The 111,061-nt window shown below is 67.2% G+C and carries 108 protein-coding genes and 3 pseudogenes (1 of these 111 cut by a window edge); 43 read left to right on the top strand and 68 right to left on the bottom strand.

Annotated features, from left to right (window positions below; all coding sequences use genetic code 11):
• Nucleotides 1-755: FecR domain-containing protein (locus tag HV681_RS18315; protein WP_175124409.1), on the top strand; the 755-nt coding region annotated here is incomplete at its 5' end.
• Between the two features lie 95 nt (nucleotides 756-850).
• Nucleotides 851-3,310: a TonB-dependent receptor gene (locus HV681_RS18320; RefSeq protein ID WP_175124410.1), complete on the top strand. Its 2,460-nt coding sequence runs from the start codon at nucleotides 851-853 to the stop codon at nucleotides 3,308-3,310.
• On the opposite strand, the gene HV681_RS18325 is transcribed toward HV681_RS18320, so the two are convergent.
• The 3 genes from HV681_RS18325 to acnA are packed head-to-tail and all read right to left on the bottom strand — an operon-like array spanning nucleotide 3,307 to nucleotide 7,929.
• The gene (locus HV681_RS18325) at nucleotides 3,307-4,356 is read right to left on the bottom strand and encodes a lactonase family protein (RefSeq protein WP_175124411.1); all 1,050 of its coding nucleotides are present in this window, start codon (nucleotides 4,354-4,356) and stop codon (nucleotides 3,307-3,309) included. The two genes, HV681_RS18320 and HV681_RS18325, sit on opposite strands and share 4 nt — an antisense overlap.
• Before the next feature lie 49 nt (nucleotides 4,357-4,405).
• Nucleotides 4,406-5,302 carry a GntR family transcriptional regulator gene (locus HV681_RS18330; RefSeq protein ID WP_175124412.1) on the bottom strand — a complete coding sequence of 299 codons (897 nt, stop codon included), beginning with the start codon at nucleotides 5,300-5,302 and terminating at the stop codon, nucleotides 4,406-4,408.
• A complete protein-coding gene (gene acnA / locus HV681_RS18335; RefSeq protein ID WP_175124413.1) occupies nucleotides 5,299-7,929 on the bottom strand; it encodes an aconitate hydratase AcnA in 2,631 nt (876 codons plus the stop codon). Before acnA ends, HV681_RS18330 begins: the two co-directional genes overlap by 4 nt.
• 88 nt (nucleotides 7,930-8,017) lie before the next feature.
• On the opposite strand from acnA, the pseudogene HV681_RS18340 reads away from it, so the two are divergent.
• Nucleotides 8,018-9,002: pseudogene (locus HV681_RS18340) on the top strand (Bug family tripartite tricarboxylate transporter substrate binding protein).
• A 109-nt stretch (nucleotides 9,003-9,111) separates the two neighbouring features.
• On the opposite strand, the gene HV681_RS18345 reads toward HV681_RS18340, so the two are convergent.
• Nucleotides 9,112-9,756 carry a 2OG-Fe(II) oxygenase gene (locus HV681_RS18345; RefSeq protein WP_175124414.1) on the bottom strand — a complete coding sequence of 215 codons (645 nt, stop codon included), beginning with the start codon at nucleotides 9,754-9,756 and terminating at the stop codon, nucleotides 9,112-9,114.
• A gap of 244 nt (nucleotides 9,757-10,000) precedes the next feature.
• Here HV681_RS18345 and HV681_RS18350 point away from each other — a divergent pair, with 244 nt between their 5' ends.
• Nucleotides 10,001-10,693, top strand: coding sequence for an HAD family hydrolase (locus HV681_RS18350; protein ID WP_175124415.1), 693 nt, complete (start codon nucleotides 10,001-10,003; stop codon nucleotides 10,691-10,693).
• Between the two features lie 74 nt (nucleotides 10,694-10,767).
• Here the strand turns inward: HV681_RS18350 and HV681_RS18355 are convergent, their stop codons facing one another.
• Nucleotides 10,768-11,550: an SDR family oxidoreductase gene (locus HV681_RS18355; protein ID WP_175124416.1), complete on the bottom strand. Its 783-nt coding sequence runs from the start codon at nucleotides 11,548-11,550 to the stop codon at nucleotides 10,768-10,770.
• Between the two features lie 166 nt (nucleotides 11,551-11,716).
• Here HV681_RS18355 and HV681_RS18360 point away from each other — a divergent pair, with 166 nt between their 5' ends.
• On the top strand, nucleotides 11,717-12,244 hold the full coding sequence (locus HV681_RS18360; protein WP_175124417.1) for an MgtC/SapB family protein: 528 nt from the start codon (nucleotides 11,717-11,719) through the stop codon (nucleotides 12,242-12,244).
• 59 nt (nucleotides 12,245-12,303) lie between these two features.
• Here the strand turns inward: HV681_RS18360 and HV681_RS18365 are convergent, their stop codons facing one another.
• The 6 genes and pseudogenes from HV681_RS18365 to HV681_RS18390 all read right to left on the bottom strand — a co-directional run.
• Nucleotides 12,304-13,050, bottom strand: a complete 747-nt coding sequence (locus HV681_RS18365; RefSeq protein WP_175124418.1) for an SDR family oxidoreductase — start codon at nucleotides 13,048-13,050, stop codon at nucleotides 12,304-12,306.
• A 55-nt stretch (nucleotides 13,051-13,105) separates the two neighbouring features.
• On the bottom strand, nucleotides 13,106-13,474 hold the full coding sequence (locus HV681_RS18370) for a cupin domain-containing protein (protein ID WP_175124419.1): 369 nt from the start codon (nucleotides 13,472-13,474) through the stop codon (nucleotides 13,106-13,108).
• 100 nt (nucleotides 13,475-13,574) lie between these two features.
• Nucleotides 13,575-14,384 (bottom strand): AraC family transcriptional regulator, encoded by an 810-nt coding sequence (locus HV681_RS18375; RefSeq protein WP_175124420.1) that lies wholly within the window; start codon nucleotides 14,382-14,384, stop codon nucleotides 13,575-13,577.
• 15 nt (nucleotides 14,385-14,399) lie between these two features.
• A complete protein-coding gene (locus HV681_RS18380; RefSeq protein WP_175124421.1) occupies nucleotides 14,400-14,792 on the bottom strand; it encodes a VOC family protein in 393 nt (130 codons plus the stop codon).
• A gap of 60 nt (nucleotides 14,793-14,852) precedes the next feature.
• Nucleotides 14,853-15,854 carry a formylglycine-generating enzyme family protein gene (locus tag HV681_RS18385; protein ID WP_175124422.1) on the bottom strand — a complete coding sequence of 334 codons (1,002 nt, stop codon included), beginning with the start codon at nucleotides 15,852-15,854 and terminating at the stop codon, nucleotides 14,853-14,855.
• A 205-nt stretch (nucleotides 15,855-16,059) separates the two neighbouring features.
• Nucleotides 16,060-16,401, bottom strand: a pseudogene (locus HV681_RS18390) (helix-turn-helix transcriptional regulator); the annotation flags it as partial.
• An 8-nt stretch (nucleotides 16,402-16,409) separates the two neighbouring features.
• Here HV681_RS18390 and HV681_RS18395 point away from each other — a divergent pair.
• Nucleotides 16,410-16,748: pseudogene (locus HV681_RS18395) on the top strand (carboxymuconolactone decarboxylase family protein); the annotation flags it as partial.
• 114 nt (nucleotides 16,749-16,862) lie between these two features.
• Here HV681_RS18395 and alkB read toward each other — a convergent pair.
• The 3 genes from alkB to HV681_RS18410 all read right to left on the bottom strand — a co-directional run bounded on the left by alkB (nucleotide 16,863) and on the right by HV681_RS18410 (nucleotide 19,934).
• Entirely contained in the window at nucleotides 16,863-17,516 is a 654-nt protein-coding gene (gene alkB / locus HV681_RS18400; RefSeq protein WP_175124423.1) for a DNA oxidative demethylase AlkB, read from the bottom strand.
• Between the two features lies 1 nt (nucleotide 17,517).
• Complete coding sequence (locus HV681_RS18405) at nucleotides 17,518-18,231, bottom strand: 2OG-Fe(II) oxygenase (RefSeq protein ID WP_175124424.1); 714 nt, start codon at nucleotides 18,229-18,231, stop codon at nucleotides 17,518-17,520.
• Between the two features lie 161 nt (nucleotides 18,232-18,392).
• A complete protein-coding gene (locus tag HV681_RS18410) occupies nucleotides 18,393-19,934 on the bottom strand; it encodes a phospholipase D family protein (RefSeq protein WP_175124425.1) in 1,542 nt (513 codons plus the stop codon).
• 118 nt (nucleotides 19,935-20,052) lie between these two features.
• Here HV681_RS18410 and HV681_RS18415 point away from each other — a divergent pair, with 118 nt between their 5' ends.
• Nucleotides 20,053-20,634, top strand: a complete 582-nt coding sequence (locus HV681_RS18415) for a helix-turn-helix domain-containing protein (RefSeq protein WP_175124426.1) — start codon at nucleotides 20,053-20,055, stop codon at nucleotides 20,632-20,634.
• Nucleotides 20,635-20,641: 7 nt separating this feature from the next.
• The gene (locus HV681_RS18420) at nucleotides 20,642-21,178 is read left to right on the top strand and encodes a GNAT family N-acetyltransferase (RefSeq protein ID WP_175124427.1); all 537 of its coding nucleotides are present in this window, start codon (nucleotides 20,642-20,644) and stop codon (nucleotides 21,176-21,178) included.
• Between the two features lie 21 nt (nucleotides 21,179-21,199).
• Here HV681_RS18420 and HV681_RS18425 read toward each other — a convergent pair whose 3' ends face one another.
• Nucleotides 21,200-21,532, bottom strand: coding sequence for a hypothetical protein (locus HV681_RS18425; RefSeq protein ID WP_056558301.1), 333 nt, complete (start codon nucleotides 21,530-21,532; stop codon nucleotides 21,200-21,202).
• 260 nt (nucleotides 21,533-21,792) lie between these two features.
• Between HV681_RS18425 and HV681_RS18430 the strand changes: the two genes are divergently transcribed.
• Complete coding sequence (locus HV681_RS18430) at nucleotides 21,793-22,608, top strand: SDR family NAD(P)-dependent oxidoreductase (RefSeq protein ID WP_175124428.1); 816 nt, start codon at nucleotides 21,793-21,795, stop codon at nucleotides 22,606-22,608.
• Between the two features lie 62 nt (nucleotides 22,609-22,670).
• Here the strand turns inward: HV681_RS18430 and HV681_RS18435 are convergent, their stop codons facing one another.
• Nucleotides 22,671-23,426 (bottom strand): sulfite exporter TauE/SafE family protein, encoded by a 756-nt coding sequence (locus HV681_RS18435; protein WP_175124429.1) that lies wholly within the window; start codon nucleotides 23,424-23,426, stop codon nucleotides 22,671-22,673.
• On the bottom strand, nucleotides 23,423-23,839 hold the full coding sequence (locus tag HV681_RS18440; RefSeq protein WP_175124430.1) for an SEL1-like repeat protein: 417 nt from the start codon (nucleotides 23,837-23,839) through the stop codon (nucleotides 23,423-23,425). The genes HV681_RS18435 and HV681_RS18440 overlap by 4 nt, the downstream gene beginning before the upstream one ends.
• Nucleotides 23,840-23,960: 121 nt before the next feature.
• On the opposite strand from HV681_RS18440, the gene HV681_RS18445 reads away from it, so the two are divergent.
• On the top strand, nucleotides 23,961-24,974 hold the full coding sequence (locus tag HV681_RS18445) for a LysR family transcriptional regulator (RefSeq protein WP_175124431.1): 1,014 nt from the start codon (nucleotides 23,961-23,963) through the stop codon (nucleotides 24,972-24,974).
• On the opposite strand, the gene HV681_RS18450 is transcribed toward HV681_RS18445, so the two are convergent.
• The gene (locus HV681_RS18450; RefSeq protein WP_175124432.1) at nucleotides 24,898-26,298 is read right to left on the bottom strand and encodes an MATE family efflux transporter; all 1,401 of its coding nucleotides are present in this window, start codon (nucleotides 26,296-26,298) and stop codon (nucleotides 24,898-24,900) included. The two genes, HV681_RS18445 and HV681_RS18450, sit on opposite strands and share 77 nt — an antisense overlap.
• Before the next feature lie 132 nt (nucleotides 26,299-26,430).
• Here HV681_RS18450 and HV681_RS18455 point away from each other — a divergent pair, with 132 nt between their 5' ends.
• A complete protein-coding gene (locus HV681_RS18455; RefSeq protein ID WP_175124567.1) occupies nucleotides 26,431-26,907 on the top strand; it encodes a MarR family winged helix-turn-helix transcriptional regulator in 477 nt (158 codons plus the stop codon).
• Here HV681_RS18455 and HV681_RS18460 read toward each other — a convergent pair.
• From HV681_RS18460 to HV681_RS18485, 6 genes are all read right to left on the bottom strand, one after another.
• A complete protein-coding gene (locus HV681_RS18460; RefSeq protein WP_175124433.1) occupies nucleotides 26,904-27,815 on the bottom strand; it encodes a DMT family transporter in 912 nt (303 codons plus the stop codon). The two genes, HV681_RS18455 and HV681_RS18460, sit on opposite strands and share 4 nt — an antisense overlap.
• An 81-nt stretch (nucleotides 27,816-27,896) precedes the next feature.
• Nucleotides 27,897-28,748: an AraC family ligand binding domain-containing protein gene (locus HV681_RS18465; RefSeq protein WP_175124434.1), complete on the bottom strand. Its 852-nt coding sequence runs from the start codon at nucleotides 28,746-28,748 to the stop codon at nucleotides 27,897-27,899.
• 66 nt (nucleotides 28,749-28,814) lie between these two features.
• Complete coding sequence (locus tag HV681_RS18470; protein WP_175124435.1) at nucleotides 28,815-29,306, bottom strand: hypothetical protein; 492 nt, start codon at nucleotides 29,304-29,306, stop codon at nucleotides 28,815-28,817.
• Nucleotides 29,303-29,851 carry a hypothetical protein gene (locus HV681_RS18475; RefSeq protein ID WP_175124436.1) on the bottom strand — a complete coding sequence of 183 codons (549 nt, stop codon included), beginning with the start codon at nucleotides 29,849-29,851 and terminating at the stop codon, nucleotides 29,303-29,305. Before HV681_RS18475 ends, HV681_RS18470 begins: the two co-directional genes overlap by 4 nt.
• A 144-nt stretch (nucleotides 29,852-29,995) precedes the next feature.
• A complete protein-coding gene (locus HV681_RS18480) occupies nucleotides 29,996-32,734 on the bottom strand; it encodes a cation-transporting P-type ATPase (protein WP_175124437.1) in 2,739 nt (912 codons plus the stop codon).
• A 105-nt stretch (nucleotides 32,735-32,839) separates the two neighbouring features.
• Nucleotides 32,840-33,805 (bottom strand): LysR substrate-binding domain-containing protein, encoded by a 966-nt coding sequence (locus HV681_RS18485; RefSeq protein ID WP_175124438.1) that lies wholly within the window; start codon nucleotides 33,803-33,805, stop codon nucleotides 32,840-32,842.
• A 106-nt stretch (nucleotides 33,806-33,911) separates the two neighbouring features.
• Between HV681_RS18485 and HV681_RS18490 the strand changes: the two genes are divergently transcribed.
• The gene (locus HV681_RS18490) at nucleotides 33,912-36,209 is read left to right on the top strand and encodes an NADP-dependent malic enzyme (protein ID WP_175124439.1); all 2,298 of its coding nucleotides are present in this window, start codon (nucleotides 33,912-33,914) and stop codon (nucleotides 36,207-36,209) included.
• A gap of 98 nt (nucleotides 36,210-36,307) precedes the next feature.
• On the opposite strand, the gene HV681_RS18495 is transcribed toward HV681_RS18490, so the two are convergent.
• Nucleotides 36,308-36,688, bottom strand: a complete 381-nt coding sequence (locus HV681_RS18495) for a hypothetical protein (RefSeq protein ID WP_175124440.1) — start codon at nucleotides 36,686-36,688, stop codon at nucleotides 36,308-36,310.
• Between the two features lie 176 nt (nucleotides 36,689-36,864).
• Nucleotides 36,865-37,230 (bottom strand): DUF4148 domain-containing protein, encoded by a 366-nt coding sequence (locus tag HV681_RS18500; protein ID WP_105240312.1) that lies wholly within the window; start codon nucleotides 37,228-37,230, stop codon nucleotides 36,865-36,867.
• Between the two features lie 219 nt (nucleotides 37,231-37,449).
• Between HV681_RS18500 and HV681_RS18505 the strand changes: the two genes are divergently transcribed.
• A complete protein-coding gene (locus HV681_RS18505) occupies nucleotides 37,450-38,268 on the top strand; it encodes a class I SAM-dependent methyltransferase (RefSeq protein WP_175124441.1) in 819 nt (272 codons plus the stop codon).
• A gap of 3 nt (nucleotides 38,269-38,271) precedes the next feature.
• Here HV681_RS18505 and HV681_RS18510 read toward each other — a convergent pair whose 3' ends face one another.
• Nucleotides 38,272-38,487: a SlyX family protein gene (locus HV681_RS18510; protein ID WP_056558252.1), complete on the bottom strand. Its 216-nt coding sequence runs from the start codon at nucleotides 38,485-38,487 to the stop codon at nucleotides 38,272-38,274.
• Between the two features lie 98 nt (nucleotides 38,488-38,585).
• On the opposite strand from HV681_RS18510, the gene HV681_RS18515 reads away from it, so the two are divergent.
• Nucleotides 38,586-40,652 carry a TonB-dependent receptor gene (locus HV681_RS18515; protein ID WP_175124568.1) on the top strand — a complete coding sequence of 689 codons (2,067 nt, stop codon included), beginning with the start codon at nucleotides 38,586-38,588 and terminating at the stop codon, nucleotides 40,650-40,652.
• Nucleotides 40,653-40,692: 40 nt separating this feature from the next.
• Here the strand turns inward: HV681_RS18515 and HV681_RS18520 are convergent, their stop codons facing one another.
• On the bottom strand, nucleotides 40,693-41,325 hold the full coding sequence (locus HV681_RS18520) for a nitrogen fixation protein NifQ (RefSeq protein WP_437340390.1): 633 nt from the start codon (nucleotides 41,323-41,325) through the stop codon (nucleotides 40,693-40,695).
• Nucleotides 41,326-41,504: 179 nt separating this feature from the next.
• On the opposite strand from HV681_RS18520, the gene HV681_RS18525 reads away from it, so the two are divergent.
• Nucleotides 41,505-44,021 (top strand): ankyrin repeat domain-containing protein, encoded by a 2,517-nt coding sequence (locus tag HV681_RS18525; protein WP_175124442.1) that lies wholly within the window; start codon nucleotides 41,505-41,507, stop codon nucleotides 44,019-44,021.
• Nucleotides 44,022-44,155: 134 nt separating this feature from the next.
• Here HV681_RS18525 and cyoD read toward each other — a convergent pair whose 3' ends face one another.
• The 9 genes from cyoD to HV681_RS18570 form a co-directional block, all read right to left on the bottom strand.
• On the bottom strand, nucleotides 44,156-44,506 hold the full coding sequence (gene cyoD, locus HV681_RS18530; RefSeq protein ID WP_175124443.1) for a cytochrome o ubiquinol oxidase subunit IV: 351 nt from the start codon (nucleotides 44,504-44,506) through the stop codon (nucleotides 44,156-44,158).
• A complete protein-coding gene (gene cyoC / locus HV681_RS18535) occupies nucleotides 44,506-45,120 on the bottom strand; it encodes a cytochrome o ubiquinol oxidase subunit III (RefSeq protein ID WP_056326361.1) in 615 nt (204 codons plus the stop codon). The genes cyoD and cyoC overlap by 1 nt, the downstream gene beginning before the upstream one ends.
• 3 nt (nucleotides 45,121-45,123) lie before the next feature.
• Complete coding sequence (gene cyoB / locus HV681_RS18540) at nucleotides 45,124-47,100, bottom strand: cytochrome o ubiquinol oxidase subunit I (RefSeq protein WP_175124444.1); 1,977 nt, start codon at nucleotides 47,098-47,100, stop codon at nucleotides 45,124-45,126.
• Between the two features lie 2 nt (nucleotides 47,101-47,102).
• Nucleotides 47,103-48,011 carry a ubiquinol oxidase subunit II gene (cyoA, locus tag HV681_RS18545; protein WP_175124445.1) on the bottom strand — a complete coding sequence of 303 codons (909 nt, stop codon included), beginning with the start codon at nucleotides 48,009-48,011 and terminating at the stop codon, nucleotides 47,103-47,105.
• A gap of 257 nt (nucleotides 48,012-48,268) precedes the next feature.
• Entirely contained in the window at nucleotides 48,269-48,820 is a 552-nt protein-coding gene (locus HV681_RS18550; protein WP_056558235.1) for a response regulator transcription factor, read from the bottom strand.
• Between the two features lie 5 nt (nucleotides 48,821-48,825).
• Entirely contained in the window at nucleotides 48,826-50,031 is a 1,206-nt protein-coding gene (locus tag HV681_RS18555) for an ATP-binding protein (RefSeq protein WP_175124446.1), read from the bottom strand.
• A gap of 312 nt (nucleotides 50,032-50,343) precedes the next feature.
• Nucleotides 50,344-50,832, bottom strand: a complete 489-nt coding sequence (locus HV681_RS18560) for a copper chaperone PCu(A)C (RefSeq protein ID WP_175124447.1) — start codon at nucleotides 50,830-50,832, stop codon at nucleotides 50,344-50,346.
• 19 nt (nucleotides 50,833-50,851) lie between these two features.
• Nucleotides 50,852-51,487 carry an SCO family protein gene (locus tag HV681_RS18565; protein ID WP_175124448.1) on the bottom strand — a complete coding sequence of 212 codons (636 nt, stop codon included), beginning with the start codon at nucleotides 51,485-51,487 and terminating at the stop codon, nucleotides 50,852-50,854.
• Nucleotides 51,488-51,592: 105 nt separating this feature from the next.
• Nucleotides 51,593-52,018, bottom strand: a complete 426-nt coding sequence (locus HV681_RS18570; protein ID WP_175124449.1) for a DUF2946 family protein — start codon at nucleotides 52,016-52,018, stop codon at nucleotides 51,593-51,595.
• Between the two features lie 198 nt (nucleotides 52,019-52,216).
• On the opposite strand from HV681_RS18570, the gene HV681_RS18575 reads away from it, so the two are divergent.
• Nucleotides 52,217-52,885 carry a peptidoglycan DD-metalloendopeptidase family protein gene (locus HV681_RS18575; protein WP_175124570.1) on the top strand — a complete coding sequence of 223 codons (669 nt, stop codon included), beginning with the start codon at nucleotides 52,217-52,219 and terminating at the stop codon, nucleotides 52,883-52,885.
• A 143-nt stretch (nucleotides 52,886-53,028) separates the two neighbouring features.
• Here the strand turns inward: HV681_RS18575 and HV681_RS18580 are convergent, their stop codons facing one another.
• The 3 genes from HV681_RS18580 to HV681_RS18590 all read right to left on the bottom strand — a co-directional run bounded on the left by HV681_RS18580 (nucleotide 53,029) and on the right by HV681_RS18590 (nucleotide 55,325).
• Nucleotides 53,029-53,781, bottom strand: coding sequence for an amino acid ABC transporter ATP-binding protein (locus HV681_RS18580; RefSeq protein ID WP_175124450.1), 753 nt, complete (start codon nucleotides 53,779-53,781; stop codon nucleotides 53,029-53,031).
• On the bottom strand, nucleotides 53,778-54,458 hold the full coding sequence (locus HV681_RS18585) for an ABC transporter permease subunit (RefSeq protein WP_056327000.1): 681 nt from the start codon (nucleotides 54,456-54,458) through the stop codon (nucleotides 53,778-53,780). Before HV681_RS18585 ends, HV681_RS18580 begins: the two co-directional genes overlap by 4 nt.
• Before the next feature lie 84 nt (nucleotides 54,459-54,542).
• Nucleotides 54,543-55,325, bottom strand: coding sequence for an amino acid ABC transporter substrate-binding protein (locus HV681_RS18590; RefSeq protein WP_105240302.1), 783 nt, complete (start codon nucleotides 55,323-55,325; stop codon nucleotides 54,543-54,545).
• 274 nt (nucleotides 55,326-55,599) lie between these two features.
• On the opposite strand from HV681_RS18590, the gene HV681_RS18595 reads away from it, so the two are divergent.
• Together HV681_RS18595 and trhA are read left to right on the top strand one after the other, a co-directional pair.
• The gene (locus HV681_RS18595) at nucleotides 55,600-56,643 is read left to right on the top strand and encodes a P1 family peptidase (RefSeq protein WP_175124571.1); all 1,044 of its coding nucleotides are present in this window, start codon (nucleotides 55,600-55,602) and stop codon (nucleotides 56,641-56,643) included.
• Between the two features lie 75 nt (nucleotides 56,644-56,718).
• Entirely contained in the window at nucleotides 56,719-57,348 is a 630-nt protein-coding gene (gene trhA / locus HV681_RS18600) for a PAQR family membrane homeostasis protein TrhA (RefSeq protein WP_175124451.1), read from the top strand.
• Between the two features lie 33 nt (nucleotides 57,349-57,381).
• On the opposite strand, the gene HV681_RS18605 is transcribed toward trhA, so the two are convergent.
• On the bottom strand, nucleotides 57,382-57,855 hold the full coding sequence (locus HV681_RS18605) for an Lrp/AsnC family transcriptional regulator (protein ID WP_175124452.1): 474 nt from the start codon (nucleotides 57,853-57,855) through the stop codon (nucleotides 57,382-57,384).
• A 137-nt stretch (nucleotides 57,856-57,992) separates the two neighbouring features.
• On the opposite strand from HV681_RS18605, the gene kynU reads away from it, so the two are divergent.
• Both kynU and HV681_RS18615 read left to right on the top strand, forming a co-directional pair.
• The gene (kynU, locus tag HV681_RS18610; protein WP_175124453.1) at nucleotides 57,993-59,243 is read left to right on the top strand and encodes a kynureninase; all 1,251 of its coding nucleotides are present in this window, start codon (nucleotides 57,993-57,995) and stop codon (nucleotides 59,241-59,243) included.
• A gap of 79 nt (nucleotides 59,244-59,322) precedes the next feature.
• Nucleotides 59,323-60,726, top strand: a complete 1,404-nt coding sequence (locus tag HV681_RS18615; protein ID WP_175124454.1) for an amino acid permease — start codon at nucleotides 59,323-59,325, stop codon at nucleotides 60,724-60,726.
• 42 nt (nucleotides 60,727-60,768) lie between these two features.
• On the opposite strand, the gene HV681_RS18620 is transcribed toward HV681_RS18615, so the two are convergent.
• From HV681_RS18620 to HV681_RS18635, 4 genes are all read right to left on the bottom strand, one after another.
• The gene (locus HV681_RS18620; protein ID WP_175124455.1) at nucleotides 60,769-61,185 is read right to left on the bottom strand and encodes a VOC family protein; all 417 of its coding nucleotides are present in this window, start codon (nucleotides 61,183-61,185) and stop codon (nucleotides 60,769-60,771) included.
• A 69-nt stretch (nucleotides 61,186-61,254) separates the two neighbouring features.
• Nucleotides 61,255-61,944, bottom strand: a complete 690-nt coding sequence (locus HV681_RS18625; RefSeq protein ID WP_175124456.1) for a helix-turn-helix transcriptional regulator — start codon at nucleotides 61,942-61,944, stop codon at nucleotides 61,255-61,257.
• Nucleotides 61,945-62,120: 176 nt separating this feature from the next.
• Entirely contained in the window at nucleotides 62,121-63,068 is a 948-nt protein-coding gene (locus HV681_RS18630) for an alpha/beta hydrolase (protein WP_254595018.1), read from the bottom strand.
• Between the two features lie 26 nt (nucleotides 63,069-63,094).
• Nucleotides 63,095-64,114: a tripartite tricarboxylate transporter substrate binding protein gene (locus HV681_RS18635; RefSeq protein WP_175124458.1), complete on the bottom strand. Its 1,020-nt coding sequence runs from the start codon at nucleotides 64,112-64,114 to the stop codon at nucleotides 63,095-63,097.
• Between the two features lie 162 nt (nucleotides 64,115-64,276).
• On the opposite strand from HV681_RS18635, the gene HV681_RS18640 reads away from it, so the two are divergent.
• On the top strand, nucleotides 64,277-65,293 hold the full coding sequence (locus tag HV681_RS18640) for a LysR family transcriptional regulator (protein ID WP_175124459.1): 1,017 nt from the start codon (nucleotides 64,277-64,279) through the stop codon (nucleotides 65,291-65,293).
• Here HV681_RS18640 and HV681_RS18645 read toward each other — a convergent pair.
• Entirely contained in the window at nucleotides 65,227-65,439 is a 213-nt protein-coding gene (locus HV681_RS18645) for a hypothetical protein (RefSeq protein WP_254595019.1), read from the bottom strand. The two genes, HV681_RS18640 and HV681_RS18645, sit on opposite strands and share 67 nt — an antisense overlap.
• A gap of 48 nt (nucleotides 65,440-65,487) precedes the next feature.
• Complete coding sequence (locus HV681_RS18650; RefSeq protein ID WP_175124460.1) at nucleotides 65,488-65,955, bottom strand: CopD family protein; 468 nt, start codon at nucleotides 65,953-65,955, stop codon at nucleotides 65,488-65,490.
• Between the two features lie 170 nt (nucleotides 65,956-66,125).
• On the opposite strand from HV681_RS18650, the gene HV681_RS18655 reads away from it, so the two are divergent.
• The 9 genes from HV681_RS18655 to HV681_RS18695 all read left to right on the top strand — a co-directional run bounded on the left by HV681_RS18655 (nucleotide 66,126) and on the right by HV681_RS18695 (nucleotide 75,656).
• Nucleotides 66,126-66,635, top strand: coding sequence for a sigma-70 family RNA polymerase sigma factor (locus tag HV681_RS18655; RefSeq protein ID WP_175124461.1), 510 nt, complete (start codon nucleotides 66,126-66,128; stop codon nucleotides 66,633-66,635).
• Nucleotides 66,632-67,624, top strand: coding sequence for a FecR domain-containing protein (locus tag HV681_RS18660; RefSeq protein WP_437340391.1), 993 nt, complete (start codon nucleotides 66,632-66,634; stop codon nucleotides 67,622-67,624). The genes HV681_RS18655 and HV681_RS18660 overlap by 4 nt, the downstream gene beginning before the upstream one ends.
• A 160-nt stretch (nucleotides 67,625-67,784) precedes the next feature.
• The gene (locus HV681_RS18665; protein ID WP_175124463.1) at nucleotides 67,785-70,409 is read left to right on the top strand and encodes a TonB-dependent receptor; all 2,625 of its coding nucleotides are present in this window, start codon (nucleotides 67,785-67,787) and stop codon (nucleotides 70,407-70,409) included.
• A gap of 82 nt (nucleotides 70,410-70,491) precedes the next feature.
• Nucleotides 70,492-71,538 carry a hemin-degrading factor gene (locus HV681_RS18670; protein WP_175124464.1) on the top strand — a complete coding sequence of 349 codons (1,047 nt, stop codon included), beginning with the start codon at nucleotides 70,492-70,494 and terminating at the stop codon, nucleotides 71,536-71,538.
• 21 nt (nucleotides 71,539-71,559) lie between these two features.
• The gene (locus tag HV681_RS18675; protein WP_175124465.1) at nucleotides 71,560-72,390 is read left to right on the top strand and encodes a heme/hemin ABC transporter substrate-binding protein; all 831 of its coding nucleotides are present in this window, start codon (nucleotides 71,560-71,562) and stop codon (nucleotides 72,388-72,390) included.
• A gap of 34 nt (nucleotides 72,391-72,424) precedes the next feature.
• Nucleotides 72,425-73,387, top strand: a complete 963-nt coding sequence (locus HV681_RS18680) for a FecCD family ABC transporter permease (RefSeq protein ID WP_437340392.1) — start codon at nucleotides 72,425-72,427, stop codon at nucleotides 73,385-73,387.
• The gene (locus HV681_RS18685) at nucleotides 73,387-74,172 is read left to right on the top strand and encodes a heme ABC transporter ATP-binding protein (RefSeq protein ID WP_414631955.1); all 786 of its coding nucleotides are present in this window, start codon (nucleotides 73,387-73,389) and stop codon (nucleotides 74,170-74,172) included. The genes HV681_RS18680 and HV681_RS18685 overlap by 1 nt, the downstream gene beginning before the upstream one ends.
• 77 nt (nucleotides 74,173-74,249) lie before the next feature.
• On the top strand, nucleotides 74,250-74,732 hold the full coding sequence (locus HV681_RS18690; protein WP_056571865.1) for a YajQ family cyclic di-GMP-binding protein: 483 nt from the start codon (nucleotides 74,250-74,252) through the stop codon (nucleotides 74,730-74,732).
• An 18-nt stretch (nucleotides 74,733-74,750) separates the two neighbouring features.
• Complete coding sequence (locus tag HV681_RS18695; protein WP_175124467.1) at nucleotides 74,751-75,656, top strand: LysR family transcriptional regulator; 906 nt, start codon at nucleotides 74,751-74,753, stop codon at nucleotides 75,654-75,656.
• 52 nt (nucleotides 75,657-75,708) lie between these two features.
• Here HV681_RS18695 and HV681_RS18700 read toward each other — a convergent pair whose 3' ends face one another.
• Nucleotides 75,709-77,154: an AlkA N-terminal domain-containing protein gene (locus HV681_RS18700; RefSeq protein WP_175124468.1), complete on the bottom strand. Its 1,446-nt coding sequence runs from the start codon at nucleotides 77,152-77,154 to the stop codon at nucleotides 75,709-75,711.
• Between the two features lie 146 nt (nucleotides 77,155-77,300).
• On the opposite strand from HV681_RS18700, the gene HV681_RS18705 reads away from it, so the two are divergent.
• From HV681_RS18705 to HV681_RS18715, 3 genes are all read left to right on the top strand, one after another.
• Nucleotides 77,301-77,867: a methylated-DNA--[protein]-cysteine S-methyltransferase gene (locus tag HV681_RS18705; RefSeq protein WP_175124469.1), complete on the top strand. Its 567-nt coding sequence runs from the start codon at nucleotides 77,301-77,303 to the stop codon at nucleotides 77,865-77,867.
• 83 nt (nucleotides 77,868-77,950) lie between these two features.
• Nucleotides 77,951-79,036: a tartrate dehydrogenase gene (locus tag HV681_RS18710; protein ID WP_175124470.1), complete on the top strand. Its 1,086-nt coding sequence runs from the start codon at nucleotides 77,951-77,953 to the stop codon at nucleotides 79,034-79,036.
• A 205-nt stretch (nucleotides 79,037-79,241) separates the two neighbouring features.
• A complete protein-coding gene (locus tag HV681_RS18715; protein WP_437340393.1) occupies nucleotides 79,242-80,207 on the top strand; it encodes a Bug family tripartite tricarboxylate transporter substrate binding protein in 966 nt (321 codons plus the stop codon).
• 57 nt (nucleotides 80,208-80,264) lie between these two features.
• Here the strand turns inward: HV681_RS18715 and HV681_RS18720 are convergent, their stop codons facing one another.
• From HV681_RS18720 to urtA, 7 genes are all read right to left on the bottom strand, one after another.
• Nucleotides 80,265-80,870 (bottom strand): phosphatase PAP2 family protein, encoded by a 606-nt coding sequence (locus HV681_RS18720; protein ID WP_175124472.1) that lies wholly within the window; start codon nucleotides 80,868-80,870, stop codon nucleotides 80,265-80,267.
• Nucleotides 80,871-80,961: 91 nt separating this feature from the next.
• Nucleotides 80,962-81,390 carry an arsenate reductase (glutaredoxin) gene (gene arsC / locus HV681_RS18725; protein WP_175124473.1) on the bottom strand — a complete coding sequence of 143 codons (429 nt, stop codon included), beginning with the start codon at nucleotides 81,388-81,390 and terminating at the stop codon, nucleotides 80,962-80,964.
• A gap of 123 nt (nucleotides 81,391-81,513) precedes the next feature.
• The gene (gene urtE, locus HV681_RS18730; RefSeq protein ID WP_056571844.1) at nucleotides 81,514-82,212 is read right to left on the bottom strand and encodes an urea ABC transporter ATP-binding subunit UrtE; all 699 of its coding nucleotides are present in this window, start codon (nucleotides 82,210-82,212) and stop codon (nucleotides 81,514-81,516) included.
• A 2-nt stretch (nucleotides 82,213-82,214) separates the two neighbouring features.
• On the bottom strand, nucleotides 82,215-83,054 hold the full coding sequence (gene urtD, locus HV681_RS18735; protein ID WP_175124474.1) for an urea ABC transporter ATP-binding protein UrtD: 840 nt from the start codon (nucleotides 83,052-83,054) through the stop codon (nucleotides 82,215-82,217).
• Nucleotides 83,051-84,178: an urea ABC transporter permease subunit UrtC gene (urtC, locus tag HV681_RS18740; protein WP_175124475.1), complete on the bottom strand. Its 1,128-nt coding sequence runs from the start codon at nucleotides 84,176-84,178 to the stop codon at nucleotides 83,051-83,053. The genes urtD and urtC overlap by 4 nt, the downstream gene beginning before the upstream one ends.
• Nucleotides 84,175-85,806, bottom strand: coding sequence for an urea ABC transporter permease subunit UrtB (urtB, locus tag HV681_RS18745; RefSeq protein WP_175124476.1), 1,632 nt, complete (start codon nucleotides 85,804-85,806; stop codon nucleotides 84,175-84,177). Before urtB ends, urtC begins: the two co-directional genes overlap by 4 nt.
• 25 nt (nucleotides 85,807-85,831) lie before the next feature.
• The gene (gene urtA, locus HV681_RS18750) at nucleotides 85,832-87,085 is read right to left on the bottom strand and encodes an urea ABC transporter substrate-binding protein (protein ID WP_128827272.1); all 1,254 of its coding nucleotides are present in this window, start codon (nucleotides 87,083-87,085) and stop codon (nucleotides 85,832-85,834) included.
• Nucleotides 87,086-87,456: 371 nt separating this feature from the next.
• Between urtA and atzF the strand changes: the two genes are divergently transcribed.
• Genes atzF through HV681_RS18765 form a run of 3 tightly spaced genes read left to right on the top strand, consistent with a single transcriptional unit; the run spans nucleotide 87,457 to nucleotide 93,703 of the window.
• Nucleotides 87,457-89,289 carry an allophanate hydrolase gene (gene atzF / locus HV681_RS18755; RefSeq protein WP_175124477.1) on the top strand — a complete coding sequence of 611 codons (1,833 nt, stop codon included), beginning with the start codon at nucleotides 87,457-87,459 and terminating at the stop codon, nucleotides 89,287-89,289.
• Between the two features lie 50 nt (nucleotides 89,290-89,339).
• On the top strand, nucleotides 89,340-92,978 hold the full coding sequence (gene uca / locus HV681_RS18760) for an urea carboxylase (protein WP_175124478.1): 3,639 nt from the start codon (nucleotides 89,340-89,342) through the stop codon (nucleotides 92,976-92,978).
• The gene (locus tag HV681_RS18765; RefSeq protein ID WP_175124573.1) at nucleotides 92,975-93,703 is read left to right on the top strand and encodes a GntR family transcriptional regulator; all 729 of its coding nucleotides are present in this window, start codon (nucleotides 92,975-92,977) and stop codon (nucleotides 93,701-93,703) included. The genes uca and HV681_RS18765 overlap by 4 nt, the downstream gene beginning before the upstream one ends.
• Nucleotides 93,704-93,760: 57 nt before the next feature.
• Here the strand turns inward: HV681_RS18765 and HV681_RS18770 are convergent, their stop codons facing one another.
• The 4 genes from HV681_RS18770 to HV681_RS18785 all read right to left on the bottom strand — a co-directional run bounded on the left by HV681_RS18770 (nucleotide 93,761) and on the right by HV681_RS18785 (nucleotide 96,062).
• Nucleotides 93,761-94,576 carry an anti-sigma factor family protein gene (locus tag HV681_RS18770; RefSeq protein ID WP_175124479.1) on the bottom strand — a complete coding sequence of 272 codons (816 nt, stop codon included), beginning with the start codon at nucleotides 94,574-94,576 and terminating at the stop codon, nucleotides 93,761-93,763.
• Entirely contained in the window at nucleotides 94,573-95,103 is a 531-nt protein-coding gene (locus HV681_RS18775) for an RNA polymerase sigma factor (protein ID WP_175124480.1), read from the bottom strand. The genes HV681_RS18770 and HV681_RS18775 overlap by 4 nt, the downstream gene beginning before the upstream one ends.
• 24 nt (nucleotides 95,104-95,127) lie before the next feature.
• A complete protein-coding gene (locus HV681_RS18780; RefSeq protein WP_175124481.1) occupies nucleotides 95,128-95,496 on the bottom strand; it encodes a COG4315 family predicted lipoprotein in 369 nt (122 codons plus the stop codon).
• Between the two features lie 101 nt (nucleotides 95,497-95,597).
• Nucleotides 95,598-96,062, bottom strand: a complete 465-nt coding sequence (locus HV681_RS18785; RefSeq protein ID WP_175124482.1) for a GNAT family N-acetyltransferase — start codon at nucleotides 96,060-96,062, stop codon at nucleotides 95,598-95,600.
• 239 nt (nucleotides 96,063-96,301) lie between these two features.
• On the opposite strand from HV681_RS18785, the gene HV681_RS18790 reads away from it, so the two are divergent.
• Nucleotides 96,302-96,589, top strand: coding sequence for a helix-turn-helix domain-containing protein (locus tag HV681_RS18790; protein WP_175124483.1), 288 nt, complete (start codon nucleotides 96,302-96,304; stop codon nucleotides 96,587-96,589).
• Nucleotides 96,586-97,860, top strand: a complete 1,275-nt coding sequence (locus tag HV681_RS18795) for a type II toxin-antitoxin system HipA family toxin (RefSeq protein WP_175124484.1) — start codon at nucleotides 96,586-96,588, stop codon at nucleotides 97,858-97,860. Before HV681_RS18790 ends, HV681_RS18795 begins: the two co-directional genes overlap by 4 nt.
• Here HV681_RS18795 and HV681_RS18800 read toward each other — a convergent pair.
• From HV681_RS18800 to HV681_RS18835, 8 genes are all read right to left on the bottom strand, one after another.
• Nucleotides 97,844-99,241, bottom strand: coding sequence for a DUF1501 domain-containing protein (locus HV681_RS18800; protein WP_175124485.1), 1,398 nt, complete (start codon nucleotides 99,239-99,241; stop codon nucleotides 97,844-97,846). The two genes, HV681_RS18795 and HV681_RS18800, sit on opposite strands and share 17 nt — an antisense overlap.
• Nucleotides 99,238-100,788 (bottom strand): DUF1800 domain-containing protein, encoded by a 1,551-nt coding sequence (locus HV681_RS18805; protein ID WP_175124486.1) that lies wholly within the window; start codon nucleotides 100,786-100,788, stop codon nucleotides 99,238-99,240. The genes HV681_RS18800 and HV681_RS18805 overlap by 4 nt, the downstream gene beginning before the upstream one ends.
• A gap of 144 nt (nucleotides 100,789-100,932) precedes the next feature.
• Nucleotides 100,933-101,637 carry an SDR family oxidoreductase gene (locus HV681_RS18810; protein WP_175124487.1) on the bottom strand — a complete coding sequence of 235 codons (705 nt, stop codon included), beginning with the start codon at nucleotides 101,635-101,637 and terminating at the stop codon, nucleotides 100,933-100,935.
• Between the two features lie 79 nt (nucleotides 101,638-101,716).
• The gene (locus HV681_RS18815) at nucleotides 101,717-103,033 is read right to left on the bottom strand and encodes a PQQ-dependent sugar dehydrogenase (RefSeq protein WP_175124488.1); all 1,317 of its coding nucleotides are present in this window, start codon (nucleotides 103,031-103,033) and stop codon (nucleotides 101,717-101,719) included.
• A 9-nt stretch (nucleotides 103,034-103,042) separates the two neighbouring features.
• The gene (locus tag HV681_RS18820) at nucleotides 103,043-103,471 is read right to left on the bottom strand and encodes a universal stress protein (protein ID WP_175124489.1); all 429 of its coding nucleotides are present in this window, start codon (nucleotides 103,469-103,471) and stop codon (nucleotides 103,043-103,045) included.
• A gap of 9 nt (nucleotides 103,472-103,480) precedes the next feature.
• On the bottom strand, nucleotides 103,481-103,906 hold the full coding sequence (locus HV681_RS18825; RefSeq protein ID WP_175124490.1) for a universal stress protein: 426 nt from the start codon (nucleotides 103,904-103,906) through the stop codon (nucleotides 103,481-103,483).
• An 87-nt stretch (nucleotides 103,907-103,993) separates the two neighbouring features.
• Nucleotides 103,994-104,812, bottom strand: a complete 819-nt coding sequence (gene murI, locus HV681_RS18830) for a glutamate racemase (protein ID WP_175124491.1) — start codon at nucleotides 104,810-104,812, stop codon at nucleotides 103,994-103,996.
• 125 nt (nucleotides 104,813-104,937) lie between these two features.
• Complete coding sequence (locus HV681_RS18835) at nucleotides 104,938-105,867, bottom strand: LysR family transcriptional regulator (protein ID WP_175124492.1); 930 nt, start codon at nucleotides 105,865-105,867, stop codon at nucleotides 104,938-104,940.
• Between the two features lie 139 nt (nucleotides 105,868-106,006).
• Between HV681_RS18835 and HV681_RS18840 the strand changes: the two genes are divergently transcribed.
• The 3 genes from HV681_RS18840 (at nucleotide 106,007) to HV681_RS18850 (ending at nucleotide 107,946) form a co-directional block, all read left to right on the top strand.
• Nucleotides 106,007-106,582 carry a chromate transporter gene (locus HV681_RS18840; RefSeq protein ID WP_175124493.1) on the top strand — a complete coding sequence of 192 codons (576 nt, stop codon included), beginning with the start codon at nucleotides 106,007-106,009 and terminating at the stop codon, nucleotides 106,580-106,582.
• Nucleotides 106,579-107,103, top strand: coding sequence for a chromate transporter (locus HV681_RS18845; protein WP_175124494.1), 525 nt, complete (start codon nucleotides 106,579-106,581; stop codon nucleotides 107,101-107,103). The genes HV681_RS18840 and HV681_RS18845 overlap by 4 nt, the downstream gene beginning before the upstream one ends.
• A gap of 69 nt (nucleotides 107,104-107,172) precedes the next feature.
• Complete coding sequence (locus HV681_RS18850; protein WP_175124495.1) at nucleotides 107,173-107,946, top strand: DUF1345 domain-containing protein; 774 nt, start codon at nucleotides 107,173-107,175, stop codon at nucleotides 107,944-107,946.
• A gap of 30 nt (nucleotides 107,947-107,976) precedes the next feature.
• On the opposite strand, the gene HV681_RS18855 is transcribed toward HV681_RS18850, so the two are convergent.
• A complete protein-coding gene (locus HV681_RS18855) occupies nucleotides 107,977-108,735 on the bottom strand; it encodes an SDR family oxidoreductase (RefSeq protein ID WP_175124496.1) in 759 nt (252 codons plus the stop codon).
• 263 nt (nucleotides 108,736-108,998) lie between these two features.
• Between HV681_RS18855 and HV681_RS18860 the strand changes: the two genes are divergently transcribed.
• Nucleotides 108,999-109,937, top strand: coding sequence for a GlxA family transcriptional regulator (locus HV681_RS18860; RefSeq protein ID WP_175124497.1), 939 nt, complete (start codon nucleotides 108,999-109,001; stop codon nucleotides 109,935-109,937).
• A 213-nt stretch (nucleotides 109,938-110,150) separates the two neighbouring features.
• Nucleotides 110,151-111,061: the 5' portion of an MFS transporter gene (locus HV681_RS18865; RefSeq protein WP_175124498.1), read on the top strand. Its footprint extends 328 nt past the window's final position; 911 of the gene's 1,239 nt are visible here — the first part of the coding sequence; its start codon is at nucleotides 110,151-110,153; the stop codon falls past the right edge of the window.

Below are 111,061 nucleotides of genomic sequence, written 5' to 3' on the forward strand. Positions count from 1 at the left end.
ACCGCGCCGGACGCCGCCAGGCCGTGCGCGCGCTGGCGGGGCTGCTGGTGCTGGGTCCGGCGGCGTGGCTGGGCGTGCGCGAGCTGCCCTGGCGCGAATGGCGCGCGGACCTGCGCACGGCGACCGGCGAGCAGCGCCGCGTCGAACTGGCCGATGGCACGCAACTTGTGCTCAACACGGCCAGCGCCGTGGACGTCGACTACACCCCGACGCAACGCGTGCTGTGGCTGCGCGGGGGCGAAATCCTGTTGACGACGGGGCGCGACACCGCGCCGGCGCCGCGCCCGTTCCTGGTGCAGACGACGCAGGGTGTCCTGCGTGCGCTGGGCACGCGCTTCATGGTCCGCGACGAGGGCGCCAGCGTCCGCGTGGCGGTGTACGAGGGCGCGGTCGAGGTCCGGCCCGCCCGGGCGGACGCCGGCGCCGTGGTGCTGGCGGCGGGCGAGCAGACCGTCTTCACCGAGAACGGCGTCCAGGCGCCGGTCCCGGCCGACGCTTTGGCGGCGTCGTGGGCGGACGGCATGCTGGCCGCGCGCAACTGGCGGCTGGCCGATCTGGTCGACGAGCTGGGACGCTACCGCCACGGCGTGCTGCGTTGCGATCCCGCGGTGGCTGACCTGCGCGTGTCGGGGGCGTTTCCGTTGAACGACATCGAAGCCAGCCTGCGTCTGCTGCAAAAGACCCTGCCGGTTCGCGTCAGCCGCGTGACCCCGTGGTGGACGACGGTTGCGCCGCGCGCCGCCGTTACAAATTAATCGCCGATCGGCTGACACTTTTTTCCGCTTCGTCCGGTGTACCGGGTGAACCGCCGCGACATGCGCGTCACTCCAACCCCACGAAGGATCGTTTCATGGTTTCCCGACTCTCCCGATCGCCCCGCCTGCCGCGCGGCCTTGCCGTCCTGTCGCCCGCGGCGTCGCTGGTCCGGGCCGCCGGCCTGGGGCTGGCGCTGCTTGCGGCCACGGGAATGCCGGCGGCCACGTTCGCGGCCGAGACCGCCAGCGCCGCGCGCAAGTCCTATGCCATCGCGCCGGGACCGCTGGGCGACGTGCTGGCGCAGTTTGCCGCCAGTGCGGGCGTGCCGCTGTCGTTCGATCCCGCGTTGGTCGCGGGCCAGCACAGCGACGGTCTGCAGGGTGTCTACACGGTGCGGGAGGGGTTCGCCCGCCTGCTGTCCGGATCGGGCTATGCGCTGGCCGAACAGGGTGGCGGCGCGTATTCGCTGCGCAGGCTGCCGGCGGCCGCCGGCGAGACCACGGTGCTGCCCGCGGTCACCGTGGATGGGGCGGGCATCAGTCCCTCCGCATTGCCGGCCGAATTTGCCGGCGGCCAGGTGGCACGCGGCGCGCGGATGGGCCTGCTGGGCAACCGCGACGTGATGGACACGCCGTTCAATGTCACCAGCTACACGTCGGAATTGCTGGCGAACCGTCAGGCCGTGACACTGGCCGACGCGCTGACGGTGGAGCCGTCCGTGCGCTTTACCGGCCAGATCGGCGGCGTGACCGATTCGTTCTATATCCGCGGCTTTCCCATCGGCGAAGGCAACCTCGGCGAAATCGCCTTTGACGGCGTCTATGGCGTCGCGCCCAACTACCACGTCTTCACCGACTACATCGAGCGCGTGGAAGTGCTGAAGGGGCCGGCTGCGCTGCTGTACGGCATGTCGCCCAACAGCGGCGTGGGCGGCGTCATCAACATGGTGCCCAAGCGCTCGCTGCCCGAAGACCTCACCCGCGTGTCGGCCGACTACGTCGGCGACTCGCAATTCGGCGCGCGGGCCGACCTGAGCCGCCGATTTGGCGACGCGGGGGAATGGGGCGTGCGGGTCAACGGCATGCAGCGGCAGGGCGACACGCCGCTGGACAACATGAGTTCGCGCACGACCATCGGCGCGCTGTCGCTGGATTACCAGGGCGAACGGCTGCGCGCCTCGCTGGATCTGCTGACGCAGCACGAGAAGATCGACGCGCCGACGCGACCGTTTCTGGTGGCGACGGGCATTGCCGTGCCGCGTGCCCCGGACGGCCGCCGCAACGCCACGCAACCGTGGGGCTGGTGGAAGTCCGACGGCCAGTCGGCGCTGCTGCGCGTGGAATACGACATCAGCGACCGCCTGACGGTGTTCGCGGACGCGGGCGGCTCGGACACCAGCGTGTCGCGCCTGTCGGACCAGACGCCCACCATCGTGAACGAAGCCGGCGACACCGTGGTGACGCCCAACAACTTCCGTTTCCAGGTCAACCGCAGCACCTACAACGCCGGGCTGCGCGCCAAGCTGGACACGGGGCCCGTGCGCCACGCAATCAGCTTCATGGGCAGCCTGTACAGCGACCGCAATCTGCAGGCCAGCGTGAACGGCACCCCGCTCACGTCCAATATCTACCACCCGATCACGCGTCCGGAGCAGCACATTCCCGCGCCGGCCAACGTGCCCAAGGTGTCGTCGTCGGATCTGTCCGGCCTGGCGCTGGCCGATACGCTCAGCATCCTGGACGAGCGCGCGCAATTGACGCTGGGCCTGCGCCACCAGCGCATCGAATCGCGCAACTTCAACGGCGCCACGGGTGTGCGGACGGTCAGCTACGACGAAAGCGCGACCACGCCGCTGGCCGGGCTGGTCATCAAGCCCTGGCACAACGTTTCGTTCTACGCCAACTACATCGAGGGGCTGAGCAAAGGCGACGTGGCGCCCGCCACCGCCACCAACGCGGGAGAGGTCTTCAAGCCGTACAAGGCCAAGCAGAAGGAAGTGGGCGTCAAGGTGGAGCTGGACAACGCGATGGTGACGCTGAGCGCCTTCGAGATCACCAAGCCCAGCGGGCAGCTCACGAACGGCGTGTATGCGGCCGATAGCGAGCAACGCAACCGCGGGCTGGAATTGAATGTGTCCGGCGAACCGATGCGCGGCTTGCGCCTGTTGGGCGGCGTGACCTTCCTGGATGGGGAGCTGACGCGCACCAACAGCGCGGCCACGCAGGGCAACCGGCCCGTGGGCGTGCCCACCGTCGCGGTCAACCTGGGCGCCGAGTGGGACACGCCGTGGGTGACGGGGCTGACCTTGACGGGCGGCATGGTCTACACCGGACGCGAATACATCAACCAGGCCAACACGCAGTCGGTGCCGTCGTGGACAACGTTCGACCTGGGCGCGCGCTATGCGCTCAAGGTCCAAGGCCGGGACGTCACGCTGCGCGCCAACGTCGTCAACGTGTTCAACCGCGCCTATTGGTCCGGCGTGGCCTCGTACGGCACGATCTCACAAGGCGTGCCGCGCACCCTCATGCTGTCGGCGTCGATGGACTTCTAAGCGCCGGCAAACACCATGCACACCGGGCTGCCGACGGACAGCGCGTAGCCGTCGTGCGCCAGCATGCCGCTGGCCGGATCGACACGAAACCGCTGCAGCGTGTCGCTGTCTTCGTTCAGCGCGAAGACAAACCGGCCGTCGGGCGACAGCGTGAAAAAGCGCGGTGTCTTGCCGTGCGTGCGGGCATGCTGCACGGTGGTCAGTCGACCGGTGGATGCGTCCACGCGAAACACCGCAATGCTGTCGTCACCCCGATTCGACGCATACAGGTGCCGGCCATCGGCGTCCAGCGCAATGCCGGCGGCGCGGCTGTTGCCGGTATAGGTGTCGGGCAGGGTGGACAGCACCTGGAAGGGACGCAGCGCGCCTGCTTCCACGGCATAGGCCGTGACCGTGTTGTCCAACTCGTTGACGACGTACAGCCATTTCCCTGATGGATGAAAGACCGCATGGCGTGGGCCCGCGCCCTCGCGCGACGTCGCAACGCTGGCAGGCTGCGCGCCGATCCCATGCGCGTCGGCGGGATACAGGAACACCCGGTCCAGCCCCTTGTCCGGCACCGCTACATACTTGCCCGACGGGTCGAGCACGTTGAAATGCGGCTTGGAAAATGGCTGCTCCTTGCGGTGCGGCCCCGGTTCGCCGGCCAGCGGCACCGTCTGCGACACGGCTTGCAGCGCGCCGTCCGCCGCTACGGGCAGCACCGCCAGCGTGCCGGTCAGATGGTTGGACACCATCAGATAGCGGGCCGACGGCCCCAGCGCCAGATGGACGGGATTGCGGCCCTGGCAGTCCTGCGTATGCCAGGGCGTCAGCGTGCCGTCATGCGCATCGCGGCGCAGCGCGCTGACCTCGCTGCTGTCGCCGTGCACGGTGTACAGGATCGGCAGCGACGGATGCGGCAGCAGATACGACGGATTGTGCAGACCCCCCACGACCTGCTTGAGCGTCAGCGTTCCCGTCTCGGGCGCGTAGTCGAACACGCTGATGCCCTCGCCGCGGGCATTGCGTTCCCGGGTGGTCCGGGAACCGATATAGACATGCATGGCGCGAGCCTCATTTTGCCAGTTGAAAACGGCCGCGCCACGCGCGGCCCTACGAAGTCAGGATGCCGCTGATGCGGGCCAGGTTGTCGAGCGTGCTGCGCAGGTGGGCCGAAAGCGCCTCGGCCGCCTCGTCGTTGCGTTCGCGTTCCAGCAGGTCCAGGATGGCCAGGTGCTGGTCGCAATGCTGCTGGTAGCGGCTGCGGTCCTGCATCGAGCGGTAGGACAGCAGGCGGCGCACGCGATTGACGCGTTTGATCGTGTCGATGAAGAACGGATTGCCGGAGGCTTCCACCAGCGATTCATGAAAGCGCACGCCGCGATCGTGGAGCTGGTCGGCGGTGTCGGTGGCGATGCCGCCGTTCAGCAGGTGCATTTCCGCGGCGCGGCAGCGCGCCAGCACGGATTTTTCGATGCGAAAGCCGGGCTCGCGCAGCGCCGCCGGCTCCAGCGCCAGCCGCAGCCGGTAGGACTGCAGCAGGCTGTCGGGCGTCGTCATCATGGACGAGAATTCCCAGCCGTATCCGGGCCGGCGCTGTGCCCAGCCCTCTTGCGAAATGCGGCCCAGCAGCGCCTGCGTTTGCGCATTGGTCAGCGCGTAGCGCGTGCGCAGCTGCGCTTCGCTGCACTGCATCGGCAGTTCGCCGCGCAGCAGTTCGTCGGCAAGCGCAAAGTACGTCTGCGTGACGATGTCGTCCGCCGATGGTGGCGTGATGTCGGCGGGGGCTTCGCCCGCGACGTCGAAGTCGCGCAGCAGGAAGTACCCGCGGTTGGGCTTGCGCGCCACCACACCGTGCTGCTCCAAAATACCCAGCGCATCGTTGACCGGCGAGCGCGACAGCCGCAGGCGGTCGGCGATCTTCTGCGCGCGCAGGTGCGCGCCCTCCTGCAGACGGTCTTCCTTGATGAGGTCCAGGATCTTCGTGACGGTATTGGTTTGCGCGCTCATGGGTGGCGGACGGCCGATGAAATGGTGTCCGACAGGATAGCGGGAATGACGCCGCCCATCTGCAACAGCCGGATCTCCAACCGGGTCTCGACGGCCGCGGTGGCGGTCAGCGGCTCGGTCCGGCCATCGGCGCGCAGGACGCGCACGGGAATGGCGGCGCGGGGCGTCAGCGCGGCGGCCTCGGCGTCGATCTCGATCCGGTCGCCCGGCTGCAGCTGCAGCGTCGCGGGCGTCACCCCGTCGGGCAGGCGCAGGGGCAGGATGCCCATGCCGATCAGGTTGGATCGGTGGATGCGTTCGAAGCTGACCGCCAGCACCGCGCGGATGCCCAAGAGCCGCTGGCCCTTGGCCGCCCAGTCGCGCGACGAGCCCGTGCCGAAGCGCGCGCCCGCCACCAGCACGACGGGCTGCGACGCCTTCGCGTAATGCGCGGCGGCGTCCCAGATGGGTTCCAGCCGGCCGCTGGGCGCGTGCAGGGTGTGGCCGACGGGGGCGGAGGGACAGAGCAGGTTGGTCAGGCTCTTGCTGTAGAACGCGGCGCGCATCATGACTTCCCAGTTGCCGCGGCGCGATGCGAATACGTTCAGGTCGTTGCGGTCGTCGCCGCGTTCGACCAGGAAGTCCGCGATCAGGCTGTCGGGCGGGATGGCGCTGGCGGGCGACAGGTGGTCGGTCGTGACGTCGTCGCCCACGACGAGCAGTGGATGCGCGGTGTAGCGGCCCAGTTGACTGCCGGCCTCGTTGCTGGCAAAGGGCGGGCGGCGCAGCGCGGTGGACGCAGCGTCCCACGGAAACCGCGCCGACGCGGGCGATTGCAGGGCCTGCCAGGCGGGGTTCGCGCTGGCGATCTTGAACGCGGCGCGATAGTCGTCGGGACGCTGCCCTGCGGCCAGCGCGGCGTCGATCTCGGCTTCCGTCGGCCATAGCTCGGACAGGTGAACCGCGCGCCCGTCGGGCGTCACCTGGACCGGCTCGCGGCTCAGGTCTCTTTCCGCGTCGCCGGCCAGCGCAAAGGCGATGACCAGCGGCGGCGACATCAGAAAGCCCAGGTCCAGATCCGGATGGATCCGGCCCGTGAAATTGCGGTTGCCGGACAGCACCGCCACCGGGTGGATGGCGCCGTCGGCCAGCGCCTCCCGCACGACGGGCGGCAGCGGACCGGAGTTGCCGATGCAGGTGGTGCACCCGTAGCCGACGATGTCAAAGCCCACGGCGGCCAGGTCTTCCAGCAGACCGGCGCGCGCCAGGTACTCTGCGGCGGCGGGGGAGCCGGGGCCGAGTGACGTCTTGACCCAGTGCGGCGGCCGTAGCCCGGCCCCGCGGGCCTTGCGGGCCAGCAGCCCGGCGGCCGTCAACAGGCGCGGATCGGACGTGTTGGTGCAACTGGTGATCGCGGCAATGGCGATGGCGTGGCGGGGCAGGGCGGACGGCGCGCGCGGCGTGAAATCCAGCGCCGCAAGAATTTCGCGCGTCTGCCCGTAGGGATGCAGATCCTGCGGACGCTTGGGACCGGCCACGTGCATCTGCACGGCATCCAGCGCGATGTCGACCACACGGGTGTAGCGGGGCTCGGCATCGGGGTCCAGCGCGATGCCGGTGCAACGCGCGTAGGCCTCCACACGCGCGATCTGATCGTCGGCGCGGCCGGTCTGGCGCAGGTAGGCCAGCGTTTCGCCGTCGATGGGGAAGTAGCCGGTGGTCGCGCCGTATTCGGGCGCCATGTTGGCCACGACGCACCGGCTGCCGGCCGGCAGCGTGGCCACGCCCGGTCCGAAGAATTCGACGAACTCGCCGGAGACGTGGATGGCGCGCAGGCGCTGGGTGACGGTCAAGGCCAGGTCCGTGGCCGTGACGCCGGGTTGGAGCGCGCCGGTCAGCCGCACGCCGATCACGTCGGGAATGCGCAGCATCGTCGGCATGCCGAACATGACCGTCTGCGCTTCCAGGCCTCCCACGCCCCAACCTAGCACGCCGATGCCGTTGATCATCGGCGTGTGGCTGTCGGTGCCGATCATCATGTCGGGATAGAGGGCGGTGCCGTCGGGGCCTGGCTGCTGGCAGACCACCGTGGCCAGTTGCTCCAGGTTGATGGTGTGCATGATGCCGGTGCCCGGCGGGTGGATGCGCACGTTCGACAGGGCCTTGGAGGCCCAGCGCAGAAAGCGGTAGCGCTCGGCATTGCGCCGCAGTTCGAGGTCCAGGTTGGCTTGCGCGGCATCGCTGCGCGCATAGGCTTCGACGGCCAGCGAGTGGTCCACCGACACGTCCACCGGCAGCACGGGATTCAGCACCGACGGATCGACCCCGGCCTCGGCCAGCGCGTCGCGCATGGCGGCAATGTCGACCAGGGCGGGCGTGCTGGTGGTGTCGTGCATCAGCACGCGGCCCGGCTGGAAGGCGATTTCGGATTCGCTGGTGCCGTGCGCCAGCCAGCCGAACAGCGCGGCGACGGCGGCGTCGCGCTCGGCGCCCTGCATGTTGCGCAGCGCGTTCTCCAGCAACAGGCGCAGCACGACCGGCAGCCGGAAGTAATCCGCGCCGTATGCGGCGGGCAGGTCCAGGCAGGTGTACGAGGCGCCATCCAGCGTGAAGTGTGCGCGGCGGAGCGGGGCATTGGTGTTTTCCATAGCTGCCAGTTTTGCATATTGCCTGCCTAAAATGCAATTAAGGACAAACCCGGCCGCGCACTGACGCTTGGCCCCCTAGGAGACAGACATGCCCCCCATCCGTACCCTGGCCGCCGCCGCGGCCTTGGCGCTTGCCGCCTCGACCCCTTTGCACGCCGCCGACCTGCCGGCCAACCGCCCGATCACCCTGATCGTGCCCTTTGCCGCGGGCGGGGGCGTGGACGGCATGGGCCGGCTGCTGGCCGAGCGCCTGCGCAGCGAAACTGCCGCAGGGCGTGGTCGTGGAGAACAAGCCGGGCGCCAGCGGCATGCTGGGCGCGACGGCAGTGGTGCGTTCCGCGCCGGACGGCGCCACGCTGCTACTGGGATCGGCCGGCGAGACCGCCATCAACCCGCTCGTCTTCAAGAGCAAGATGCAGTACCAGCCGGAGAAGGACCTGGCGCCCGTCGCGCTGATCGCCCGCGTGCCGAACGTGCTGGTCGCCAATCCCAAGCTGCCAGTGGCCAACGTCGAGCAACTGGTGGCCTATGGCCGCGCCCATCCCGACAAGCTGACGTACGCGACCAGCGGCGTGGGCAACCCGCAGCACCTGAACGGCGAGCTGTTGCAGTCGCTGGCGGGCATCAAGATGGTCCACGTGCCGTACAAGGGCGCGGCGGCGCAACTGGTGGACGTGGCGGCCGGCAGCGTGGATCTGACCTTCGTCAGCCTGGCCGGCGCGTTGCCGTTCATCAAGAGCGGCAAGGTCAAACCGCTGGCGGTCACGTCCGCCAAGCGCGCGTCGTTCGCGCCCGACATTCCCGCGCTGGCCGAGTACGCGCCGCTCAAGGACTACGCGTTGGAAAACTGGTTTGGCGTCTTCGTGCCGGCGAATACGCCACCGGAGGTGCAGCAGAAGCTGGCGGCCGCCATCGACCGCAGCCTGAAGGACGAGAAATTCGTGGCCAGCATCCGTGAACTGGGCGGAGAAGTGCAGCCGATGAGCCAAGACGAGTTCCGCGCGTTCATCAAGGCGCAGACGGCCGTGTTTGCCAAGGTCGTGACCGACGGCAACATCACGGCGGAAAACTGAAAGCGGGTTGTGCGGGCTGGTGGGGCGCCACGTGGGTCAGCTCCTGGGTCAGCTCTTGGGTCAGCTCTTGGGAGGCCGTTCGCGAAGACGTGCACAGCGCTACTGCCCGTTACGGCGCGTCGTGCAGCATCAGGTCAAGGCCCACGCGTTCGCCGCTGCGCACCCGGCTGACGGCCTGGCGCTCCGTGACGCGGTAGACGCCCTGCGAGCCCGATACGGGCCGGTGCGACGTCGCGATCACCACCCCATCGCCCAGGCCCAACGGCAGCACCATCGGGCGCGACTGCATGCGCGGACGCTGCTCGGTCATGACAAGTTCGCCGCCCGTGAAATCCACGCCGGGCTCGGACAGCAGCACGATCAGCCGCAGCGGAAACACGCAGGCGCCGTCGGCATGCTGCAGCAGCGGCTGGTAGCCGGGTGCGTCCAGGCGCTGGATCGCGGAAAGGCTGCGCGATTGTCCTGAAAGGCGGTTCTGCTGGAGGTAGGCGGGCAGATCGTCCGGGTAGGAGACATCCACGTCCAGTGCGCTTGCCCAGGCGCGCGCCACCGGCAGCAGGCGCGCGTAGAGATCGGTGCGCAGGCTGGCCAGCGGCGCCGGCAGGGGATCGGGCAGGCCTTGCAGCGCTGCCAGCGCGCGTGCGTCAGCCGGCGCATAGAGCGCGGGCAGCAGCGCCCAGCCCTGCGCGTCCAGGTCCTGCGCGATGCGTATCCAGTCGTATTCGCCGAGCGGGCGGGAGGCGGGCGTGGTCATGGTCCGGGGCGCGTCATGGAAGGGATCGGGGTCTTGGGCGTGGTCATGTTCATGTGCATCGTCTTGCGCGGGGCAATCGTCCTGGCGGCCAGGCGTTACCCGCCGCCGGCACGAATCCACAGCTTAGCCAGTCCGGCGCGCCCGGGCACTCCGCCGCTTGCTGTCCGCTGGGCCGCACCAGCCGGCGGTCAGTTGCCGTGCAGTATGCTTACCGGCTTCATCGACACTCCCCCCGCTGCCCGCAATGACTGATTTTCCCTTTGACGCCGTGCTGTTCGACTGCGACGGTGTCCTGGTCGATTCCGAACCCATCACCAGCCGCGTGCTGACCGAGATGCTCAATGAATTGGGCTGGGGCATCACGCACGCCGAGACAATGCAGATCTTTACCGGGAAGGCGGTCAAGGACGAACTGCCGCTGATCGAGGCGCGCACCGGCGCCACGATCGATCAGGCATGGTTCGACCAGTTCCGCCAGCGCCGCAACGACGCGCTGGACCGCGATCTCATCGAGATCCCCGGGGCGCCCGACGCCGTGCGCGCCTTGCACGAAGCGCTGGATGGGCGCATCGCCGTGGCATCGGGCGCGGACCGACGCAAGGTCGAGCTGCAACTGGCCAAGGTGGGCATCGCCGACTGCTTCGACGGGCGCGTCTTCAGCGGCCACGAGATGCCGCGCAGCAAGCCGTTTCCGGACGTGTATCTGGCGGCCGCGCAGGCACTGGGCGTGGACCCGAAGCGTTGCGCAATCGTCGAGGACACGGTCACCGGCGCAACAGCAGGCGTGGCCGCCGGCGCCACCGTATTCGGCTACAGCCCCGGCGAACTCGGCCACAGCGGCGCGCAGGCGCTGCGCAACGTGGGCGTGTCGCACGTGTTCACCGATATGCGCGAGTTGCCGGCGCTGCTGGCGGGCTGGCGGGCGCAAGCTGCCTGACGCGCTGGCGCGCGATTGCCGATCGATGTGCCGGCAGGCGGCGGGCGCCTGACGCGCATCCGCCGCGCCGGGCATCAACGCCCGTGCGTGGCGTACTGTTCGCCGCCATCCAGGTCGATCACCGTCCCGCTCAGATAACCCGCGCGCGGCGAGGCGCCGAAGACGATCATGTCGGCCACCTCGCCCGGCTCCATCAGCCGCCCGAACGGTAGATCCGACAGTGTTTCCTGCCAGCGCGATTCATCGCCCCAGCGCGCCTGCGCGCGTTGCCGAGCCAGCGTCAGCACGCGATCGGTGCGCGTGCGCGACGGATTGACGCCGAACACCCGCACCCCGTGGCGCGGCGATTCGCCGCCCAGCGCCCGCGTGAATGCAATGAGGGAGGCGTTGGCCGCCGCGCCGCAGATGTAATCGGCGCGCGGCGCCGAGCCCGCCATGCCGATGATGTTGGCAATGACACCCGACCCCGCGTCGCGCATCGCCGGATAGTAGTGGCGCGCCAGGCTGATGTAGCCGTGCACCTTCAACTCCCAGCCCGCGCGCCAGCGTTCGTCCTGAACCTGATCCAGCGCGCCGCCCGGCACGGCGCCGGCGTTGTTCACCAGGATGTCGACGGGCCCCGTTTCCTTGCACAGGCGCTCGGCCGCGCCGGGTTGCGCCAGATCCAGCGTCACCGCGCCGGCCTGCCGCCCCGTCTGCTCGCGGATCGCCGCCGTGGCGTCATGCAACGCGGCATCGTCACGCGCAACCAGTACCGGCTCGGCGCCTTCCCGCGCAAACGCGATGGCGCACGCCAGACCGATGCCCTTGGAGGCGCCCGTGATGAGGACGCGTTTACCCGCCAGCTGCAAATCCATGTAGCGCTCCTGTCGATGCGCGCCGGTCGGCGCGGCCTTGCAGACGTTGTAAACCGGATGCGCGGCGCTGTGGGATCCAGGGCAGAATTTTTGAAGACGCGAAGGTGCGCCGCGTCCGCGCGCCGCCTGCTATGCTCGGTTTCTCCTCGGATCCAAGGACTCGTCGATGTCGCAAATCTGGCTGGAAATCTGGACTGCAGTGCGTACTGAATTTGCCGATATTCCCGATGTGGCGGAGGCAACACGCATTGTGCTGCGCTTAAGCATGGCCGTCCTGCTGGGCGGCCTGTTGGGTTACGAACGGGAACGCAGAGGCAAGGACGCCGGGCTGCGCACGCACATGCTGGTGGCGCTGGGCGCGGCCATTTTCGTGCTGGTGCCGTTGCAGGGCGGCATGGAAGTCGGAGACCTGAGCCGCGTGCTGCAAGGCGTGATCGCGGGCATCGGCTTTCTGGGGGCGGGCGCCATCATCAAGCTGGGCGCCGAGCGCGAAATCCACGGCCTCACCACATCGGCCAGCATCTGGATGACCGCCGCCATTGGCGTGGCCGCCGGCATGGGCCGCGAGGCCACCGCCGTGGTCAGCACCCTGATGGCGCTGTTTGTGCTGGCCGTGCTGCGCCGCGTCGAGGCGCGCATTTCCGCAAGCCAGGAAAAGCGCGTGATCTCGACGGATGACAAGGGATCACCGTAGACACCGGAAGCGGATCCGCCCGGCGCAGTCTTGCCGGGCCGCCCGCTAATTGCCGCCCGCTAATTGCCGCCCGATACCTCGATGAACGAGCCGCTGGTATAGCCGGCCTCGTCCGAAAACAGCCACATCACCGCCCCGGCCACTTCTTCCACGGTGCCGCCGCGGCGCAGCGGGATGACGCTTTTCAGCCGGTCGACGCGGCCCGGCTCGCCGCCGCTGGCGTGCATCTCGGTGTAGATCGTGCCGGGGCGCACGCCGTTCACGCGGATGCCTTCGGGAGCGACTTCCTTGGACAGCCCGATGGTCAGCGTGTCCATCGCGCCCTTGGACGCGGCGTAGTCCACGTATTCGTTGGGCGATCCCAGCCGCGCCGCGGCCGACGACACATTGACGATGGCGCCGCCCTGGCCGCCGTGGCGCGGCGACATCCGCCGCACGGCTTCGCGTGCGCACAGGAATGCGCCGACCACGTTGGTGGACAACACCCGGTGCAGCCGGGCGGCATCCATGTCCTCGACGCGCATCTGCTTTTCCAGGATGCCGGCGTTGTTGACCAGCGCGTCGATGCGACCCAGGCGCTCGTCCAGCGTGCGGAACATGCGCAGCACCTGGTCCTCCTGGGCGACATCCGCCTGAATCGCGACGGCCTTGCCGCCGTCTCGGGTGATCTCGTCCACGACCGCCTCTGCGGCATCGGCATTGGCGTGGTAATTGACGCCGACCGCGTACCCGCGGCGGGCGGCCAGCTTTGCGATGGCAGCCCCGATGCCGCGGCTGCCGCCGGTGACAAGCATGACTTTGGACATGGTTTCCTCCTGTGGTGGCATCACTGTTGGGCCACACGTTAGCAAACGCGGCCGATCAGATCCATACGTCGTTGGGCGCACGGCGCGGCCCGCCTTCGTCGCCGGTGTTCGCGACGCCGCGCGGCTCGATCAGCATGAGCTGCACTTCCTGCGGCGCACAGGGCTTGTGCTCCACGCCCTTGGCGATCACGGTCATTTCCCCGGGACCCAGCGCGATCTCGCCGTCACGCAGCGCGATCCGCAGATGGCCCGCGATGACGATGAACGTCTCGTCCGTGTCGGCGTGCGAATGCCAGACAAAATCGCCTTTCAGCTTGACGAGCTTGAACTGGTAGTCGTTCATCTCGGCTATGACCTTGGGCATCCAGTGGTCGTGGATCAGGGCCAGCTTGGCGGCCAAATTGATGGAAGCGGGGAGGGACATGGCGGGCTCACGGGGGTGGAAAGCCCCACGATACGGCGGCGCCAGGTGCGCCGTCTTGTACGATCGAGCAGCTTTTGCCGATGCCCGCCGGGGCCGCGCGTCAGCCGTTCAGCATCCGCCGCCAGCGGTCGGGCGCCATGCCGTAGGCCTGCACATGTCGGCGCGTAAGGTGACTTTGATCGGTGAAGCCCGCGTCGGCGGCGGCCTGCGCCAGCGGCGTGCCCACCGCGATCAGCCGGCGCGCCAGGTCCAGGCGCCGCAGCATCACGTAGCGGTATGGGCTGGTGCCGAACAGCGTGCGGAAATCGCGCGACAGGCTCCAGCGATCCGTGCCCGCCGCGCGCGCCAGGTCGTCCAGCAGAATCGGCTGGTCCAACGATGCGTGGATGAACTGCCGGGCGCGTTCGGCTGCGGCGTAATCGGGCGCGCGCCGGCCGGTTCTGCGGCCCGCGGCGGCGCACAGCGCGTGCGCCAGTTCGAACAGCGCGTCGTCTTCCTGTAGCGGATCGATGTCCTGGCCCGTGGCCTGGAGCAGCGCGCCGCTGGCCGCGTACAGCCGGGGATCGGCGCTGATGCCGTCGCGTATGAACGGCAGCGGCCGGCCGCCCAGGATCTGCTGGATCAGCGCCGGCTCTACGTAGATCATCCGGTAATGAAAGCCCGCGTCGGTGCCGGCCTGGCCGTCATGCGCTTCGTCGGGATGCAGCACGATGGTGCCGCCCGGCAGGCTGTGCTGCATGCCGCGCCGGTAATGAAAACTTTGCACGCCGGCCAGGGTGCGGCCGATGGCGTAGGTGTCGTGGCGGTGCATGTCGTAGCCATGCCCGCCGAAGTACGCTTCGATGCGCTCCACGCGGCTGGACGGCGCGGCACGCCGGATCCAGTCCTTGCGGGTCGCATCGAAGGCCATGAGCAGACCCCGCGGCTACGCCGGCTGCTTCAGCTGGACCAGCACGAACTCGTTGCCGTACAGGTCGATGAAGTGGGCGTACGCGGCGGTCTCTTCCTGTACGGGCTCGCGCGTGAAGCGCACGCCCTTGGCCGAGAAGTGCGCGTGATCGCGCAGCACGTCGTCCGTGTAGAACACGCCGACGGGCTGGCCGCCCGTCTGGTCGCCCACGCGATCGCGCTGGGCCTGCGTCTGGGCCTGCAGCAGCCACATGCCCACCGAGGGCTGATCGTGCAGACGCAGATGCACATAGCGCTGCTGGCCGACAGGCATGTCGACAGACACCTCCATCCCGAGCTTGTCCCGGTAGAAGGCGATGGCGGTGTCGTAGTCGTTCACCAGCAGGACGAGACGGCCCAGCGTGTGCATATCAGGACTCTCTTCAAATGGATCGTGCGGCCATGCTAACCCACCAGGAAGTCTTTGACCTCAGTCGGCGGCGTCGGCCTCGCGCAGCAGGCGCACGCCGACCAGCGGATAGCGCGTTTCCTGCGTGTTCCAGTTGCGGTACGACGAGCGCGTGTACAGCGCCCACGTATGCCACGAGCCGCCGCGCCGCACGCGCACGTTGCCGGCTTCCGGACCCTGCGGATCATCAGTCGGGGAGTGGGCGTAGTAGTCCTCGCCGTACCAGTCCGCGACCCATTCCCATGCGTTGCCGTGCATGTCGTACAGGCCGAACGCATTGGGCGCGTAGCTGGCGACCGGGGCGGTGAAGGTGTTGCCGTCGTGGCGCGGCGAGGCAAAGGCCTGCCACTTCGGCCACAACGGGCTGGCGTCGGCATCGAAACCGTTGCCCACGTCAGGCATCGCGGCCGGGTCGTCGCCGTTTTGGTAGCGCGTGCGCGTGCCGGCCCGGCAGGCGTATTCCCATTCGGCTTCGGTGGGCAGGCGGTACACGCGGCCTTCCGTCCTGGTCAGCCATTGCGCCAGCGCCTGCGCGTCGTTCCAGCTGATGTTCACCACCGGGTGATCGTCGCCCTGCACAAATCCCGGGTTGCGCCAGGAATACCGTCGGTCGCGGCCTTCGAAGGCGTCGCCCGACGCGGACGTTTCCGGATCGTACGCGGCGTTGTAGCCGTAGCCGCCGGTGCCGTCGGCTTCGGACTCCGGCACGTAGCCGGACGCTTCGATGAAGCGCCGGAACTGGCCCACGGTGACTTCCGTGCGCTCCAGGTAGAACGGCCGCGTGATGCGAACGGCGTGCACCGGCGCTTCGTCAAAGAGCTGGGCGTAGCGGTCAGGCGGATAGTGCGGATACGCGGCGGCCAGCGTGTCGGCCCCTTCGTCGCTGCCCATCTGGAATGTGCCCGCCGGGACACGCACGAAGGTCATACCCAGCGAATTTTCGACGATGTCGGGCGGCGTGGCCGCCTGGACGGACGCGCAGGTCAGGGTGCAGAGCAGGGCGAAGGCAGTGCGGGTACGCATGGCAGTCCGACGGGTTAGGCCTGAGGGGTGCGCAATAGTAGGTCCGCTGCGCGGCCGCCGCCAGACATGGTGAACCCTCATGTTGGACGGACGCGTCGCGGAAAGCCGGTCCGCCGGAGCGCCGGATCGCCGGAGCTTCGGACCGTCGGACCGCCGCACCGCCCGCCGGCGGACCCCAAAGGCTGCATCGTCGACTGCCGCCCGCTCAGTTTTCCCCCGCCTGCGCATCCAGCCATTGCCGCGGTGATGCGCCCAGCTTCTGGCTGAAGATGCGCGACAGGGCCGACGCGTTCGCGTAGCCCAGTTCGGCGGCGATCGTCTTGACGGCGATGCCTTCCCGCAAGCGCGACTGCGCCAGCGTCAGGCGCCAGTCGGCCAGGTAGTCCGCCGGCGGCTGGCCGACCACGTGCTTGAACGCGGCGGCAAAGGCGCTGCGCGACATGCCCGCTCGGCCAGCCAGCGCCGCCAGCGTCCAGGCCGCGCCGGGCTGCTCGTGCATGGCGACCAGCGCGCGCGCCAGGCGCGGCTCGGCAAGACCCGTCATCAACGGAAAAGATCGCCGTCGCCGACCGCAACCGCTGCGAATATTGCCTGGCCGCGCACACCGCGCTGGGCCGCAAGGTTGGCGCCACTGCCGAACAGATGGCTGCGGCCCAGGCCGGCCACGCCGACGATCCGCAGACGGCCGCGGCGCTGGATTTCGCGCTGAAGCTGGTGCGTCAGCACGGCCAGGTGGCCGACACCGACGTGGCGGCGGTGCGCGCGGCCGGCTTCAATGACGAGCAGATCGTCGAGATCCTGGCGCATGTGGCGTTGAACCTGTTCACCAACTACGTGAACGTGGCGTTCGACGTGCCGGTGGATTTCCCGCGTGTGCAGTTGCGCGCGGCGTGAGCGATCCGGGGCCGACCTGGGCAACCCAGGCGGCCTTGGCAACGCGCGGCCCGCGCTGTCCCCACGGCCCGGGCCGCCCGGTTCCACAGGGGCGCCGGCAGCGGCCGCGCGCCCCTATCCCGCCTTGCGTATCGTGAAGTTGATGCGCTGGCTGCCCAGCCGCGGATGCGGCAGGTCCTTCAGCGGCATCACGCCGTGAAACCGCAGGCGGTCCACGCCTCCCCACACGACGACGTCACCGTGAAACAGCGGCACCCGCGCCGCGCGGTCCGCGCGGTCGTCTCCCCCGAACAGAAACATCGCCGGCATGCCCAGCGACACCGACACGATGGGCGCGTTGAAATCGCGCTCGTTGCGGTCCTGGTGCAGCGACAGACGCGAGCCGGGTTCGTAACGGTTGACCAGGCACGCATCGGGCGCAAAATCCGGAAAGCCGGCTTCCCGCGCCGCGTCCTGCGCCAACTGCGTGAAGGCCTGCGGCATCGCCGGCCAGGGCTGTCCGGACACGGGGTCGATGCGGCTGTAGCGATAGCCGCGGGCGTCCGTCGTCCACCCCAAGTCGCCGCAGTTGGTCAGCGCCACCGACATCGTGTACCCGCCGGGCGTCTCCATGTGCCGGAACGGCGCCTGCGCTGTCACGTCGTCCACGCCGGCCAGCAGCGCGTCAACGGTTGGCAGCGCAAAGCCGCGCAACACCACGGATTGCGGGCCGATGGTCACGCGGCCATGCTGGGCGGGATCGTCGCCGCCGAATAGGTCCAGGGTCATGTCACACCGCGTCGTGAAAAATGATGCCAAGCGTGTGGCGGCGCCCCGAACGCAGCTCGCTCACGCCGTGGCGCATGGCCACCTTGCGCCATCCGCGCACGCCGGGAACCGGGCGCTGGTTCACCGTGAAGATCAGCGCATCTCCTTGCTTCAGGGGCAGCACGTCGGCGCGCTGCTCTCGGCTGCCGGTTTCCGTCATGACGAATTCACCGCCCGTGAAGTCCACGTCCGGCGTGGACAACAGCACCGCCACCTGCAACGGAAACACGTGTTCGCCGTACAGGTCCTGGTGCAGGCAGTTGTAGTCGCCCGGCCCGTACTGCAGGATCAATGGCGTCGGCCGGCGCTGGCCGGCCCCGTGGCACCGCGCAAGAAAATCCGCGTGATCTGCGGGGTACTGCACGCCGATGCCCATCTGCCGGTTCCATCGGTTGGCGATGGGCGCCAGCTGGGTATAAAGCGCGCCGCGCAGGCGGGCAAGCAGGTCAGGCAAGGGATAGCGGAAATACTTGTACTCGCCACGCCCGAATCCGTGACGCGCCATCACGATACGGCTTCGGTAGCGATCATCGTGGTCGTAGGCGTCCGACAGCGCGATGCATTGCGCAGGCGTCAGCAAGGCGGGCAGGACAGCGTTGCCGTGCGCGTCGAGGTCGGCAACGGCGCGGTTCCAGTCCTGCTGCGCGAGCAGGGCGTCGGCGGGCGTGGTGGTCATGGTCGTTGAATGGAGAACTACTGCGGCAAATTTACGGCGGCAGATTCACTGCGGAAAATTCACTGCGGAAAATCGCTGCGTCCAGTCTACGCCTTGCGAAATAAACGGCCACTCCGCTTGTTGCGGATTGCGGTAGACCGGGTCGCGTTTGACTTCCACCCCTACAACAACGGCTCCAGCGGCAACAGCGACGCCACCCACACGGTCGCGCGTTGCAAGATGCTGGCGCCGGGCTCGCGGTCATGGCGCACCGTGTGACCGTCGCGATCTTCCAGCCAGTAGAGCTTGCCCATCTCATCCAGCATGACGCGGTAGGCGGTGCGGGGCAGTTCTTCCTCGAAGGCGTCTTCGATGCCACGCGCCAGCGCCGGGCTGTCGATCACGAATCCCAGCTCGGTGTTCAATCGCGCCGAGCGCGGATCGAAATTGAACGACCCGACGAAAACGCGCTCGCCATCCACCGCGAAGGTCTTGGCGTGCAGGCTGGAGCCCGAACTGCCGAAGGGACCCATGCTCTTGTTGCGCTCGACGCCTTGCATCGCGCGCTTCATTTCGTACAGCTCGACGCCGGCGGCCAGCAAGTCCTTGCGGCGCTTGGCGTAGCCCGAATGCACCACCGCCACGTCGGTGGCTTCCAGCGCGTTGGTCAGCACCCGGACCTTGACGCCATTGCGCGCCATCTTGGCAAACGCCTGCGTGCCGGCGGCGGTGGGCACGAAGTAAGGCGACACCAGCAGCAGTTCCTTTGCTGGCTCGCCCACGATCTCGTGCAGTTGGTGCGGCAGCATCGCCTCGGGCGGCGCGGTGCCCAGCGTCTTGCCCGGATCGTCGCTGACCATTTGGGTGCTCGCCCAGATCAGGGGCAGTTCGCCGCCAAGCAACTGCCGGATGAAGGGCAGGTCGCGCATCGCCTGCGCATAGGCTGCAGCCTCGGGCGACTGTTCGACCGCGGCCGCGTCCGCCTCCAGTTCTTCCAGTTCGTTGGACGCAGCCTTCCGGACGATGCCTGCCACCGGATAGGCGGAATCGCTGCGCCAGTAGCGGTCGAAGTCGCCCGACACGTCGCTGACGGCGGCGCCGATGGCCAGCACGTCCATGTCCCTGAACAGCACGCCGTCGGTGGCGCCAAAGTACTCGTCGCCGATGTTGCGGCCGCCCACGATGGTGGCCTGGTTGTCGGCGGTGAATGACTTGTTGTGCATCCGGCGGTTCAGCCGGTTGAAGTCCGTCAGGTAACCAAGCGGCTTTGGCCAGCGCAGCGTGAAAGGGTTGTAGAGCCGCACCTCGATGTTCGGATGCCCGTCCAGCGCGGACAGCGTCCGGTCCAGTCCCGACGTGCCGTTGTCGTCCAGCAGCAGGCGCACGCGAACGCCCCGGTCGGCGGCCTCGTGCAGCGCCTCGAACAGCATGATGCCCGTCATGTCGTCGTGCCAGATGTAGTACTGCACGTCCAGACTGCGTTCGGCCGCACGCGCCAGCATCATGCGCGCGGCAAAGGCGTCCAGGGGATCGGCGAGGGCGTGGATGCCGGACTTGCCGGGATGCGCGGCGGCCAGTGGGGCGATCGCCCGGCCCAGCGGCGTTGCGCCGGCTTCCTCATCGGTAAGTCCCTGCGACACGCTGCGCTTGTCCAGCGAGGGAAGGGAACAACCGGAGGTCAACGCGCAAAAGATGGTCATGTAGAGGTGTTTGCCCAAGTGCATGACCGCTATTGTGCCGAATCCGGCGCGGGTCGCTCGTAGTGTCCGGCGGGCGAACGGATTGCGCATCGGGGAAACCACGCGGTCGACATGTTTTCATATATGGAATAAATTCCCGGATATGGAACAACCACACACCGCCGCCGCCGCCGATGCCGGGCTGGACCTTCGTCTGGCCGCCCGGCTAAAAACACTGCGCCAGGACCGGGGCTGGTCGCTGGACGATCTGGCCGGCCGCGCCGGCATCAGCCGCGCCACGCTCTCCCGCCTTGAAAATGGCGAGGTCAGTCCCACCGCCAGCGTGCTGGGCAAGCTTTGCGCCGCCCATGGCATGACGATGTCGCGCCTCATGCTGATGGTCGAAGACGACTTTGCCGCCCATGTGCCCCAGGCCGCGCAGGCGGTGTGGGTGGATGACAGCGTGGGTTTCCGCCGCCGCTCGGTGTCGCCGCCGTCGCAGCGCCTGGCGGGCGAGGTGCTGGCCTGCGAACTGGCCGCCGACGCCCGCATTAGTTATGACCAATCGCCACGGCCCGGCCTTGAACACCATCTGCTGATGCTGGACGGCGAGCTGTCCGTCACGGCCGACGGCCACACGCATCGCCTGCTGCCGGGCGACTGCCTGCGCTACCAGCTATTCGGCGCCAGCGCCTTCGTCACCCCGCCGCACAGCGGCGCCCGCTACCTGCTTTTCATCGTCTGAGCCTGCCATGACCCCTGCAAACCTTGAATTGACGCTGCTGACGGCCGATGCCGCCGCGGCCGCCATCCCCGAGCTGGCCACCTTGCTGCACGCGTGCGTGCAGGGCGGGGCCAGCGTCAGCTTCGTGCTGCCGTACACGCATGACGACGCGCAGGGGTTCTGGCGCGGCAAGGTGCTGCCGGGCGTCGAAAGCGGGGCGGTGAAGTTGTGGGTGGCGCGCGTGGACGGGCGGGTTGCCGGATCCGTGCAACTGGACGTCGACACGCCGCCGAACCAGCCGCACCGCGCCGAGGTGCGCAAGCTGCTGGTGCATCCGGATTTTCGCCGCCAGGGCATCGCGCGCCGGCTGATGCACGAGGTCGAGGACATGGCGCGCCGCCTGCATCGCAGCCTGCTCACGCTGGACACGCGCACGGGCGATTCGGCCGAGCCGCTGTACGCGTCGCTGGGCTATCAGACGGTGGGGGTGATTCCGGGATTTGCACGAGATCCGCTCGACCCGGCGAAGGTGGACGGAACGACGATCATGTACAAGCCGCTATGACCGGCGTTCCGCGCGGGGCGATCAGGCCAGCGGCTTGATGCCCACGCTGTAGGGCGGCGCGTTGCCGCGCGCGGCGGCCTTGATCTTCAGCATGGACCCGCCGGGCGTGTACTCGAAGTCTTGATAGGGGACTTCGAACCATTGGTGAAAGCTGGTGCGCGAGAACTCGGGCACCCACACCTTTGCCCGTTTGGCGTCGCAGTGGAATTCCACCAGCGTGCGGTCGATGCCCAGTGGGCGGGTATTGCCGATGCGGTAGCTGACGCGCAGTTCGGCGCGTGCGACGCGGCCGGGCTGCCAGGTCAGGCCGATGGATTCCATGAAGTGTTCGATCGCTTCAATGCCGCGATGCATAGCTGACTCCGAAAGCAGCGGGGAAAGAAAGCCCCGCAATGACCCGCCGCGCGTGGCGGCGGCAAACAGACGGATTATCCGCCATATCGCATTGCCGTAGAAATAGGCAGGTTTCACGCAAGATCCAGCCTGTACGCCCGCGCACACGATTCTTACTATCCTGTCCAGGGCCGCGCCGGCCGTGGCTCTGCAGAGCGCGGCGGTATCGGCCGCGCAGCCAGGCATCTTGCCGGCGGCCGCAAGCAAGGGAAGGGAATCGTATGAATACCGAAAAAATCTGGTTGGTGACGGACGCGTCGGCCGGGCTGGGCGTCACGCTGGTCAAGATGCTGTTGGATCACGGGCACAAGGTCGCGGCCACGTCGGACGATGGCGATGCGTTGCTGGAAGCAGTGGGCGCCAAGCTGGAAGGCCGGTTCCTGCCCCTGACCGTCAACCTGGCCGACGAGCGCGCGGTGCGCCGCGCGGTGGACGCCACGGCGGCGGCCTTTGGCGGCATCGACGTCGTGGTGAATGGCGCCGGGCAGGGCGTGCAAGGCTCGCTCGAGCGGTTGTCGGATGCGCAGTTGCGCGGCACGTTCGATACCCACGTGTTTGGGGTGCTGAACGTCATCCGCGCCGTGATGCCGCGTCTGCGCGCGCAGCGCGGCGGGCATGTGTTCAATATCTCGTCGATTCTGGGTTTCGATGGCCGCGCGCCGGAATGGGGCGCCTACAGCGCCGCCAAGTTTGCCGTCAGCGGGCTGACCGAGTCCCTGGCCGCCGATGCCGCGCCGCTGGGCATCCGCGTGTCGCTGGTCTACCCGGGCGCGATGCGCGCGGGTGATGCGCAAGCATCCCCGGAGCTGGCCGCGCGCGGCGAGCAAGGGTGGGACCAGGGCGGCGATCCGGTCAAGGCGGCGCAGGCGCTGATCCAGGCCGCCGAGGCGCAATACGCGCCCCTGCACCTGTTCCTGGGCCGCGATTCCTTCGATCAGGCGCGCAGCAAGATCCAGTCGGTGCAACAGGAGCTGGCACGGTGGCGCGAGATGTCCGTGTCGATCGGCGCTGTCGACGGAAGACGGCTGGCCGCTTGAGGCCTACAGCGCGCCAGCCGCATCGGGTGAGCAGCCCGCAGACCGTTTGAGGCGCGCAGCCGCTAGCCGCCCAGCAGCCCGCGCCCGGCCTGGTAGGCGCCCAGCAGCGCCAGGCTGACCATGAAACACAGCTTGAACGTGCGCGCGGAAAGCCGACCGCGCAGCCGTTGCCCCAGCGCCATGCCGGCCAGTGCCGGCAGCAGCATCAGGAGCGACGCGCTGGCGGCGCCGGCCGTGTAGCCGCCGTTCAGCCACAGCCCCGCGGCCAGCGCCACGGTCGACACCGTGAAGGAAATCCCCATGGCCTGGATGAGCGCGTCCTTGTCCAGTTTCAGGGCTTGCAGATAGGGCACGGCCGGGATGACGAAGACGCCGGTGGCGGCCGTGATCACCCCGGTCACCGCGCCGGCCGCGATGCCGATCCATTGTTCATGCCGGGGCTGCACCGTGGGCGGCGAGCCAAACAGTCCCCAGGCGGCATAAGCCACCAGCGCCAGCCCCAGGAAGATGCCGGCCCAGTCGCCCGAGGGCGGACCCAGCCACAGCGCGCCCGCCACCGTGCCCGCGCAGACGCCGGCCTGCATGCCGGCGATCCGGCGCAGGACCGCGCGCAGTGTGACCCACGGCAGCGCCTGCCACAGGTTGGTGATGAGCGACGGCACGATGAGCAGCGCGGCCGCCTGCGCCGGCGCCATCACCAGCGCCAGCAATGCCATCGAAATGGTGGGCAGGCCCAGCCCGACCACGCCCTTGACCACGCCGGCCAGGACGAAGACCGTCACGACAGCCGCGAGCAATACGGGATCGAAAAGATTCATGCGGGCTCGCAGTGCGCGGTCAGCGCGTCCTTGGGGCGGCCGAACAGGGCGAAGGCCACATCCTGCGACGGTCCTTCGTTCTGGCGGGCGGCGCGCAGCAGCCATGCGCGTCCCTCGCACAGGTCGGCGGGCAGCGACGGGCCGTACAACGCCGGACCGCCGATCAGCACCATGCCCAGCATCCGTTGCGCGGGCGGGTGGTCCGCGCGCGCGGCGGCGCGCAGCCACGTCAGCATTGCGCCATGGTCGCTCTGCGTCTGCGCTTCCAATGCCAGTGCGTACTGCTGGGCGGGAGTGAGGGGACCGCCAAGTCCGACCTGCGCTTCGGCTACGCCTGAGGCGTGCAGCGCCAACGCGACCAAGGCCAGCCCCGGCCAGCGCGCGGTCCGGGTGCACAACATTGCAATGTTCATGATTTCCGCCTGTTTGGGTGGGTATGGACGCATTCTCACGCTCGCGCCCGACCGCGCCTATCGGGATCTGGCTTACCCAGACTATGGCTGAGCCTGAGGCCGGCGTGCTACGCTTTTTTTCATGCGCTTTGACCTGACCGACCTACGCCTTTTCCTGAACGTGCACGAAACCGGCTCCATCACGGCGGGCGCGGGGCGGTCGCACATGACGTTGGCGTCGGCCAGCGAGCGCATCCGGGGCATGGAAGACGCGCTGGGCGTACCGCTGCTGGTGCGCGAGCCGCGCGGCGTGCAGGCGACGCCCGCGGGGCGCACCCTGGTTCATCATGCACGGCTGGTGCTGGGCCAGATCGACCGCATGCGCGGCGAGCTGGATCATTACGGCGCCGGGCTGAAAGGCCATGTGCGGGTGCTGTGCAACACCACGGCGCTCAGCGAATACCTGCCGCCCGTGCTGGGCGCGTTTCTCAAGGACCATCCGCATATCTCCGTCGACCTTGAAGAGCGCCTGAGCCACGAGATCGCCGACGCGCTGAGGACCGGCGCATGCGACATCGGGGTGCTGGCGGACTCGGCCGATCTGCACGGCCTGCGCACGCGCATCTTCCGCCATGACCCGCTGACGCTGATCGTGCCGCGCAGCCATCCGCTCGCGGCGCTGCAACAGGTGCTGCTGGAGGACGTGGCCGGGTACGAATTCGTCGGATTGGTGCAGGGCAGCGCGTTGCAGGAGCACATCGCGCATCACGCGCGCCGCAGCGGCAAGGCGCTGTCCTATCGCGTGCGGTTGCGCAGTTTCGATGCCGTCTGCCGGATGGTGGGGCAGGGGGTCGGCGTGGCGATCGTGCCGCGCGCGGCGGCGGTGCGCTATGGCCGCGCGGCGGGGGTATGCCGCGTGGTGCTGGCGGATCCGTGGGCGGCCCGCGATCTGGTGCTGTGCGTGCGTGATGATCTTCCCGCGTACGCGGCGGATCTGGTGGCCTATGCGTTGCGCGACGCACCGGCTGGCGATGCGGCCCAAGCGCCCGTGGACCCGGCCCCCGACGCCCCTGCGCGCGTCAGCGTGCAAAAAGCCGGCGCCCCGGCAGGTGGCCGCGGTCAAACCACGAACCCGACGCGACGGCGGCCAGGATGATCAGGCCGTAGATGCACATCGCCACGGCCGCGATCACGAAGAACACCGTCAGCGAACCGGTCATGTGCAGCGCGACGCCGCCTGCGCCGATGCCGATCAAAAGCCGCAGGAACCCCGCCATCAACGGCCACTTCAGCCTTCCGGCGCCTTGCGACGCGAAGTACAGCGAAAAGCCCAGCGCGAAAAACCCATACACCGGACCCACAATGCGCAGATAACCGGCGCCGGCCTCCAGCATGTGATCCTGCGCGCCGAACAGGCGCAGCCACGCGTCGGGGAAAAACGCCGCGGTCAGCCCGATCGCCTCCGCCAGCACGAACGCCATCGCCCCGCCCGTCAAGGCGATGCGCATGGCGCGCTCCGGTTGGCCCGCGCCGATGTTCGAGCCGACCATCGCCACCATGGGCGCTCCCAGCCCGAAAGCGATGGGCATCAACAGATATTCCAGCCGCACCGCCACGCCATAGCCCGCCACCGCTGCCTCGCCCGCGTAGGCGCCCACCAGCGCCGCGGTCAGCGCCACCAGCGCGTTGGTCATGAGCGGGTTGATGGTGGCCAGCGCGCCCACGCTGAGGATGTTGCGCATCAGCGTCGCATGCAGCCGGCTGGCGACCAGCCGCGCCGCGTTGCGTCCGCTGGCGCAATAGGCGCCCAGGATCAGCGTGCCCACGGCGTAGTAGATCACCAGCGCCCAGCCGCCGCCCGCCACGCCCAGGGCGGGGAAGGGGCCCCATCCGAAGATCAGGCATGGCGACAGGGGAATCAGCAGCAGCGCGCCGCCGCAGATGACCGCGCCCGGCACCAGCATGTTGCCGGTGCCGCGGATGGCGCTGGCAAAGGCGTTCATCAGCCACATCAGGACGATGCCGCCGAAGATCACATTGGAATACGCCAGCGCGGCGTCGAGCGCTTCGCCTTCGGCGCCCAGCGCGCGGTACAGCGCCGGACCGAAGGCCAGCAACAACACGCAGAAGGCCAGACCCAGCAAGGCGTTCAGCACGACCGCATGCAGCACGAGCTGATCGGCCTCCTGTTGCCGTCCGCCGCCCAGCGCGCGCGCGACCGCGGCGGAAATCCCGCCACCCATCGCGCCCTGCGACATGTTCTGCATCAGCATCAGCACCGGCACGACGAGCGCCACGCCGGCCAGCACCGGCGTGCCCAGCCGCGCCAGGAACCAGGTCTCGATCAGGCCGGTGGATGACTGCGCCAGCATCATGAGGATGTTGGGCCACGCCAGCCGCGCCAGCGTGGGCGCGATGGGACCATGCAGCATGGCTTGCAAGCGCGCATTGGCGGGGCGTGGGGGAGCGGTCGCTGGCATGGGGAAGGCCGGTGGACGTGATCGGCAAAATTTACGTGCATATGCCAATAACTGTCAATAACGGGCTGGACGTGAACTCGCGCGGGCGGTAGCGTTATGTCCTTGCCCGCCGATTTTCCTTCCTTGGCCGCCATGTCCGACGCCCCGCTCCTCGGCTCTGCCGTTCCCCCGGATCCGCTTGTCTGTAACGGCGCTGCGCTGCGCAAGGCGACGCGTCGCGTGTCCCAGCTCTATGACACCGTGCTCGCGCCCTGCGGGCTGAAAGTGTCGCAGCATTCGATCCTGGTGCACATTGCGCGCGCGGGTTCGCCGTCGATGACCGACCTGGCCCGCGCGATGGTGTTGGACCGGTCCGCGCTGGCCCACAACCTCAAGCCCTTGCAGCGCGACGGGTACGTGCACATGATGCGCGACCCGCTGGATGGCCGCAGCCGCCGGGTGGAGTTGACCGAGACCGGCCGCGCCAAGCTGGCGGAATCCCGCCGCTTGTGGAAGGACGCGCAGAACCGTTTCGAAGCCGCGTACGGCGCCGAGCGCGCCGCAGCATTGCGCCACGCGCTGGCCGACATCTTTTCCGACGACTTCGCGCAGGCCTTCAGCCGCGGCTAGATGCCGTCCCCCGTTCCATTGCTGCGCGGGCCGCCGCGCCGGGTCATTGCCAGGACGCCACCCAGCACGCAACTTATGCCGGCGATCTGCGCGCCGGTCACCGGCTCGTCCAGCAGTCCGGCCGACAGCATCACTGCGGAAACGGGCGCCAGTGCGGTAAAAAGCGCCGCCTCTGAGCCAGGCACGCGCGCCGCGCCCGCGTACCAGAGCAGAAAGCCGCCCACCGTGGGCACCAGCGCGTAGTACGCCACGGCGGCGACCGCGCCAGGCGCGTAGGCCAATGCCCATGGCGCTTCGGTCAGGCTGGCCACTGCGGAAAACGCCAGGCCGAATGCCGTCATCAACGTCGATAGCGCCAGCGGCGCAACCGGCGTGCGCAGGCGCTTGTTCAACAGGATGAACAGCCCCTCGCAGGCCACCGCGCCCAGGATCAGCGCGTTGCCGGCGAGCGACCCGTCCATGCCCTGCGTGGGGGTTCGGCTGGTCATCAGCCACACGCCGAACGCCGCCATGCCGATGGCAGTCAGGGCCCGCCGGCCTGGGCGCTCGCCCAGCAGCAGCATGGCGATCGCGGCCGTGACGAGCGGCAGCGTCCCCAGAATGATGCCGCCGTCCACCGCCGAGGTCCGCTGCAACCCGGCGATCAACAAGGTCGTATATCCGACGCTGCCCGCCACCGCCTGCACCGTCAGCAGCAGCCAGTCCCGCCGGTGCAGCCGGGGCAGGCGCGCGCCGGTCGCCGCCATCAGCAGGGCGAAACAGGGCAACGCGATGGCAAAGCGCAGGGCGGTCGCGGTGAAGGGCGGCAACCCCGCGCCAATGATCTTGCTGGCGGTCACGGTGCTGCCGACCAGCACCATGGCCAGTGCCAAATAGAGATACCCGTGCCGCAGCCTGTTGATGGCCATCGCCTGAATTCCCGTTGGAAAAGGCGCAGCGTAGGGCGCAGGCGGGAGGCAGGTCTTGAACGAAATTGCAGGGAAGGCGGGTCAGGCGCCCGCGGCCAACGCATAGCGGTGCGGCGACACGCCATAGGCGCGCACGAAAAGCCGCGTCATGTGGCTCTGGTCCGCAAAACCGCCCAGCGCGGCCGCATCGGCCAGCGCCATGCCCTGCCGGATGAGCCGCCGCGCCAGCAGCAGGCGACGCTGCATCTGGTAGGCGTGCGGCGTCAGCCCCGTGGCGCGCGTGAAGGCGCGCAGCACCTGGTAGCGGCTCAGGTCGCTGGCGGTGGCCAGATCGGCGAGCGACAGCGCGGCGGCCGGGTCGTCGTCGACGCGCGCGATCGCATGGCGCAGGGAGGACGGTATCGCCTCGCGCGCAGGGGCGGTGGCCAGCGTGCCGCGCGGACCGCCAGCCTGCGCCAGCACGCGTAACAGCAGGCTGTCGCACGCCAACGGCGATCCGCCTGCGGTGATGTGCGCATAAAGCGCAAGGACGTCACGGGCCAGCGCTGGCTGGTGCCGCGCCGGGTGCTCGAATTCGTAGAGAGAGGCGCCCGACAGACTGCCCGCATCGTGACGCCGAGGCACGCCCGCGCCGGCCAGGTCTTCGGCGCAGACGGCCACGACACCGGGATCCATGTAGATCATCTGCCAGGCCCGCACACCGTCGCCGATGGGCGCGCCATCGTGGACCTCGCCCGGATTGACCGTGATGACGTAACCCGGCCCGGCCTCCACCTGGCCCCGGCCGCTGTGCGACACCTGTGCGCCTTGGCGCATCACGCCGATGCCGAATTGTTCATGCGTGTGGCGCGCGAACGCGTGGCCGCTGCAGGCGGAGACGGCCTGCACGCCGGCGATGGCGCTGCGCTGCATGAGGAATTGGCCTGCGGGCATGAATGACGTGGCGGCGATGACGGTCGGGCCAGTATCGCCCGCAGATCTCGCGCCGATCAAGCGCCGCTATTGCAGGCCGGTCCAGCGCGCCACGGAGGGTTCGGCCGAGGCCCATTTCCATTGCCCGTCCCGGCGCTGGCAGATCGTGCTGGTGTAGGCAGGCGCGGCGCCTTCCACTTCCACCGTAAACAGCACCTCGCGGCAGTGCGCCAGCGGCGTATTGATGTCGCGCACCGCCTGGATGCTGCCGCGTTCGTTGCCCACCGCCAGGGTGCGTTTGATCTGCCACTGCCGGACTTCACCGATGGGCAGCCCGCCCACCGTATTGGCCATGACGTTCTGCTGGTCGTTCTTCCATTCGCGCAACACGTACTTCACCGTGGCGTCTACCGCGGCCTGCACCGTCACGCCAATGGCAAAGCCGGCAACGGGATTGGCCGTGGCCGCGCCGCTCAGCGTGCCGACCACCGCGCCCGTGGCGGGACCGATGGAGGAACTCTGGCAGCCCGCGAGCGCCAGGCTGGCGGCCAGCGCCAGCATGCCGATCGCCCGCGTCACTGCAGCGAGCCCCAGCGGGCGGTCGCCGGTTCGGCGCTGGCCCAGCGCCAGTTTTCGCCGTCGCGGCAGACGGTCGTGACGTAGAACTCGCGTTCCGGATCAGCGTCGGGTTTGCCGGCAGGCGTGTCCACCGAGAACACCACTTCCTTGCATTGCAGGTCGCCACCGCCGATCAGCCGGCTGACGGTGACCTGGCCGCGCGCGTTGTCCTCGATCGGCAACTTATGCTCGACGTGCCAGCTGGCGACCTTGCCCACCGCGAGCGCGCCGGCCGCCTTGGCGATGGCGTCCTGCTCTTCGCCGCGTGTCTGGCGCTGCGCATAGGCCAGCGCGGCCTTCGCGCCGGCCTGCACGCCCAGGCCGATGCCCGTGGCCACCGTGGCGTTGTCGGTCACCTTGTTGGCGATGGCCGTGCCGGCGATACCGGCCGCGGCGCCCGTGCCTTCCCCGAGCATCGAACTGCAGCCTGAAAGCGCGGTCAGCGCGGCGAGTCCCAGCAGGCAAAGCGCGCGGCCGCTCGCAAAGGTTGGCGAGATGGTGAACAAGCTGCGGGCCCTCCTGTGAATCTTGGCGGGCGCAAGTATAGGAGGGCGCGCAGCCGCGCGGCCGCGGCCTTTACATTTGTTGGCATTTTTGTGCGCGAGGCGCGGCGGACAACCGGGGCGCGCCATCACGCCGCGGTCGTCACGTCATGCTGCGGGGCGATGCGCCAGCTCGAGCCGGGCGCGCCGCGCGCGCCATGTCCGCAGCACCAGCTTCTCGATCTCCACCACGCAAAAGAGCACCGCGGCGGCCACCAGCGTCAGGGTCCAGTATTCCGGCGGCAGCGGGACGGTGCCGAACACGCGATTCATCGCGGGCAGATAGATCAATGCGCATTGCAGCAGGCCCAGCAGGATCGTGACCAGCCACAGCGCCTTGTTGCGGAACATGCTGGGCGTGATCGGCCACCGGTCCTGCAGGCGGCAGTTGAACAGATAGGTCCATTGCGCCGTCACCAGCGTCTGCAGGATGACGGTGCGGATGAAGTCCGGATCGCGCCCCGCGGCAATCAGGCTCTTTTCGATGATGAAGGCGGACGTGGTGAAGAGCAGCCCCACGAACGCGATGCGCCAGAGGGCGAAGCCGTCCAGGATCGATTTCGCGGGATCGCGCGGCCGGCGCTGCATCATGCCCGGTTCTGCCGGTTCAAACGCCAGGCCGAAGGCCAGCGTGATGGAGGTCGCCATGTTCATCCACAGGATCTGCAGCGGCGTCAGCGGCGCCTGTGCGCCGGCCAGCAGCGCCACGATGACCAGCAGTCCCTGCGCCAGGTTGGTCGGCAGGATGAACAGGATCGTCTTCTTCAGGTTGTCGTAGACGCGGCGCCCTTCGCGCACGGCATAGGCGATGGAGGCGAAGTTGTCGTCCGCCAGCACCATGTCGGCGGCCTCTTTGGTGACCTCGGTGCCCTTGATGCCCATGGCCACGCCCACGTCCGCCTGCTTGAGCGCGGGCGCGTCGTTGACGCCATCGCCCGTCATGCCGACCACTTCGCCCATGCTTTGCAGCGCGCGCACCAGGCGCAGCTTGTGCTCGGGGCTGGTGCGCGCAAAGATGTCGTGGTCGCGCGCCAGCGCGGCAAGTTCTTCGTCGCCGATCTGCTGCAACTGGGCGCCGGTCACCGCCTCGCGCACATGCGTCATGCCCAGCATGGCGCCGATCGCCAGCGCGGTTTCGGGGTGATCGCCCGTGATCATCTTCACGCGGATCCCTGCCTGGTTGCACTGCGCGATGGCCTCGATGGCTTCGGGACGGGGCGGGTCCATGATGCCGGCCACGCCCAGCAACACCAGCCCGTCCTGAAGGTCCGGATGGTCCAGCGCCGTGGCGTCCGCCGTGCCGGGCTTGTACGCCGCTGCCAATGTCCGCAGGCCTTGGTGCGCAAAGGCCTCCAGGCCGCGCTCCCAGTAGTCCAGCCGCAGCGGCTGCGGCCCGGCTTCCCCCTGTTCCTGCGCGCACAGCTTGAACAGCACGTCGGGCGCGCCGGTGACGTAGATGATGTTCTGACCATGGTCGTCGCAGCGGCGCGCCATGTACTTGTAGCTGGAATCGAACGGCACCTTGCCGTGCTTGGCCACGCCCTCCAGGCTCTGGCCGGCCTTGGTTGCCAGCACCATCATCGCGCCTTCCGTGGGACCGCCCACGATGCGCCACTGCCCATCGGCATCTTCGTGCAGCTGGCTGTCGTTGCAGATGGCGGCCGCACGCACGAAGCGCGTCAGCGCGTCCTCGCGCTGCCAGTCCACCGGCGTCCCGTCGGATTCACGGGTGATCTCGCCGACGGGCCGGTAGTTGTCGCCCGACACGCGATACACGCCTTGCGCCAGCAGCACGTTCTTGGCGGTCATCTCGTTCATGGTCAGGGTGCCCGTCTTGTCCGAGCAGATGACCGTCATCGCGCCCAGCGTTTCGACGGTGGGCAGCTTGCGGATGATGGCGCGGTTGCGCGCCATGCGCTGCACGCCCAGCGACAGGATGATGGAGATGATGGCAGGCAGGCCTTCCGGCACGGAGGCGACCGCGATGCTGATCAGCGACATCAGCAGGTCGGACAGCGGCATGTCGAGCACGTAGCGGCCCAGCACGAAAAGCGCCACCACCATCACCAGCACCACCTGGAAGATGCGCTTGCCCAACAGCTCCATCTGCCGCAGCAGCGGCGTCTGCAGCGTCTGCACATCCGTCATCATGCGGTTGATGTGGCCGATCTCGGTGTCGCTGCCGGTGGCCACCACGATGCCGCGCGCATTGCCCGCGCTGACGTGGGTGCCCGAGAACCCCAGGTTCAGGCGGTCGCCCAGCGGCGCGTCACCCGGCAGGGGCGCATCGTGCTTTTCGACGACGGTGGATTCGCCGGTCAGCATCGATTCCTCGACGCGGAAGTTGTGCGTGTCAAAGAGCCGCACGTCCGCCGGGATCTTGTCGCCGGGTCGCAGGATCACGATGTCGCCCGGCACCAGATCGCGGGCGTCGATCTCTTCCTTCTGCCCGTCGCGCACCACGCGGGCATGGTTCGACAGCATGTTGCGGATGCCGTCCAGCGAACGTTCGGCGCGGCTTTCCTGCACGTAGCCAATGACGGCGTTGATGACCGCCACGGCCAGGATGACCCCGGTATCCAGCCAATGGCCCATCAGCGATGTCACCACTGCCGCACCCAGCAGGATGTAGATCAGCACGTCATTGAAGTGGCCCAGAAATCGCAGCCAGGCGCTGCGGCGGGCAGGCGGGGGCAGTGCGTTCAGGCCGTGTGTCTCCTGCCTGCGCCGGATCTGGTCCTGCGAAAGGCCGGCGGCGCTGGTCACCTGGATGCCCAGCGTCTCGTCGACAGAGAGCTGGTGCCAGGGGCGAGGAGCTTGCGGAACCTGCGTGTTCGCCTGCGTCATGACGTACGGCCTCCCGGAGGGACCGGCCACGTGACCGGGCCGGAAGTCGGGGGCCGCACAGGTCAGTCCGGCGTCCATGATACGACGGGCTGCCGGACCGGGGCGTCACATCGGCCGCGCGCCCTTCAGATAGACCTCGCGCAACGCCGCCGCAAACAGCGCCTCGACGTTGCGCCGCAATCCGTCGGACCGCGTGAACAGCGAGATCGGCGGAAGCGTCCAGTCGAACGAGTACGGCACGATGGCCGCGCCTGCGATGCGAACCAGTTCGTCGGCGATGTCGGCCGGCAGGATCGTGACGGCGCGGTCGCTGGCCACGATCATCTCGCCGATCAGCTTGGACGAGTCGCTTTGCACGGACGGCGGCGGGGGCGCCAGGCCGGCGCGCAAGAAGATGTCGGCCACCTGCTCGCGGATCGGGCTGCCCGGCGTGCCCAGGATCCAGTCCAGATCGGCTAGCCGGTTCCATTCCAGGCGTGACCGCCCCAGCCGGGCGGCCAGCCGGCGGCTGGCGATCAGACGCGGCTGCTGGTGGTACAGGACCTCGAAGCCGATGTTGCTCAAGTCGACCGAGGGCGTGGCCCAGCCGACGACCACATCCAACGTGTGGTCGCGCAGTTGGCGCAGCAGGGCCGGCCCCTGACCCTCGTGGATGGTCGCGGTCAGTTGCCGGCCCTGCGGCAAGGTGCGGCCGATCGCCGCCGACAGCATCTGGCCCGACACGAAGGGAATGACCCCGATGTGCAGGTGCGCGGCGTGCCCAGCGGCGACCGTTTCCATTTCCTGCACCAGATGGCCCAGGTCATGGACCAGCCCGCGGGCGCGCGCCAGCACCACGGCGCCCATGGGCGTGGGCGTCATGCCCCGCACCGAGCGGTCGAAGAGGGGCACGCCGAACATGCTTTCCAGTTCGGCCAGGGCATTGGTCACGGCGGGCTGGCTGGTCGCCATGTGTTCGGCCACCCGGGTCAGTGACCCGTGCTGCTCGATCTGGAGCAGCAGCATCAGGTGGCGCATCTTGAGGCGCGAGGTCAATTTCCGGAAAACGGCATCCGGATCGAAGGCTGTCATAGACAAGGCATTAGGAAACCGTGATGGGACGATATTAAATCCGAATGAACGCCTTATGTCTTCCACCCTAGAATTTTGCACATTCAAGACAGCGAGGCCACAGCCCATGAACAACCCCTCCGACCGCCAGGCAGCCCTGGACTATCACGAGTTTCCCACCCCGGGAAAGATCTCCGTCGTGGCGTCTAAGCCGCTCGTCAACCAGCGCGACCTGGCGTTGGCGTACTCGCCCGGCGTGGCGGCGGCTTGCGAGGAAATCGTGGCCGACCCGTCCAACGTGTACCGCTACACCGCCCGCGGCAACCTGGTGGGCGTGATCTCCAACGGCACCGCGGTGCTGGGCCTGGGCAACATCGGCGCGCTCGCGTCCAAGCCGGTCATGGAAGGCAAGGCGGTGCTGTTCAAGAAGTTCGCCGGCCTGGATGTCTTTGACATCGAAATCAACGAGACCGACCCCGACAAGCTGGTCGAGATCATCGCCGGCCTGGAAGCCACCTTCGGCGGCATCAACCTGGAAGACATCAAGGCCCCGGAGTGCTTCACCGTCGAGCGCAAGCTGCGCGAACGCATGAAGATCCCGGTCTTTCACGATGACCAGCACGGCACCGCCATTACCGTGTCGGCTGCCTTCATCAACGGCCTGAAGGTCGTGGGCAAGGACATCAAGCAGGTCAAGGTGGTCACGTCGGGCGCGGGCGCTGCGGCGCTGGCGTGCCTGGACCTGATGGTGGACCTGGGCCTGCCCCTGGAAAACATCTGGGTGACCGACATCGAGGGCGTGGTCTACGAAGGCCGCACCACGCTGATGGATCCGGACAAGGCGCGCTTTGCGCAAAAGACCGACGCCCGCAAGCTGGCCGAGGTGATCCAGGACGCCGACGTGTTCCTGGGCCTGTCGGCCGGCGGCGTGTTGAAGCCCGAAATGGTCGCCGCCATGGGTTCGCGTCCGCTGATCCTGGCGCTGGCCAACCCCACGCCGGAAATCCTTCCGGAAGTGGCGCACGGCGTGCGCGACGACGTGGTGATGGCCACGGGCCGTTCGGATTACCCGAACCAGGTCAACAACGTACTCTGCTTCCCGTACATCTTCCGCGGCGCGCTGGACGTGGGCGCCACGACTATCACGCGCGAAATGGAAATGGCCGCGGTGCATGCCATCGCCGACCTGGCCGAAGAAGAACAGAACGAAGTCGTGGCCGCCGCCTACGGCACCTACGACATCTCGTTCGGTCCCGAATACCTGATCCCGAAGCCCTTCGATCCGCGCCTCATCGTGCGCATCGCGCCGGCGGTGGCCAAGGCCGCGATGGAAGGGGGCGTGGCCACGCGTCCGCTGGCCGACCTGGAAGCCTACGAAGAACAGCTGCAGCAGTTCGTGTACCACTCGGGCGCGTTCATGAAGCCGCTGTTCTCGGCGGCCAAGCGCATCGTGCGCTCGGGCGGCAAGGCGCGCATTGTCTTCACCGAGGGCGAAGACGAACGCGTGCTGCGCGCGGTCCAGGTCATCGTCGACGAAGGCCTGGCCCGTCCGATCCTGGTGGGACGTCCCGCCGTGCTGCTGTCGCGCATCGAAAAATTCGGCCTGCGCCTGCGTCTGGGCGAAGACGTCGAAGTCACCAACCCCGAATACGACGAGCGCTTCCACCAATACTGGACGACGTACTGGGAGCTGATGAGCCGCCGGGGCATCACCAAGGAAATGGCGCGCGTGGAAATGCGCCGCCGTCTGACGCTGATCGGCGCAATGATGGTGCACCTGGGCGATGCCGACGGCATGGTCTGCGGCACGGTCGGCGCGTATCACGACCACCTGCGTTTCGTGGACGAGGTCATCGGCCGCCGTCCGGGTCACAACGTGTACGCCGCCATGAACATCCTGCTGCTCGACGAGCGCACGGTGGTGCTGGTGGACACGCACGTGAACGACGATCCCACCGCCGAGCAGATCGCTGAATTCACCATCATGGCCGCGCAAGAAATGGCGCGCATGAATCTGGCGCCCAAGGTTGCGCTGTTGTCGCGCAGCAACTTCGGTTCGGGCAGCTCGGCCTCGGGCGAGAAGATGCGCCGCGCCCTGGAACTGGTCCGCGAAGCGGCCCCGGACCTGGAAATCGACGGCGAAATGCACGGCGATTGCGCGCTGGACGAGGGCCTGCGCATGCGCATCCTGCCGTCGTCCACGCTCAAGGGCGAAGCCAACCTGCTGGTGTGCCCGAATGTGGACTCCGGCAACATCGCCTACAACCTGCTCAAGACGGCAGCGGGCGGCAACGTCGCGGTGGGCCCGTTCCTGCTGGGCGCCAATGCCCCCGTGCACATCCTGACCAACAGCTCCACCGTGCGCCGCATCATCAACATGACGGCCATGACGGTGCTCGACGCCAACCGCGTCGAAGGCGCCTGATCGCCATTGAGCCGCCGCGTGATTCGCGCGGCCAAGACAATGCGCGCCGCTCCTCACGGAGCCGGCGCGCATTTTTTTCTGCGGGTGAGCGGCCAGGCCTAGTTTGCGCTGGCCTTCCAGGTGCCGTCCGGTTGCTTGCAGAACCAGAACTGCCAGGTTTCCGTCGTGGTGGTCCGCGCGAAGTTGCCAACCAAAAAGCGGCAGACGCGGTCATTGCCGGTTTTGGTGGTCTGCTTGGGCGTCAATTGCACCGTGATCGGTGCGGCCTTCTTGCGCTGGTGCGTGCTTTTCCATTCGGTGCTCTGGCCGTCGGCCGAGCTGTTCAGCGCCTGCGCCACCGCCTCGTGAAACGAGGCGCGGTCTGCCGGCAATATCTGCGTGATGAGGGCGTCGTTGAGCATGACGGCCGGGGCGGCGACCGCCGCCGACGCCATGCCGGCGGACAGAAGCACTGCGGCAAGAACGCGGGGATATTTCAAGATGGGCTCCTGATGTGAACAGCCAATAAGGCGGTAAGCGAGTCTGCACCGTGAATCTGAGCCGATAGTACGCCAAAAAAAAGGGCCGCCCAACCGGGCGGCCAAGAGTCATCAAGGGGAGGGTAAATCGTCGCTTGGCCGGGATGCCCTATCCGATACGGGCCCCCGTTGCCGTATCAGTTCCCGTGATACACGCCGGCGAACGGCATGTCATTCGGTTCCACGTTCGACACCTGGCCGGCGGCTTTCGCGGCGGCCAGTTCGGCCTTCACGTCGGCGCGGGTCTTGCCGGTGTGCGGCGTGCCATACACACCTTGGAAAGGCGTGTTGTTCGGTTCGGCGTTGGTGTTGATGCCGGCGGCCTTGGCGGCGGCCTTCGCGGCAGCCAGTTCGGCCTGCACCTGAGCGCGGGTGGGGCCTTCGTACGGGGTGCCGTAGACGCCCTGGAAGGGCACATTGTTGGGTTCGATGTTGGGCGAGGCATAGGCGCCGGCGCTCAGTGCAGCCAGCGAGAACATCAAAGCGGTAGCAAGGGTCTTCATGGTAAACCTCCGATTTCTAGAGCCTGGGAGCGAATCCGGCGGCCTTTCCGTCGTGGTTCGTTGCTGTTTCCCGATGGCTTGAATCTTGCGCCGATCTACAATGCGGATAAACCCGGATATCGGTAAAAGATAATTCCATCAATGGGAAGATGTGGCTTCAATTGCTATTGAGTCACCATTTTTGGAATGCCGAAGCGGGGCGGATCGACAGGACTGTGCATGGAAAAAATCGACCTCACCCGAGAAAAGGCCACGCTTCTCATCACGCTGTACGCCAAGGCGCGAGAAAGCCGGCTGCCCAATTCCGTGCTGCAGGACCATCACGCCGCCGATGCCGTTAGCCGCATCGACTACGATTTTTCCCGCCTGCGCATGCGCCGCGACGAAATGATCGGTCTGGCGATGCGCGCGCACACGCTGGATGGCTGGGCCCGCGAATTCATCGCCGCGCACGGCGATGCCACCGTGCTGCATCTGGGCTGCGGGCTGGATACGCGCGTGCAGCGGGTGAATCCGCCACCGGGCATAAGTTGGTACGAGGTCGACTATCCCGAGGTCATCGAACTGCGGCGCAAGCTGTATCCGCCGCGGCCGGGCTGCACGCTGGTGGGCACGCCCGTCACGGACCTGGACTGGCTGGCGCAGATCCCGGCCGGCAAGCCAACGCTGGTCGTGGCCGAAGGACTTTTTCTTTATCTGCCCGAGGACGCGCTGTTGACCTTGCTGCGCGCGGTGACGGCGCGGTTTCCGTCCGGCGAGGTCGTCTTTGACGCCTACAACCGCCTGGGCTTGAGCTGGGTGGCGCACAACCGCATGATCCAATCGACAGGCGCGGTCACGCGTTGGAGTCTGAGGCGCCCGCAGGATCTGGAGGCGCAGGTGCCCGCCTTGCGGCTGCGCACCGTGCGCGGCGGGTACGAAACCGACGACCCCGCGCAGCGGGCACGATATTCGCTGCCGGCGCAGGCGGCGTTATGGCTGATGCGCCGGGTCGAGCCCTTGGGTAGTATGACCAGGCTGCTGCGCTATCACTATTAGCGATCAGTAGTGCGGCGGCAGTTCGTCGCGCAGGCTGCGGAAGGGGGCTGCCCCCTCGGGCGCCTGCTGGCGCAGGTCGGCGACCTCGCGCATGAGCCGGTCGATCTGCTGTTGTTGGCGGACGATGATCTGGTTCAACTGCTCCAGAAGATCATCCGAGAAGCTGGCTTTGACCTCCAGGTCCATCAGCCGGCGTTCGATGTCTTGCGTATTTTCCATGGCGGGTATTAGAACCCATTCCCGCCCGATCACAGGAGAGAAGTTTGGTACAGCGGCAATGGCGGGACAGCGGCACGTGGTGGTGGACGGCAAGCACGATACTGGCGCTTGCACCGGCTGCGACCGCGCTGGCGCAAGCCCAGACGCTGGCCCCGGTGGTGGTGACCGGCACCCGGCTCGGCACCGCGGTGCTGGACACGCCGGCCTCCGTCGATGTCGTGCAGGGCAGCGCCATGCGTTGGCAGCAGCCCGGCATCAATCTGTCTGAAGGCCTGGCCGGCGTGCCCGGCCTGCAGATCCAGAACCGCCAGAACTACGCGCAGGACCTGCAGATTTCCAGCCGTGGCTTCGGGGCGCGATCCACGTTCGGTGTGCGCGGCGTGCGGCTGTATGTCGACGGCATTCCCGCCACGATGCCCGATGGCCAGGGGCAGACCTCCAATATCGACATCGGCTCCATTGACCGCGTCGAGGTGCTGCGCGGGCCGTTCTCGGCGCTGTACGGCAATTCCTCCGGGGGCGTCATCCAGGTGTTCACGCAGGACGGCGCCAATCCGCCCGAGATCACCGCCAGCGGCTGGGGCGGCAGCTACGGCACATGGCGCTACGGCGCGCAGGCCAGCGGCGTCACGGGCACGGGCGCGGGTCAGCTGGATTACGTGCTGGACCTGTCGCGTTTCACCACCGACGGCTATCGCGACCACAGCGCCGCGCGCAAGAATCTGGGCAACGCCAAGCTGGGCCTGCAACTGAACGACGACAGCCGCCTGACCCTTGTCGTCAATAGCGTCGACCTGAAGGCGCAGGATCCGCTGGGCCTGACCTACCAGCAGTTCCAGGACGACCCGCGCAGCGCGCCGGTGGCCGAGCAGTACAACACCCGCAAGACGGTCAAGCAGACGCAGGGCGGGCTGGTCTTCGACCACCAGATCGACGGCCGCAACGCGCTGCGCGTGATGGTGTATTACGGCCAGCGCGATACCACGCAATATCAGTCGATCCCGCCCGCCGTGCAGACTCCGCCCACGCAAGCCGGCGGCGTCATTGATCTGAAGCGCCAATACGGCGGCGCGGACGTGCGCTGGACCTCGGAACTGACGCTGGCGGGCCGCGCGCTGACCGTGATCGGCGGCTTCTCGTACGACACCATGCAGGAAGACCGCAAGGGCTACGAGAACTTCGTCGGTTCGGGGGCAAGCCGGCAGTTGGGCGTGAAAGGCGCGTTGCGCCGCGATGAAACCAATCGCGTCTACAACGCCGACCCCTATGCGCAGGCCTCCTGGAATTTCGCCGACCGTTGGACGCTGGACGCAGGCCTGCGCTACAGCACGGTCCGCTTCGACTCCGACGACCACTACATCACGGTCGGCAATACCGACGACAGCGGCGGCGCGCGCTACCGCAAGGCCTTGCCCGTGGCCGCGCTGCGCTACGCCGTCAACGACGACGTCAGCGTCTACACCTCGTACGGCCGGGGTTTTGAGACGCCCACCCTGAACGAGATCTCGTACCGGCCCGGCGGCGACCCGGGGCTGAACTTCGGCTTGATGCCGTCGGTCAGCACCAACGTCGAAGCCGGCGTCAAGGCGCGCATGGCCGGCGGCCTGCTGACGGCCGCGGTGTTCAGCACCCGCACGGACGACGAGATCGTGTCTGCGGGCAGCCTGGGCGGGCGCACCAGCTACCAGAACGCCGGCCGCACGCGCCGCGATGGCCTGGAACTGAGCTGGTCCGGGGAATTTGCGCGCCATTGGCGCACGCAGCTCGCGTACACGCTGCTCAACGCACGCTACGCCGACGACGGCAGCGGCGATATCCGCGCGGGCAACAAGATCCCCGGCATCGCGCGCCAGGCGGCGTATGCCTCGCTGGCCTGGGCGCCGCCCGAAGGCTGGCAGGCCGGAGTGGAAGGGCGCTACCTGAGCAAGATCTACGTCAACGATGCCAACAATGGCGACGCGCCCGCCTATTTTGTCGCGGCCGCCAGCGTCGGCTACATCAAGCGCGCCGGCCCGTGGGAGCTGAACGCCTACGCCCGCGTCGACAACCTGTTTGACCGCGACTACGCAGGCTCGGTCATCGTCAACGAAGGCAACGGGCGCTATTACGAACCGGCGCCCGGACGGAATGCGGGCGTGGGCGTGGGGGCGACTTACCGGTTCTGACGCGCGAGGTGCGGCGGGCTGTCGTGGCCCCGCCCGCGCCTTACGCCGCGGCGGGATAGCAGAACGCGCTGTCCTCGCAATCGCTGCATCCCGGCGCGGCCGCGGCGGGCAGGTCGGCGTGTTCGCACGCTGAATGCGCCAGGAATTTCTTCCAGCGCAGATTTTTCACGTTACGGCTCACCAGACCTGGATAGTGACGCGCAAGCAGCACGGTGACGTCTTCGCGTCCCGACAGACCCAGATCGCGCCACAGGTGGTCTGGCCGCAGGCAGGCGTGCGCCAGGACGCTGCTGACCCATGGGGTGGTGTCGGGGCCGGGCGCGCGGTAGGCGTCGAGCAGGACGCGCATCAACAGCGTGAAACCGGGCTGAGGATCGCTCACGCCCATACTGACGAAGGCGGCATATTGCTCGCGCAGCGGGAACAGGGATGTGTCGAAGCCGGTCAGCGCGCCCGGGAACAGGTAGTCCAGCAGGTCGTGCAGTTCGGCCGGCGACAGACCGCTGCGCGCGAGGTCCTGGTGGGCAATGCTGGTGCCGATGACGGCGGCGAAAAAGCCGGCGTCGGGATGAACGGGCGGTGCATATCGCAGCAAGGCATGCGCAAACCGCTGGGCCCGATCGGTGATGCTGGTGTCGGGAAGAGAGGGCGGCACGGGCACGGCGTCCATCATGATTCTTAATGCGGTAACGGTTTTATTAAGCTGTTAACTAAACAGTGTAGGGGCGAATATATAACGAAAAATCGGCGCGCTTCTGCCATATGCGGGTGAATCCCCGTTGGGACATACCCGAGGGTAATTAGCGGGGACAGGTATGATCGGCGTCCTATCCATTGCATAACACCCCAAACATGCCGCGCCGTTTCCGTCCCGCTGTCACCCGTCTGTTTGGCGCTGTCGCGCTGGCGCTGGCCGGCATGGCCGCATCGCCGCCGCCCGCCTTGGCCTTCGACGTCGGCGCTGTCATTGATTCGATCCGGCTTTCCCGTTATCCGCTGCGCGAGCCCGAGCGCCGGGTGTGGGGCACCGAGAACGTCAAGGACGCCGTCCTTGTTGGTCAGATGGAAAACCGGCTGTACCTGTACCGGTACGTGCGCGAGGGGGCCAAGACCTTCAAGCTGGATTTCCGCTCGCAGCCGCTGGTGATCGATCCCGAAGGCTGGAAGGCGTCGCGCGAGGACAACGTGGCGGTCCGGTCCCCGCGCGCGGGCGAGGCCTTCTACTGGGTCGGTTATGCCGATCGCGGCGCCGGCGCCGGCAAGGCCACGGGTTTCCTGGTGGACGACAAAGGCGAGGCCGCGTCGGTCAACGCCGACTCGCAGCTAGCGGTGGTCATCAGCAGCCGCCCGTGGGACGAGGCGCGCCGCGCGCAGGCCCTGGCAACATTGCACGCGGCGCTGCGCGACTATCCCACGCGGCTGGACCCATTTCCCGCGCAGGTGCGTTTCGAACACCAGACGGCGCCGGACGTGACGGCCACGTTCCGCACGTTGCATCAGGTGGCGCGCGCCATTCCGCGCGCCAAGACCGCCGAGTTCAACCGTGCGCTGGCCGACCTGCGCCGCTTCGTCATGGCGCAGGATTATCGCGAGATCGATCCGGACGGCAAGGACGCCGAGATGCTGACCGCCTTGAACGACTACGGCTTCTGGCTGGCCGAGTCGGGCGACACGGCGCAGGCGGAACGCATCCTGACCGACGTGCTGCGGCGCGATCCGTCGCGCACCGCTGCTTACCTTAACCGCGCCGACGCCCGCTGGAAACAGCGCGAGAAATCGCGCGAGGAGCGGGCTTACTACGAAGCGCTGGCGCGCGAGGACTACCGGCTGTATTGCTCGAAGCGCCTTGCCGGCAAGGAAGCCATTCCGGCCAACATCGCGTCCCGCATCGGCGCGGCGCTGGAGGCCTCGGCACTGGATGCGCAGGTCTGCCGTCCGCGCCTGGCGATCTTCCAGGCGATCCAGGCGAACGATCTGGACGCGGTGCGCGCCCAGCTTGCGGGCGGACAGGATCCGAACGGCGTGAACGAATACGGCAGGTCCGCACTGTCGGTGGCCGTGTCGCGCAAGCAGCTTGAGATGGTGCGCGTGCTGCTGGACGCGGGCGCCAAGGCGGACGGCCCCGACAACGGGTTCTCGCTGGTCGCCAGCGCGTTGCCGGACGCCAAGGACACCCGTCCGGCCGCAGAGCGCTACGCGCTGGCCGACATGTTGATCGCCGCGGGTGCACCGGTGGATGCGCTGGACTCGAACGGCACGCCGCTGCTGATGCGCCGGATTTCGTACTACAGCGACAGCAAGGAAAACCTGATCTATCTGCTGGAGAAGGGCGCCAATCCGAACGCGCGCGAAAAGAACGGGCGCTCGCTGCTGCATGCCGCGCTGCAAACGCCGAAGAATTTCTGGTTTGCCGAGAAACTGCTCGCGCGGGGGGCGGACATCAATGCCGCCTACACCCGCATGTATTACGGCAACAGCCCCATGTGGGAAACGCCCCTGCTCGAGGCCCTGCGGGAATCGCCGAGCGGCGACCTGACCCCGTCGGCGGCCTATGCCGTGCCCGAGCGCGTGACGTACGTGCTGGCCCACGGCGCCGATCCCGCGGTGGGCGGCTACGGCGCCAGCAAGGAAGCGCCGGACCGTAATGGGATGAATGAAGGGCTGTCGCTGGCGGTCCGCTACCTGCAGCCTGGCCTCATCGATCAGCTGGTGCAGGCTGCTCGCCCGCCGCAAGCGCCGCTGTCGACGGAGCCGTTGTCCAGTCTGCTGTCGATGTGGAATCAGGTGGAGCAACGCGCGGCGGCTGACGGCAACAGCGCGGCGTGGGACGACCAGCGCGCGCGGCTGCGCGCCATCGCGGACCGGCTGGTGGCCGCGGGGGTGCCGCTGGCGGCGCCGGCCGACACGGCGGGACCGCTGCGCAACCGGATCGTGCCGCTCAGCCTGCCGTGGCTGCCCGACGATCTGTACGAGGCCTGGCTGAAGGCGGGTGCGGACCCGACCGACCGGAGCGATTCCGACATGCGGATCGAGGGCGTCGCGGCTGCGGACGCGCTGCCGCTGGTGACCATGCTGAACCTGGGCATGGATAACAAGGTTCGGCTGCTGCTCGAACACGGCGGCACGCCGAAGACGCCGGCCCGTTGCGGCATGGCGGTGGCGGACGTGCTGGCCTGGCAGCTTGGCAACAACGGCCCGGTCAGCCCGATGGGCGGACGTGCGGTCAAGCAGGTGCTCGATGCGGCCGCTGGTCCCGCTGGGTGCGACCTGAACCAAACTTCGCGCGTGCAGCCGTTCGAGGGCGTGACGGCAATTGAGCTGGCACGGCGCGCCGAGGTGGACCTGGCGCCGCCGGCTCCGCCGCGCTGAGCCGGCGCGCGCTGCGCGGCGGCAGCGGCCAGCTGGCTGCCCGCGACGCCCCAGCGCCTTCCGCGCGATCTCCCCTCAAAAAAAACAGGCGCCCGAAGGCGCCTGTTTTTGCATGCCTTAACGGCAAGCGGTCATTACATGGCGTGGCCCATGTTGACGTTCATGTTGTACAGCACCCAGGCCGAACCACCGACGATGATGAAGATGATCAGCACGGTGAAGACAAACGTGGCCAGGTTGTCGCGGGACGATTTCGATGCGCCCATGTGCAGGAAGTACACCAGCTGAACCAGCAGCTGGAGAATGCACAGCGCCACCACGCCGATGATCGTGGCGGTGTGGGACAGCGCGCCGTGCATCACCAGGCCGAACGAGCCGAAGGTGAGCAGCAGCGAGAGCACGAAACCGATGATGTAGGACTTCAGGCTGCCGTGATCGGCGGCGTGATCGTCGTGGCCGTGTGCGGCCGCAGCGGAGTGCGACATCAGAGGGCTCCCAGAAGGTAGACAAAGGTGAAGACGCAGATCCAGACGATGTCCAGGAAGTGCCAGAACAGGCTCAGGCACGCCAGACGACGCTTGTTGATCGAGTCCAGGCCATGACGGCGGATCATGTCGAGCATGACGATGATCCAGATCAGGCCAAAGGTCACGTGCAGGCCGTGCGTACCGATCAGCGTGAAGAACGCGGACAGGTAGGCGCTGCGGCCCGGACCGGCGCCGATGCTGATCAGGTGATGGAATTCATAGATTTCCATCGCGATGAAGCCCGCGCCGAACAGGAACGTGACCATCAACCAGCCCATGGCACGGCTCTTGTTGTTGGCGTGCACGTTCAGGTTGGCCATGCCGAAGGTGAAGCTGGACACCAGGAGCAACAGCGTTTCGACCAGGACGAAGTTCAGGTCGAACAGTTCCTTGCCGGACGGACCGCCCGCGGTGGCGTTGGACAACACCGCGAACGTGGCAAACAGCACCGAAAAGATCAGCAAGTCGCTCATCAGATAGACCCAGAAACCGAAAACGGTCTTGGATCCATCGTCGTGATGCGCGTGATCGTCGTGACCCGCGTGGGGGTGAGTGGCTACGGCTTGAATCATGGCTCAGGCGGCCTTCTGCATTTTGTCAAAGTGAGCGTTTTCGATGCGTTCGACTTCCGCGGCCGGGACCCAGTAGTCGACGTCGCGGTCATAGGCGCGAACGATGAACGAACCGATCATGCCCACGAAACCGACGATCGACAGCCACCAGATGTGCCAGATCAGCGCAAAGCACATGACCAGGCCAAAGGCGCCGATCCAGACACCAGCGGCGGTGTTCTTCGGCATGTGGATGTCTTCGTACTTGGCCGGGCGCTTGTACGCCTTGCCGCTCTGCTTGTCTTCCCAGAACTGGTCCAGTTCATCAACGTGAGGAACGTGGGCGAAGTTGTAGAAAGGCGCGGGCGACGAGATCGACCATTCCAGCGTGCGGCCATCCCACGGATCGCCGGTGACGTCCTGGTTCTGCTTGCGCTGACGCACCGAGACGAACACTTGCTGCAGCAGGAAGAAGATGCCCAGCATGATCAGCGCGGCGCCAGCCAGCGCGACCAGCAGGTACGGCTGCCATTCGGGGTTGTCGTAGTGGTTCAGGCGACGCGTCATGCCCTTGAAGCCCAGGACGTACAGGGGCATGAAGGCCAGGAAGAAGCCGACGAACCAGCAGTAGAACGAGTAGCGGCCCAGACGCTCGTTCAGCGTGAAGCCGAACGCCTTCGGGAACCAGTAGACCATGCCGGCGATGCAGCCGAACACCACGCCACCGATGATGGTGTTGTGGAAGTGCGCGATCAGGAACAGGCTGTTGTGCAGGATGAACGACACGCCGGGGATGGCCAGCATCACGCCGGTCATGCCGCCGATGACGAACACGATCATGAAGCCCAGCGTCCACAGCACCGGCGTCGTGATGCGCAGGCGGCCGCGGTAGATGGTGAACAGCCAGTTGAAGATCTTGGCCCCGGTCGGGATCGAGATGATCATTGTCGCTATGCCGAAGAAGGCATTGACGTTGGCCCCCGCACCCATGGTGAAGAAGTGGTGCAGCCAGACCAGGAACGACAGCACGCCGATGGCGGCCGTGGCGTAAACCATGGACTTGTAGCCGAACAGGGTCTTGCGGGCGAACGTGGCAACGATTTCCGAGTACACGCCGAAGGCCGGCAGCACCAGGATGTAGACCTCGGGGTGGCCCCAGATCCAGATCAGGTTCACGTACATCATGACGTTGCCGCCACCGTCGTTCGTGAAGAAGTGCGTGCCCAGGTAGCGGTCCATCGTCAGCAGCGCCAGGGTCGCGGCCAGCACGGGGAAGGCGGCGACGATCAGGACGTTGGTGACCAGCGAGGTCCACGTGAAGATCGGCATCTTCATCAGGGTCATGCCGGGCGCACGCATGCGCAGGATGGTGACGATGAAGTTGATGCCGCTAAGTGTTGTCCCCAGCCCTGATATCTGCAGTGCCCAGAGGTAGTAATCCACCCCCACGCTTGGACTGTAGTCCAGCCCGGACAACGGCGGATACGCGAGCCAGCCGGTCGCGGCGAATTCGCCCACGAACAGCGACAGCATCATCAGCACGACGCCGGCGGCGAACAGCCAGAAGCTCAGCGAGTTCAGGAACGGGTACGCCACGTCGCGGGCGCCGATCTGCAGCGGCACGACGATGTTCATCAGCCCGGTGATGAAGGGCATCGCCATGAAGAAAATCATGATGACGCCGTGGGCGGTGAAGATCTGGTCGTAGTGGTGCGGCGGCAGGAAGCCGGCCGAGTCCGCGGACGCGACGGCAAGCTGCGTGCGCATCATGATGGCGTCGGCAAAGCCGCGCAACAGCATGATCAGCGCAACGATGATGTACATCACGCCGATGCGCTTGTGGTCGACGGTGGTGAGCCACTCCGTCCAGAGGTACTTCCACTTCTTGAAGTAGGTGATGGCGCCGAAGACCGCTAGGCCTCCCAGGCACACGGCGGCCAGCGTAACCATGACGATGGGGTCATGGTACGGAATGGCCTCGAGGGTAAGTTTCCCGAGCATTGTTAGTTGATTCCTGCGATCAGATTATTCGACGTGGAGGTGCACGTGGCGGAGTCCACGCCGGCCATCTTGGTCATCGTGCTGCCCAGAATGAAATCAAACATGGCGGGCGGCGCCGACGAATACTTCACGACCGGGTTGCGCTCGCTGCGCTTGGTCAGTTCCGCATAGACCTCGGGGGTCAGCGCGGTGGGAGCAGCCTTCGCTTCCTTGATCCAGTTGTCGAACCCTTCCTGCGACATGGCGTGCGCCTTGAAGCGCATGCCCGAGAAACCGCCGCCGCTGTAGTTGGCCGAAATGCCGGCGTAGGTGCCGATTTCGCGCGCGTTCAGGTGCAGCTTGGTCTCCATGCCCGCCATCGAATAGATCTGGCTGCCGAGCTGGGGAATGAAGAACGAGTTCATGACCGAAGCCGACGTGATCCGGAAGTTGACCGGAACGTCCACGGGGAACGCGATCTCGTTGACCGTGGCGATGTCGTACTCGGGGTAGATGAAGAGCCACTTCCAATCCAGTGAAACCACCTCGATGGTCACCGGCTTGTGTTCGGACACGAGCGGCTTGTAGGGATCCAGCGCGTGCGTGGAGCGCCAGGTGATCACGGCAAGAATCGCCACGATGATACAAGGGACGGTCCAGACGACGGCTTCGATTGCCGTGGAGTGGGCCCACTTGGGCTGGTAGTCAGCTTTGGTGTTGGAAGCGCGGTACTTCCAGGCAAACGCCACGATCATGATGAGGACCGGGATCACGACGATGAGCATGAGCCCGGTCGCCGTCAGCAGCAACGTCTTTTCCTGGATGCCGATATCTCCCTTGGGGGAGAGGATTTCCATGTTGCAGCCGCCAAGCAGCATGACCGCGCCGACGCCAAATATGCGCGTAAGGGTCGCAAGGAGGGGGTGTTTCACGTACAGCCTTGGATGGAAGGTGGGAAATGCTGCAAAGCAGCAGACTGGAATGCTGCTAGGCAGCAACGTCCATCCTATCGGTTTGATCTGGGTCAAGCCTGCGACGAAAGGTCGCATTGCCTGGGAGAAATCCGGCCCAATGGCGGCGGATTCAGGGTTTTCCTAGGGGAGCAGAAGCCCCGAGGGGAGGGAGGGGGTGCGACGATATGTCGCAGGTGCACATGGGGGTGTTGTAAAGATGTGTCGCCCCGCACAACTCATTCCGGAAGCACCTCGCGTTCCGGCCCCGGTTTTTTCGCCAGCTTGCGTTGCAGCGAGCGCCGGTGCATGCCCAGGAGGCGCGCCGCGGCGGAAACATTGCCGCCGGTCTCGTGCAGAGCCTGGTGAATGTGCTCCCATTCTAGGCGGTGCAACGGCGTCATGGTCGTTTCGATCGTAACTGTTTCTGGCTTCACCAGACCCAGCGTGCGCAGGATCATGGGCGCCGTGGCCGGCTTGGGCAGATAGTCGTCGGCGCCGCGCTTGATGGCTTCCACGGCGGTGGCCACGCTGGCGTAGCCGGTGACCAGCAGGATGCGCATGTCTTCGCGCAGCGCGCGCAGCGGGCGGATCAGGGTCAGGCCGGAGTCTTCGCCCAGGCGCAGGTCGACCAGGGCAAAGGCTGGACGGATTTCCTCGGCCACGCGCAGGGCCTCGGCGATGCCGGTGGCGGTTCGGGTTTCCAGGCCGCGGCGCGACAGGCTGCGCTGCAGGGTGCGCACGTAGAGTTCGTCGTCGTCGATCAGCAGGCCAAGATCGTTTGCATTCATCACATTCAGGTCCCGGGGTTGCCGAGAGGCAAATAAAAGCGGATGCGGGTGCCGCCGCCTTCGGCCGCGGTCATGGTCATTTCGCCGCCCATCTGTTCCACGGTGGCGTGCGACAGGGCCAGGCCCACGCCCAGTCCTCCCGGCTTGCCGCTGTTGAACAGGCTGGTCGCCGGGAGCACGGCATGATCGGGATCGAAACCCCGGCCGTAGTCCCGGACTTCGCCGCGCAGGGCGCCGTAACCGTATTCCAGATGCAGGTCCACGCGGGGCGCGTCGGCGGATTCCCCCGCGTCCGCGGCGTTGTTCAACAACGCCTGCAGCAGGTGGGCGATGGCGGGATCGACGCGCAGGCTGGTGGGCAGCGTGCCCGAGCGTTGCAGGTCGATGGTCGGCCGGATCAGACGCCACTGCCCCACGACGCGAACCAGATCCACGGCGGTTGGGACCGCCAGATTGCGGATGCGTTCCCGGCACAGGGCCAGAAGCTGGCTCAGGGTGGTGACGTCTTCCCGCAGGTCTTCGTCGTCCTGGACCTCGGCGGCGATCTCGTCGGTCAGGAGCGTCATCGTGGCGAGCGGCGTGTTCAGCTCGTGCGCCATCGCGGCGGCGTGGGTGGCCAGGGCGACGATGCCTTCGTTGCGCGTGAAGCGTTCTCGCAGGCGGGCCAGTTCGCGCTCGCGGGCGCGCATGTCGGCGGCCAGGCGGGTCGAGAACACCAGCACCACCACGACCGAAATCAGGAAATTGGCGCCCAGCCCCCACAACAGCAGGGTGTGGGGGTCGACGTCGCCGCGCAGGGGCTGGCCGAAGATGGCCGCGGCGCCGTAGCCCAGCACGCCAGCCAGCGCCGCGGCCAGCGCCCAATTGCGAGGCAGCGCCAGCGCGGCCAGGGCGGTCAGGATCAGGAACATCGTGCCGAACGGGTTGCTGATGCCGCCGCTCCAGCCCACCATCCAGGCCAGCACCGCCATGTCGATGAACAGGTGGCCGAAGGCGGTGGCGTGGGAGAGGTCGCGCGGATGGCGCAGGCGCAGGCTGGCGTAGACGTTGAAGCCGATCAGCATGCCCACGCCCAGCCACAGCGGTTCCAGCGGCAGATCCAGGCCCAGCACGCTGCTGGCGACGAGGACGGTGGCGGCCTGGCCCGCGATGGCGAGCCAGCGCAGGCTGCAGAGGGTACGCAGGAAGGAAAAGGCGGAACTACCGGGCATATCCAGATACAGAGGGCCGGCCAGCCTGCCGGCAGTTACGGGCGCCCGGCTGCGCGGAACGCTGGCATCCGGAGCGCGGCGGCGGTGGCCGGCTGCTGCCCGGGCCGGAAGGCGCGGGATTCGGACGTGCAGGCATTGTATGGTGAATCGGAGGGCGGCGCTGTCGTGGCGGCTGGGCGATGTGTCCCTGATATGTAGCCGCTGATAGGGGAACACGCGAGCATGGAGCGCCGGCGATAGGCATTCAAATGGCGAGATCGCGGTGCGACCCCGCCACGCGGCAGGCGCGCGATGAGCGCCTGCCGCCCGTCATCAGTGGCCGTGACCGGCCGCTGGCGCGGCGGTCGCATTCAGCGGCCGGGCCACTGCGTCGATCGGCACGCGCCGTTGCTGACGGGCCGCGTCTTCCACGATCAGCGTCAGCGCGACGTGATCGCCCGGCACGATCTGCTTGGCCAGGTCGATGAGCATGACGTGGTAGCCGCCGGGTTTCAGGTCCACCGCCTGGCCGGCGGGCAGGTCGATGCCGGCGACCTGGCGCATCTTCATGACGTTGTCCTGCATCGCCATCTCGTGCACTTCCACGTGCTTGGCCGCCTGCGATTCCACGCCGACCAGCCGGCCGGCTTCCTTGGACGTCAGTTGCATGAACACGCCGGTCGCGTGCTGGTTGGGCACGGTCGCGCGCACCCAGGCGTCCTGCACGGACAGGCCGGCGTCCTGCGCCAGCGCAACATGGCTGAATCCGGCCAGGGCCAACGCGAAGACGGCGGCCAGCGGTTTGATCGAAAGCTTCTTCATGAGGGGTTCCTTTATTGGGTCAGAGCACGGTGCGCAGGTCTTGCGCGCATTCCTGCGCGCTCTGCTGATGGCGCAGCGCCACGCGCAGCTTGCCTTCGGCGTCGATGAGGTACGTCAGCGCGGTGTGGTCCATGGTGTAGGACGAGCCGGTCGGGACCTTCTGGTAGAACACCTTGAAGGCCTGGGCGGCGGCGCGGGTCTGTTCCGCCGTGCCGCGCAGACCGACGAAGCCGGGATCGAAGGCCTGGGTGTAGGCGCGCAGGATCTCAGGCGTGTCGCGCTCGGGATCCACGGTAATGAAGAGAACGCGCAGCTTGTCGGCATCCTTGCCCAGCAGCGTCTTGATCTCGACGGCGCGGGTCAGCGCCGTCGGGCAGATGTCCGGGCATTGGGTGAAGCCGAAGAACAACATGACCGGATGCCCGCGGTAGTCGGCCAGGGTGCGGGTTTTGCCATCGGTGTCCTGCAATTGGAAATCGCCGGTGGTCATGCCGGACAGGTCCATGCCGTGCAGCGGCGGGGCGTCGGGACCGCAGCCCGCCAGCGGCAGCAGCGCCAGTGTCGACAGCAGCAGACGGCGACGCGGGTCGGGCGCGCCCGGCGTGGGGGCGGCGCGCGTCACGCCGGCGGGCGTGCGCGAAAAAAGGGAATTCATTGAAACCTCTGGATTGACGAGTCGGCCACGCGGTCTGGCCGCGCGGCAAGTGCCGTCCGCAGCGCCTTACTAATTAGTAAGGGGCGTGGACGATCCTGGACGAAGTCATGCCAGCGGCGGCGGCGCGCGCGAACCCAGCGGCGGACCGTGGGCGGGCTGCGCGGGCAGGGCGCGATGCGCAGGAGGGAAGACAGGGTGTCCGGCGGCCGTCAGCAGCAGCGGCGTCATGGCCGGCGCCGTGGCGGGCGTGACGTGGACAAGCAGGCCGAAGGGACATTGCGCGCCGGTGTTGGCGTTGTCGTGCGGGGCCTTGCCGCCGTCATCGGCCGGCAGCGCCACGCTGAATGACGACACGTTGCCCGCCGCCGAGCAGAATGTGACCTCGAGCCGCCCGTCGTGCAGCGCCCGGGCGTCCGGCATGTAGCCAGCGGGAACCAGCGCCCGCAGCGCCAATGCCAGGATCGCCAGCCAAAGCACGGCGTCGGCGCGCAGGGCGCGCAGCATGCACAGGAGGCGGGTCGACGAAGGCATGCAGGCATTCTATGCCAAGCGTTCCCGATTTCTTGGTACCCTTGAACGCACTTCTTTCCGACACGCGACCCCGTGCCCCAGGTTTCAGAGCTTTCCTTGTCCGTTTCGACTTTGTCCGCCGCCAGTTTGTCCAATGCCGACCCGTCCGCCGGGCCGGGACGCGCGGGCTCATATTCCCGTCTATGGCTGGGCGCGCTGATGGCGGCGCTGCTGGTATTGCTGACCGCCTGCGGCACGACCAAGGTCCAGCCGGGCTATTACCGGGTCCAGTCGGGCGACACGCTGTACCAGATTGCGCGCAAGGAAGGCACGACCGTCAGCAACCTGGTCCGGTGGAACAAGCTGTCGAACTCCAATTCGATCGAAGTCGGCCAGGTCCTGCGGGTCGAGCCGCCCGCCGGCCAGGCGCGCACCTCGCCGCCCAGCAAGGCCAGCACCAAACCCAAACCCGCGCCGCGCGCCACCGCGTCATCCGGCAAGCGGCGCACGGCGCCGCCGGGCGCGATCTCGCTGGTCTGGCCCGCGCAGGGCAAGGTCACGCGCGGCTACGACGGTTCCCATTCAAACGGCATCGTCATCAGCAATTCCGCCGGCACGCCCGTCGTGTCCGCCGCGCCTGGCACGGTGGCTTACTCGGGCAGCGGCTTGCGCGGCTACGGGCATCTGGTCATCGTCAAGCACAACGCCAGCTTCCTCAGCATCTACGCGCACAACAGCAAGCTGCTGGTCAAGGAAGGGCAACGCGTGTCGCAGGGCCAGAAGATCGCCGAGATGGGCAACAGCGACAGCAAGCAGGTCGGGTTGTATTTCGAACTGCGCTACGACGGTCAGGCGGTCGACCCGGCGGGCTCCCTACCGCCGAAGTAGCAGACGGCGGCTTTGCGCCAAGTAAAACAGTCTCCAGCTTGCGGCAGGTGTCTGACACCATGGTGAGACGATCGCCAACACGCCGCAGCGTCCCGGAGGGTGTCAGACACCGAGTTCTTTCATCGGGTGTCAGACACCCGGATCTACGGCGCTTCCTGCGTCAACGTCGATACAAACGCCGCCGTGCGTGAATCACTCGGATTCGTGAACACCGACCGCGAATCCCCGGCCTCCACCACCACGCCATCCAGCAGAAACACCACTTCCCGCGACACGCTGGCCGCCAGCCGCAGATCATGCGTGGCCATCAGCATCGTCATGCCTTCCGCGGCCAACTGACGCAACACGTCCACCACTTCCGCCGCCAATCCCGGATCGAGCGCCGAGGTCGGCTCGTCGCACAGCAGAACCCGCGGCGCCGGCGCCAGCGCGCGGGCGATCGCCACGCGCTGCTGCTGGCCGCCCGATAGATTCGCCGGCCAGGCTTCCGCCTTCTCCAGCATCCCCACCTTGCGCAGCAATTCCTCCGCCCGCGCGCGTGCACGGTCGGCGGGCCACTTCTGCACCGTCACCAACCCTTCCATCACATTGCCGATCACGGTCTGATGCGGAAAGAGCTGAAAGTTCTGGAACACCATGCCGGTCTGCTTGCGCACCGCCTGGACCTGTTCGCGCGCCAGCTTGTGGCCGGGTTCAAAGTCGACCGTTTCCGGACCGATCTCCAGCCGCCCGCGATCCGGCACTTCCAGCAGGTTCACGCAGCGCAGCAGCGTGCTCTTGCCGCTGCCCGACGGGCCGATCAATGCCGTGACGCTGCCTTCGTCGATCTGGACATCCACCTGCTTGAGCACGGGATTGCCGCCGAAGGACTTTTCGATTTTTTCAAGGCGGATCATCGGGTCTTCTCGCTAAACATCGCATGCTGGCCGAAGCGCCGTTCCAGCCGCACTTGCGCGGCGGACAGGACGGAACTGAACGCCAGGTAGATCAGCGCCGCTTCCGTATAGAGAATCAGCGGCTCATACGTGACGGCCGCGATGCGCTGCGCGGCCTGGAAGATTTCCGGCACCGTCAGCACCGCCGCGAGCGACGTGTCCTTGACCAGCGCGATGAACGAATTGGACAGCGGCGGCACGGCCACGCGTGCCGCCTGCGGCAGGATCGTGCGGCGCAAGGCCTGGCCGCGCGTCATGCTGAGCGAATAGGCTGCTTCCCACTGACCCTTGGTAATCGATTCGATCGCGCCGCGGATCACTTCGGAGTTGTACGCGCCGACGTTCAGCGTGAAGCCGATCAGCGCGGCGGGCAACGGGTCCAGCACGATGCCCACGCTGGGCAGGCCATAAAAGATCACGAACAGCTGCACCAGCAGCGGCGTGCCGCGGATGAGCCAGACGTAGAAGCGCACCACCGCCACCAGCGGCGCGGGCCCGAACAGCCGGATCAGCGCCACCACGAACGCCAGCGCCAGCCCCAGCGCAAACGACATCAACGTCAGCGGAACCGTGAAGACCAGCCCCGCGTGCAGCAGCGGCCAGAACGAGTCCGCCATCAGCTGCACCCAGGCCGGCACCGACCATTCGCCAATTTTTGCCAGCAGCCAGTCGGGCAGGACGGCGTGCAGCCAGGGGGGCAGCGTCATGGGCGCTCCAGTGGTTTATTGCGCGGACAGGTCCGTGCCGAAGTACTTGACCGAGATGGTCTTGTACGTGCCGTCAGCCTTGATGTCGGCCAGCGCCTTGTTGATGGCGGCCTGCAGCTCAGGGTTGTTCTTGCGGATCAGGACGCCCGAATTGCTGAACTCCGCCGTCTTGTCGGTGGCCGCAATCTTCACGCGGGCGTTGGGCTTCTGCTTCTTGAAGTCCAGGAACGACAGGTTGTCATTGACGGTGGCTTCGACGCGGCCCGAGGTCAGGAGGTCGATGGCTTCATTGAAGCCCTGCACGGCGACCACTTCCGCGCCGTGGTTTTGCGCCAGCTTGCCGAAGTTGCTGGTCAGCGTGTTGGCGGACTTCTTGCCCTTCAGGTCTGCAAAGGATTTGATGCTGGTGTTGTCGTCGCGCACGATCAGCACGGCGGCGGACGAGATGTAGGGATCGGAGAAGTCGTACTTGGCGCGGCGCGCATCCGTGATGCCCACCTGGTTGATGACGGCGTCGTAGCGCTTGGCGTCCAGCCCGGCGATCAGGCCGTCCCACTTGCCTTCGACGAATTGCGCCTTCACGCCCAGGCGCTCGGCAATGGCGCGGCCAATGTCCACGTCAAAGCCGGTAAGCTTGCCCGATGCATCGTGGAAGGTGAAAGGCGCGTAGGTGCCTTCGGTGCCGATCTTGAAGACGCCCGCGGATTTGATCTGGTCCAGTTCGGACTGGGCATGGGCGGCGGACAGGGCGGCGACCTGCACGAGGCCGGCGATGAACAGCGTACGGAAGAGTTTCATGGCAATGCTCCACGGATGATCACTGTGGAGAGCATGTGGGCCTGCAATGCCCTCCGGCGTAGCGGCACTCTAACAACCGGCCTATTTTTCCACAAAGCATATGGAATAGTAAAAATATAGCTACAAGTCATATAGCTTTACCGAACGCCCGGGGCACGAAAGCCCGGGGCACGAAAGCCCGGGGCACGAAAGCCCGGGGCAGTCGGTCCGGGATCCTTCTGGCTTTACGTTGACGGAGACGGGTGTGGAACAGCAATGGAACAGGCGTGCGTTCATGGTGGCGGCAGCGGGCGCTGCCGCGGCGGGGGCAATGCCCACGCAGGCCGCTGGCGGCGCGGCGTCCATGCCGGGCGGCGGCAGCATCACCGATGTGGCGGGCTTGCGGGTGGGGCATTACACCGAGACGCGCCGGCCCACCGGTTGCACGGTCATCATTGCCGAGGCCGGCGCGACCGGTGGCGTGGACGTGCGCGGCGCGGCGCCGGGCACGCGCGAGACCGACCTGCTCAACCCGATCAACATGGTCGACAAGGTGCACGCCGTGGTGTTGACGGGCGGCAGCGCGTTCGGCCTGGACGCGGCGTCGGGCGTGATGCGCTATCTGGAAGAAAAGAAGATCGGCTTTGACGTAGGCGTGGCATTTGTGCCCATCGTGCCAAGCGCGGTGTTGTTCGACCTGGGCGTGGGCGACGCGTCGGTGCGGCCCGATGCCGCCGCCGGTTACCAGGCCTGCCGGTCGGCTACCGCCGACGCGCCGCAGGAAGGCAACGTGGGCGCGGGGGCGGGGGCGACGGTGGGCAAGCTGTATGGCCCCAAGCGCGCCATGAAGGGCGGCATCGGCAGCGCGTCGCTGACGGTGGCGGGCGTGACGGTGGGCGCCATCGTTGCGGTCAATGCCGTGGGCGATGTGCTGGACCCGGCCACCGGGCGCATCCTGGCCGGCGCGCGCACCGAAGACGGCAAGATGTTGTTCGACACGCGCGCAGCCATCCTGGCGGGCGACCTGCCCAAGTCGATGCGCGCGGGCGCGGCCACCACCATCGGCGCCGTGGCCACCGATGCGCGGATCACCAAGGCCGAAGCCCAGAAGATCGCCGGCATGGCGCACGACGGCCTGGCGCGCACGATCAACCCCATCCACACCATGCTCGACGGCGACACGATCTTCGCGCTGGGCACGGGCGCGTCGGGCAAATCCGCCAACGTGATGCTGCTGGGTGTCATGGCCGCCGAGGTCATGGCGATCGCGGTGCAGCGCGCGATCCTGTCCGCGCGCGCCATTGACGGCTATCCGGCCGCGGTGGATTTCGTGGGGTGATGTCGCTGACCCGCGCCTGTCACACAAGCCCGCCATGATGACAGGCGCCGGCACGACGCCGGGGCGGGGGCGCACATGCAGGAAGGCGAACGACTCAATGGCGTGACGCATCTGGCCGGGCTGGCGCTGGCGGTGCTGGCTTCCGGCGCCTTGATCACCCGCGCGGCCGAGCTGCGCGTGGACACGCGGCAGATCGTCAGTTGCGCGGTGTTCGCGGCGTCGATGATCGCGGTGTATGCGTCGTCTTCGCTGTTCCACTGCACGCAAGGGCGCCGCAAGGCGATGTGGGCGAAGGCGGACCACTGCGCGATCTATCTGCTGATAGCCGGTACGTACACGCCGCTGGCGTACGGCCCCGTGGATCATCGGTGGGGCGCCGCGATGGGGGTGGCGATCTGGCTGCTGGCCTTGGTGGGCATCAGCCGCGAACTCTGGTGGGCGCGCAACGCGCCGCCGGCCTTGCCGCTCTATTTGCTGATGGGATGGCTGGGTGTGGCCTTTGCCGCACCGATCGCGGGCGCGCTATCGACGGCGGGGCTGACGTGGCTGTTGGCGGGCGCCGCCATCTACACGATCGGGACGCTGTTCTATGCCAACGACAAACGCTGGCGCCATGCGCACGGCATCTGGCATCTGTTCGTCATGGGCGGCACGGCCTGCCATTTCGTGACGGTCTTCGGCTTTCTGGAGCACGCGCCAAGCTAGCGCGCCTTGCTTCACGCCGACGGCGAGGTCGACTCAACGCCAGGCCGCCAGCGGCAGCATGCCTTCTCGGTCCTTCACTTTGCGCATGACGATATGCGAACAGAGATCGCGCACGCCCGGGATCTTGCTGAGCTTGTCCTCGACAAAATTCGAAAATGCCGACAGGTTGCGCGTACGCACGGTAAGGATGTAATTGGACGCGCCAGTGACGATGGCCGCCTCGGTAATCTCGTCGTGCAGCGCGATGCCCGCCAGAAACTCCTCGTGCCATCCCGCGCGCGACTGGTCCAGCGACACATGCACGATGGCCTCCAGCTCGAAGCCCAGCTTCTCGGCGTCCAGCAGCGCGCGGTAGCCGCGGATGAGCCCGGCTTCTTCCAGCGCGCGCACACGGCGCAGGCAGGCGGAGGGCGACAGCGCCACCTGTTCCGCCAGGTCCTGATTGCTGAGGTGGCCGTCTTCCTGCAGGCGGGCCAGAATGCGCTGGTCTATGACGTCAATCTGCATGGCGCAATCCAGTTCGAAAAAATGATGATGAAGGCAATTTAATGCGGAAAACGCGGGTAAGTCACGACTGGATTTGCAATTTTTCGGACTGACTGCGCTGATAGCATGTATCCGGAAATTTGCTGAAGGAATGGAACATGAACACTCGTGAAGCCTGCGTCAACGCCGACCGCCAGGATCCCCTGGCCCACGTGAAAGAACAATTCGACCTGCCGCCCGGCGTGCTCTACCTGGACGGCAATTCGCTGGGCGTGCTGCCCAAGACCGCCGCGGCCCGCGCCGCGCAGGTCATTACCGAAGAATGGGGCACGGGCCTGATCCGCAGCTGGAACACCGCGGGCTGGTTCGATCTGCCTGCGCGCCTGGGCGACAAGCTGGGCCGCCTGCTGGGCGCGCGCGAGGGCGAGCTGGTCGTCACCGACACCACGTCGCTCAACATCTTCAAGGCGCTGGCCGCCGCGCTGCGCATCCAGCAGCACAAGCACCCCGCGCGCCGCGTCATCCTGTCCGAGCGCGACAACTTCCCCACCGACCTCTACATGATCCAGGGCATGATCGACCTGCTGCAGCAGGGCTACGAAATGCGCCTGATCGACGACGACCTGCCGCTGGACAAGGCGCTGGACGACTCCGTTGCCGTCATGCTGCTGTCCCACGTCAATTACCGCAGCGGCCAGATGCACGACATGGCCGCGGTCACGGCGCAGGCGCACGAACACGGCGCGCTGGCCATCTGGGATCTGGCGCACGCCGCGGGCGCGGTGCCCGTCGACCTGAATGGCGCCAATGCCGACTTCGCCGTGGGCTGCACCTACAAGTATCTGAACGGCGGCCCCGGTTCGCCCGCGTTCATCTGGGTCGCCCCGCGTCACACCAAGGATTTCTGGCAGCCGCTGTCCGGCTGGTGGGGCCACAGCCGCCCGTTCGACATGGCCGTGGCCTACGAGCCCGCGGGCGGCATCCGCCGCTACCTGTGCGGCACGCAGCCCATCGTGTCGCTGTCGATGGTCGAATGCGGCCTCGATGTCGCGCATGCCGCCGGCATGGACGAAGTGCGCAAGAAGTCGCTGGCGCTGAGCGACCTGTTCATCCAGTTGGTGGAATCGCGTTGCGGCGGGCATCCGCTGACGCTGGTGACGCCGCGCACGCACGCCGACCGCGGCAGCCACGTCAGCTTCCGCCATCCCAACGGCTTCGAGGTCATGCAGGCCCTGATCGCGCGCGGCGTGATCGGTGATTACCGTGAACCCGAGGTCCTGCGTTTCGGCCTGACGCCGCTGTATTTCGGCTACGCCGACGTCTGGGACGCGGTCGACATCCTGAAGGACGTGCTGGATACCCGCGCGTGGGACAAGCCCGAGTTCAAGCAGCGTTCCGCCGTGACCTGATTCCGGGCTCAACCCCTCATCGCGCCGGCCCCGCACGGGGCCGTACATCACACAAAAATGCGCAGTACAGGAGGAGACAATGCAACAACAGAAAGGGTTCGGCCAGATTGCCGAACGCGAACAGGGGCTCAAGCGCCGGCTGACGTCCGGCCAGATGAGCATGATCGCCATCGGCGGGGCCATCGGCACGGGCCTGTTCCTGGGCAGTAAATTCGCCATCGGCTTTGCCGGGCCCAGCGTGCTCATCAGCTATGCCATCGGCGGCGTGATCACGCTGCTGCTCATGGCCTGCCTGGCCGAAATGACGGTCGCGCATTCCACGTCCGGCTCGTTCGGCGCCTATGCCGAACACTACATCGGCCCGCTCGCGGGCTTTCTGGTGCGCTATGCGTACTGGTCCTGCGTGGTGCTGGCCGTGGGCACGGAAGTCACGGCGGTGGCCAAGTACATGGCCTTCTGGTTTCCCGGCGTGCCCGGATGGTTATGGGTGTGCATTTTTTCCGCGGCGCTCATCCTCATCAATGCCCTGAGCGTCAAGGCCTTCGGCACGATCGAATACTGGTTCTCGACCATCAAGATCAGCGCCATCATCGGCTTCATCATCCTGGGCGCCTACGTGGTCTGGGGCAATCCGCAGTACGGCACGGCGAACTACATCGCGCATGGCGGGTTCTTTCCGAACGGCGTGTGGGGCATGTGGATCGCGGTCGTGATCTCGATCTTCAGTTACCTGAGCGTCGAGATGATCGCCGTGGCCGCCGGTGAAGCCGAGGATCCGGAACGCGCGGTCAAGCAGGCGTTTCGCGCCACCATTGTCCGGCTTGTCGTGTTCTACCTGCTGACGCTGGCGCTGATCCTGGCCATCGTGCCGTGGGATGATGCCGGCAAGGGCGGCAGCCCCTTCGTGCAGGTGATGGAGGTGCTTGATATTCCGGGCGCGGCGGGTGTCATCAACTTCATTGTGCTGGTGGCCGCGCTGTCGGCCATGAACAGCCAGCTCTACATCACCACGCGCATGATGTTCAGCCTGTCGCGCGCGGGCCATGCGCCGTCGGCGTTGGGCCGGCTGTCCAGCAACGGCACGCCGCTGAACGCGCTGTTGCTGTCGACCAGCGGCATCGCCATCGCCACGGTGCTGAACGTGCTGTACCCCGAGACGGCCTTCACGCTGATGATGGCCATCTCGATGTTCGGCGCGCTCTTTACCTGGATGATGATCTTCGTCACGCACTATTTCTTTCGCCGCCGCTGGGTGCGCGAAGGCGGCGCAAAGCTGTCGTTCCGCATGCCGGGCTTTCCGGTCCTGACGCTGTTGGGCGCGGGGGCGATGCTGGCGATTCTGGTGACCACGTACTTCACCAGCGTCTTCAAGCTGACGCTGGTGTTTGGCGTGCCGTTCCTGGTGCTGCTCGCCGCGGCGTACTACCTGCTGTTCAAGAAGCGCGGCGAAGCGGTCGCCATGAATAGGCGGCAGCGTGCGTGATGGGTCGTCAACGGCCGCGCTTTTTGGCGCGGCCGTTTGTCATCAGACTGCCGCGACGGCGCGCTCGGTGCGGGGCGCGGCTGGGGCCGGCGCGGGGGCCGGGGCGAACACGCGCAGTCGGTGGCCGTCGGGGTCGAGCGCCACAAAGGTGCGGCCGAAATCCATGTCGGTGGGCGCCTGCAGGATGGGCAGGCCGCGCAGGCTCCAGTCCACATGGCGCTGGTTGACCGCATCGGCATCGGCCACGGTGAACGCCAGTTCGGACGCTCCGCCGCGTCCGGCGGCTGCCGGCGCCACCGTGTAGCGCGACCACAAGCCCAGCATCAGCCCCGAGTCCAGCGCAAACAGCGCAAACGTGGGCGACGATTCGATGGGCGGGCGCTGCAGCAGCGCGCTGTAGAACGCGGCGCTGGCCTGCGGCTTTTCCACATACAGGATGACGAAATTGGTGTCTGACATGATGCGCTCCGGGGGTTGGATGCGCTCATGATAGGCAGGGGTGCTGTCAGTTTTTGGCAGTAGTGAACGTCAGTCCTTGCGCGCCTCGTGGTCCAGCGCGCGCCACGCCTTGAGCAGGATGTGCCGCCGTTTGGGATACCTGGCGCCGATAGCCAGCGTGGCGATGCGGTCGGTGCGGAAATGGCGGAAGTCACCGCGCAATTCGCACCAGGCCATCACCAGCCGCACGCTGTCGAAAAAGCCCAGCGCGAACGGCCAGATGACGCGGGTGGAATCGGAGCCTTTGTCATCGCGGTAGGTGATTTCCAGTTTCTGTTCGCCGCGGATGGCCTGGCGGATCAGCGCCACGTCGACGCGGTCCGTGACGGCCACGGCGCTGGGGGCAACCAGCAGCGGAATGGCGTCAAGCTCGTCGCGCAGTTCCTGCGGCAGCACCGCGCCGATCTTGGCCAGCGCATTGCGCGCGGCCAGCCCCAGGCGTTCGTCCGAGCGGCGCGCCACCCAGCGCGTGCCCAGCACCAGCGCCTCGATTTCTTCGGTGCTGAACATCAGCGGCGGCAGCATGAAGCCGGGCCGCAGCACATAGCCCACGCCCGGTTCTCCCTCGATCTCGGCGCCCTGGCATTGCAGCGTGGCGATGTCGCGATACAGCGTGCGCAGGCTGATGCCCATCTCGGCCGCAAGCCGATGGCCGCTGACGGGCAGGCGGTGGCGGCGCAGGGTCTGGAGCAGCTCCAGGAGGCGTTCGGTGCGGGACATGGGGGCGGGGGAAGGGCAGACGGCGCAATACTGCCATGGATTGGCAGCAGGCGTCGCGATTTCGGGTGGTTAACGGGGCCTTGGAACCAGCCTTCAATCGGGGCTCAACCCAGCCTTCAATCCAGCCTTCGACCCAGCCCTCAACCCAGCCCTCAACGCGGCCTCCAACTCGGCTTTCAACCCGGCGGCAGTTCCATCAGCCAGTTGTGCACCAGCCCGGCCAGTTCCAGGCTGTTGCTGTCCATCATCAGCATGTGTGAATTTCCGGTGATTCCGCGTTCCGGCAACGACAGCACCTGGACGCAGGGGTAGCGCGCCGCAAATTCCTGCACACGGGCGCGCATGCGCGGCCAGCGCGGGTCGGTGTCCATGTTGTCGCCCATCACGATCAGCGTGGGCGTGCGGTAGTCATCGCCAGGCGCCAACAGGGGAATGCTTGCCGGTTCCAGCGCGACGACGGCGCGGACCCGATCCGGCTGCGCCTGGGCCGCGCGGATGCCGAACACGCCCGCTTGCGAATGGCAGATGACAATCATGCGGCCGACGCGTTCCAGCAGCGCCAGGTAGGCGCGCACGACGGCGGCGTCGGTGTGCACCCAGCGTGGGACCATCTGGGCGGCAAGCTGACCGAACGCCTCCACCGGAAAGCGGGTGTTTGGGTAGGCGCTGTCCGGACCCGGACGCGTGCCAGGCCGGCCGATACGAAAACGCGTATAGCAGTCTTCCTGTGCCTGCACGATGGGCGGCTCGGACCAGATGTCAGGGACGGGCGCGAAGCCGGACCGGCCGCGCTCGACGGCGTCGCACAGGTAGGCATCCCAGCCGCGCCGCAGGAACGTGTTGAGCCAGCCCTCGCGGCCATCGGGCGTGGTCTCCCAGGCGGCGCCGGTCATGCCGCCGCCGTGCCAGAACGCGATCGGCGGGCGGCCGTTGGGCGGGTCCGCCAGAAAGTACTGCGCGTACATCTGCTCCACGCGGTACGTGCCGTTCGGGTCCAGCGCGACGGGCTGTCCGCCCTCGGCCATCACGACCTCGCGGCGGGGCAGGCCCGACAGCGAGGCCTCGCGGCCGCCGACATGGAAGGACCCCATGCCGCGCAGGCGCAGGGGACCGGGTTCCTCCAAGTCATTCTGGTGAGAAGCCGCCGCCATCATTCGGCCTTGATGTGGTTCGCCTGGATCACGTCCTTCCACCGCGCGGTCTCGGCGCCCACGAAGTCGCCCAGCGACTGCCGCGTGCCGCTGGCCGTCTCGACGCCCAGTTCGCGCATCTTGGCCGCCACGTCGGGCGCTTGCAGGGCGGCGGCGAACGCGTTGTGCAGCGCGTCCAGTTCGGCGGCGGGTGTGCGCGCCGGCGCCATGATGCCGAACCACGGCGTGATGAGAAAGTCGGGCACGCCGCCTTCAGCGAAGGTCGGCACGTCGGGGATCGCGGGCGCCCGTTTGCTGCTTGCCACGGCCAGCGCGCGCAGCTTGCCGGCCCGGATGTTGGCCAGCGAGGCGGGAAGATTGTCGAAGTACATATCGACCTGGCCGCCAAGCAGATCGGCGGCGACCTGGCCGGCGCCCTTGTAGGGAATGTGGGCGACGTCGATGCCCGCGCGCTGCTTGAGCAGTTCCGTTGCCAGATGCGCCGAGCCGCCCACGCCGGACGATGCAGAGTTCAATTTGCCCGGATTGGCGCGGGCGTACGCCAGCAGTTCCGGCAAGGTGTTGGCGGGCACTTGGGGATTGACCACCAGCACGCTGGGCACCGTGCCGATCATTGCCACGGGCGCGAAGTCCTTGACGATGTCGTAGGGCGCGGGCTGGTAGAGCGATGGCGCGACGGTGCAGCCAAAGGCGCACATGAGCAGCGTGTATCCATCCGGCGCGGCGCGTGCCACCGCCTGCGCGCCGATGTTGCCGCCGGCGCCTGCGCGGTTTTCAACGATGAGCGGCTGGCCAAGGCGCCGCCCCAGGTCCTCTCCCAGGATGCGCGCCAGGATGTCAGGAGTGCCGCCCGCGGGAAAGGGCACCACGAGGGTGATGGGCCGCGCGGGAAAGCCGGCGGCCGCGGTGGCAGGCTGGGCGGCGCCCAGCGCCAGAACGGCGCCCGCCGTGGCGGCCAGCAGAAAGCGGCGAGAGGTGGCGGCGCGCCAGCGCGCGGTGAGGGCGGTGAGCAGGGCCATGAAGACGTCTCCAGGAAGTCGGTGTCGGATGCGAAATGGGCCGATCTGCGAGCCACTGTAGCCAAGCGCTGGTGCGCCGCCCAATGCCGGGCATGCAAGGCGGCTATATCAATTCTGGTATGCGACTTTCATTGCATGTGTTTCGCGCATAGCATGGACGCCATGACCGACACTCACCCCTTGCCCTATCTGCGCCGGCTGGACATGAACCTGCTGTTGACGTTCGACGCGCTGATGCGCACGCGCAGCGCCACCGCCAGTTCCGCGCTGCTGCACAAGACGCAGCCCGCCATCAGCCGCGACCTTGCGCGCCTGCGGGACCGGCTGGACGACCCCTTGCTCGTCGTCGTCAAGGGCCGCTTCATTCCGACCGAGCGCGCGCTGGAGTTGCATGCGGCTGTGCAGGACGCGCTGGCGCAGATCGAGTCGGCATTGCGCCCGGCAGAGGACTTCGATCCCGCGCGCGCCAGCGGCGTAGTCAACATCGGGACCGGCGCGCACAGCGAGATACTGCTGGCCGCACCGTTGCTGGAGCGGCTGCGCCGCGCTGCGCCAGGAATCACGCTGCGATTCCAATCGGTGCATGGCGACTTTGTTCCCGACGACCTGGATGCGGAACGGCTGGACATTGCCATCGGATTGTTCGGCAAGGTGCCGGCGCGCTTTCACCGCGATACGCTGCTGCGCGACCGGCGCGTGTGTGTGGTGTCGAAAGCGCATCCGCGCGCGGGGCAGGGCGCGCTGACGCTGGCTGACCTGCCGCGCATCAGGTGGTTTGCCTTCGCGCAGATGTACGGACGCGAGACCAACTTCGACCGCGCCCTGAAGCCGGAGGCGGGGCGGCTGGAATTCTCTGCCTACCTGTCGGGCTTTGGCATCACTCCCTACGTCTTGCTGGACACGGACTATGCGACCACCATGCCGGCCAGCGTGGCGCAGGTGCATGGCAAGCACTTTCCGCTGGCGATGCTGGAATTGCCTGCCAGCCTGCGCAAGATCGAATTCGTGATGGTCTGGCCGCGCCGGCTGCATACGTCGCCGCTGCAGGCGTGGCTGCGCGGCCAGATCCGTGACGTGCTGCGGGACCGCGCGGGCGGTCCCGGGCCAGCCGATCAGCGCGCCGCGGGCTTGCCCGACGCCACGTCCAGCACCGACCCGTCTTCCAGGCTCACGCGGTAGATCTCGCGCACGACATTGCCTGCAAAGCCGATCTCAACAATGGACACGTCCTGGAAGGTCGTCTCGATGCCCTCGGGCAGCACGGCGTTGAACTTGTCGGATTCCGCCTTCATGGCGTCCTGCAGCCGCGCGTTGTACGGCGTCATGCTGTAGACCAGCGTGGTGTGCGGGTCTAGCGGCCAGCCAGTTATTCGCTAGCCCAGGAACATGACCGCCACGATGGCGATGCCGAGCAGCAGGTTCACACCGACCCAGCGCCGGATGCCGGCCATCGCCTGGCCGCCGGCGGGCCAGTCGGACACCGCCACGGCAGCGGCCAGCCGCTTGAACAGCGCAAACCGGATGTGGCCGAAGATCGCCATCATGACGATGCCGCCGCTGGCCATCAGCGTCCAGTTGCGGGGCATGAAGAACGAGCCGCCCGTCTGCGCGGCCTGGCTGGCCCACGAGCCGATCATCCAGGCGCCGGTCACGAGAATCAGCACGATGGCCGCCAGCACGGCATTCAGAAAGGGGCCCAGCACCGAGGACAAGAGCGGCAACCGCACGGGCGGATCCAGTTTCGCGGCCGCCGGCCGCAGAAAACAGTGGGCGAACAGCATGCCGCCCACCCAGAGGATCACGGCCATGACGTGGAGAAACTGCAGGACGGCGTAGAGCATGGGATCAGCCTGTGGAAAGCGCCGCCGCGGGAGGCGGCGGACGTCGTACGGATGATATCTCCGCAAACCCGACGCGCGGACTTGACCAAGATCATGGTTTTGCATTTAGAATGAGAACGATTGCTATTTGTAGTTATGAATTTCGTAGTTAGTGAGTCAGGGAGCCGTCCGTGCCGAATTCCGTGCTCGCCTCGGGCGACGCCGTCAACATGCTGTACCGCACCCATCACGGATGGCTGCATGGCTGGCTGCGCGCCAAGCTGGGCAACAGCTTCGATGCCGCCGATCTTGCGCAGGACACCTTCGTGCGCGTGCTGCGGCACCGGCACGAACTGGACGCGCTGCGCGAGCCGCGCGCGTACCTGACCACCATCGCCAAGCGCCTGCTGCTGAACCACCATCGCCGCCGATCGGTCGAGCAGGCCTACATGGAAGCGTTGGCGTTGATGCCCGAGGCGCTTGCTCCTTCCCCCGAACAGCGCTTCATCATCCTGGAGACGCTGCAGGAAATTGAAGAAATGCTGGCCGGCCTGTCGCTGCCCGCCCGCCAGGCGTTCCTGATGGCGCAACTGGAAGGCCTGAGCCATGGCGAAATCGCCGACAAGCTCAACGTGTCGCTGCGCACCGTGCACCGCTACATCACCAAGGGATACGAGCAATGCATCATGGCGGTGATGTGAGCGCGCCAGCGGAACCGGCAGCCGAGCTGCCCGCCGTCGAGCGCAACGTCGCACGCGAGGCTGCGCGGTGGCTGATGCGGCTGAGCTCAGGCCGGGCTACCGACGCGGACGTCCATGCCTGCGACCAATGGCGCGCCAGCAAGGCCGAGCACGAACATGCCTGGCAGCGGGCGCAGCGCGTGAATGCGCGCTTCGGCCTCATTCCGTCGGCGCTGGGCATGGCAACGCTGAATCGACCGGACCTCAAGAGCCGCCGCGCCGCGCTCAAGACGCTGGTTGCCCTGATTGTGGCCGCGCCGGTCGGCTGGGCTGCCTGGCGGGCCGATCCCCTGGACTGGAGCGCCGACTACCGGAGCGCCGCCGGCGAGCGGCGCGACGTGATCCTGGCCGACGGCTCGACGCTGCACCTGAATACCTCCAGCGCCGTCGACGTGTTGTTCGACGACGCGACGCGCCTCTTGCGCCTGCGCGCCGGCGAGATCGCCGTCCATGCGGTGGCGGACCCCGCCAGCCATCCGCGTCCCTTCATCGTGCGTACGCGGCTGGGCGATATCGAGGCGCATGCCTCGCGCTTCTGTGTGCGCGAGGAGAGCGGGCGTTGCCAGCTCAGCGTGCAGGAAGGGCGCGTGCGCGTCAGCAGCGCCGGACAGCCGGGGCGCTACGTGGACGTGGCGGCCGGCGAGCAGAGCAGCCTGTCGCCCGATGGCGCCGGCCCCGCGACGCCCGCCGATCCGCATGCCAGCGACTGGCTGCGCGGCGTGCTGTACGCCAGCGCGCTGCGGCTGGACACCTTCGCGGCCGAGCTTGGCCGCTACCGGCAGGGCATCCTGCGCTGCGCGCCGGAGATCGCGCACCTGCGCATCTCCGGCGCCTTCCAATTGCACGACACCGACGCGGTGCTGGCGGCGCTGCCCGCCACCTTGCCCGTGCAGGTGCGCTACCGCACGCCGTATTGGGTAACGATCGTGCCTCGCGACACCTCGGCGTGAGGCGCGGGGTCGGCATGGCGGATCACGTTCACGGCGTTGCCGCGTCTTTTTCCGGCGCGCTGAAAATATTTTTGAAAATGCTGTCCGGTTTTGATTTCACGCGGGTCATGGTCTGTATAGGCACACGGATGCCGATACCTGTTGGATCGAAAGGACGACCATGGCTTACTACCCCGCCGGCCGCGCAAGCGGCTCCCGGGCAGCCCGAGGCGCGCAATGCCGGCTGACCCGTCTTACCGCTGCCGTGCATGCGGCGCTGGCCCTGACCGCTGCATCTGCCGCGATGCTGCCGGCCTCTGCCGCGCAGGCGCAAGGCGCCGCGGTGACGCAGGCCGGGGCGCGCGGCTACAGCATTCCGGCGGGATCGCTGGCGGACGCGCTGCCGCGTTTCGCGGACAGCGCCGGCGTGACGGTGCTGTTCGATGCGGCGCTGGTGGGCCAGCGCCGCACCGCCGGACTGCAGGGGGCGTACTCCGTGCATGAAGGGTTCGCGCGTCTTCTGGCGGGCAGCGGGCTGGGCGTGCAGGAACGCAGCGCGGGCGTCTTCGTGCTGCAGGCGTTGCCGCAGGGCAGCGTGACGCAGCTTGCGCCGGTGCAGATCGACGGCGAAGCGGCCGTCGTCACGCCGGCCTGGGAAACCAGCACCGATCGCCGCCGCCTGGACGATCTGCAGATCCGCAACTGGACCGACCTGAGCCGGCGCGCCGAACCGGGCGTGAACTTCAATCGCACGACCAACAGCATCAACATCCGCGGCCTGGATCAGGACCGTGTGCTGACGCGGGTGGACGGCATCCGCCTGCCGTGGCTGGACGACGGCGCGCGCGGCGTGAAGGGCGGCCTGGAAGCGGTGGATTTCAACAGCCTGTCGCGCCTGGACATCGTGCGCGGGGCGGACGCCACCGGCGGCGGCTCGGGCGCGATTTCGGGCATTGCCGACCTGCACACCCTGAATCCGGCCGACCTGCTGGGCGGCGGCAAGACCTTTGGCGCGCTGGCCAAGACCGATTACGACTCCGCCGACAACAGCTGGGGCGCCAACGCGGCGCTGGCCGGCCAGATCCACAGCAACACGTTCTGGCTGGTGCAGGCCGGCGTGCGCAACGGCCACGAACTGGACAACCGCGGCGACGTCGGCGGCTACGGCGCCAGCCGCAGCAAGCCCAGCCCCGAAGACTACGACCAGCGCAGCTTCCTCATGAAGCTGCAGCAGCGCGTGGACGGCGCGCATCTGTTCGGCCTGACGGGCGAATACTTCAAGCGCAATGCCGACATCGACAACAAGTGGGAGCAAGGCCCCGGCACCAGCTACCTCATCGGCGAAAACAGCACCCGCAAGGAAACCGAGCGCGAGCGCGTGTCGTTCGACTACACGTACACGGCGCCGGATTCGGGCGGCCTGATCGACACGGCCAACGCGGTGGTGTACTGGCAGCGCGTTCGCCTGGACAACTCGCTGGACGGCATCCGCGGCGTGGACGCGCGCGCCCGAATCATTCCGGGCGACCCATTCCGTTACGGCTTTCCCAACGGCCCCTACGGCCGCAGCAATTCGATCCAGCAGACGCTCTTCGGCGCCAGCACGGAATTCACCAAGCGCATCGCGGGCGCGTCGGTGTCGCAGCTGTGGTCGTTCGGCGGCGAGTGGTACGGCAACAAGACCGAGCAAAATTCCAGCGGCTACGACAACTGCCCGGTGATCCGACCCGGCACGCCCGCGCCGTTCGGCCCGCGCGCGTGCGACATGCTGCACACCAACCAGGCCGACGTCCCGCAATCCAAGGGTGACCAATGGGCGCTGTGGGTGCAGGACGAGTTCAGCTTTGCCGATGGCAGATACACGCTGGCGCCGGCCTTGCGCTACGACCACTACGAGCAACGGCCGCAGTCCACCGCCGGCTATGAAAGCAACCCCAACGCGGCCGCGCTGCCGCCCAGCAACAGCGGCAGCCGCTTCTCGCCCAAGCTGCTGGGCACGTGGCGGGCGGCCGAGCAGCTCAGCCTCTATGCGCAATACGCCTACGGCTTCAAGGCGCCCAGCGCCACGCAGCTCTACACCAACTACGGCGGCCCCGGCACCTATCTGCGCGTGGGCAACCCGTACCTGAAACCCGAAACCAGCAAGGGCTGGGAACTGGGCGCCAAGCTCGGTACCGACGACCTCGGCGGTGCGGTATCGTTCTTTGATAATCGTTATCAGAACTTTATCGATGGCGATGTGCCGCTGAATCCCAATTCGCCGCAGTGGCAGCCGGGTTGGGCGGGGCAGTATCCGCTGGGCGTGACCGGCAACGTCAACCGCGCCAAGGTCCGCATCTACGGCGCCGAGGCCAGCGCGCACTGGAAGTTTGCGCCGGGTTGGCGCACGTGGGGCTCGCTGGCTTGGGCGGTGGGCAAGGACGAGGGCACGGGGCAGTACCTGAACTCCGTCGCGCCGCTCAAGGCGATACTGGGCGTCGGGTATGGCCGCGACGTGTGGGGCGTGGACGCCATGCTCACCACAGCCATGCAGCGCAACAAGGTCGAGTATCCCGATGCGTCGCCCGACGCGCCCAATCCCGACTTCAAGGCGCCGGGCTATGGCGTGGTGGACCTGATGGGCTACTGGCGTCCGGCTGCGGTGAAGGGCTTGCAGGTGCAGGCGGGCGTGTTCAACCTGTTCGACAAGAAGTACTGGGAGGCCATCAACGTGCCGACCGCGGGCGCCACCGCGATCCCGCGTGCGGTGGATTGGTACACGGAACCGGGACGCAGCGTGCGCGTCTCACTGACTTATCAATATTGAGTTCGGTCCGCCGCCATTCGGCGCTGACCGGACCGGCGGCGGTTTTCTGCAGTGTTTTTTTGCACCGGCCGGAGGGCCTACGATGACGAATAATGATTTCTCGACCCGCGCTGAAGAACTGCGTGCCCGCAATGAGGCGCTGGCGGCGTCGCAACCCGGGCTGCGCGCCCGCAATCTGGCCCAGGCGTTGGGCGTGTCCGAGGCCGAGTGGGTGGCCGCGGGCTGTGGCGGCGTGAAGGCGACGGCGCTGCATGGCACGCCGCAAGAGATCTTCCGCGAACTGGGCACGCTGGGCGAAGTGATGGCGCTGACGCGCAACGACTGGTGTGTGCACGAGCGCCATGGGGTGTATGAGGACATCCAGGCCGACGGTCCGGTAGGTCTGGTGCTGGGACCGGACATCGACCTGCGCGTGTTCTTCACCGCATGGAAGTCGGCCTGGGCAGTCGAGCAGGACGGCCGCCAGAGCCTGCAGTTCTTCGACGGCGCGGGCGTTGCGGTGCACAAGGTCTACCGCACTGACGGCACGGACGCTGCCGCGTGGGATGCATTGGTCGCGCGCTTCGCGGGCGAGTCGCAATGGCCCGTGGCCCAAGCCTACGCGCCGTCCGCCGACGCCGAGCAGGTCGAGGACGCGTCCGCCTGGCGCGAAGCGTGGCTGGGCATGAAGGACACGCACGAATTTTTCCCGCTGCTGCGCAAGTTCAAAGTGTCGCGCCTGGCGGCCCTGACGGCGGCCGGCGAAGACCTGGCGCAGCCGGTGCCTGCCGACGCCGTGGAGCGCATGCTGCAATCGGCGGCCGAATCGGGCCTGCGCATCATGTGCTTCGTGGGCAACCGCGGCATGATCCAGATCCACTCCGGTCCGGTGCAGTCGCTGCGCCGCACGGGCCCGTGGTTCAACGTGCTGGATCCCAAGTTCAACCTGCACCTGGACACCACGGCCATCGCGTCGGTCTGGGTGGTCAACAAGCCGACGACCGACGGCTGGGTCACCTCGCTGGAGGTGTACGCCGGCACGGGCGACCTGATCGTGCAGTTCTTCGGTGAACGCAAACCCGGTCAGCGGGAAATCCCGCAATGGCGCGACCTGATGGTCAGCCTGTGCAGCGCGCCGCTGGCCGCTTGAGCGCATAAGGAAACGAGAGCGATGAAGAAATGGTTGGCAGTGGCGGCCTGGTTGTTGGCGGCAGGCGCGCAGGCGGCGCCGCCCGAACGGGTGGTGACCTTGGGCGGCACCGTGACCGAGATCGTGTATCAGCTCGGGCAGGGCGGCAAACTGGTGGGAGACGATCTCTCCAGCCTGTACCCGGAGGCCGCGACCAAGCTGCCGCGCGTCGGCTATTACCGTGCGGTGCCGGTGGAAGGCGTGCTGGCGCTCAAGCCGGATCTGGTGCTGGCGTCCGAGCAGGCCGGTCCGCCCGACGCGCTCAAGCGCCTGGGCGACGTCGGCGTGCGCATCGTCACCGTGCCGGACGCCCCGTCGGTGGATTCGCTGAAAGCGCGCATCCGCAACATCGCCGAGGCGCTGGACGTGGCCCCGGCGGGTGAAGCGCTGGTGACCGAGATCACCCGCGACCTGAAGGCGGTCGAGGCGATTCCGATCACTGGCGCGCGCGCCATCCTGGTGATGAACCGCACCGGCACGCTGCAAGGCGCGGGCGGCGGCACGGCGGCCAACGAAGTCATGACGATGGCGGGGTTGGCCAATGTGCTGAAGGACCAGCAGGGCTACAAGCCGCTCTCGGCCGAAGCGGTCAGCGCGCTCGCGCCCGACGTCATCGTCGTGACGCGAACTTCGCTGGAAGCTTCCGGCGGCGTGGACAAGCTGCTGGCGCTGCCGGGCCTGGCCTCCACGCCGGCCGCCGCGCGCAAGCGCGTCATCGTCATGGACGACCTGCTCCTCTTGGGCATGGGCCCGCGCCTGCCTTTGGCGCTGACCGAACTCAAGCGGGAGGCGGCCGGTGTCATGGGGCGCTAGCGCAAAGCGCGTCTCCGCGCCGCTGGCGCTGGCAGTGCTGGGCGCCGTGCTGGCGCTGGTGGCGCTGGCCGCCAGCAGCAGCGGCGCGGTCCAGATTCCGTTGCGCGACATGCCCACGCTGCTGTTTGGCGACCCCGCGCCGGGCGATGCGCTGTGGCGCAACGTCCTGATCGACATCCGGCTGCCCCGGGTGCTGTTTGCGATGGTGGCGGGCGCCGCGCTGGCCATATCCGGTGCGGCGATGCAGGCGCTGTTTCGCAATCCGCTGGCCGAGCCTGGCCTTATCGGCATTTCGGCGGGCGGCTCGCTGGGCGCGGTGGCCGCCATCGTGCTGACCTCGGGCGGCTTCTGGGTGCTGGCGCCGGCCGCGTTCGCCGGCAGCCTGCTTGCCACCTTCTGCGCATACGCGCTGGGCCGGCGCGTGCCCGGCATGGCGGGACTGCTGCTCGCGGGCATCGCCATCAACGCGGTGGCGGGCGCCATGATTGGGCTGTTCACGTTCGTGGCCAATGACGCGCAGTTGCGCGACCTCACGTTCTGGACCATGGGCAGCCTGGCCGGCGCCAAGTGGACGTTGCTGGCGTTCCTCGGCCCGTGGGTGCTGCTGATGTCCTGGTGGCTGATGCGCCAGTGGCGCGTCATGAACGCCTTGCTGTTGGGCGAGCGCGAAGCGCAGCACCTGGGTTACGCGCTCAAGCGCGTGCGCGCGCAGCTGGTGCTGGCGTGCGCGCTGATCGTTGGGCCGCTGGTTGCCGCGACGGGCGGCATCGGCTTTGTCGGCCTGGTGGTGCCGCATCTGGTGCGCATGACGCTGGGCGCGAATCACCGCTGGCTGCCGCCGGCCTGCGTGCTGGGCGGGGCGCTGGCGCTGACGCTGGCCGACTGGCTGTCGCGTGTCGCCGTCGTGCCGGCGGAGCTGCCGATCGGGCTGGTGACCAGCCTGGTGGGCGGACCCTTTTTCTTGTGGCTGCTGGCGCGCGGCCGGAGGCACGGTTGATGCTTGCAGCCGACGATCTCGTATTGACGCGGGGCGGCAACCGCATTCTGGACAAGGTGTCGTTGGCGGTGCGGCCCGGCGAAGTGGTCGGCCTTTTGGGCGCGAACGGCGCGGGCAAGTCGACGCTGCTGGGCGCAATGTCCGCCGAATTGGCGCCGGAAGCTGGCTCGGTCCGCCTGGGCGATGCCGACGTGCAGCAATTGGCGCATCGCCAACAGGCCCGCCTGCGCGCCGTGCTGCCGCAAAAGCCCGGGTTGAGCTTCGACCTGGACGTGCGTGACGTGGTGGCAATGGGGGCGTACCCGTTTCCCGAACTGTCGCCCGCGCAGGTGGACACGCTGGTGGATCAGGCGCTGGGCTGGGCCGACGTGTCGCATCTGAATGCGCGCCGCTATCCCGAGCTGTCCGGGGGCGAGCAGCAGCGGGTGCAGTTTGCGCGCGTGCTGGTGCAGTGCAAGGCGGCCCGGGGGCTGGGTGAGCCGCGCTATCTGCTGCTGGACGAGCCCACCGCCAGTCTGGACCCCAAGCACCAGGGCGACCTCTTGCGCGTCGCTGCAGGCCTGGCCCATGACGGCGATACCGGCGTACTGGTGATCCTGCACGACATGAACCTGGCGGCGCGCTGGTGCGACCGCTTGCTCCTGCTGTGCGGCGGCCGGGCCATCGCGTCGGGCACGCCGGCCGAGGTGCTGACGCCGAAGAACCTGTTCCTGGCCTACGGCATCGACGCCCATGTCATGCCGCATCCCTTGCAGCCCGAGCGCCTGCTCGTGGTCACGACATGACGGCGTGACGCCGGACGCGGGGCCGGTAAAATGGCGGGCATTGCACTTTCCCGCCAATTTTCACAGGACCCCGTGTCATGCCTACTTTTGACGTCGTCTCCGAAGTCGACAAACACGAACTGACCAACGCCGTCGACCAAGCCAACCGCGAACTGTCCACGCGCTTCGACTTCAAGGGCACCGAAGCCAAGTTCGAACTCGAGGGCTATGTCGTGACCCAGGTCGCTTCCAGCGCGTTCCAGCTCAAGCAGATGCTGGACATCCTGCGCGGCCGCCTGTCTGCCCGCGGCATCGACGTGCGCTGCCTGGACGTGGCCGACCCGCTTGAAAACCTGGGCGGCGCCCGCCAGAAGGTCACCATCAAGCAGGGCATCGAACAGCCCGTTGCCAAGAAGCTCATCGCCGCCATCAAGAACGCCAAGCTCAAGGTCGAATCGCAGATCAATGGCGACAAGCTGCGCATCTCGGGCAAGAAGCGCGACGACCTGCAGACCGCCATTGCATTGCTGAAAAAGACCGACGTCGAGCTGCCGCTGCAGTTCGAAAACTTCCGCGACTAAGCCGCGCGGGCCGCACCGATGGGGCATTCCAGCGAACTGCTCCTTGTCGTTGAGCTTGCGCGCGCGGGCGGCATGTCGGCCGCGGCGCGCGAGCTTGATGTCACCCCTGCCGCAGTCAGCAAGCGGCTGGCGCAGATCGAGGCGCGGCTGGGCGTGCGGCTCTTCAACCGCAGCACGCGGCGCCTCAGTCTTACCGCCGAGGGCGAGGTGTATCTGGAAAACGCCCGCCGCATCCTGGGCGAGATCGACGACCTGGACGCGCTCATCGCCAGCCGTCAGGCCGCCCCGCGCGGCCTGCTCAAGGTCAATGCGCCGCTGGGTTTCGGGCGCAGCTATATCGCGCCGGCCATCGCGGAATTCGCGCAGCAGTATCCCGAAGTCTCGCTGCAATTGCAGTTGACCGACCGGCCGGCCGACTTCGTGCGCGAGGCCTTTGACGTTGCGGTGCGCTTTGGCGATCTACCCGACACGAGTCTCATCGCGCGCAAGATCGCGCCCAACCGGCGCCTCGTGTGCGCGTCGCCCGGTTACCTGAAAAAACACGGCACGCCGACCACGCCGCATGATCTGGCGCGGCACCAGTGCATCGTGCTGCGCCAGAACGACGCTGCCTATGGGCTGTGGCGTTTCACGAAAGGCCGGCGCAGCGAAACCGTGAAGGTGCGCGGCAATCTCAGCAGCAACGATGGCGAGGTCACCCTGACCTGGGGCCTGGCCGGCCTGGGCATCCTGCAACGCGCGGAATGGGACCTGGCGCGCTACCTGCGCAGCGGCCGGCTGGTGCAGGTGCTAGAGGACTATGCGCTGCCGCAGGCGGATATCTACGCCGTTTTCCCGGAAAGGCACCACCTGTCCGCCAAGGTGCGGGTGTTCGTGGATTTCCTGGTGGCGTATTTCGGCGAAGGGTCGGAGGGGCGGTGGTGAAGCGCTGTTCTTTTGTGCTAGATCCCGTTGCGCGTGCTTTCTTCAACCTCGATCACGCTGTCCACAGGTGCTGCGCCGCGTAGGCGCGCCACGGCCGCCAGGCCTCAGATCGCGCCAGCAGTTGCGCGGGTGTGTAGGCCCGCGATTCCAGCTTTTCCAGCGCGCGGATCAAGCCGATATCCGCATGCGGAAACGCGTCCGGCTCACGCAGTTGCCGCAGCGCGATGTATTGCGCCGTCCATTCCCCCACGCCGCGTATCGTGCGCAACCGCCGCACGGCGTCTTCCAGGTCGACGGCGGCGTCAAAGAGATGCGGGTCCGCGACCGCTGCCGCGGCCACCGCGGACAGCGTCGCCGCCCGGCTGCGCGGCATGCCCAGCGAGGCCAGTTCGGCGGCGGCCACCACGTCCGGCTCGGGAAACACGTGCGTCAGCGCGCCGTCCGGCTGCGCTAGCGGCTTGCCATGCGCCGCCACCAGCTTGCCCGCCAGCCGGATGGCGGCGGCCACCGTGATCTGTTGTCCCAGCACTGCCCGCATGGCCAGTTCAAAACCGTCCCACGCGCCCGGCACGCGCAGCCCCGGCCGCGCCTGCATCAGCGCCGTCATGACTGGATCGGCGGCAAACTGCGCAGCGATTGCCGCCGGGTCGCTGGCCAGGTCGAACACGCGGCGCAGACGCGCGATGATGGCTGGCAGTGACGGCAGATGAGGAAAGCGCACCGCCACCTGCAGCGCGTCGCCCGCGCCCGGCCGCACCGTGACCGTGCCTTGCGCACCATCCAGGCTGACGGTGCGCGCATAGGTGTCGCCCGTCACGGACTCGACGCCGGGAATGGCGCGCAGCCGCAGGAACGCCAGCATGGCGTCCCAGTCGTAGGGCGGGCGGTAGCGCAGCAGCAGCTTGATTTCCCCATCCTGGCCCGCCGGCACCTCCGGCTTGCCTGAACGCCGCAGTTCGCCGGGCGCCCGGCCGAACAGGTCGAGGAACACCTCGTTGAAACGGCGGATGCTGCCGAATCCCGACGCGAAGGCGATCTCGGCCATGGGCAACTGCGTTTCATGGATGAGCTGCTTGGCCAGCAGCACGCGGCGCGTCTGCGCGAATGCGACGGGCGAGGCGCCCAGGTGCTGGCGGAACTGGCGCCGCAACTGCCGCTCGCCCACGCCCAGACGCTGCGCCAGCGCGTCGACGCCGGCCTCGTCCAGCGCGCCCAGCTCGATACGCTGCAATGCGCGCGCCACGGTGGGCGGCAACTCGTGGCCGGGGCCGACTTCGGGCGCCGTTTCCGGGCGGCAGCGCAGGCAAGGGTGGAACCCGGCCTCCTGCGCGGCTGCGGCCGTCGAAAAGAACGTGACGTTTTTCGACAGGGGCGTGCGCGCCGGACAGACCGGGCGGCAATAGATGCGCGTGGTCTTGACGGCCGTGAAGAAGCGGCCGTCGTAGCGGGCGTCGCGCACCTGGATGGCGCTGTAGCAGGCATCGTGGTTCAGGTTCATGAAGCGATGCTAACGCCGCCGGGCGGGCAAGATCTAGCGGATTTCGGACAGGGTTGTGAATGTCACACTGCTGTCCGAAAACCGCCAGCACCCGGTCTGGCGGCGGGTCTATATTGGCGGCTTGCCTACCTACCCGGAGCGACATCATGCCGGTACACACCTTTCTGCTGGAACGGGTTCCCACCCCCATTGGCCGGATGCTCGTGCTGACCGATGCCCAAGCCCACCTGCGCGCCGTGGACTGGGAAGACTACGAATCCCGCATGCACCTGCTGTTGCAGCGCCAGTACGGCCGGGGCGCGGTGCAACTGCAGGACGCCGCGCAGCCTTCGCAGGCAAGCCGCGCGCTGCAAGCGTATTTCGATGGCGACGTGGACGCCATCTCGGATCTTCCGGTCGCCTTGGGCGGCACGCGCTTCCAGCAGCAGGTCTGGCACGCGCTGAGCGGCATCGAAGGCGGCAGCACCATCAGCTACGGCACGCTGGCGACGCGAATCGCCCGTCCCACGGCCGTGCGCGCGGTCGGGCTGGCCAACGGCGCCAATCCCGTGGGCATCGTCATTCCGTGCCATCGCGTGATCGGCGCCAACGCCACGCTGACGGGCTACGGCGGCGGCCTGCACCGCAAGCGCTGGCTGCTGACGCACGAGGCGGCCTGGCGCAGCGCGCAGCCGCAGCGCCGTACCGAGGCGGCACTTTCAACTTCAAGTTGAAAATGTTGTGAATTTCGGCGCGTTCACCACGCGCCGCGCTCGGTACAGTGCCAGCAGACTCATCCGCACGGAGCGCTGGCACCATGAAGACCTATCGCATTGCAACCATCCCCGGCGACGGCATCGGCAAGGAAGTGATTCCCGCCGGCCAGCGCGTCATGCAGGAACTCGCCGCCCAGGGCGGTCTGCGGTTCGAATTTGAAGACTTCGACTGGGGCGGCGACTACTACCGCAAGCATGGCGTCATGATGCCCGCCGACGGGCTGGATGCGCTGCGCGACAAGGACGCGATCCTGTTCGGCTCGGCCGGCGACCCCGACATCGCCGACCACATCACCTTGTGGGGCCTGCGCCTGAAGATCTGCCAGGGGTTCGACCAATACGCCAACGTGCGCCCCACGCGCATCCTGCCGGGGATCGACGCACCGCTCAAGCGATGCACGCCCGAGCAACTTAACTGGGTGATCGTGCGCGAGAACTCCGAAGGCGAGTACTCGGGCGTTGGCGGCCGCGTGCATCAAGGCCATCCCATCGAAGCCGCGACCGACGTGTCGATCATGACGCGCGCCGGCGTCGAGCGCATTCTGCGCTTCGCGTTCAAGCTGGCGCAATCGCGGCCGCGCAAGCTGCTGACCGTTGTCACCAAGTCCAATGCCCAGCGTCACGCCATGGTGATGTGGGACGAGATCGCCGTGCAGGTCAGCCGCGAATTTCCCGACGTGACCTGGGACAAGGAACTGGTCGACGCCGCCACCGCCCGCATGGTCAACCGGCCCGCGACCCTGGACACCATCGTCGCCACCAACCTGCACGCCGACATCCTGAGCGACCTGGCGGCCGCCCTGGCCGGCAGCCTGGGCATTGCGCCCACCGGCAACATCGACCCCGAACGCCGCTACCCGTCCATGTTCGAACCCATCCACGGCTCGGCCTTCGACATCATGGGCAAGGGACTCGCCAATCCGGTCGGGACGTTCTGGTCGGTGGTGATGCTGCTGGAACACCTGGGCGAAACCGACGCGGCGGCGCGGCTGATGCAGGCCATTGAAAGCGTCACCGCCGATCCCGCGCTGCACACCGGCGACCTGGGCGGCCACGCCACGACCGAGCAGGTGACCAAGGCGGTCTGCGCAAAGCTGGCGGAATCGGCGCAAGCCAAGGCGGCATAGACGGCTTCCGGATGTAGGACGGATTCCGGTGTCAGACACCCTTCTTGATGTAGGACCGTTTCCGGTGTCAGACACCTGAATCTGTCTTACGGCTTCAGGAGATCCGGTCAGGTAAGAGGACGTCAGATCCGACCCCTGCGCCCGGCAACACAACAACAAGCGAAGTTCATTCGTAGTCAGGAGACAAATCGTGCATAAGAAAGCGATGACCGCGCGCGCCCTGGCGTTTGCCTGCCTGATCGGCGTTGCATTCGCGGGCGGCGCGCAGGCGCAGTCCTACCCGGCGCGTCCCGTGAGCCTGATCGTGCCGTTCCCGGCGGGCGGCACGACGGACGTGCTGGCGCGCGCGTTGGGGCAGGAGCTGGCCAAGAGCCTCGGCCAGCCGGTGGTGGTCGAGAACAAGCCGGGCGCAGGGTCGACGCTGGGCGCGGACTACGTCGCCAAGGCGGCGCCGGACGGCTACACGTTGCTGATGGGCGCGGTGCATCACACCATCGCCACCAGTGTCTACAAAAGCCTGCATTACGACTTCCAGAAGGACTTCGCGCCGGTCACCACGGTGGCGCTGGTGCCCAACGTGCTGGTCGTCAATCCCAAGCTGCCCGCCAAGGACGTGGCGTCGCTGTTGAAACTGGCGCAGGCGTCGCCCGGCAAGCTGACCTATGGTTCCAACGGCATGGGCACGGGCCAGCATCTGATCGGCGCACAGTTCGAGCGCGCGGGCCATGTGCAGTTGCTGCATGTGCCGTACAAGGGCAGTGGTCCGCTGACGACCGATCTGCTGGGCGGCCAGATCGACATGTCGTTCGACACGATCACGCCGGTGCTGGCGCACATTCAGAGCGGCAAGCTGCGTGCGCTGGCCGTTACCACCAACCAGCGTTCGGCCGCGCTGCCGGACGTACCGACCATGGAAGAGGCCGGTCTGAAGCCCTTCAACATGGGTACGTGGTTCGGCGTGCTGGCGCCAGCGGCGGCGCCCAAGGAGGTGGTCGACCGGCTGAATGCCGAGATGGTGAAGATCATCCGTTCGCCGGACTTCACGCGCCGCATGGCGGAAATCGGCGCGGTGCCGATCGGCGACACGCCCGCGGAGATGAAGGCGCGCATCGGCGCGGACACCGCGAATTACGCGAAGCTGGTCAAGGAAGCGAAAGTTGCAGTGAATTGAGGGGCAGGGCGGGAGCGGCCATTGCGGCCGCTGCCGCGCCGGCCGTCGTGACCCCCGTCATGCGCGGATCCATCCACGCGAAATCGGCAGGGCCAGCACCTTGCGATACAGCCCCTGTACCGCCGCCGTCACCGGCACGCCCGCGCGGCGCCACATGGGAATCGTGACCGCCGCGGCCATGGGCGCCAGCAGCAATCCGCCCAGGATATCCAGCGGGAAATGCACGCCCAGGTACACGCGCGACGTCCCCACGAGCAACGCGCCCGCCAATGCCAGCCAGCCCCATCCCGTCCAACGGCGATCCAGGATCAGCGCAAAGGCGAAGGCCGCGATGATGATCGTGTGATTGCTGGGAAACGACGAGGTCGCCTTGTGCGCGAAGAAGGCGTGCCCCAGGCCGATCACGAAGGGCCGCGGATGCGGCCACAGCACGCCGCATAAATAGCTGGCGGCCAACGCCACGGCGACGCTGGCCAGCGCCTTGAGCATCAGGCTGCGCTGGGCTTCCTTGCCCCACAGCCACACGGCGGCCATGACGCCCGGCACCAGCAGGATGAGTTTGTTCGCCACCAGCATGGCCGCATGGATCCGCCACGCGGGCGTGGCGGGGTCGGCGTTGATCAGAAGAAAAAGGGACTGGTTGAAGCTTTCCGGGAAATCCATGACACGTCATCGCGGCGTAATAAATCGGTTGCCGCGATGGTAATGACCGTACCCGTCAGTTCCCTTACAACGCGCTTCGATACGGCCGCTTTTACTTCTGGATGCGATTGCCCTGCGCATCGACAACCGGCTCGCCGCTTTCCTTCGAGAAGGCCCCCTTCTGCGGCGACGGAAGAATGTCCAGCACCAGTTCGCACGGCCGGCACAGCTTCGCGCCCAGCGGCGTCGACACAAAGGGACGGTTCAGCAGGATCGGGTGCTGCTCGATCGCGTCCAGCAACGCGTCATCCGACAGCGACGTGTCGTCCAGACCCAGTTCCGCGTAGGGCGTGCCCTTTTCGCGCAAGGCATCACGCACGCTGACGCCAGCCTTCTTGAACAGCGCTTTCAGCGTGTCGCGCGAGGGCGGCGTTTCCAGGTACAGGACGACCTGCGGCTCGATGCCGGCGTTGCGGATCAGGCCCAGCGTGTTGCGCGAGGTGCCGCACTTGGGGTTGTGATAGATGATGACGTCGGACATGAGGGCTCCTCTTTCGGGTGATGCGCTGTGAATCTGCACAATGCAACTGCGCCATGCCATTGAGCAAGGCAAGACCCGGAGCATAGTCCATCTACCGCGCCGCAGTCTGGCGCCGCGCCGCCGTCACACCGACAGATGCCGCCGCACGTCCTCGCCGTCGATGGCATCGCGCCCGCCGCTTGCCACCACCTCGCCGCGCGACAGCACGACAAACTGGTCCGCCAGTTCGCGCGCAAAATCAAAATACTGTTCGCACAGCAGGATCGCGATGTCGCCGCGCTGGCGCAGCATGTGGATCACCCGCGCGATGTCCTTGATGATGGACGGCTGGATGCCTTCGGTGGGCTCGTCCAGGATGATGAGCTTGGGCTCGGCCACCAGCGCCCGCGCGATGGCCAACTGCTGCTGTTGCCCGCCAGACAGATCGCCGCCGCGCCGCGACAGCATGCTTTTCAACACAGGGAACAGTTCAAAGACTTCCTCCTTGATGCGGCGGGCGCGGGCCGCGGGTTTGGTCGCCATGCCCATCAGGATGTTTTCTTCGACCGTCAGGCGCGCGAAGATGTCGCGGCCCTGGGGCACATAAGCCATGCCGCGCGCGGCGCGCTGGTGCGGCGCCAGGCGCGTGATGTCGGCTCCGTCGAAGGCGATGCCGCCGCGCGCCACGGGCAGTACGCCCATGACGCACTTGAGCAGCGTCGTCTTGCCCACGCCATTGCGGCCCAGGAGCGCCAGGCATTCGCCTTGCCGCACCGACAGCGACACGCCGCGCAGGGTATGGCTGCCGCCGTAGTATTGGTCGATCGTGCTTACGTCCAGCATGTTCAGCGCCCCAGGTAGACTTCGATCACGCGCGGGTCGGCCTGCACACGGCTCATCGGGCCTTCGGCCAGCACCGAGCCTTCGTGCAGCACCGTCACCTTGCCATCGCCCGCGATCTGGTTCACAAAGTCCATGTCGTGTTCCACCACCATCAGGGAATGCCGGCCGCGCAGTTCGTTCAAGAGTTCGCCGGTGCGTTCAGTCTCGGCGTCGGTCATGCCGGCCACGGGTTCGTCCAGCAGCAGCAACTGCGGCTCCTGCATCAGCAGCATGCCGATCTCCAGCCACTGCTTCTGGCCGTGCGACAAGAGGCCCGCGGGCCGCCATACCTCGGGCCGCAGCCGGATCAGGTCCAGCGTCTCGCCGATCCGGTCGGCCTGTTCGCTGGAAAGCCGCGAGAACAGGGTGGGGCGCACGCGCTTGTCCGTCTTCATCGCCAGCTCCAGGTTCTCGAACACGGTGTGCTGTTCGAACACCGTGGGGCGCTGGAACTTGCGGCCGATGCCCGCGTGCGCGATCTGCGCCTCGCTCAGCGTCGTCAGGTCGATGCTCTGGCCGAAGTACGCCGTGCCCGACGTGGGCCGCGTCTTGCCGGTGATGACGTCCATCATGGTGGTCTTGCCGGCGCCGTTGGGGCCGATGATGCAGCGCAGTTCGCCCACGCCGATATCCAGCGTCAGATCGTTCAGCGCCTTGAAGCCGTCGAAGCTGACCGTGATGCCTTCCAGGTACAGGATGGCGCCGTGGCTGGTGTCCAGGCCCTTGGGGCTGACGCGGCCATAGCCGGCGTCGCCGCTCGGGCCGCCGTCCAGCGTGGCCGATTCGGTGTGCGTGGAGGTCATGCCTTCTTCTCCTGGATGCGGGCCGCGATACGGCGGGCAAGACCGACGATGCCGGTCGGCAGGAACAGGGTCACCAGCACGAAGATGAGGCCCAGCGCGTACAGCCAGTATTCCGGCAGCACGCTGGTGAACCAGGTCTTCAGGCCGTTGACGGCGCCCGCGCCGATGATGGGGCCGATCAGCGTGCCGCGCCCGCCCGTCGCCACCCAGATGACCATCTCGATGGAGTTCTCGGTGGACATTTCACCGGGATTGATGATGCCGACCTGCGGCACGTACAGCGCCCCGGCGATGCCGCACAGCACGGCCGACAGCGTCCACACGAACAGCTTGAAGCCCAGCGGGTCGTAGCCGATGAAGCGCACGCGGCTTTCGGCATCGCGCACGGCGGTCAGCACGCGTCCCAGCTTGCTCTGCGTGACCATGCGCGCAAGAATCAGCGCGCCGGCCAGCGCCGCCAGCGTCACCCAGTACAACGTGGCGCGCGTGCCCGGCGCGGTGATGTCAAAGCCCAGAATGCGCTTGAAATCGGTAAAGCCGTTGTTGCCGCCAAACCCCGTGTCATTGCGAAAGAACAGGAGCATCGCGGCAAAGGTCAGCGCCTGCGTGATGATCGAGAAGTACACGCCCTTGATGCGCGAGCGGAAGGCAAAGTAGCCGAAGACGAAGGCCAGCACGCCCGGCACCAGCACCACCAGCAGCATCGCGTACCAGAAGTGGTCCGTGAACGACCAGTACCAGGGGTAGGTCTTCCAGTCCAAAAACACCATGAAGTCGGGCAGGTCGCTCTGGTAGACGCCGTCGCGGCCGATGGCGCGCATCAGGTACATGCCGTGCGCGTAGCCGCCCAGCGCAAAGAACAGGCCATGGCCCAGCGACAGGATGCCCGCATAGCCCCACACCAGGTCCAGCGCCAGCGCCGCCATGGCGTAGCACATGAACTTGCCCATCAAGGCCACGGCGTAAGCCGACACATGCAGTGCATGGCCGGGCGGAAACACCAGATTCATCAGCGGCAACAGCGCCAGCAGGACGACGCCCGCGGCCAGCGCCGTCCACACGCGGCCCGAGAAGATCGGGCGGCGCGCCAGCAGGTTCAGGTCGGTCAGCGCGGTCTGTTTCATTCGACGCTCCGGCCCTTGGGGGCGAACAGGCCTTGCGGCCGCTTTTGGACGAACAGCACGATGAGCACCAGGATGGTGATCTTGGCCATGACAGCTCCCGCGTAAGGCTCCAGGAATTTATTCACGCCGCCCAGGCCGAGCGCGGCGATGACGGTGCCAGCAAGCTGGCCCACGCCGCCCAGCACCACGACCATGAACGAGTCGACGATGTAGCCGCGGCCCAGGTCCGGCCCCACGTTGCCCAGCTGCGAGAGCGCCACGCCGGCCAGCCCCGCGATGCCGGAGCCCAGGCCGAAGGCCAGCATGTCGACGCGGCCGGTGGGCACGCCCACGCAGTCCGCCATGCGCCGGTTCTGCGTGATGGCGCGCACGAAGAGGCCAAGCCGCGTGTGGTTCAGCAGGGCCCACACCAGAAACACCACAAAGAAGGCAAAGCCGATGATGACGAGCCGGTTGTAGGTCAGCACCAACCCGCCCAACACCGTTACGCCGCCCGACATCCAGCTGGGGTTGCCGACCTCCACGTTCTGCGCGCCAAACAATGTGCGCACGCCCTGCATCAGCATCAGGCTGATGCCCCAGGTGGCCAGCAGCGTTTCAAGCGGACGGCCATACAGCCAGCGGATCACGGTGCGTTCCAGCGCCATGCCCACCAGCGCCGTCACCACGAAGGCAAGCGGCAACGCTGCCACGACATACCAGTCCAGCCAGCCCGGCAGCCAGGCGCGAAACACCGTCTGCACCACGTACGTCACATACGCGCCGATCATCAGCAGTTCGCCGTGCGCCATGTTGATGACGCCCATCAGGCCGAAGGTGATGGCCAGGCCCAGCGCGGCCAGCAGCAGCACGCTGCCCAGGCTCACGCCGTAAAAGAGATTGCCGGCCCATTCGATCGTGGCCAGGTGCCGGTCGATCTGCTTGAGCGCATTGGCCGCCGCCTCGCGGACGCCGGCGTCGGGTTCGGTGTACGTCCCGTCGCGCTCCTGCGTCAGGGCCGCCAGCGTGGGCCGGAAGGCCGCATTCTTCGTGTCGCCCAACACCTGCACCGCGTGGCGGCGCTTGGCGGGGTCTTCGCTTTTCAGTTCCAGATTGGCTTGCGCGATCAGCAGTGCGCCGCGCACGGCTTCGTTCTTCTCCGCTGCCAGCGCCTTTTCCAGCATCGGCAGGCGCGCCGGGTCGCCGGTCTGCTGCAGCCGCCGGGCCGCGTCAAGACGCTCGTTGGCGTTGTCGGAGAACAGGCGGGATCCCGCCAGCGCGGCCTCGATGGCGCGGCGCAGGCGGTTGTTGATGGAAATCGTGCCCGCGTCCGCGGGCAGGTCCACGGCAGCGCTCGTGGAAGGGTCAGTGGCGCGCGACCCGCCGGCGCCGATCAGCACGCGGCCGTCGGCAGTGGCGTAGAGCTGGTCGCTGCCCAGCGCCTGCAGCACCGCGGCCGCAGCGGGATCGGGCAGTTGGCCCAGGGCGGCAATCGCCTGCAGCCTGGCGTCGGTGTCGTCGCCGGCCAGCGGCGCAAGCAGGGTCTGGTCCACGCCGGCAGCGGCCGCGGGCGCGGCAAGCGCCGGCACGGCGATCAGCCATGCCAGGAGGAAACGACGCAAGAAGTGTGCGATTGCCGCGATGCGCATGGCTGCCTTTTCCTTGGGGTTGAGACTACAGGCCTTGCTTGCCTTCGTTGCCCGGGATGTACGGGCTCCACGGCTGGGCGCGGATCGGACCCTTGCTCTTCCACACCACGCTGAACTGACCGTCCGCCTTGATTTCACCGATGTAGACCGGCTTGTGCAGGTGGTGGTTGGTCTTGTCCATTTCGATCGTGTAGCCGTCCGGCGCGTTGAACTTCTGCCCTCCCATCGCGGCGATGACCTTGTCCACGTCGGTGGTCTTGGCCTGTTCAACCGCCTGCTTCCACATGTGGATGCCGATGTAGGTGGCTTCCATCGGATCGTTCGTCACGACGGTGTTGGCGTTGGGCAGATTCTTGGCCTTGGCGTAGGCCTTCCACTTCGCGATGAATGCGTCGTTGACGGGGTTCTTGACGGACTGGAAGTAGTTCCACGCAGCCAGGTGGCCGACCAGCGGCTTGGTGTCGACGCCGCGCAGTTCCTCTTCGCCCACGCTGAACGCCACGACCGGCACGTCGGTGGCCTTCAGGCCGGCGTTGCCCAGTTCCTTGTAGAAGGGCACGTTCGAGTCGCCATTGATGGTCGAGATCACGGCCGTCTTGCCGCCCGTGGCGAACTTCTTGATGTTCGCGACGATGGTCTGGTAGTCGGAGTGACCGAACGGGGTGTAGACCTCGTCGATGTCGCTGTCCTTCACGCCCTTGGAATGCAGGAAGGCGCGCAGGATCTTGTTGGTGGTGCGGGGATAGACGTAGTCGGTGCCCAGCAGCACGAAGCGCTTGGCGCCGCCGCCGTCTTCGCTCATCAGGTATTCCACGGCGGGAATGGCCTGCTGGTTGGGCGCGGCGCCCGTGTAGAACACGTTCTTCTCCAGCTCTTCGCCTTCGTACTGCACGGGGTAGAACAGCAGACCGTTCAGTTCCTTGAACACCGGCAGCACCGACTTGCGCGACACCGAGGTCCAGCAGCCGAAGACCACCGCCACCTTGTCCTGCGCGAGCAGCTGGCGCGACTTCTCGGCAAACAGCGGCCAGTTCGAGGCGGGGTCCACCACCACGGCTTCCAGCTTCTTGCCCATCACGCCGCCGTTGGCGTTGATCTCGTCGATGGTCATCAGGGCCACGTCCTTGAGCGACGTTTCCGAGATGGCCATGGTGCCCGACAGCGAATGCAGGATGCCGACCTTGATGGTGTCCTCGGCGGCGTGGACCTGCGGCATCCATCCTGTCATGGCCAACAGGCTCACGGCGGTCAGTTGCTTAAGGGCTAGTCTGCGTTTCATGGTGACTCCTGGATGGAAGGTGCCGGCCTGGCCGGCGAGAGAACGTTCTGAAAATGCAGTCGCACAGGGATTCAAAAGCAAAACGCGTGCCAAGTTTTGGCAGGCATGCGGCTGCTGTATGAAGCGGGCGGGTTTACGCGAAGGCGCGTGGCGATGGCGGCGCCGCGCGACGGGGATCAGAACGGTGCCGTCTGCACAGAATCGGTGCGTGTTGCGCGCGATGACGGTGCGGCGTGCATGCCGATGCGATGGCCTGCGAAAGCGGCAGGCGCGCGGTCTTGCCGCGCTTCAGAGGGAAAGCGGCGTGCGCGGCCAACATGGCACGCACTTTGCTTGGGAATCCGTACTTGTATACAAGAAAGGATTCCAGCATGAATGCCGCAGCAACGCAGAAGCACCCCGCCGGTTGGACGATCGCGCAATGGCAGGCCGCCTACCGCGACGGTGCGCAGCCTGAAGGCTTGTTGGCCGGCCATGTGGCCGCGCCGGATGACGTCGAAGACAATGCCTGGATCCGGCGCGTGGACCGCGCGCAGCTCGACGAACAGCTCGACGGCCTGCGTCTCTTGCTGGCCGCGGCGGGCGGCGACATCTCGCGCCTGCCGCTGTATGGCGTTCCCTTCGCGATCAAGGACAACATCGATGCGGCCGGCTGGCCCACGACCGCGGCGTGTCCCGAGTTCGCCTATACACCGCAGGAAGACGCCACCGTCGTGCGCCGTCTGCGCGCGGCCGGCGCCATCCTCATCGGCAAGACGAATCTGGACCAGTTCGCGACCGGCCTGGTGGGCACGCGATCGCCGCATGGCGCCGTGGCCAACACGTTCGATCCCGCCTACGTCAGCGGCGGTTCCAGCTCCGGTTCGGCATCGGTGGTCGCGCGCGGCATCGCGGCGTTTTCGCTGGGCACCGATACCGCGGGCTCCGGGCGTGTGCCGGCCGGCTTCAACAATATCGTCGGGCTCAAGCCGACCAAGGGTTGGCTCAGCACCGCAGGCGTAGTGCCGGCGTGCCGCACGCTGGACTGCGTATCGATCTTTGCGCTGACGGTGGACGACGCCGACAAGGTGGCGCAAGTGGCCGGCGGGTACGACGATGCCGATCCGTATTCGCGCCCCATGCCGGTTGGCGCGTCGCTGCCGTGGCCGAAGGCGCCTCGGTTGGCGGTGCCCGCATCGCTGGAATTCTTTGGCGACTCGCAGGCCGCCGCCGTGTTCGACGACGCGGTGCGTGCACTGCGTGCCGAGGGCGCCGAGGTCGAGACCATCGACTTTGCGCCGTTCAGCGAACTGGCCGCGCTGCTGTATCAAGGGCCATGGGTCGCCGAACGCTTTGCGGCCGTGGAATCGTTGTGGAAAGAGAACCCCGGCGCCATCAATCCGGTGGTGCGCGGCATTGTCGAACAGGCCGCGAACTACACCGCGCTGGACGCGTTCAAGGCCGAGTACCGGCGCGCCGAGCTCACCCGCCAGATCCATCGCGCGCTGGAAGGCTTTGACGCGCTGGTCGTGCCGACCTCGCCGTCCATCTACACCATCGCCCAGCTTGAAGCGGACCCCGTCACGCTCAATTCCCGCCTGGGTGTCTACACCAACTTCGCCAATCTGGCCGATCTGTCCGCGCTGGCCGTGCCGGCCGGCATGCGCGCCGATGGGCTGCCGTCCGGCATCACGCTGATCGGACTGGCGTGGCAGGACCGCGCGCTGGCGCAGTTCGGCAGGCAATGGCAGGCGCGGCGCGGGCTGCCGCTGGGCGCAACCGGGATGCCGCTGCCCACGCTGGCGGCGGATGGCGCACCGTCCGCGGACACCGTGCGCGTCGCCGTCGTGGGCGCGCATCTGACCGGCATGCCGCTCAACCACCAACTGACGTCGCGCCACGCGGTGTTTGTCGAGAAGACGGCGACGGCGGGCGACTACCGCCTCTTCGCCCTGGCCAACACCACACCGCCCAAGCCCGGGCTGGTGAAGATGGACAGCGGCGCCGCCATCGAGGTCGAGCTGTGGGACGTGCCGGTGACGGCCTTCGGCGCGTTTGTGGCCGAGATTCCCGCGCCGCTGGGCATCGGCACGCTGGAGCTGGCCGACGGCCGGCTGGTCAAGGGCTTCATCTGCGAACCGCGCGGCCTGGAGGGCGCGCGCGACATCACCGCGTTCGGCGGCTGGCGGGCCTATCTGGCCAGCCTGAATGCCGCCACCTGCTGACTACCCGCTACCCACTCCATAACCCCGCCCTCACCTCAGGGAGTCGCACCGTGTTCGATACTGTTCTGATTGCAAACCGCGGCGAAATCGCCGTCCGCGCCATCCGCACCCTCAAGCGGCTGGGCATCCGCAGCGTGGCCGTCTATTCCGACCCGGACCGCAACGCCGCGCACGTGCGCGAGGCCGATGTGGCCGTGGCGCTGGGCGGCGAGAAGGCGGCCGACAGCTACCTGCGCATGGACCTGCTGCTGGCCGCCGCACGCGAACAGGGTGCGCAGGCGATCTATCCCGGCTACGGCTTTCTGTCGGAAAGCGCTGAATTCGCGGACGCCTGCGAGGCCGCGGGCATCGCCTTCGTCGGCCCCACGCCGCTGCAGATACGCGAGTTCGGGCTGAAGCACCGCTCGCGCGAGCTGGCTGCGGAAGCTGGCGTGCCGATGACGCCGGGCACCGGGCTCCTGTCCAGCCTGGGTGAGGCGCTGTCGCAGGCCGAGCGCATCGGCTATCCCGTCATGCTCAAGAGCACGGCGGGCGGCGGCGGCATTGGGCTCTCGCGCTGCGAGAACGAGGCGGAACTGACCGTGGCGTTCGACAGCGTGCAGCGCATGGGCGAGCACTTCTTTCGCGATGGCGGCGCGTTCATCGAGCGGTATGTGGACAACGCGCGGCACGTCGAGGTGCAGATCTTTGGCGACGGTGCGGGCCGCGTGCTGGCGCTGGGCGAACGCGACTGCTCGGTGCAGCGCCGCAATCAGAAAGTCATCGAGGAAACGCCCGCGCCGCAGTTGCCGGCCGCCACGCGCGCCGCGCTGCTGGATGCCGCCGTCAAGCTGGGCGAATCGGTGAACTACCGTTCCGCCGGCACGGTGGAGTTCATCTACGATCCGGCGCGCGACAGTTTCTATTTCCTGGAGGTGAACACGCGCCTGCAGGTCGAGCATCCGGTGACCGAAGCGGTCACCGGCCTGGACCTGGTGGAATGCATGTTGCGCGTGGCAGCAGGCGAGCCGCTGGATTTCGCAGCCATGTCGCGCGCGCCGCAAGGCGCGTCCATTGAAGTGCGCCTGTATGCGGAGGATCCGCTGCGCCAGTTCCAGCCGTCGCCAGGCGTGTTGACCGAGGTCTCGTTCCCGGAAGGCGTGCGCGTCGATGGCTGGGTCGAAACCGGCACGGACGTGCCCGCGTTTTACGACCCGATGCTGGCCAAGCTGATCGTGCATGCGGACACGCGCGAGGCCGCGCTGGACAAGCTGGCCGACGCGCTGGCGCGCACGCGGCTGCACGGCATTGCGACCAACCTGGATTACCTGCGCCAGATCGTGGCCGACGCGCGCTTTCGCGCGGGGCAGCTGTCCACGCGCTTTTTGGAAAGCTTTACGTACCGCCCCGCGGCGATCGAGGTCGTGGAAGCCGGCACCTACACCAGCGTGCAGGATTATCCCGGCCGCGCGGGCTACTGGGACATCGGCGTGCCGCCGTCCGGTCCCATGGACGACTACGCGTTTCGCGTCGCCAACCGCATCGTCGGCAACGCGCCCGATGCGGCCGGTATCGAGACCACGCTGGTCGGGCCCACGCTGCGCTTTCACGGCGACGCCGTCGTGGCGTTGACCGGCGCATCGTGCGCCGCAACGCTGGACGGCGAGCCGGTGCCGATGTGGCAGCCGATCTTCGTGAAGTCGGGGCAGGTGTTGGCCACAGGCCGCGCACTGTCGGGTTGCCGAAGCTACCTGGCGGTACGCAACGGCCTGGACGTGCCGCTCTACCTGGGCAGCCGGTCCACGTTTGCGCTGGGCCAGTTTGGCGGGCATGCCGGCCGCACGCTGCGCGTGGGCGACATGCTGCCCGTGATCCGCCCCGAGCTGGCGGGCGCCAACGCCGCCCCGCCCGAAACCCTGCCGCAGGCCGCGCCCGCGGCACTGATCCCCGAGTACGGCAGCACCTGGGAGATCGGCGTGCTGTACGGGCCGCATGGCGCGCCAGATTTCTTCCTGCCGGAGGCCATCGACGCTTTCTTTGCGACCGACTGGGAGGTTCACTACAACTCCAACCGCCTGGGCGTGCGCCTGATCGGACCCAAGCCCACCTGGGCGCGCGAAAACGGCGGCGAGGCGGGCCTGCACCCGTCCAACATCCACGATTGCGAGTATGCGATCGGCAGCATCAACTTCACGGGCGACAGCCCCGTCATCCTGACGCGCGACGGCCCCAGCCTGGGCGGCTTCGTGTGCCCCGTCACCATTGCCCGCGCCGAACTGTGGAAGGTGGGGCAGGTCAAGCCCGGCGACCGCATCCGCTTCGTGCGCATCGACTACCCGCAGGCCGTGGCGCTGGAAGCTGCGCAGGACCGCCGCATTGCCGATCTGGCGCCGGCGGTTCCCGCTGCGACGGAGCCGACGCCCGTGCCCGCGACCGTCTCCGAGACGATCGTGGCCGCGCTGCCCGCTGAAGGATCGCGTCCCTCGGTGTCGTACCGGCAGGCGGGCGACGGCTACCTGCTGCTGGAATACGGCGACAACGTGCTGGACCTGGCGCTGCGCATGCGCATCCACCTGTTGATGGAAGCATTGAACGCGAACCCGGTGGCCGGCGTGCTGGAGCTGTCGCCGGGCGTGCGCTCGCTGCAGATCCGCTACGACAGCCGGGTGATCCTGCAGGGCGCGCTCATCGCCAGGCTGCTGAAGATCGAGGAAGGACTGGCCGACGTCGCGACGCTGAAGGTGCCGACGCGCGTCGTGTACCTGCCCATGGCCTTCGAAGACAGCGCCACGCTGGGCGCGGTGCAGCGTTATCAGGAAACCGTGCGCGCCAGCGCGCCCTGGCTGCCGAACAACGTGGACTTCATCCAGCGCATCAATGGCCTGGATTCACGCGACGAGGTGAGTCGCATCGTGTTCGAGGCCAGCTATCTCATCATGGGCCTGGGCGACGTCTATCTGGGCGCGCCGTGCGCGGTGCCGATCGATCCGCGCCACCGCCTGCTGACGTCCAAGTACAACCCGGCGCGCACCTTCACCGCCGAGGGCACGGTGGGCATCGGCGGCGTCTACATGTGCATCTACGGCATGGATTCGCCCGGCGGTTATCAGCTGGTGGGACGCACGCTGCCCATCTGGAACAAGTTCCTGAAGAATCCCGTGTTCCAGGACGGCAAGCCCTGGCTGCTGCGTTTCTTCGATCAGGTGCGGTTCTATCCGGTCACCGAAGCCGAACTGGATGTGCTGCGCGAAGACTTCCGCGAAGGCCGCGCGACGGTCCGCATCGAAGAAGAGATATTCGACTTCGCGGCGCATCAGCGTTTTGTGGCCGAGCAGGCGGACAGCATTGCCGCGTTCCAGGCGCGCCAGAAGACGGCCTTCGATGCCGAGGTGGCGCTGTGGAAGAGCGAGGATGTGGCTGCCGACCCCCCCGCCGCGCAGCCCGAGGCCGAGACCGTGCTGCGCGAGGGCGAACGCCTGGTCAGCGCGGACATGTGCGGCAACATCTGGAAGATCCCGGTCCAGGTGGGGCAGAGCGTGTCGGCCGGCGACACGCTGGTGGTGGTCGAGGCCATGAAGATGGAACTGTCCGTCATCGCGCCGGCGTCCGGCACGGTGTCCGCCATCCGGTGCGTGCCCGGCAAGCCCGTCAACGCGGGCGATCCGCTCGTCGTGATCACCGAAGACGCCACGTGCGTCGTGACCGGATGAGGCGGCTGGAAGCCGTCCAGGCCGGTCCGGCCATCCGCCAGTCGCCCGTGCTGGCGGGCTCGCTGGCCGATCAGGTCTACCAGCGCATCAAGGACGACCTGTTCGGCTTCCGGATGCTGCCCGGCGAACGCTTCACGGAGGCCGACCTGGTGGCGCGGCTTGGCGTGAGCCGCACGCCGGTGCGGCTGGGCCTGGCGCGGCTGGAACGCGAAGGCTTCGTGCTGGCGCGGCCGCGCAGCGGCTGGCAGGTGCGGCCCTTTGATTTCGAACGCTTCGAGGCGCTGTACGACGTGCGCGTGGTGCTGGAGCTGGCGGCGGTGGACAAGCTGTGTGCGCGGCAGGACATGGACCGGGCGGGGATGCTAGGCGCGCTGACCGACGTGTGGCTGGTGCCGCCCGCGCAGCGCATTCTGGATGGCCGGCTGGTGGGGCAGCTTGACGAGGCGTTTCATTGCGCGCTGGTCGCCGCGGCCGGCAACCCCGAGATGGCGCAGATCCACCGCGACGTGACGGAAAAGATCCGCATCGTGCGGCGGCTGGATTTCACGAAGGACTTCCGGGTGGATGCCACGTACGACGAACACGCGGCCATCCTGCGTGCGGTGCTGGCGCGCCGCACCGATGAGGCCGCGCGCTTGCTGCGATCCCATATCGACATGAGCAAGGCCGAGGTGCGCAAGATCACGCTGCACATGCTGCACGAGGCGCGTGCCAGCGCCGGTTGACAGGTCGAGGGCAGTCGGCGGGCTTCGGTTCCGAGCTTCGGTCTTCAGCCCCTGTCTTCAGCCCTGAAGCTGCCGGTAGACTTCCTGCGACACGCGCTGCAACTCATCGCGGCTGACCGCGCCGGACAGCGCGTAGCCGAACTCGCCCTCGACCCAATAGAACACGCGGACGGGCCCTTCCTGCGTGAACTGGAAGGCGGTCTGCCCGCCGGCCGCTTCCCGCGTCACATACAACGTCAGGCGCTGCCCATCGGCAGCGCCGTACATGAACTGCGCGACGGGCCCCGCCCCGCCGGGCAGGAGGCGTCCGCCGATCAATTCGTAACCCGTTTTCGACAGCGACGGTGCGCGCATCGGCGCGCCCATGCGTTTGGTCAGCCAGGTCACCAGCGCTTTCTCGTTGTCGCCGCTGACTTCAACGGGCCGGCCCATGTCGGGCGCAAACACGGCGTGGGCGATGGCGGCGCGCTGGGCGTAGCCGCCCGCCGCGCGCTCGGGACTGGCGGTGGCCAGCGCGGCTTGCAGATGACGCGCGTCGACGGCGCCGCGCGCGAACCACGCCAGGCTGGCGCTGACTGCGGCAATCGCCACGCTGGCCGCCATCGCGCGCCACGGCCACGTCCGTGCCGGGGCGCGCAGCGGCAGGCGCAGCGGCAACGGTTCGTCCAGCACGGGGTCCAGCAACGCATGCAGCGCGCGCCGTTGCCCCTGCCAGTCGTCCACGCGCGTCTGGTCTTGCGGATGCGCGGCCAGAAAGGCGGCCACCTCGGCATGACGCGCGGCGGAGAGCTGGCCGTCCGCGTAGCCATGCAGATCGGCTTCGGTGATCGGCGTACCCGCGGCGGGAACCGGGTGGAGGCGTTTGTCGTTCATGGCATTTCACGCGGGGTGGGAACGGGCCGCAGGCGCGGTGCGGCGTCACGGCCGCGCATCAGTGCGCCGAGCTTCTCGCGGGCGCGCGACAGGCGCGACATGACGGTGCCGATGGGCACCGACAGGATGCGTGCGGTCTCCTGATAGGAAAGGTCTTCGACCGCAATCAGCAGCAGGACCTCGCGCTGCTCGGCCGGCAGGGCCTGCAGGCAGCGGTCCAGGTCGCGCACTTCAAGCTGATCGGTCTGGGTGGCGCGCACCGGCGCGTCGGGCAGGTCGCCCGGTGCCGTCTGGTCGGTACGCCGGCTGGCGGCGCGCACACCGTCGATGAAATGGTTGTGCATGATGCCGAACATCCAGGCGCGCAGTTCGCCGCGCCGCTGCCAGCGTGAATAGCGGCTCCATGCTCGCTCCAGCGTATCCTGAACGAGGTCGTCGGCCCGGTCGGGGTCACCCGTCAGCCCGCGCGCGTAACGCCGCAGGCTGGGGATGCAGGCCAGGATCTGGGCTTCGTCTTCGGCGCGCATGGTCTGATCGGGCAGCTGTCCGGATCAGGGTTTGACGACGTGCCAGATTTCCTTGAAGTTGTCGCCGGTCTTGTCACCCGGCTTGGTGTCCTTGGCGAACAGGTACAGCGGCTTGTTCTTGTAGGCCCATTGCTTGCTGCCGTCGGGGCGGGTGATGACCGTCAGGTCGCCCATCGGCTTGGCGTCGCCGGTGGCCATGGCGGGCGGCCAGGCCTTGGCGCACTGGTCAACGCAGGCGCTCTTGCCCGCGGTGTCCTTGTCGAAGGTGTACAGCGTCATGCCGGCGCTATCGACCAGAATGCCGTTCTGGGTCTTGACGGCCTGGGCGTGGGCGCCGGCCGAGAACAGGGCGGCGCAGGCAAGAGCCAGGGCCGCGGCGTTGTGTTTGCGCATGGTGTGCCTCGTAGAGGGAAAGGATTGGGGGACTGCCCTCTACGGACGCCGGCCGGGGCCGCTTTATTCCAGCGGTCCGGAAAAAAGCTGCCGCGAAGGGTTCAAGCGCCCGGCCGGACCGCGCCGGGGTCATACCGCATTTCATGCTCCAGCTCGGTCTCCTCCACGGAAGTGAAGCCCAGCGCCTCGTACAGCCGCCGGGCGGGATTGCCTTTCAGGACGCTCAGGGTGACTGGCGCGCCTTCCTTGTCCGCCCGGTCCAGCACCTTGGCGAGCAGCCGGCGGCCAAGCCCCTGACCCTGGAAGTCGGGATCGATCTGGATCTGCACGATGCGCCAGCCCGCTGGATCGCGGTAATGCTTGAACAGGCCGGCAGGACGGCCGGCCAGCCAGACGATCTGGGCGTCGTCAAAGTGGTAGTGGATGCGCGCCAGGTGCTCGGCTTCGTCCACCGGAATGCCGGCGCGCTCCAGATACGCCGTCATCGTGCGCTTGCGCAGGGACAGCAGGAACGGCACGTCTTCTTCGGTGGCGGGCTGCAACGCCAGATCGGGGGTGAGGCTCATGTTGCGGTGCGAAGGGAAGGGAGGAACGCGAGCGCCGCCGGCTGGCGGGCGGGTTGCCTGACGTTATAGATCGGTTGCGGGGTGGGCGCTAGATGGATTGAGAGGCGTTGGAGGCGTACCGTAAACCAGTCCTGGAAACAGACGGCAGCAATGGCCTTTCAAAAAATGAGTAGTAGACTTCACAAATTCAGGCAATCGCGTTAATTTGATACGTGTACTTCACATTTTGGAGCTGGGATATGCCCTCGTATTCCACAGATCCCCTGATCAATGCGCTGGTCAAGGCGCGACGCGACCGTAAATTCACGCAGGCTCAGCTCGCGGATCTTGCGGGTATCAGTCGTCGTGCATTGGTAGCGATCGAGGGTGGAGGGGATTGCAATGTATCGACGTTGCGCCGCCTTACGCGCGCCCTGGACTTGGAGTTGAGGCTGGTCCCCGCAGAGTATTCGCCGCCCACCCTTGAAGACGTGTATGCCGAAAACGAGGCGGCCTACCGTCGTTTGCGCGAAGGGCATAAATCATGACGCTGGACATCTATGTGCAGGACAAGAAGGTTGGCGTGCTGGACCAGACCGGGATTACCTCCTTCGTGTTTACCTATCTGCCCGATACGCCAAGAGACTTGGCAGTGTCTTTACTGATGCCGCCCCGCACAGAAAGCTGGACCAGCCCATTTCTATTCCCAGTGTTCCAGGTCTCGCTGCCAGAAGGGGCGTTGCGGCAGACACTGGAACGGTTCTTCGCAAAAAACTTCGCCAGCTTTGGCGACATGGAACTGTTGGCAATCGTTGGTGAAAATCTGATCGGTCAGGTTAAAGCCGTGCCCGCGGGCGGGACACCTTCGCGACGAAGCGTCCATGAATCGCTGCAAAGTCTGTTGTCATCGGACCTGAAATCCATCGTGCGCCATTACTTGGGCGAGGATAGTCATGGGCCGGGCGTATCCGGAGGATTCTTGAAATTTCTGGCACGCAGCCCCGTCAGCGGGGATGGCGTGAAACGCACCATCGCCGTCGACCAGTGGATCGTCAAATTGAACGATCCCGATCGTGCCGACATCGTGCTGATGGAACACTTCGGAATGATGGCGGCGCGAGAGATGGGACTCAACGTGCCAGACACGCATCTTGCCCCCGATTTCAGCCGGCTGCTTGTCAGACGATTTGATGTCGACGCCACGGGTAGGTCTCTCGGTTTCGAAGACATGTGTGCATTGACCGGCCAGCCGGCGCGGGACAAGTTCAGTGGTTCGGCCGAGCGCATCGTTCGTACCATCCGCGCCTTCTGTCCCGGGATGGCTGGCCAACGAGCCTGCGAACAGTTTTATGCGCAGTATCTGTTGGCCGCAGCCATCAGAAACGGCGATGCGCATCTGAAGAACTTTGGGCTGTTGTACGAGGGCGGGGAGATTCCTACGCTGGCTCCCGTGTTCGACATGCTGACGATGTCCGTATACGCGCCCCGCGACAACCATGGTGATGCCAACGACGGCATGGCACTCACGCTGGGCGGAACGAAGCGCTGGCCCACGGCGGATTCGCTAAAGCGACTGGGGCAAGTGTGTGACGTATCCCCGGGCAGACAGAATCACTGGCGCAAGCATCTCGGAGAGGCTCTGTTGAGGACTGCCGAATCTGCGGTGGCGTTCAAGCACGCCAATCAAGGCGAAGCGGTAGGTCGAAACATCGCCAGGATGCTGGAGCTTTGGTCGCACGGGATGAAGCAGGTAGATGCGACGATCGCAAAGAAGCTCAAGCAATCCGCGGAATCGCTCGCCCCTAAGCCTGCGATTTGACCGGCGCAGGCGTCAACATCCCCAACGGCTCCGGCCCGAAATGCCGCAGATTCGGGAACACCGTCCGCAGATCGTCCCGGCTGGCGCCGAACCACGCGCCCAGGTCTGCGCCCAACTGATCCACCGACGTAGTGGGCAGCAGCCGGCCGTTGTCGACGAATCCAGGCCCATTCAGCGCGATTTCCGGATGGGCGCCGTAGCAGCGGCCGCCGTTGACCGCGCCGCCCAGCACGAAGTGATGCGAGCCCCAACCGTGATCCGAGCCGTTGCCGTTGGAGCCCAGCGTGCGGCCGAACTCGGAGGCCGTGAAGGTGGTGACCTGATCGGCTACGCCCATCTCTGCCAGCGCGCTCTGGAACACCGCCAGCGCCTGGCCCATCTCCTTCAGCAGTGCCGGATGTGTGTCGTTCAGCCCCGTGTGGTTGTCATAGCCGTTCTGCGAAACAAAAAACACCTGACGCCGCGCGCCCAGCGTGTCGCGGGCGGCGATGATGCGCGCCACGATCCGCAGTTGCTGCGCGAGCGGCGTTGAAAAGTCCCCCGGCACGGCGACGTCCGCCAAGGCGGCCCGCAGGCGCGTGTCGGCCGAGATGGATTGCGCGGCGATGCGCGACATCTCGCGTTCCATCAGGTGTTCGCGCGGCTCGGTGATCAGGTCTCGCAGCAGCGCGGTGCAGGCGCTGGAACCGTACATGTCGCGATGCAGCAGGTCGATCTGTGTCGAGCCGTTGATGCCCACGCGATAACCGGCCACCTTGCGCCCGGCCAGCAGCACCGTGCTGCCACCCGCCGTGATGCCGGTGAAGGTGCGCTGCGCGTTGGCGCCTGCGAACAGATCCGTCAGGCGGCCGGCCCAACCCGACGATGCGCCCTCCGGCGCCAATGCCTGCCAGACCGATTGCTGGTCATTGTGCGAGAACAGTTTGGGCGGCAGCGGCACGCGCGCCCCGATGTATTCGGCCTTGGTCGTGGGCACGATCAGCGGTCCCACGTTGAGCAGCGCCGCCATGTCGCCGCGCTCGTACAGCGGGGCCAGCGGCGCCAACGCGGGGGCCAGCGCAAACTGCATGCCGCCCTGCGTGTCGGCCTTGCCGCGCAGCAGGGTGGCGCGCAGCGCGTCGCGGGGCAGGGCGATATCGCTGCGCGCCGTGGAATACGCGCGGTACGACGACGGATCGTACGGGACCAGCGTGTTGTAGGGATCGTTGCCGCCGTACAGGAAGACGCACACCAGCGCCTTGTACGAGGGCGGGGCGGATTGCGCGGCAGCGGCGCCGATGGCGGCCAGGTTCAGCGCCAGTGGGGCGGCCGCGCGGGTCGCGCCCAGCGCAAAGGCGCGCAGCAGGAAGGCACGGCGGTCGAGGTCGCGGCGGTCTGTCATTTCTGCACCAGGTATTCAGGCGTGGCGGCCACCAGCATGATCGCGGCGCGAACCCGGTCGCGCGGGCGGTCCGGCGGCAGCGTAGCCACGGCCTTGGCGATGGACGCCGCCGTGCGTGCGCTGAAGGCGTCGCCCGCCAGCAGCAGCACGACGCGCGCCACGAGTGCTTCAGGATCCTTGGCCAGCGCGATCTCGGGCGTATAGCTCGTCTGCAGATCCTCCCAGCCGCGGTCCGCGTAGATCGCCAGGAAGTTCAGGTAGCCCGCAATGCTGGTCTCGTCCGTGATCTGCAGTTCCGGGGCGACCAGATGGCGGCGGGCCAGTTCGGTGACCGGCGGCACGTAACGGGGCCGGAAGAAGTTGAACACCGTGGCCGACCGCATGGGACTCTGCGCCAACCGGATCGTGTTGTCTGTGGTGTCCGGCATGGCCCATTCGCCGTTGGTGGACGTGGCCCCAAATGCGCGGGCCCAGCCCGAAAAGCGCAGGATGGGCTCGCGCACCTTGCCCCAATGGGGCGAAGACAGGTCCGGCTGGCGCGCCTCGGGGTCCAGCAGGATGGCGCGCACCACGGCCTTCAAATTGCCGCGCTGGCCCGTGCCGTCGTTGTTGAACACGGCCGACACGCGCCCCACGTACTCGGGACTGGGATTGCTGGTCACCATGCGCTGGATGAGCTGCATGCCGATGAAAGGCCCGACATTGGGATGGGCGCTGATGACCTCCATGGCGCGCTTGAGCGACAGATGGCCGTCGGTGCCGGGCGGGATGACCGCGCCCAGGAAGCGCTTTTCCGACATCGAGTGCAACGCGTTGTTCAGCGCCATGGGACGGCGATGAAACTCCACGTTCGTCTCCGGCCCGTTGATGTCCCAGCCCGTGAAGACCTTGGCCAGCCCCTGCACGTCCGCATTGGTGTAGGTTTCGACGGGCGCGCCGTTCACCATCTTCACCGTGCCGTCTTGTTCCAGCACCAGCAGGCCGATGCTGAACAGCTGCATCACCTCGCGCGCATAGTTTTCGTCGGGGTGGCGGCCGGTCTTGGGATCTTCCTTGCGGTTGCCGCGATAGGTCAGCATGCAGCCCATCGACAGGTTCTGCGTCACGGCGGTCAGCAGGTCCTGGTAGTTGCCCAGCGCGTGCTTGGCCAAGAGGTCCATGAAGCCCGCCGCGCCAAAAAGCGGCCACGACGCCGTGATGGACGAAACGCCGACGACGAAGATCTCCGACAGCGAGAACGCAACCCGCGTGCGCACCTGATCGGGCGCACTGATGAATTTGCGCCACAACGTCGATTCCAGCGGCGCGTTGATGCCGTTGCCCTTGAAGGCCTCGGTATTCCGGTTCTTTTGCAGCAGCCAGTCGAAGTGCGTCTGCGACGGCGGCATCGCCAGCTGCGCGTCCAGCCACGCCGCGTAGCCGCCGCGCACGACGGCGTCTATGTCGGCCGGCGTGGGGCCGAACGTCGCCTGCGCCAGAAAGCGCGAGGCCTGGCCGGGATTCGGGGATGCGGACTGCTGCGCAGCCGCTGACGGCGTAGCGGTCATGCGCCGGGCACCTCGTCAAATGCGAAAACCTACGGTACTAAAAGCCCGGCGGGGCCTTCAATACCGTCATTCGGACGAGGGACTACACCAAACGCATGAGATCAGGCGGATATGACGCGTCGCGCGCGCGTCATACCGCGCGGGTCACACGGAGCGCGTGATGCCGCCGTCGATGCGGATGTTCTGGCCGGTGATGTAGGACGACGCGTCGGAGGCCAGGAACGCGATCAGGTCCGCCACTTCCTGCGCCGTGCCGTAGCGGCCCATCGGAATGCGCACGCGGCGGTCTTCCTTTTCGGGCAGGCTGTCGATGAAGCCGGGCAGCACGTTGTTCATGCGCACGTTGTGCTGCGCGTATTCGTCGGTGAACACTTTGGTGAAGGCGGCAAGGCCCGCGCGGAACACGCCCGACGTCGGAAACAGCGCTTCCGGCTCGAAGGTGGCGTAGGTGGAAATGTTGACGATGGCGCCGGACTGCTGCTGCTTCATCACCGGCGCGACCAGGCGGGTGATGCGCACGACGTTCAGCAGGTAGAACTCCATGCCCAGATGCCAGTCGTCGTCGCTGATCTCCAGCAGCGGACCCTTGGGACCGTGGCCGGCGCTGTTGACCACCGCATCGACGCGGCCCCACTTCTGCAGGGTGGCTTCAACCAGGCGGGACAGGTCTTCGGTCGAGCGGTTTGAGCCGGTGACGCCCAGGCCGCCCAGTTCCTGCGCCAGCGCCGCGCCCTTGCCGGACGAGGACAGGATGGCCACGCGGTAGCCGTCCGCCGCCAGCTTGCGCGCCGCCGCCGCACCCATGCCGCTGCCGGCCGCCGTGAGGATCGCCACTTTTTCCGTGCTCATGCTCGCTCCAGTCTGGAATTCGGGAGCGGCCATTGTAGGGGCGGGTGGGCGTGTGGCCCAAGACGCCGGACGCGGACGGCTACGGCTTGGACCCCACGCGCCAGATCACGTTGCCCACGTCGTCCGCCACCAGCAGGCTGCCCTGCGCGTCGATGGCCACGCCTACCGGCCGGCCCTGCGCCTGGCCGGCGTCATTGAGAAATCCGGTCAGCACGTCCAGGGCCGGACCGGCGGGCTGGTTCTGGTCGAAGGGCACGAAGATCACCTTGTAGCCGCTGCGCGGATCGCGGTTCCAAGATCCGTGCTGGCCGACGAACATGCCGTTGACGAAGGGCGCCGGCAGCTTGGCGCCGCCGGACCACGCCAAGCCCAGCGAGGCGGTGTGCGGGCCCAGCGCGTAATCGGGCACGATGGCCTGCGCCACTAGGTCCGGCCGCGGCGGCGTCACACGCGTATCGACGTGCTGGCCGAAATAGCTGTACGGCCAGCCATAGAAGCCGCCGTCGCGCACAGAGGTCATGTAGTCGGGAACAAGGTCGCTGCCCAGTTCATCGCGCTCGTTGACCGCTGTCCACAGTGTCTTGCCGTCCGGCCCCCACGCCATGCCGACCGGATTGCGCAACCCCGTCGCAAAAAGGCGCTTCTGGCCGCTGGCCACGTCCAGCTCCCAGATGGCGGCGCGGCCCTCCTCGATGTCCATGCCGTTTTCGCCCACGTTGCTGTTCGAGCCGACGGACACGTACAGCCGCGACCCGTCCGGGCTGGCGATGAGGTTCTTGGTCCAGTGATGGTTCAGGCCCGCGGGCAGGTCGGTGACCTTCTCGGCGGGGGCGGTGATGTGCGTCTGCCCCGGCGTAAAGGGAAAGCGCACGACTGCATCCGCATTCGCGACATAAAGATGGTTGCCGACGAGCGCCATGCCGAACGGTGAATTCAGGTCTTGCAGCAGGACGGTCCGCGTTTCGGCGACGCCGTCGTGGTCGGCATCGCGCAGCAACGTGATGCGGTTTGCGCTGACGGTCTTGGCGCCGGCCCGCTTCATCACCAACCCCGTGGCCCACGCCTTGATGCCGCCCGGCGCGTCCTCGGGCTTAGGCGGCGCGTTGGTCTCGGCGACCAGCACATCGCCGTTGGGCAGCACGTACAGCCAGCGCGGATGGTCCAGTCCGCTGGCGTAGGCGGTGACGGCAAGGCCGGCGGCGGGCGTCGGCTGCGCGCCGTCCTGCCAGCCCACGGCCTGGGCCGTGTTCACCGTGGGAATGAGCGTGGTGTTGGGCGGCGGCAGTTGGGGATCAGGACCCATGCCCGCTTCGACGGGCAGCTTGGCAACCTCGCCGCAGGCGCTGAGCAGCGTCAACGCCAGGACGGCCGCCGGCAGGATGCGCAGGGTAGGCATGACGCTCGCCTACTTCACCAGCGTGACCGGCACGTGCGCCAACTGCACGACCTGATTGGCGACCGACCCGATCAGGATGTTGGCCAGCTTGCCATTGCCGCGCGTGCCCATGACGATGCGCGCGCAGCCATGGTCCTGCGCATAACCCGCGATTTCCGCCGGGGCGTTGCCAAAGACCACATGACTGACGTAGTCCACGCCGGCCGAATCCAGCTGCTTGCGCGCCTCTTCTGACGCTTCGCGGCCTTCGCGGGCGTAGAAGTCATTGATCATGTCCTGCGTGATCAGGCGCGACACCCCGGCGCGTCCGCGTGGCGGAGTCTGGATGTTGATGAGATGGATGCGCGCCGATTTGGCGCCCTGCGCGAGGCGGCGGGCGTACACGACGGCGCGGTCGGCGTTTTCGGAGCCGTCGACGGGAACAAGGATATTCAGCATCGCAGCTCCTTACTTGACCAGCGTGACCGGCAGTTCGGTCAGGGAAAGCACGCCCGTGGCGACCGACCCCATGAAAAGCGCTGACACGGACCCCAGCCCCCGTGTCCCCATGAAGATCTCGTTTGCGCCGGTTTCTTCGGCCACGCGTACGATCGTCTCGGCGGCCGCGCCGCCCTGGATGTGGGTCTCGAACGGCACGCCGGCCTGCGTCAGCAGTGCGCGCGCGGCCTCAACCGCGGCCTCGCCTTCTTCCTGGTGATAGGCGTCGATCTCTTCCTGCGACAGGCCGCTGCCGAACGCGCCGGCCTTCAAGGGAATCTGGACTGTCAGCAGGTCCACGCGTTCGACGGGATCGTAGCGGCGCGCGTCGAGCAGCGCCTTGACCGCGTTCAGGGCGGGTTCTGAACCATCGACGGGAATCAGGATGCGTTTCATGAGCGTCTCCTTGCGAACCGTAGGGGGGCGTGCGTTCCACTGTATCCCACATTCGCCCCGCCGGCGGCGCCCCGGCGATGCGTCGGATCAAGGGGAGGGCGTTCCCCGCCACGCGTCGGGCACCGTCTCCGCCGTCATTGCAGTGCCCAGCAGCAGGCTCGCCTGGCGCGCCAGCGCGGGCGCTTCGCCGGTGGTCTGCAAGCGCAGTCCGCCCGGACCGCGATCCCTCAGCAGGCCGCGTTCCTGCAGTTGGTGGCGCAGCCAGCGCGCCACCGGCGCGCCCGTTTCCAGCAGCGGAACGCCAGGGCCGGCGGCGTCCTGGATCACGTCGCGCAGAAAGGGAAAGTGCGTGCAGCCCAGCACCAGCACGTCCGCGCCGGCCTCGCGCAATTCGGCCACCGGTGCGCGCACGGCCTCAACGGCCTCGGGGCCCGACAGCACGCCTTGCTCGACCAGCCGGACCCACTGCGGGCAAGGGCGCAGCAGGATGCGCACTTCGGGCGCCTCGCGCTGCACGAGCGCGGCGAACTTGGGGCTGGCCAGCGTCCCCGTCGTGGCAAAGACGCCGACCACACCCGTATGCGTCAGGTGCGCCGCGGGTTTGATGGCGGGTTCGACGCCGATGATGATGAGCTCGGGATGACGCTTGCGCAGCAACGCGATCGCCGCGGCGGTGGCGGTGTTGCAGGCCACCACCATGGCGCGGGCGCCCTGCGACACGAAATAGTCGGCGATGGCGCAGGCGCGGCGCTCGACGAACGCCTGGGTCTTTTCCCCGTAGGGCACATGGGCGGAGTCGGCGACGTAGAGCAGGGACTCGTTGGGCAGCGCGTCGCGGATCGCGCGCAGAACGCTCAGCCCGCCGACGCCGGAGTCGTACACGCCGATGGGGGATTCGGAAAGCATGGAAAGACGTTGGTCTATGCAGGATGCGGTGGCGGCAAGTGTAGCGCCGGGGCCTACTGGCGTTCTGCCGGCGGGGTTCAGCGGCGGGTCCAGCGGCGGGTTTACCGGCGGGTTTACTGGCGGGTTTACTGGCTTTCCGCCGCGGGCGATGCGTCCCGCTGCCGCCGTGCCTCGTCGATCAGCTTGCGCGCGGCGCCCGACAGCGGCGCATCGCGCCAGATCAGATTCAGCGGCGCGCGCAGGGCTTTCGGGTGCGTCACGCTGACGTAAACCACACCTTCGATGTTCACGCGGCGCAGCGACGCCGGCACCAGCGACACGCCCAGCCCCGCGGCAACAAAACTCAGCGTGGACAGCATGCGCGGCGCTTCCTGCGTGACGCGCGGGCTGAAGCCTTCGGCGCTGCAGGCGGCAATGATCGCGTCGTACAGACCCGGGCCGCTGTGACGCCGGTACAGGATCAGCGATTCGTCCGCCAGTTCCGACAGCGCGATGCGCTTGCGCGTGCGGCCCTTGACGGCGGGATGGTCGGCCGGAAAGGCCGCCAGCATGGCCTCTTCAAGCACGGTTTCCATCTGCACGCCCGGGTCGGCGTGCGCGCCGCGGATGAAGGCGACATCGATGCGTCCTTCGGCCACGGCCTCGCGCAGTTCCCCGGTGCTGCTCTCTTCCAGCACCAGATGCACGTGCGGCGCGCTTTCGCGGAAACGGCGGATGACCGACGGCACGAACGGATGAAATGCCGCCGACCCCGTGAACCCCACCGTCAAGCGGCCCGCCTCGCCCTGTGACACCCGCCGCACACCGTCCACGGCCTGGTCCACCATCGCGATGATGTTGCGCGCATCATCCAGCAACGCGCGGCCGCTTTCCGTGAGTTCCATGCCGCGCGGCAATCGGTGGAACAGGGTCACGCCCAGCTCGGCCTCCAGCACCCGGATCTGCTGGCTGAGTGGGGGCTGACGAATGCCCAGCCGGGCGGCGGCCTTGGTCAGGTGGGACTCCTCGGCGACCGCCAGGAAATAACGCAGGAGCCGTAAATCTACGCTTGCCATATGTGTTCGATATGAGATTTAAACTTGTCATATATTAGACATTATTCAAGGCGAAGCGTACGCTGCAAGTTCGTTATCCACCTCTGGCGCGGCCCCCCCGCCAGTTCCCATTGCCGGCCTGGCGCCGGCCACCAAAAAGATGAACGCAGCACTTCCCATTGACGAGGCCGGCGTACGGCCTCCCCCTACTTGCGGCCAGTTGTTCTACGGATTCCTCGTGCTGGGCCTGACCGCCTTTGGCGGCGCCTTGCCCCTGGCCCGTCGCATGGTCGTCGAAAAGCACCGCTGGCTGACCGGCGCCGAATTCACCGAACTGCTGGGCCTGTGCCAGTTCCTGCCGGGCGGCAACATCATCAACCTGTCCGTCGCCCTGGGCATGAAATTCCGCGGTCCGCGCGGCGCCTTCGCCGCGCTGATGGGCCTGATCCTGGCGCCGTCCATCATCGTGATCATGCTGGGCATGGTCTACGACCGGTTCCAGAACGATCCCGACATCCAGCACCTGTTCGCCGGCCTGGCCGCCGCCGCAGCCGGGTTGCTGATCTCGATGGCGGTGAAGATCGGCATGCCGGTCATCAAGCGCCGCGACTGGCTGGCGGGCGTGGTCGCCACCGCCTGTTTCATTGCGATTGCCGTGTTGCGCATTCCGTTGCTGCCCACCATGGCGGTCCTGACGCCGCTCAGCATTCTGATGGTCTGGAGGCAACGTCGATGATTCACACACTGATCGCGCTCGTCCTGATCTTTACCCAGCTGTCCGTGCTGGCCTTCGGCGGCGGCAACACCATCCTGCCCGAGATGCAGCGCCAGGTCGTGGAGGTGCACGGCTGGATGACCGCCGCCGACTTTTCCGCGCTCTTCGCGCTGGGCCAGGCCGCGCCGGGGCCCAATCTGATGGTCGTCACGCTGGTCGGCTGGCACGTCGCGGGGTTGCCGGGCGTGCTTGCCACCACCATCGCCAAATTCGGTCCGTCGTCGATCATCACCGTCATCGCGCTGGGGCTGTGGGAAAAATTCAAGGACCGCCCTTGGCGCGGGGTCATTCAGGCGGGCATCTTCCCGATGACCGTGGGCCTGGTCGCGGCCAGCGCCTCGCTCATCACCGAGGCGTCTGTCCATACGTGGTTGCTGGGCGCCATCGCCGCCATCGTGGCGATCCTGGGCAGCGTCACGCGGATTCACCCGCTGTGGCTGCTTTTCGCGGGCGCGCTGGCCGGTTTGCTTGGTATCAGTTAGCGTAGGGGACTCTTGCGAGCCCAGCGCGCGATACGCGCCACGGGTGCGCACTGCGGACAGGAGCCCGCCATGCAGCCGCTCACAGACGAAAACGCTTCAGACGAAAACGCTTTAGATGAAAGCGCCCGGGGCCGCAGCACCCGGGATGACCGCGCCGAGCAAGACACGCCCCGCGATGCCGGCGCCGGCGCGGCGTCGAATGCCGAGCCGCTGCCGTTCTTCGACGCCCATCGCCGGCTGATGCTGTGCGCCGGCCTGCTGCTCGTCGTCGCGGGCGGGCTATACGCCGCCGGCCTGACGCCCAGCCTCGCCCTCCTGCTGGGCTTTGACGCCGGCGCGCTGGTCTTCCTGATCCTGACCGTGCGCGTGTTCAGCCGCACCAGCGCCGCTTCCATGCGCCTGCACGCCCGCCAGCACGATGTGGGCCGTACTGGCGTCCTGTGGAGCAGCGTCGCGCTGTCCTGCATGGTGCTCGTTGCGCTGTGGGTCGAACTGCATGCGCAAAGCAGCGTCGGCGCCCTGGTGGACACGCTGGCCGCCGCTGTGACCATCGTGCTGTCGTGGCTTTACATGAACATGATCTTCGCGCTGCACTATGCCCACGGGTACTACGGCCATAAGAGCGCCATGCACAAGGGTCTGGACTTTCCGGGCACGGACGACCCCGACTACTGGGACTTCGCGTATTTCTCGCTGGTGCTGGGCATGACGTTCCAGGTGTCGGACGTGCAGATCGTCAACCGGCGGCTGCGGCGGATGGCGATGACGCATGGCGTCATCGCGTTCTTCTTCAACGTGTTCATCATCGCGATCAGCGTGAACGTGGCGGCGGGGCGGGCGTAGGGGAATTCCGGCGGCGCCCCTCGCGCGGCCTCAGACCGGGATCGGGTTGTCGACCAGGCTTTGATTGAAGGCGTTCACGAACGCATGCTCGTTCGAGCCGGGGTTGTCGCGCAGATCGCGGATGGCGTCGACCAGCACCTCGGGCGCGTCCGTCGCCAGCTTCTGCATTGTCTCGGCGATGAAAGCATCCAGCGGCATGGCGCGCGGATCGCCGCTTTTCTTGATGAGGTCCGTGTCGACCCATGGCGGCGCGATTTCCTGGACCGTCACGTTGGTGTCGCGCAGCATGAACCGCTGCGACAACGCGTACGAATGCAGTGCGGCCTTGGATGCGGAATAGACGGCGTTTGAGGCGATCGGGACATAGGCAAGCATCGACGTGTTGTGGATGATCGTCGCGCGCGGTTGCGCCTTCAGATGCTGGATGAGGGCGGACGTGAGGCGGATCGGCCCCAGCAGGTTCGTTTCCAGGATCTGCTGCGACACGGCGTCGTCAATCTGGGACGACGGGTCATCGAACGGCATGATGCCCGCGTTGTTGATCAGCACGTTCAGCGACGGGTACTTGGCGATCAGGGTCTTGGCGACGCGGTCGATGTCCTGAGCGTCCGAGATGTCGAGCTGGATGCCTTCGATGCCAGGATGCGCCGCGGCGATCTCGTCCAGCAGCGCCTGCCGGCGGCCGGCGATGATGACCTTGTTGCCCAGGTCGTGGAAAGCGACGGCCAGCGCGCGGCCGATGCCGGAAGTGCCGCCAGTGATGAAGATGGTGTTTTGGGTCAGTTGCATGTCGGTGCCTCGGTCGGTTGTGAGCGTCTGGGTTCGTTTCAGATCGCGGTGTTGGCACTATGAGGCAGTTTGAGTTTGTCTCAAATGTCAATAAAGCGTCGTTTTAGGACATGCTGATTTTTTGTGTACTTCCCCGTCCGTCGTGCTGACGGGATAAATGCTGCGCAAGCAGACCACATCGCGTCCCCCGAGCAATTCATCGGTTGACGAGTACTCGCAGCTCAAATAGCCTTAAAGCGTCATTTCCAGACAAAGGTTTAAACATGCGCCAGATCGGCCTCATTCTCGAAGAGGGCTTCCAGGTGATGGGCTTGGCTGCGCTGGCGGCATTCGAATTCGCCAACATCGCCCTGGACCGCGACGGCTACCGCGTCACCATCCTGTCGGAAGGCGGCGGCCTCATCCGGTCCACCATGAACGCCGGCATCGAGACTGTCGCCCTGGGCGTTATGCCCGACACCCTGATCGTGGCGGGCGAACTGATGCCAGGGCCGATCTCGCCCGGCCTGGCCCGCTACGTGGCGCGCGCCGCCACCGAAGCGCGCCGTGTCGCGGGCGTCTGCACGGGCGCGTTCGTCCTCGCGCAGGCCGGCCTGTTGAACGGCCGCACCGCCACCACCCACTGGGCACATGCGCGCAGCTTGCAGGAACGCTTTCCCGAAGTGCGCGTCGACCCTGACCGCATCTTCGTGCGCGACGGCAACATCTGGACGTCGGCTGGCATGTCGGCCGCCATTGACCTGGCGCTTGCCTTGATCGAAGACGACCACGGTGCGGCGCTGGCCCGCGACGTCGCGCGCCGGCTGGTGGTCTATCACCGGCGGCCGGGCGGCCAGTCGCAGTTCTCTGCCTTGCTCGAACTGGAACCGCGCTCCGACCGCGTGCAACGGGCGCTGGTCTATGCCAAGGAGCATCTGCGCAACGCGTTGACAGTGGAGGAACTGGCCGAGGCGGCCAGCTTGTCGCCACGCCAGTTCAGCCGGGTGTTCCGTGACGAGACCGGGCATTCCCCCGCCAAGGTGGTGGAGCTGCTGCGGCTGGAAGCGGCCCGCGGGATGCTGGAAGAAGGGCGGCATTCCCTGGATGTCGTGGCGCGCGATACCGGTTTCGCGGACCGCAATCGCATGCGGCGGGCGTTCCTGCGCGCATACGGCCAGCCCCCGAGCGAGGTGAGGCGCGGGGTGCAACCTGCCAGCGCATGACGCATCATGCAGACCTGAAACTGACAGGGCGTTGAACGCCGCGCCGCTGTAGCGCATTGTCGCTGACGCCCGGATCGTTGTGATCTAAGATGCGCCATCCGAACGCTGGCGCATGCCTGGCGCGCGGCTCCGGCATATCCGGCGAACCGAGGCAAAGGCCTCGCGCCGATTCCAGGCCGACACCGATCGACATCCACGCTTTCCACGTCTGCCTTGCACTCTCCATCGCCCGCAACGCGTCCTCTCGATTGGCTGAACTTCTTCGTGGCCGATGTGCGGGACGGGCTTGGCCCCTATCTCGCCATCTATCTGCTTGCCGTCCATCACTGGCGCCCTGACAGCATCGGGCTCGTCATGACGATATCCGGGCTGGCGGCGCTGGCAGCCCAGACGCCGGCCGGCGCGCTGGTGGACCGCGCCTCCAACAAGCGCGCGTTGCTGATTGCCGCCGCCGTGCTCGTGACGGTGGCGTGCATGGCGGTCCTGGCCAACCCGAACTTTGTCTGGGTCACGCTGACGCAGGCGGTGGCAGGCGTCGCGTCATCGGTGTTCGCGCCCGCAATTGCGGGCATCACCCTGGGACTGACCACCGCGCACGCCTTCACGGAACGCATCGCGCGCAACGAGTCGTTCAACCACGCGGGCAACGGTTTCGCGGCGCTGCTCGCGGGTGGGCTGGCGTATGTGTGGGGGCCGGTCGCGGTGTTCTACCTGATGGCGGCGATGGCGCTGGCCAGCCTGGCCGCCACGATGCGTCTTCCCGCGCATATCGATCTGGACAAGGCGCGCGGGTTGGAGCCCGGCCACGATGCCGCCGCGCATGCGCAGCCCGTGCCGCTGCGCCAGTTGCTGTCCAACCGGCCGCTCGTGCTGCTGGCGCTGAGCTGCGCGCTGTTCCACCTGGCCAACGCGGCCATGCTGCCGCTGGTCGGGCAGAAGCTTGCCCTGGCGAACCCGGCGCTCGCCACGCCGCTCACGGCGGTCTGCATCGTCGCCGCGCAGTTCGTCATGATTCCCGCCGCCATGGCCGTGGGGCGCTATGCGGACCAGTGGGGGCGCAAACCGCTGCTGCTGTTCGGTTTCCTCATCCTGCCGCTGCGCGGCGTGCTCTACACGTTTTCGGA

It is taken from the genome of Achromobacter animicus (genome assembly GCF_902859585.1).
In the GTDB taxonomy this organism is placed as follows: domain Bacteria; phylum Pseudomonadota; class Gammaproteobacteria; order Burkholderiales; family Burkholderiaceae_B; genus Achromobacter; species Achromobacter animicus.

Bases quoted from the DNA above. Each gene is read 5' to 3' on its own strand.
- HV681_RS18455 (WP_175124567.1), top strand. From the start codon at position 26,431: ATGTCCGACGCCCCGCTCCTCGGCTCTGCCGTTCCCCCGGATCCGCTT.
- HV681_RS18605 (WP_175124452.1), bottom strand. From the start codon at position 57,855: ATGCAGATTGACGTCATAGACCAGCGCATTCTGGCCCGCCTGCAGGAA.
- HV681_RS18435 (WP_175124429.1), bottom strand. From the start codon at position 23,426: ATGAATCTTTTCGATCCCGTATTGCTCGCGGCTGTCGTGACGGTCTTC.
- HV681_RS18800 (WP_175124485.1), bottom strand. From the start codon at position 99,241: ATGACAGACCGCCGCGACCTCGACCGCCGTGCCTTCCTGCTGCGCGCC.
- HV681_RS18425 (WP_056558301.1), bottom strand. From the start codon at position 21,532: ATGCATCGCGGCATTGAAGCGATCGAACACTTCATGGAATCCATCGGC.
- HV681_RS18385 (WP_175124422.1), bottom strand. From the start codon at position 15,854: ATGCGTACCCGCACTGCCTTCGCCCTGCTCTGCACCCTGACCTGCGCG.
- HV681_RS18360 (WP_175124417.1), top strand. From the start codon at position 11,717: ATGTCGCAAATCTGGCTGGAAATCTGGACTGCAGTGCGTACTGAATTT.
- HV681_RS18405 (WP_175124424.1), bottom strand. From the start codon at position 18,231: ATGACCACCACGCCCGCCGACGCCCTGCTCGCGCAGCAGGACTGGAAC.
- HV681_RS18645 (WP_254595019.1), bottom strand. From the start codon at position 65,439: ATGACGCCGTACAACGCGCGGCTGCAGGACGCCATGAAGGCGGAATCC.
- HV681_RS18325 (WP_175124411.1), bottom strand. From the start codon at position 4,356: ATGCATGTCTATATCGGTTCCCGGACCACCCGGGAACGCAATGCCCGC.
- HV681_RS18465 (WP_175124434.1), bottom strand. From the start codon at position 28,748: ATGCCCGCAGGCCAATTCCTCATGCAGCGCAGCGCCATCGCCGGCGTG.
- HV681_RS18410 (WP_175124425.1), bottom strand. From the start codon at position 19,934: ATGCACTTGGGCAAACACCTCTACATGACCATCTTTTGCGCGTTGACC.
- HV681_RS18775 (WP_175124480.1), bottom strand. From the start codon at position 95,103: ATGCGCGCCGAAGACGAAGCCCAGATCCTGGCCTGCATCCCCAGCCTG.
- cyoC (WP_056326361.1), bottom strand. From the start codon at position 45,120: ATGATTCAAGCCGTAGCCACTCACCCCCACGCGGGTCACGACGATCAC.
- HV681_RS18695 (WP_175124467.1), top strand. From the start codon at position 74,751: ATGGGGCATTCCAGCGAACTGCTCCTTGTCGTTGAGCTTGCGCGCGCG.
- cyoD (WP_175124443.1), bottom strand. From the start codon at position 44,506: ATGTCGCACTCCGCTGCGGCCGCACACGGCCACGACGATCACGCCGCC.
- HV681_RS18560 (WP_175124447.1), bottom strand. From the start codon at position 50,832: ATGAAGAAGCTTTCGATCAAACCGCTGGCCGCCGTCTTCGCGTTGGCC.
- HV681_RS18460 (WP_175124433.1), bottom strand. From the start codon at position 27,815: ATGGCCATCAACAGGCTGCGGCACGGGTATCTCTATTTGGCACTGGCC.
- HV681_RS18845 (WP_175124494.1), top strand. From the start codon at position 106,579: ATGATTCACACACTGATCGCGCTCGTCCTGATCTTTACCCAGCTGTCC.
- HV681_RS18710 (WP_175124470.1), top strand. From the start codon at position 77,951: ATGAAGACCTATCGCATTGCAACCATCCCCGGCGACGGCATCGGCAAG.
- HV681_RS18430 (WP_175124428.1), top strand. From the start codon at position 21,793: ATGAATACCGAAAAAATCTGGTTGGTGACGGACGCGTCGGCCGGGCTG.
- HV681_RS18375 (WP_175124420.1), bottom strand. From the start codon at position 14,384: ATGGCCTTCGATGCGACCCGCAAGGACTGGATCCGGCGTGCCGCGCCG.
- HV681_RS18320 (WP_175124410.1), top strand. From the start codon at position 851: ATGGTTTCCCGACTCTCCCGATCGCCCCGCCTGCCGCGCGGCCTTGCC.
- HV681_RS18550 (WP_056558235.1), bottom strand. From the start codon at position 48,820: ATGAATGCAAACGATCTTGGCCTGCTGATCGACGACGACGAACTCTAC.
- HV681_RS18355 (WP_175124416.1), bottom strand. From the start codon at position 11,550: ATGGATTTGCAGCTGGCGGGTAAACGCGTCCTCATCACGGGCGCCTCC.
- HV681_RS18810 (WP_175124487.1), bottom strand. From the start codon at position 101,637: ATGAGCACGGAAAAAGTGGCGATCCTCACGGCGGCCGGCAGCGGCATG.
- HV681_RS18615 (WP_175124454.1), top strand. From the start codon at position 59,323: ATGCAACAACAGAAAGGGTTCGGCCAGATTGCCGAACGCGAACAGGGG.
- HV681_RS18860 (WP_175124497.1), top strand. From the start codon at position 108,999: ATGCGCCAGATCGGCCTCATTCTCGAAGAGGGCTTCCAGGTGATGGGC.
- HV681_RS18650 (WP_175124460.1), bottom strand. From the start codon at position 65,955: ATGCTCTACGCCGTCCTGCAGTTTCTCCACGTCATGGCCGTGATCCTC.
- HV681_RS18670 (WP_175124464.1), top strand. From the start codon at position 70,492: ATGACGAATAATGATTTCTCGACCCGCGCTGAAGAACTGCGTGCCCGC.
- HV681_RS18440 (WP_175124430.1), bottom strand. From the start codon at position 23,839: ATGAACATTGCAATGTTGTGCACCCGGACCGCGCGCTGGCCGGGGCTG.
- HV681_RS18575 (WP_175124570.1), top strand. From the start codon at position 52,217: ATGGCGGCGCTGCTGGTATTGCTGACCGCCTGCGGCACGACCAAGGTC.
- urtA (WP_128827272.1), bottom strand. From the start codon at position 87,085: ATGAAACGCAGACTAGCCCTTAAGCAACTGACCGCCGTGAGCCTGTTG.
- HV681_RS18365 (WP_175124418.1), bottom strand. From the start codon at position 13,050: ATGTCCAAAGTCATGCTTGTCACCGGCGGCAGCCGCGGCATCGGGGCT.
- alkB (WP_175124423.1), bottom strand. From the start codon at position 17,516: ATGACCCTGGACCTATTCGGCGGCGACGATCCCGCCCAGCATGGCCGC.
- HV681_RS18850 (WP_175124495.1), top strand. From the start codon at position 107,173: ATGCAGCCGCTCACAGACGAAAACGCTTCAGACGAAAACGCTTTAGAT.
- murI (WP_175124491.1), bottom strand. From the start codon at position 104,812: ATGCTTTCCGAATCCCCCATCGGCGTGTACGACTCCGGCGTCGGCGGG.
- HV681_RS18520 (WP_437340390.1), bottom strand. From the start codon at position 41,325: ATGATGGACGCCGTGCCCGTGCCGCCCTCTCTTCCCGACACCAGCATC.
- HV681_RS18420 (WP_175124427.1), top strand. From the start codon at position 20,642: ATGACCCCTGCAAACCTTGAATTGACGCTGCTGACGGCCGATGCCGCC.
- HV681_RS18715 (WP_437340393.1), top strand. From the start codon at position 79,242: ATGACCGCGCGCGCCCTGGCGTTTGCCTGCCTGATCGGCGTTGCATTC.
- HV681_RS18780 (WP_175124481.1), bottom strand. From the start codon at position 95,496: ATGCGCAAACACAACGCCGCGGCCCTGGCTCTTGCCTGCGCCGCCCTG.
- HV681_RS18675 (WP_175124465.1), top strand. From the start codon at position 71,560: ATGAAGAAATGGTTGGCAGTGGCGGCCTGGTTGTTGGCGGCAGGCGCG.
- HV681_RS18330 (WP_175124412.1), bottom strand. From the start codon at position 5,302: ATGAGCGCGCAAACCAATACCGTCACGAAGATCCTGGACCTCATCAAG.
- cyoB (WP_175124444.1), bottom strand. From the start codon at position 47,100: ATGCTCGGGAAACTTACCCTCGAGGCCATTCCGTACCATGACCCCATC.
- HV681_RS18350 (WP_175124415.1), top strand. From the start codon at position 10,001: ATGACTGATTTTCCCTTTGACGCCGTGCTGTTCGACTGCGACGGTGTC.
- HV681_RS18705 (WP_175124469.1), top strand. From the start codon at position 77,301: ATGCCGGTACACACCTTTCTGCTGGAACGGGTTCCCACCCCCATTGGC.
- HV681_RS18790 (WP_175124483.1), top strand. From the start codon at position 96,302: ATGCCCTCGTATTCCACAGATCCCCTGATCAATGCGCTGGTCAAGGCG.
- urtC (WP_175124475.1), bottom strand. From the start codon at position 84,178: ATGAAACAGACCGCGCTGACCGACCTGAACCTGCTGGCGCGCCGCCCG.
- HV681_RS18620 (WP_175124455.1), bottom strand. From the start codon at position 61,185: ATGTCAGACACCAATTTCGTCATCCTGTATGTGGAAAAGCCGCAGGCC.
- trhA (WP_175124451.1), top strand. From the start codon at position 56,719: ATGCAGGAAGGCGAACGACTCAATGGCGTGACGCATCTGGCCGGGCTG.
- HV681_RS18815 (WP_175124488.1), bottom strand. From the start codon at position 103,033: ATGCCTACCCTGCGCATCCTGCCGGCGGCCGTCCTGGCGTTGACGCTG.
- HV681_RS18855 (WP_175124496.1), bottom strand. From the start codon at position 108,735: ATGCAACTGACCCAAAACACCATCTTCATCACTGGCGGCACTTCCGGC.
- HV681_RS18785 (WP_175124482.1), bottom strand. From the start codon at position 96,062: ATGAGCCTCACCCCCGATCTGGCGTTGCAGCCCGCCACCGAAGAAGAC.
- HV681_RS18345 (WP_175124414.1), bottom strand. From the start codon at position 9,756: ATGACCACGCCCGCCTCCCGCCCGCTCGGCGAATACGACTGGATACGC.
- HV681_RS18590 (WP_105240302.1), bottom strand. From the start codon at position 55,325: ATGAAACTCTTCCGTACGCTGTTCATCGCCGGCCTCGTGCAGGTCGCC.
- HV681_RS18485 (WP_175124438.1), bottom strand. From the start codon at position 33,805: ATGACAGCCTTCGATCCGGATGCCGTTTTCCGGAAATTGACCTCGCGC.
- HV681_RS18640 (WP_175124459.1), top strand. From the start codon at position 64,277: ATGACCGACACTCACCCCTTGCCCTATCTGCGCCGGCTGGACATGAAC.
- HV681_RS18415 (WP_175124426.1), top strand. From the start codon at position 20,053: ATGGAACAACCACACACCGCCGCCGCCGCCGATGCCGGGCTGGACCTT.
- HV681_RS18580 (WP_175124450.1), bottom strand. From the start codon at position 53,781: ATGATCCGCCTTGAAAAAATCGAAAAGTCCTTCGGCGGCAATCCCGTG.
- HV681_RS18665 (WP_175124463.1), top strand. From the start codon at position 67,785: ATGGCTTACTACCCCGCCGGCCGCGCAAGCGGCTCCCGGGCAGCCCGA.
- HV681_RS18635 (WP_175124458.1), bottom strand. From the start codon at position 64,114: ATGGCCCTGCTCACCGCCCTCACCGCGCGCTGGCGCGCCGCCACCTCT.
- HV681_RS18450 (WP_175124432.1), bottom strand. From the start codon at position 26,298: ATGCCAGCGACCGCTCCCCCACGCCCCGCCAATGCGCGCTTGCAAGCC.
- HV681_RS18720 (WP_175124472.1), bottom strand. From the start codon at position 80,870: ATGGATTTCCCGGAAAGCTTCAACCAGTCCCTTTTTCTTCTGATCAAC.
- HV681_RS18685 (WP_414631955.1), top strand. From the start codon at position 73,387: ATGCTTGCAGCCGACGATCTCGTATTGACGCGGGGCGGCAACCGCATT.
- urtB (WP_175124476.1), bottom strand. From the start codon at position 85,806: ATGCGCATCGCGGCAATCGCACACTTCTTGCGTCGTTTCCTCCTGGCA.
- urtD (WP_175124474.1), bottom strand. From the start codon at position 83,054: ATGACCTCCACGCACACCGAATCGGCCACGCTGGACGGCGGCCCGAGC.
- HV681_RS18480 (WP_175124437.1), bottom strand. From the start codon at position 32,734: ATGACGCAGGCGAACACGCAGGTTCCGCAAGCTCCTCGCCCCTGGCAC.
- arsC (WP_175124473.1), bottom strand. From the start codon at position 81,390: ATGTCCGACGTCATCATCTATCACAACCCCAAGTGCGGCACCTCGCGC.
- HV681_RS18555 (WP_175124446.1), bottom strand. From the start codon at position 50,031: ATGCCCGGTAGTTCCGCCTTTTCCTTCCTGCGTACCCTCTGCAGCCTG.
- HV681_RS18690 (WP_056571865.1), top strand. From the start codon at position 74,250: ATGCCTACTTTTGACGTCGTCTCCGAAGTCGACAAACACGAACTGACC.
- HV681_RS18490 (WP_175124439.1), top strand. From the start codon at position 33,912: ATGAACAACCCCTCCGACCGCCAGGCAGCCCTGGACTATCACGAGTTT.
- HV681_RS18625 (WP_175124456.1), bottom strand. From the start codon at position 61,944: ATGTCCCGCACCGAACGCCTCCTGGAGCTGCTCCAGACCCTGCGCCGC.
- atzF (WP_175124477.1), top strand. From the start codon at position 87,457: ATGAATGCCGCAGCAACGCAGAAGCACCCCGCCGGTTGGACGATCGCG.
- HV681_RS18795 (WP_175124484.1), top strand. From the start codon at position 96,586: ATGACGCTGGACATCTATGTGCAGGACAAGAAGGTTGGCGTGCTGGAC.
- HV681_RS18510 (WP_056558252.1), bottom strand. From the start codon at position 38,487: ATGGAAAATACGCAAGACATCGAACGCCGGCTGATGGACCTGGAGGTC.
- HV681_RS18700 (WP_175124468.1), bottom strand. From the start codon at position 77,154: ATGAACCTGAACCACGATGCCTGCTACAGCGCCATCCAGGTGCGCGAC.
- HV681_RS18765 (WP_175124573.1), top strand. From the start codon at position 92,975: ATGAGGCGGCTGGAAGCCGTCCAGGCCGGTCCGGCCATCCGCCAGTCG.
- HV681_RS18825 (WP_175124490.1), bottom strand. From the start codon at position 103,906: ATGAAACGCATCCTGATTCCCGTCGATGGTTCAGAACCCGCCCTGAAC.
- HV681_RS18380 (WP_175124421.1), bottom strand. From the start codon at position 14,792: ATGCACACGCTGGGCCGTCTCGTCCTGCTGGTGAACGACTACGACACC.
- HV681_RS18445 (WP_175124431.1), top strand. From the start codon at position 23,961: ATGCGCTTTGACCTGACCGACCTACGCCTTTTCCTGAACGTGCACGAA.
- urtE (WP_056571844.1), bottom strand. From the start codon at position 82,212: ATGCTGGACGTAAGCACGATCGACCAATACTACGGCGGCAGCCATACC.
- HV681_RS18820 (WP_175124489.1), bottom strand. From the start codon at position 103,471: ATGCTGAATATCCTTGTTCCCGTCGACGGCTCCGAAAACGCCGACCGC.
- acnA (WP_175124413.1), bottom strand. From the start codon at position 7,929: ATGGAAAACACCAATGCCCCGCTCCGCCGCGCACACTTCACGCTGGAT.
- HV681_RS18565 (WP_175124448.1), bottom strand. From the start codon at position 51,487: ATGAATTCCCTTTTTTCGCGCACGCCCGCCGGCGTGACGCGCGCCGCC.
- kynU (WP_175124453.1), top strand. From the start codon at position 57,993: ATGAACACTCGTGAAGCCTGCGTCAACGCCGACCGCCAGGATCCCCTG.
- HV681_RS18770 (WP_175124479.1), bottom strand. From the start codon at position 94,576: ATGAACGACAAACGCCTCCACCCGGTTCCCGCCGCGGGTACGCCGATC.
- HV681_RS18805 (WP_175124486.1), bottom strand. From the start codon at position 100,788: ATGACCGCTACGCCGTCAGCGGCTGCGCAGCAGTCCGCATCCCCGAAT.
- HV681_RS18500 (WP_105240312.1), bottom strand. From the start codon at position 37,230: ATGAAGACCCTTGCTACCGCTTTGATGTTCTCGCTGGCTGCACTGAGC.
- HV681_RS18840 (WP_175124493.1), top strand. From the start codon at position 106,007: ATGAACGCAGCACTTCCCATTGACGAGGCCGGCGTACGGCCTCCCCCT.
- HV681_RS18505 (WP_175124441.1), top strand. From the start codon at position 37,450: ATGGAAAAAATCGACCTCACCCGAGAAAAGGCCACGCTTCTCATCACG.
- HV681_RS18570 (WP_175124449.1), bottom strand. From the start codon at position 52,018: ATGCCTTCGTCGACCCGCCTCCTGTGCATGCTGCGCGCCCTGCGCGCC.
- HV681_RS18835 (WP_175124492.1), bottom strand. From the start codon at position 105,867: ATGGCAAGCGTAGATTTACGGCTCCTGCGTTATTTCCTGGCGGTCGCC.
- HV681_RS18595 (WP_175124571.1), top strand. From the start codon at position 55,600: ATGGTGGCGGCAGCGGGCGCTGCCGCGGCGGGGGCAATGCCCACGCAG.
- HV681_RS18370 (WP_175124419.1), bottom strand. From the start codon at position 13,474: ATGTCCCTCCCCGCTTCCATCAATTTGGCCGCCAAGCTGGCCCTGATC.
- HV681_RS18525 (WP_175124442.1), top strand. From the start codon at position 41,505: ATGCCGCGCCGTTTCCGTCCCGCTGTCACCCGTCTGTTTGGCGCTGTC.